The following is a 114,000-nucleotide window of genomic DNA, read 5'->3' on the forward strand; positions in this document are numbered from 1 at the left end:
AAACCGCCCTCCTGCACCCCCAGTCCGCCCGGCACAAAAAACGCCGCGCTGCTGACGGCCTGAATCAACGACTCGATCACCACGGCCTCGACAACGCTCACGTGCACGCCGAGGAAGTACAGCGCGAGCCAGATCTCCAGCGCAGTCAACACACACTGCAGCGGCTGCCAGAAGAACAGATAGCGCAATACCGCGCCACGCCGGCGCCAGATCAGCTTGATCGACTGATCGATCTGCGCCGATTGACCCACGAGCGCCGCAAGCTTGCCGCTGGTTGCATGGTTGAGCACGCGCGTGAGACGCTCGAACGGGCTCGCGTGCTGCACCAGCGCGAACAGTACGAGAAGCGGTGTGAGCGCCACGATACCCCACGCCAGGTCGGCTGCGAGGCGCAGTGTGCCGGAGGCCGCGTGAGCGAACAGAAAGCCGATGCCGACCAGCGTGAACATCAACTGGCTGATCAGCGTGAGCTGCATATCGACGACCAGGCTCGCCGCCGCCGTCGAGCCGCGTAAGCCGCGCCGCCGCATCAAGCGAAACGACACCACTTCACCGCCGATGCGCGCCACCGGCAGCATGCAGTTGACCGACTCGCGGACCCACACCAGATGCAGCATGCCGCCCATACTGGGCCGGTTCGCACCGCGAATCAGGCTTTGCCAGTCGCGCGCGTTGGCCAGCATCGGCAGCACGTGAGCGAGCCCAGCCAGCACCAGCCCTGCGCCCGCTGCGCGCATCAGCCCGAGCACTGCGCCGGGGTTGTCGTGCATCACCAGCCAGAGCGACGCAATCAGCCCCGCGAGCGCGGCGAGGCGGCCCAGATGCTTCATCATGCCGCGACCGTCCGCTGCACGCTGGGCGTCACGCGCATGTTGGCCGTTGCAAACGCACTGCGCGGTTGTTGCAAGCCCCGCTGGCGCGACACCGCGCAGCCTTCAAAGAAAATCTGCATCACGTATTACTCGTCCTGAACCGGCGACAGCAAGCCGTTGCCGTCTACCTTGAAGCTGAAGCCTCGCCAGATCACCCGTGTCGAAAAGAAGCTCGCCACGAAGATCGAAAACGACACAATATCCCAGAACGGCAGCAGCCACAGGTCCCGATGCGGTTGCTGCAACGCGTGATCCGACAGCACTTTGAGGCCTAGCCGCACAATCAGTGCCACGGCGGCAAGCAGCCAGGCCCATGCTGCACCGCCGGAGAACACCACGGTCAGCAGCGCAAACGCGAGCGGATGAATCAATGCCGAGCCTAGATGACCGACCGGATCGATGGTCCGGATGGTGCGGCTCCAGCGTAACTCGTGTGCGATCAGCTTGGTCGCGCTCGTCTCGACGCAGGCATGCGACACCGTGAACGGTGGAATGACCACCTTCTCGCCGATCATGCGCACCGCCTCGCCAATCGCATGATCCTCGGCGAGGTGATGCACGAATTGGGTGAAGCCGCCGATCTTCTCGAGCGTTTCGCGCCGCATCGCAATGGTCTGCCCGAAGCACGGACGCGCCATCCCGAGCGCCAGTCCCGTCACGACGCCTGGCAGGAACTGGTAGTTGGTCGCTTTCGCGGAGAGCCGTGGCCAGAAGCCGGGATCAGGCTGGCCACGATAGACGCAGGTTACAAGCCCCACACCAGGCTTCTGCAATTCGCCGATCACGTTGCGCAGATAGTTCGGCCCCACGCTCACGTCGCTATCCGCAAACACGAGCAGGTCGTGGCGTGCCTCGGGCAGCATGTTGAGGATGTTGCTCATCTTGCGGTTCGGGCCATAGAGACGCGCGTCGGCCACGACCGTAATGTGCGCCTCGGGGTGCAGCAGACGCAACTGCTCGACCGTGCGCAGCGCAGGATCGTCCGAGTCATGCACGCCGAACAGGAATTGCACCGCGCCTGGATAGTCCTGCTGACAAAAGCTCGACAGGTTGCTCAGCAAGGTCCACTCGTCGCCGTGGAGCGGCTTGACGATTGTCACCGGTGGATAACTGGTAGGCTCGGCGCTCGTCCGCGCAAAGAAGCGCCTCACCAGCACGCCGGCCAGCAGCGTGTACGCAATGCCGAACACTGCGCCCACGCCGCACATCAACGTCAACGCAAAGCACAGCAGATGCGCCGCGTGCAGCGATCCTTCGAGGTCGGTCAGCCCGATCGCAAGCAACACGGCAATCGGGCCGCCAAGCCAGGCGAGGCGCTTCATGCCGGACCTGCCCGGTCGCCATGGTGGGAGCGGCGCATACCTGTCACGCTTCGTGAGCGCGCAGGAAGCGGAAGAACTCCACGCCCTCACGCAGACGGCGCTTCATCATGTCCCAGCTCATCAGCATCTCGCGCACGATTTCCCAGATCTTCGACGGCCGGAAATAGAAGCGCTTGTAGAAGCTTTCGACATGGTGATAGATCTCCTCGCGCGACAGGTGCGGATAGCCGATCGCCGCGAGCTGCACGCCTTCCTTGCTCACCAGGTTGATCACCTTGTTTTCCTGCAGCCAGCCGTTTTCCACCGCCTGGTTGTACAGCGTCGTACCCGGATACGGCGCCGCCAGCGACACCTGGATCGTGTGCGGGTTGATTTCCTTCGCGTACTCGATCGTCTTCTCGATCGTGTCCTTCGTCTCGCCCGGCAGGCCCAGGATAAACGTGCCGTGAATCTTGATGTCCAGCTTGCGGCAGTCGTCGCTGAAACGTCGTGCGATATCCGTGCGCAGGCCCTTCTTGATGTTCAGCAGAATCTGGTCGTCGCCCGACTCGTAGCCCACCAGCAGGAGGCGCAGGCCGTTCTCCTTCATGATCTTCAGCGTCGAATACGGCACGTTGGCCTTCGCGTTGCAGGACCACGTCACGCCCAGCTTGCCCAGACCGCGGGCAATCTCCTCCACGCGCGGCTTGAAGTCGGTGAAGGTGTCGTCGTCGAACATGATCTCCTTGACCTCAGGCATGTTGTCGCGGATCCACTTCACTTCTTCCAGCACGTTTTCCACCGAGCGCGTGCGGTAACGGTGCCCGCCCACCGTCTGCGGCCACAGGCAGAACGTGCACTTCGAGCGGCAGCCGCGGCCCGTGTAGATGGACACGTACGGATGCTTCAGGTAGCCGATGAAGTAGTTCTCGATCTTCAGGTCGCGCCTATAGACCGGCGCTACGAACGGCAGCTCGTCCATGTTCTCGAGGATCGGGCGCGCTTCGTTGTGCTCGATCGAACCGTCCGCGGCGCGGTAGCTCAGGCCCAGGATCTGCGCGAGCGGCTTGCCCTCTGCCACTTCCTGGCAGGTGAAGTCGAACTCTTCACGGCAGACGAAATCGATTGCCTCGCTTGCGGTCAGCGAGTTGTGCGGATCGACGGCCACCTTCGCGCCCACCATGCCGATCAGCACCGACGGCTTGCGCTGCTTGAGGTCCTGCGCAAACATCGCATCGGTGGGGAACGACGGCGTGCTGGTGTGGATGATGACGAGCTCGTACTGCTGCGCGATATCGAGCGAGGCCTCCACCGACAGCCCGTCAGCGGGCGCATCCAGCACGCGGCTGTCGGGCACCAGCGCCGCAGGCTGCGCGAGCCACGTGGGATACCAGAACGAGCGGATTTCGCGCTTCGCCTGATAGCGCGAACCCGCGCCGCCATCGAAACCGTCATACGACGGGGCCTGCAAAAACAGCGTTTTCATGAATGCTCCGGCCAGCTCCATTGAGCTTGGTAGCGAGGGGAATAACCGTGGTGACTCGGGGAAAATGTAATGCCGCGACAAAGGCGCCGTTTGATAGGAATCTCCGCGGGCTCGAAAGGCCGCTTAAAAACGTTAACCCGCCGCAATAGTCGAATCAACCTGGAAAGTCTCCCCGAGCGCCGTTTTGCACGGCAATTTTGCAACTGAAGGCAAATCGCATGTAAGTCGTAATGCAGCAGAAAAGCACCACATCAATGCGAAGGCCCAGCGCTACAAATCAGTATGCGCAACGCTGTCACTGCCCCAAAGAGGCGAACGACGGTCGATCATTGTCGAGCCTTCGCATGGAGGTTTTGTGAATCTCCGACAGACGGCGGGAAATTGCCTTGGGGATGCGTCGCGTACTGCAATGCAATCGAGGCGCACGCGAGCAGGAAAACGGGGACCGGCTGGGGGGTGGATGGCGGTAAGGCAGCCGTGAGAGGGGTGCTGGAAGCGCGCCACGCGCGCCCCCAGGAACCAGGCTTAGTAATTCGGTGCCCAGTGACCGTGCTCCCATTCCCAATGGTTGCCTTCCCAGCGGTAGTGGCCCTTCACCCAGTGATAGCCAGGGGCGGGTGCCGCCGGCACCACTTCGACAAGCGGCGCGGGCTGCGGCGGCCGCGCCGGTTCGACGACGCATGCGCTCAGCAAGGAAGCGCACACGCAAGAAAGCAAAGCAGCGGTGAAGGTCGATCGTTTTTTCATGTAACTTCTCCTGTTATTAGTACTACAACTACCCGTGGCATAGGCTGCGCGCTAGCTACGGATCAAACCTGTCAACGGTTGCGTGGCCCCTGCTTGCGCGAAGAGCGCGGTGGCGGTCCGGTGCGGATCGAGCCCGAGGCTCTCGCTGGCGGCACCCGCAATCAGACCGTCCAGACCTGTGGTGGGCCTGAGATCGCGTGCCTGGTAAAGATCGCCGGATTTCAGGCCCGGCCAGTCCGCGAGTACGCGTCCGCCGTTCACCGCGCCGCCGACCAGCATCGCCACGGAGCCCGTTCCATGGTCCGTGCCGCCCGTTCCATTGGCAGCCGCGGTACGGCCAAACTCCGTGGCGACCAAAACGGTCGTCTTGTCCCACAGCGGCCCGAGGCCGTCGCGCAAGGACGCGAGCATCGTGTCGAGCGCTTTCAACTGATTCCCGAGGCGCGGGTTCTGCGCGCTATGCGTATCCCATCCACCGGTTTCGATCATTGCCAGGCGCGGACCGTCGTCACGCGCGAGGAAGCTCGCCGCGAGCTTGCCGAGGCTCGCCGGGTCCTGGCGCGCGCCGGCATCGCTAGCGAGGCCGCGCGCCGCCATCGCCGATTCCCACAGCGGCCTCAACTGCGCGTCCTCGTTGTAAAGGTCCGAGACCCGTGTGAGCAGATCGTCCGGCGCCTGCGGCAAGCCCGAGGGCGCGTAAGACGTCACGTTGGCCTTGCCGCGCAGCGCCATCGGCACGGTTGGCGCAAGCGCGATGGCGTTTTCGTGGCTGGAGGGCAATAGCGCGGCCAGCCGGTTCAGCCAGCCGTCCTTGACCTGATAGGGCGACGTGCCGCCCGTCTCCAGTACATTCTGGCCGTCGAAATGCGAACGGTCGCGATACGGCGAGGCCACGGCATGAACGAACAACGCCTGGCCGGACCCGTACATCCTGGCGGTTTCGACAAGCGAGGGATGCAGCGCGAAGGTGCCGTTGAGCTTGGTCGCCGCCGACGGGTCGATGGCGAGCGCACCGCGCAAACTTGCATAGGATGGCTCAGCATATGGCACCACGATGTTCAGGCCATCGGCGGCGCCGCGCTGGATCACGAAGACAAAGCGGCGATCCGTCTCGACGCTCGCGAAAGCCATATGCGGCGACACGAGAATGGCGCCGGCACCGGCGGCAGCGAAGTTGAGAAACTTGCGACGGGACATCATGGCGTTTATCTCCGTTGAAAGTCGGGCGACACAAGCAGCAGCGCGATCGCCGTGGATGCACTCTCTGCGCGCGAAACCGCGGTCTCGGTCGGCGCACTGATCGAACCGACCAGCAGCGTCTGTCCCAGGGTACGCGGATCGAGCTGGTCGCCGGCACGCGCCGCAAAGCGCTGCGCCACCTCCACGCGGCGCACGAGAGCGTCAGGAGCCGCCCAGCTCGCCGCGATATCGTCGTAGCCGGCGGGAGAGCCCGGCCGCCAGACGGGCTGACCCAGTTGCGTCAACAAGGGCGCAGTCTGCAGATTGCCGACGTCCTGCCAGCCGAGGCCGCGCATCGATGAAATGGTCCATTCCCACGGTGTTTTGAATTTCGCCGCCACGGGTGACCATGCCTCCGGCGAATCGATCAGGGCGCGGTAGACCGTAGGCAGGTCGCCGCCGCTGCGCTCGAACGCGTTGGCGAGCCGCTCGGTGACCGCAGGTGGTGGGTTGTCCGAAACAAAGTGGCGCGCGAGTTCCGTGGCAATATGCTGCGCGGTGGCCGGCGACGCCCCAAGGTCGTACAGGATCGCCAGCGCCTGATCTTCGCCCTGCTGATCGTAGCGCCGCCCCATGATGGTCCGCGAGCCCGGCTCATGGACCTGGGCGCGGAACACAAAGGCGCCGGGCGCTGCGCCGTTAGGTTGCGGCCCCTTGATACCCGCCACGCTCCACCCAGTCAGCGCACGGGCAAACTCCGTCACGTCGGCCTGCGTATAACCACTGCGTACGCCCAGCGTATGCAGCTCCATGATTTCACGCGCGAGGTTCTCATTGAGCCCGCGTTTATTGTCCGGATTGCGCTGCTCCGCACGCATCGCCGCCATGCTGTCCGGGCCCACGGAACGCGTCTGGTCGAGAAAGATCTGCATCGCCGCGTGCTGCTCCACCGCGACCAGCATGTCGTCGAAACGGCCCAGCACATGCGGCCGGATCGCTTCCATTTCGAATGCGCCGGCGAGCGCCGCGACTTGCGGCTTCTCCGTGGAGACCGCGAAGTGATTGGCCCAGAAATGAACCAGCCGGTCGATAAACGGTGTGGTGCTCGCGAGCGCACTGTTGACGCGCACATTCACCGCCGTGCGATAGACATCGCGGATTTCGCCGCGCATCGCCTTGTTGGCGGCCTGCCTTGCAGCCTGGCTGGGAGCCTGATCCGCTGCCTGATTGGGGTTCGTGCTGGTGTCGGCTTTGGCGTTCAGACTTTGCTGGCGTTGCTCGCCCAGCTCGGTTGCCAGTGCAACAGCGCCCGGCTGGCCCACCCATGCAGCAGGCAGCGGCTGATACTGATCGAACTGCGCAAGCAGCCATCGCTTCGGGTCGGCGGGCGGCGTGTCGTCCGGGCGGGCGCCGAGACCGAAACGGTTCAGCGCAATCGCCGCGGCATTGTCGGGGGCTGACGTGATCATGCGCGTTCCTTCGAGCGTTGCGTACCTTCTTTAAACGCTGGAGGCCGGCATTTCCGTCGCGGCTTGCAGAAGTTTTATTTGTGTCGGCGGGCCTGCTTCATTCGCTCGCGGGCGCCTCGCTGGCCGGTTGCGCCGGTTGGGCCGGTTGAGCCGCTTGCGAACTCGCCGCCGGCTTCTTGCCCTTGCCTCCCGCCGGAGGCGGCGACTCGCGCCACTGGCCGGCCTGCTTCAGGCCCTCGGCAAACTTGACGCGCTCCTCCGGCGTGAGCGTCGTCGCGAAGTCCGCAACACTGCTCTCGACCTCGGTGCGCAGCGCGATATCCGCGTCACGCGTGTGCTGCAGCGCGATGTCGAGCGCGCTGCGATCGAACTGCGGCGCGGCCAGCAAGGCCAGCACCTCATGACGCCCTTCGCGGCCCTCACGTGCGTAGTCCTTACCTTCCCGGCGTGCTTCCTTGAGCGCTGCAAGGAACTGCTTCTGACGTTCAGACGAAAGTCCATCCGTGGCGAAGCGAAGCGCCGTGCGCGGCTGCGGCGCCTTGGCGACACTATCGTGCGTGGCGAACCATTGATAAGCGCCCCCCGCAATACCGCCCAACAAAAACACGTTCAGGACGAACGAACCCGCCAACAGGATTTTCCATGAACGGTCGGTCATTCGCCGCTCCAGTCAGCGCTTGAACCGCCGAAGCTCGAAGTGAGGTAAGACGACGCTTCATGCACTTGCGGCGGCGTGCCGGTCAGGACAAAAAACGATACCGCGAAGGCGCCCGCCAGCCCCCCCGCCAGACCGATGCCGGCAAACGCCGCGCCTTGCCACCAGAGCCGCGTGCGCGGTTTCGGACGATGCCGCACGGGCGCCGTGGCGACAATGCGGTCGACAAACGAACGCTCCGGCGGAGCGATGGTATGGCTTGTGAGCCAGGCATCGAGGCTAGCCGATTCAGCCAGCACGGCGTCCGCCTCGATCCGGTGCAGATCGGCCCAGTCCTCTGCCGCCACGCGCTCCTTCTCCGGCCAGCGGCGCGGATCGGCGCCATAGGCGTCGACGATGGTACGAAATCTCTCAGGTGTCATGGCATATCCTTGCTAAAACCGCTGCCGGCCAGTTGTGCGCGCAGACTGCGGCGGGCGCGCGCCAGCAAACTTTCGAGGGCGTCCACGGTGATGCCCATCAGGGCGGCAGCTTCGATATTCGACAGCTCCTGGTAGTAGTTGAGCACCAGGGCTTCGCGCTGCCGCACCGGCAATGCAGCAAGCGCCGTGCGCACCCGTTCGTCGCGCACGCGGGCTTCCAGTTGCATGTCGGGCGAGCCTTGCGGATCGGCTGCCTCCTCGGGCAGTTCCGCGACGGGGTCTTCGCGCCGCCCGCGCAAGCGGTCGTAACAGAGATTCAGCGCCACGCGGTGAATCCATGTATCGAATCGGGCTTCACCTTCTTTCCAGTGCGGCGCCTGTTTCCAGATACGCACGAAGGCCTCCTGTGCCACGTCTTCCGCTTCCATACGGTCTCCCAACATGCGCGTCGCGAGCGCGAGCAGACGGGGCAGCTTGCGCGACACGAGTGTGCGCACCGCTGCCGGATCCTGCTCGCCGACCCGTGCGACGAGTTCCGCGTCGGGATCGCGCTCGCTCAAGGGGCGCAATCCCGTGACATCCGCTGCACGTGCGGCTGCCGCCGCTGCACCCGGACAGATCGTGTCGCGACACGAGCATTTTTCACTTGCCGTTGCTCCAGGAGGTGCGCGTTGCGCTTGTTCTTGATTGAATCCTCAATATACGACTACGGCAGGATGGTAATACGCCGGTCGCGCCGGCACCACGACGCAACCGGCCAGCGTTGCCGCGGCGAGCGCCAGAATCAAAAGCGTTTTCATAACGACCTGCTGGTTTGGGTAGGAACGGCCGGCGCACCCGCGACCGCGAGAGTGATCGCAAGTGCGCCCGGCACAGGGGCGCGGGCCGATGGCCGCCTGACTAACGGCTTACGCCCAGTGACCCTCTACCCAATGCCAGTTCGGACCGTGCGCCACCCAATGGCCCGGCACCCAGTGATAGCCGACCCGCACCGGCTGCCAGTGACCCGGTATCCACACGTATTGACCGTGGTCCCAGCGCCAATGACCATGATCCCAGACGAAGCCCTCGCGTGGCGCCGGTACGACCTCGACGCGCGGCGCCGGCGGTGCCGACGGCGCGATGATGACTTCCTGGGCAATCGCGGCAGATGCTGCCAGCGTGAGCGTGGCCGCGGCCAGCAATCGTGTGAAGGTGTTGTATTTCATGTAAAGCTCCCGTAGTTTCGAGTACGTTTGAGTAAATTTGAGAATTCTTGTGACGCGCCAAATGGCTCCGTTTCGTCTTAAACGCGGTTGCCGCGAAAATCCGTCGCTCATTTTTTGCTGTACTGCTCGCTAGCCGTCTGCCACCCATTTGCCGCCTGTCTGCCACCCTTTAGCCGACCTCAATCCACTGTGCCCAAAGCCCTCCCTCCCGAACTCCCCGAAGACGACGATGCCCACTCTCTGGCGCGGCGCTACCCACGCGGAACGTACATCGAACCGCACTCGCACACCTGGGCGCAGGTGCTGTATGCGGTAGCCGGCGTGATGTGGGTCGAAGTCGGCCGCGAGGCGCTGGTCGTGCCGCCGCAGCGCGCGGTATGGCTGCCGGCGGGCGTCGTGCACTCGATCCACATGATGAGCGAGGTCGAGATGCGCAACATCTATCTGCACCAGCGCAACGTCGAGCACCTCAGCAAGCAGAGCGATGTCTTTGAAATCAATGGCTTGCTGCGCGAACTCATCACCACGATCGCCGAGTACGAGCACACCGGCGCGCGTAACAGCGCGTACCTCGAAACGGCTTATAAGCTCGCTATGCTGGAGCTGGTGCAGGCGCCACGTTCCTCACTGCGCATTCCGCTGCCGGATGCCTCGGACCGGCGGCTCGACGCGCTGTGCCGGGCCGTGATCGGCAATCCGTCGATCTCGGTCAGTTTCGAGCAGCATGCCGCCTCGGTCGGCGCAAGCGTGCGCACGCTCGCGCGCCTGTTCACCCGCGAGCTCGGCATCGGCTTCTCCGAGTGGCGTCGCCAGGTGCAGCTTGCGGTGGCGGTGTCGGGGCTCGCCGAGGGCCGCTCGGTGAGCAGCATCGCGCGCTCCCTCGGTTATCTGCCCAGCAGCTTCAGCGACATGTTCCGGCGCGAACTCGGCGCGCCGCCGACCGAATTCGAAGCGCAGGAGACGCTCAGTGCGGCGCGTGAAGAAAACGGCACCCAGGAGGAAAGCTAGCGGGCCCGGGTTGGTTCAGACCCTTTGACGCTGTGCCACACGGCGCCGGATAAGGCCGAACCCAAGCCAGGCCTGGGCGTCCGCCGCTGTCCGATATTCGAAAGTTCTTGTCTCAACAAGGCCGGCTCGGACACCTAGAATGGCTTCAACGCTGCACCGTGCAGCACCCAACCGATCAGGAGCATTGCGATGAAAGCCATTCAGTTCAAGTCCTTTGGCAGCCCCGATGTACTCGAATACGTCGAATTGCCCACCCCCTCCGCCGACGCCGAAAACGCCGTCGTGCAGGTCAAGAGCGCCTCAGTCAATCCGAGCGACGTGAAGAACGTCTCCGGCCACTTCGATCACACCGTCTTGCCGCGCACACCGGGGCGCGACTTCAGCGGCGTTGTCGTGGACGGCCCGGCTGAGTGGATCGGCGCCGAAGTCTGGGGCACCGGCGGCGATATCGGCTTCACGCGTGAAGGCACTCACGCCGAATTCATCAAGATTCCGCTCGCGGCGTTGTCGCGCAAGCCGAAGACGCTCAGCCACGAGCAAGCGGCAGCGATTGGCGTGAACTTCGTGGTGGCATGGCTCGGCACGGTCGACTATGCGCAACTGAAGACCGGCGAAACGATTGCGGTAATCGGCGCGGGCGGCGGTGTCGGCGGTGCGGTGGTGCAGATTGCCAAGGCACGCGGCTGCCGCGTGATCGGCGTCGACCGTCACCCGCCGCTGGCCGATTCTCCGGCTGGCCGCCTGATCGACGAATTCGTGCCGTTCGACGAGCACACCGCGGAGCGCGTCAAGGCGCTGACCGGCGGCGGCGTCGACGTGGTGTACGACTCGGTGGGCGGTGTCGCTTTCGAAACCGCGCTCGCGCTGGTCAAGCGCCGCGGACGCGTGCTGGAAATCAGCGCGACGGGCAAGCGCCGCGTCGATTTTGACATGATCGATTTCTACCACAACGAAACGCAATTGCTCGGCGTCGATAGCGCCAAGCTGGGGGTGGCCGAGTCCGCGCCGCTGATGACAGCACTCGTGGAAGGCTTCGAGAGCGGCGCATTGCAGCCGCCCGCGATCGCCGAGCGGTTCGAGCTGGCACGCGCCCGCGAAGCCTATCAATCGGTTGCGGCAGGCACGCGTGGCCGGGTTGTCCTCACCATGTAAGCTGCGCTGGCGCGGCGGTGTGAAGACCCGCCGCGCCACCCATAAAAGGAACCAGCAATCATGAAAGCGTATTTCGTCTCCTTGGTAGTGGGCGTGGTGGTCGGCCTGATCTACAGCGTCGTCAACGTGAAGTCGCCCGCGCCGCCGACCATCGCACTGGTGGGACTGCTCGGCATGCTCGGCGGAGAACATCTGATTCCCCTGCTGCGCACGCTGCTCGGGTTTAGCGTGAACTAGATGTGTAGACCGGCGCCCGCCACTGCGGCCAGCGGCAACGGCGGGCGCTATCCGGGACCGAGCGCAAAACAAGCTAAGATTGAGCCCCGCGCAGGAAGCAGCACGAAGCGGCACGGCTCGCGGCCCCCGCTGAAGCGCGCCGCGCTTCGTGCCGGTTACGGCGGCGGCGCTTTAGCTTCTCGCGCGACAAAAAACTCAATAGGTTTGTCCCGGAGTATTGGATGTCTGATGAATTCGAAGTGCATGGCCCGCACGATCATGCTGTTGAGCACGTTGGCGCAGGACATAGCGCGCATGCGGATGCCGATCCGTTCGCCAGCCGCATGGCGGTGATGACCGCGATCCTTGCCACGATCGGCGCGATCTACGCCTATCAGAGCGGCACCAGCGAAAACCTCGCGCTCTATTACAAAAACGAAGCGGCGATCAAGAAGACCGAGGCCGCCAATCAATGGTCGTACTATCAGGCCAAAGGCGAGAAAGAGAACCTCGCCGAACTGGGCGCCGCGCTGTCGGCTCCGGGCAGCGACGCGCATGCGAAGTTCGCGGCCGATGTCGACAAGTACAAGCAGCAGAAAGACCCGATTCGCGCCAAGGCCGAAGCCATCGAAAAAGAAGTGGCTGACAATGACGCGCAAAGCGAGAAGCTGCTGCACGGCCATCACCGCTGGGCTCAGGCCACCACGCTGATCCAGATTTCGATCGCACTGACGGCCATTACCTTGCTCACCCGCAAGAAGTGGCTGCGCAACCTGTCGCTCGGTACTGCCGCAGCGGGCATCCTGTTCGGCATAGCGGCGTTCCTGTCGGTTTAAGCGGTTGCGGTTGCGGTTGCGGTTGCGGTGCGGCGGATCGCCGCGCCGGGAGTCCGGCAACGGCCACGCTAACGCGCAAGCGGAAATCAACCTGCGCGGGCCCGCTCCAGCAGCAACTCACGCTCGCGGGCGTTGCGCGTCATCGCGGCGGCACGCTCGAATTCCGCGCGTGCTTCCTCCCTGCGCCCGAGCTTCGCCAGCAAATCCCCACGCACGCTAGGCAACCAGTGATAGTTCGCGAGCGCTGCGCCGGCCGCCAGCGCATCGACAATCTCGAGCGCCGCCGCCGGGCCGAACGCCATGCCGACCGCGACCGCCCGGTTCAGCTCCACCACCGGCGACGGGCTCACCTGAGCCAGCGCATCGTAGAGCGCGACGATCTGCGCCCAGTCGGTTTCCGCGGCGCTGTGAGCGCGCGCATGACACGCCGCCAGTGCCGCCTGCAGCGCATACGGACCGCTCGCTCCGCCGAGCGCCTCGGCCCGTTCGAGCGCGGCCAGCCCGCGGCGGATCAGCAACGGATCCCAGCGGCTGCGATCCTGATCGAGCAGCAGGACGGGACGCCCCTCGCCGTCGACCCGCGCGTGCGTGCGCGACGCCTGAATTTCCATCAGCGCGACGAGCCCGTGCACTTCGCTTTCGTCCGCGGCGAGCCCTGCGAGCACGCGGCCGAGTCTTAACGCCTCATCGCACAGCGCGGGACGCATCCAGTCGTCGCCGGCGGTAGCCGAATAGCCTTCGTTGAAGATCAGGTAAATCACCTCGAGCACCGACCCAAGCCGCGCCGCGCGTGCGTCGGCACGCGGTACTTCGAACGGCACCTTGGCGGCCGTCAGCGTGCGCTTGGCGCGCACGATCCGCTGCGCGACGGTCGGCTCCGGCACGAAAAACGCGCGTGCGATCTCATCGGTCGTCAAGCCTCCTAACAAACGCAGCGTGAGCGCAACCCGCGCATCCGTGGACAGCACCGGGTGACACGCGGTAAAGACGAGCCGCAGCAGATCGTCGCCAATGTCATCCTCCCGTGCGGCGTCGAGCGCATCGACAAAGTCGGGCACGAGGTGGGCCTCCTGCGCATCCAGGTCGCGTCCCAGCTCCTCGCGCTTGCGCGCATGCAGCACTTCCTGGCGCAAGCGGTCGAGCGCGCGGTTCTTGGCGGTCGCCATTAACCAGGCTCCCGGATTGTCGGGCACACCGTCCTTGGGCCAATGTTCGAGCGCCGCGACCAGCGCGTCCTGCGCCAGTTCTTCCGCAACGCCCACATCGCGGACCATGCGTGCGACACAGGCAATCACTTTCGCGGACTCGATGCGCCACACGGCCTCGATCGCGCGATGCGTAGCTGCCGGATTCACGGCCACTTCAGTTCGCCTGCGGCGCGTGCCGGTCGGCTTGAACCGACCGCGACACGCGCTCGCCGCCTGCAACGCTGACACTGAAGGGGCCGTGCATCATAGATAGTTTCCTCGTTATCCGCTTCAGCGCCGCGCCACGTCCAGCGCGCGAAAACGCTCCACGGACGGCCCCGGTTCGAAGTCTTCCAGTTCGAGCAGTTGCCGCACTTCGATCTCGCCGTCGGCATGTTCGCCGAACGGAGCCGGAAAGCGCCGCGCCCACTCCATGGCTTCTTCGCGCGAGCGCACCTGAATCAGCGTATAGCCTGCCAGCAGCTCTTTGGTCTCGGCGAACGGACCGTCGATCACCGTGCGCCGTCCCTGCGAATAGCGCACGCGCCAACCCTTCGAACTCGGCTGCAAACCGGTGGCGTCGAGCAATACGCCGGCCTTCGCCAGCTCTTCGTGATAGGCGCTCATCACGGCCATCAGAGGCTCTTCCGGCATGGCGCCGGACTCGCTCTGCGCAGTCGCCTTAACCATAATCATGAATCGCATCGCAGTGCTCCTTGAGGTAGTGGAGATCGGCTCCGTAGCCGGCTCTTCACTGACACGACGCGCGATCCATTGCAAAATCGACAAGCGATTCGTTGACTCGGGAAAACCCTGGGCAAGGGGCCTCACTCAGTCGCTCAAACACTCAGTCGCTCAAGCTGGTCGATCCGCGCAGCGGGAAACCGCGTCCAAAGTTCGGATCATGCGCACGTCACAGATAGCAGGGGGCCGCCTCGCGGACCTCGACCGTGCACCATTGCGCGGCCGGGCAAGCTTCGGCAATCGCGACGGCTTCCGCACGCGTCTCGCAGCTCAGCAAGAAAAAGCCGCCGATCATTTCCTTGGCCTCGGCGAACGGGCCGTCGATCAGGCGCCGCTGACCCTCGCGGACCTGCACCCTGACCGCCTTGCTGGTATTGGCAAGCGATTCGCAGGCGAGCAGCAGTCCGCGTTTGCGCAAATCTTCGGCATAGTTGGCCATCCGGTCGTAGAGCGCGCGCCCTTCCTCTTCGGTGCGGTCACTACGCTGATGAACCGGTTCAACGATGAGCAGCATATAAGACATGGAGGACTCCGGTGGATCGGACAATGTGAGTCATGCAGGCAGGGCTGGGAGACGTGCGTCCTCAAACAGGGATGACGGGCGCGCGCGAGCGAACGCCATGCACGATGCGAGAGGCAGTCTAGCAAGCACAAAGGGATGCGTGCAAACGACTCAAGTGCGGCAATGCGGTCCGCAGGGCGACGGCATAAAACGTCAAAGATGGTGGAGGAATGGTTGTAAGCGCTGCGGAATGCGTGTTTACTGCAGGTTTTCGAGCCGAACTGACGTTTGAATCGGGTTCCGTCCTGGCCGCGTTCTCGTTTCCGCCAGGCCACGTTACACCTCGCGCTCGGCCCGTAGTCCTCTGCGTCGAGGAGCACGTTCAAAAGGAGCCGTCCATGGGGATAGCGGTGGCGACATGCAAGGTGCATATGACAACGGGCAAGGAAAGGCTCTCATGAGCGACACGTCCGAATCGCCAGCGGATCTCGTTGCCAATCTCGAGGAAAGTGTCCTGCTGCCGCAACTGGGGTGTCCTGACGGCGACATCGGCGTCGCCGTCGGAGAGATGTTGGAACGGGTGAACGGCGGCGTCATCGACGCGTCGTACAACCTGCTCGGCGTGGACGCCGATGAGCGCATCCTTGAGATTGGTCTGGGCAACGGTGGCCACATGGCGTCGGTTTTGAAGCGCGCGCCACAGATGCGTTTCGTCGGCATCGATATTTCGTCCACCATGACCACCGTGGCGCGGGCTCGCCATGAATCGTTGATAGGGCGCAGCCAGTTCGCGCTGGTCACGGCCGATGCGCTCCGGATGCCATTCGTCCAGGGCAGCTTCGACAAAGCCATCGCCATCAACACAATCTACTTCTGGCCCGACCTGTTGATGGGGCTACGCGAGATATACCGGGTATTGCGCGCGAGTGGCGTATTGGTCATCGCGGCGATTACGCCGGAGTCTTCGATCGAAATGCCGTTTGCCGCCTATGGGTTCGCCGTGTACGACGCGGCTACGCTTGAGGGCGCTTGCCTGGCGGCGGGTTTTCAGTCGGTGGGGATCACGCGTTATGTGGAGTCGCGTGCGGGCGTCGCCCAAGAGGGCGTGCCGCGGGAATTCGTATTGCTGCGTGCGGCGATCGCGTAAAGCCCGCATCTGCGGTCTAGCTCCGACAGCCGGAGTGACTGGGATTACGCAGTTTGCAATCATTGATTAAAATTCCATCAACGATTAATGGAGGCTCTATGGCGAGCATGACCATTCGAAATATCGACGACCAGTTAAAGGCGCGTCTACGCATTCAGGCCGCCACGCACGGGCGTTCCATGGAAGACGAGGCTCGCGATATCCTGCGAGCGGCTTTATCGGCTGAACCGATTCGAGGAGACTCCTTGGTTAGCTCGATCCGAGCCCGAATCGAGCCGCTAGGAGGGTTGACCTGGAGTTGCCGCTCCGAGAGGTCATTCGCGATCCAGTGGACCTTGGCGAATGATCGTCCTGGATACCAATGTTCTGTCGGAAGTGCTACGTCCGGCACCCGTGGCCTCCGTTCTAGCGTGGTTGGCAAAGCAACAGCGCGCGGCGCTATTTACCACAAGCATCACGCGCGGTGAAATTCTCTACGGCGTTCAATCGTTACCTGCCGGTAGCCAAAAGGAGATGCTTCGAAACGCGGTCATGGGTATCTTCAACAGTGATTTCGCCGGACAGTTGCTGAGCTTCGACAGCGACGCCGCCGACCTCTACGCCAACATCGCGACGTCGCGCAAACGAGTTGGCCGCCCGATCAGTCAATCAGACGCCATGATTGCTGCGATAACGCTTTCGCGGGGAGCGAGTTTGGCCACCCGCAACGTCAAGGACTTCGTCGATTGCGGGATTGAGATCATCGATCCTTGGAGTGTCTAGACAGGAGGCACCAGCACATCACATGCGCGGCACGCCAATTGCTCCACCCTCTGTATCGGCACAAACAGAGTGAGGTTCAAAATGAGCACTCGATTCAGGTGGACAAGCGTCGCCACGCTTGTAGTTCTGGCATCGCTCGCAACCGGCTGCACGCTGGGCGGGGCTGCCGCAGGCGGTGTGATCGGCAATGAAGCGACCAACCACAGCGTGGCTGGCACTGTAGGCGGCGCCGTAGTTGGCGGCGCGGTAGGCTACGAGCTGGGTAAATAAGAAAATCTATGGTCGATTGTGCAATCACGTTGCGTCCGGCCACGAGTTCCGACGAGCCCTTCCTGCTCAGCTTGCGCCGGGCCACCATGACTGCGCCCCACGCCACCTCCCGCACGCAGGCCGGCAAACTGTCTTATGCTGAGGGTCTTTGCATACGCATTCATCACATGACCCCTCCAGACATCTCAGCTATCCAGGACTGGCACGCCCACGTGTACTTCGACGCGGAACACCGCGACGCAGCCTGGGCTTTGCGCGAGCAGATCGAAGCCCGTTTCGAGGGCAAGCTGCAAATGGGCCGCTTTCATGAGCGCCCGGTCGGCCCGCATCCTCTGTGGTCGTATCAACTCGCGTTCGAGCCGTCTCACTTCAGCGAAATCGTGACATGGCTCACGCTCAATCACGGCGCGCTAGACGTTTTTCTGCACCCCAACACGGGTGACGGACTACGCGATCATCGCGACTCGGCGGTATGGATCGGTCATTCGTACACCCTCAAACTCGAGGTGTTCGACCGCTGACCTGGCGCATGCGCCAGGTCACGGCGCACTCGCGCTACATGTTGCTATAAGACTTGCACCACCCGGTCGCCGCAACCTGCTGCGTGCCGAACAACAGACATCCACCCCAGGCGTCCGATGCCTTGCCCTGGAACAGTGAGCAGTTGGCGCATGACTGCCCCGCTACGTAGGTAGGAAACTTCGCTTTATCGACGTTTGCAGCCACCTCTTTGTAGCCAAGCTCTTGCGCCTTGGGATCCGCTTCGCGAAGCCACGCCGCATCCGCAAGCGCCAAGCGTGTGAGGGCAAGCGAGGCGCCTGCGCCAATGCTCAAAAGGACAAAACTACGACGTGAGTTGTTCATGGTGGGGAGAAGATATGAAAGCACACTATTCGAGGAACTTCGCAAACCGCTCGACAGGTTCGCGCTCGGTGCGCAGCTGGTTGACGCGCGCAGCCTGATCGGCCCAGCCGAGCGACATGCCGCACACCAGTTGCTCTTCATCGGGCAGATCAAGGTGGCTGGCAATCACCCGGTGAAACGGCGTGAAAGCGGCCTGCGGGCAGGTGTCGAGCCCGCGTCCACGCGCTGCAATCATGATGGCTTCGAGAAACATGCCGTAGTCGAGCCAGCTACCCTGCTCCATGATCCGGTCGATGGTAAAAAACAGTCCCACGGGCGCACCGAAAAACGCATAGTTACGCGCGTGCTGCGCATGCATTTTCGCCTTGTCGCCTTTCTCGATGCCCAACAGGCCGTAGAGATCCCAACCGATTTTCCTGCGCCGGTCGATATACGGCGACACCCATTCGCGCGGATAGTAACGGTAGTCTTCCTGATACAGGCTGTCGCGCTGCGGATCGTCATACGCGGCGAGCAAGGCCTGCGAAAGCTGCCCGAGCGTCTGCCCCGTCACGACATACACTTTCCACGGCTGAATATTTGTGCCCGATGGCGCCCGGCTCGCGGCTTCGAGGATCGCTTCTATTTCGGCTCGTGCCACCGGAGTCGGTAAAAACGCGCGGATCGAGCGCCGCGACTTCAATACCGCATCGATCCCGTTGACGGATTCCCTCATTCCGATGCCCTCTGCTGGGTGAGCCGCGCGGGCCCCGCCCCTTTGGCGGGTGGCCGCCTCGCGGTCCGGCGCAACGCCGGCTGGCGCCAGTCCTGGGGCGATTCTAGCCGGAGCCGCGCGCGCTTGCTGGCGAGGTCTTCAAGAATTGCCGCGCGAGGCCGTTATTCCTTACATGCCCAAAAACCAGGCGACTGACCGGCTGCGCTTCGCGGCGACGTTCCCGCCGCGCCCACCCGGTATGGCGCCCTTGACCGACTGCCTTCGCTCGCCTCAATGCCTTTGCTCAAGATGGGATTTCTCGACGCGCTGTTCGGACGCAAACCTTCGCCGGACGCATTCGCCGCCCTGTTTATCGAGGCGGTCAAACGGCGCGGCTTTGGCGCCACGCTGCGCTACAACGCCGACGAATACCGGCTCGAATACGGCGACAACGCCGTCTTCAATCTGCATCACGCGTACCGCGCCTATTGCGGCAGCGACAAGGCGCTGCGCGAGGAATCCCTGCAAGGGTTTGTCGTCACGCTGTGTTCGAGCCAGCAGGCGGCGCCCGAACATTTGTCAGACGCGCGCGCACGGCTACGCCCGCTGATCCGCGGCCGCAGCATGCTCGAAGACGTGCGCCTGCATCAGTTGCGCACGACGGGCCGGGACGCCACGTTCTCGCCGGCATGGCGCGCGTTCGGCGAGGACTGCGCGGTCCTGCTGGCGCTCGACTATCCCGAGTTCACCTCGACGCTAATGAGCGGGCCGGCGCAGTCATGGCACATCACCCTCGACGACGCACTCGCAATCGCGCGCGACAACCTGCGCGACATCACCCCCGACGCATTCGTCGAAGTGGCGCGCGGTGTCTATCGCGGCGACTGGCGCGACGGCTACGACGCGAGCCGGGTGCTGCTGCCGGACCTGCTGCACCGTGCGCCGGTGCACGGCTGTCCGGTCTTCATGATTCCCACCCGCGATGTCTTGCTTGTCACCAGCGACAAGGATGACGCCGGGCTTGCCGCGATGGTCGACGCAAGCCGCGAAGCTGCCCAGACCGGCCGCCCGGTGTCGCCGTTCATGTACTGCTACGACGACGACGGTCTGCGCCGCTTCACGCCGCCGCAGCGCGAAGTGGCGCGGCGTCTCGCGCAACTCGGCCTGCGTTATCGCAAGGACGACTACGACACGCAAAAAGCCGCGCTCGATCGTCTGCACACGCAGGAAGGACGCGATGTGTTCGTTGCCAACTATCTGCTGTACGGCAGCAAGGACGAAACCGGCGAGATGTTCTCGGCGGCGACGTGGACCGCGGGCGTGGAAACCCTGTTGCCCGAGGCCGAACGGATCGTGCTGGTGCAGCCCGAATCCGGCGAGACGCGCATCGTGCCGTGGCAGCGGATCGCGCCGCTGGTGGGCGGCCTGCTCGAAGAAGAACCGATGTATCCGGTGCGCTATCGCACCTGCGGTTTTCCCGACGCGGGGCAATTCGCGTCGTTTGCGCGCAGCGAAGCGTAGCAGCGCCGGGGGACGCTTCACGGTCGCTGAAGTGAACCGGTGCGCGGCTCACCGTGCTCACGCGCCCCGCCCCCGCCGCGGCTTGCCTTACCTCAGGAAAGGCAGTTTGCTCTTTCCGGCCCTTACAAACCATCAAACTCCACGGTCCTCTCTCCGATAACCCGTTCGATCAGGCTCGTGCCATCAAAGTGAATTCACCTTTCGATCGCGCACGCGCCGTTGCTATCCAACGTGTTTATCTGGAGGAAATGGACCATGCCATCCGATTCGTTCGGTCTGACCATGGCGTCGCTGCCGACGCCCACCACAACGTCGGTGTCGTCGCCGGACTCCACACCTGCCAAAAAGTCCACCGCAAGCGCCGACACCGCCACGACGTCGGGCACCAACAGCAGCAGCGACCCGTTGATGGCCGCGCTTCAGCAAACGCTTTCGCAGCTCGGCTACAGCATGCCCGCCGGCTCGCTGACTACGACGAGCAGCACTGGCGCGTCGGATGGCAGCACGGACAGCATCGGCGCGACCGGCACGGCCAATTCCGATGCGACCAGCACCGGCGCGCAGTTCCTCGCCGCGCTTTATCAGGCGCTGGCGTTGCAGCAATCGATCGCGGCAAGCGACGGCGGCGCTTCGTCCGGCAATGGCTCGGCTAGCGCGATTGCCAGCTTCAACGACTCGGCGTCCTCAGGAAGCGGCATCAGCGCCTATCGCGACCTTGGCTCACGGATTGCCGATCTGTCGAACGCATCGCGCGATTCGGTGAGCGACACGGACGACGCAGACGACACGGCGGGCGAATGGGACATCGAGATCGACGATGTATCCGAAACCTCGGAGCCGGACGAAGCGGATGACGAAGATCCCATGGATACCGCGATGTCGAATCTGAGCGACGCCTTGCAGGCGCACGTCGCCGCGCTCGATCAAGATCCGGGTGCGACGGTCACGCTTTCCGATGTCCTCGACGGCCTCTCGGGTAGCGCCGGCACCTTGAACTGGCAGCCGGTCGGCGGGCTGCTCGACGTGTCGGCCTGAGACCAACGGCGGTCACGGTTCGCCCGGGGCGGCGAGCGCCTAGAGCACTCCTGACTTCCAGATCATCTGCGCCGCGGCCCCGAAGCCGAGCACGAAGCCGACCGGCTTCGCGATTCCCGGCGACAACGTAAGCCGCGGCGACGCAAACAGCAACAACGCTGCGACGATCAGCAAAATACCGGCAGCGGCTTGCGCGCGATGCGGCGCGAGCGAGATCAGCATCGTCACCCCGACGATATTGCCGAACACCGTACCGGCCAGCGGCGCCGCGATCCGCCGCACCGTGGCAAGCATCTGACCGCCTTCGAACGCCTGCGGAATGTTGCCGAGGATGATCGGCATCGAGAGCAGCAACACGGCCTGCTTGATCGGCAGGAAGTGGCTGAGAATCGGCATTGCGACCAGCGGCACGCCGATGCTGACCACGCCCTTGACCATGCCGCCCAACAGCAGCGCGAGCACGATGCCGAGCAGCGCCCAGGCATCGAGGGTCTGCAAGGCGGAGCCTAAAACGCCGTCGGAAAGATTGATGTGAACCATGGTGGAGTCTGTCCGCTATGACTGCGGAGTGGCGACTTCGGGCATCGCGCAGTGGAATTCGTGTCTTGGCCGGCGCGTCCCGTAATCCGCGGCGGCCCAAACTGACAGGCGCCCGTGCCCGCCGGAGCCGCATGATACCCCGGCGCGCACCGCGCCGCGCACGGTTCGCCCTGGCGGGTGCCGGCATGCTTTGGCGCACTGGCGGGCCGGCTTCGGCACCGCTGCGGCCTTACTTCTCCTTACCAACACTAAAGTTAGGTTTCTGCAAGGTCGAAAAGACCGGTAAGGCGAGATCGCACCGATAACAAGGGCTGTCCGCCACGCCGGCACATAGGCCGGCGTGGCGGACGGGCCCTGCCAGGGAAGCCGCTTGTGCCCAGCCGCGCAACCCTGAACAAGAGGATGAGGAAAGATTGCCATGCAAATCAGCAACGCTGGGTCGTCACCTGCGCTGACGTCATCGGGGACTAGCGCGACTGTCGGGACTATCGGGACCACCACACCGGAACTGGACACGGCGTCCGCAAACAGCACCGATACCGATTCAACCACGACGGATACGTCGGCAACCTCAACCACCACGACCCCGAGCCAGGACGCAGCCGTGAGCATTTCGCCCGAGGGCGCGGCGCTAGCAGCACAGGACCCCGGCACGGCAGATACTTCGGATGACTCCGGCAATACGGCCAACGTTTCGCCACTCAAGTCGTTCACTTATGGCACGTTGGGACTCGAGCGCCCCGACCAGCCGCAAGACAATCAGAATGCGTTCTACACCGCCGGCCGCTGGCTGGCGGCGGGACTCACCATCGGGGGCATCATCTCGCTGCTGGTGTGACGAAGGCCCCGCCTCGCGCAGAGCTGGGAAAGTTCGAGTCCTAAGTATTTATGACGTTGGCACAACGCATAAAACGACGTTACAGTATTGCGCTTAAGCCGATCGAGTGTGATACACCGCGCATCAATGACACGGTCGCATGATCAAACCGTGAGCGCGCGACCCGGCTGGTCCCTTGTAACGTCGTCATCTGAACGGAGGCTTTCTTGGACGACTCCCTCACGCAGTCTGCGGATCAAAGCAAAAACGACACACCTGCAGCGCGGCGCAAACAACGGTTGCGCTGGGTCTTCGTGGGGCCGAATGGAATGCGGGCAGGCTGGGGCATCGTGGTGTTCATCGCGATGGTCGTGGCAATTGCCTTCGGCATTTCGAAGCTATTGAATTTTTTCTTTGGACATATTCCCCATAGCGCGACGCTGCTGACGACGCGGGGCATCTACATTGGCGAGAGCGTCCAGCTCGCGGCTCTGATAGGCGCATTAGCCGTGGTGTCGGCCATCGAACGGCGTCCGATACTGTCCTTCGGCCTGCAAGGTTCAGCCGGATGGGCACGCTTTGCAGGCGGTCTGATATGCGGTTTCGGTTCAATCAGCCTGGTAGTGCTGATTTTCCTGCAGATGCACCTGCTGACGCTCGATTCACCCACCACGCATGGCGCAACACTGTGGACACACGGAATCGTCTGGGGCGGCGCCTTTCTGCTGGTCGCACTCGCCGAGGAGTCCGCACTGCGTGGCTACCTGCAATACACGCTGACCCGCGGCATAGGTTTCTGGTGGGGCGCGCTGCTGCTCTCGATCCTGTTCGGCGGCCTGCACGGTTCCAATCCGGGCGAAACGCCTGTGGGGCTCATTTCCGCGGGCGGCTTCGGCATCGTGCTATGCCTGAGCCTCTGGTACACCGGTTCGCTGCTCTGGGCGATCGGCTTTCATGCAGCGTGGGATTGGGGGCAATCGTACTTCTACGGCACCTCCGATAGCGGCACGCTGCTCGATACGCGCCTCTATACCGCCCACCCGATCGGCAACATCCTGCTGAGCGGCGGCAAGACCGGACCGGAGGGCAGTGTGCTGGTGCTCGTGCTGCTGGTGGTAATGGGGCTGGCGATGTGGTTGTGGTGGGGACGCCGGACTACCTCGCCATTCAGCGGCGGCGGCTGGCGACCGGCACGCAGCAACGGCAACCGTGAGCGCCGCCTTTTCTCCAAAGCCGCCTGATGATGATCGAAGAAGTTCAGGCCTGCGATGAATCGGGCCTCGAAGCGATGATGCTGCACACCATCCGGACCAGCGTGAGGATGGACGAGGCGGAGATGGCTGGCGTCGTTGCCAATGTTCTCGCCAACATGCGCTGGGCATTCGACCATGCGCAGCAGTGTGTACACCTGAAATGCGTCGATGAAGGACGCATTCTCGGTGTCGTGCTGGTGAAGAATTTCTGGAACCTGTGCAGCCTGTTTGTGGAGCCGCACCACCACCGGCGCGGCGTGGGTCGCAGCTTGATCGAAGCGGCGGTCAAACGGTGCGCGCCACGCAACGAACGGCAGTATCTGCAGGTTAACGCGGCGCCGAACGCCATTGAGTTTTATCGCTCGATGGGCTTTGCGAAGCTGGAAGATGCGAGGGTATTCGGCACGAGTACGCCGATGGCGCTGCCGCTAGGCGCCCAGTAGGGCGTGACGCGGCAGCGTCGATGCGGCAGTTATTGAACCGCGCGGTCCTGTTGGGCCGCACTGTCTTGCTGAGCCTCCTGCTGAGCTGTAGCGTCCTTCTGCTCAGCGGTGCCGTCTTGCTGAACTGCGTGCTCCTGATGGGCCGGGCTCGCTTGAGCAGCATTGTCTTGCTGCGCGACAACTGATTGCTTCGCCGCACCGTCTTGCCCGGCCTCCGCCGCTTGCGGTGCAACGCCTTGCTGCGCAGCCGCCCCGCCCGGTTGGGCCGCGCCGCCTTGCGCAGCATTCTTCGTCTTTTGCCGCTTGGCCTGCAATCCGCGAGCGCGCGCTGCTTCCGCCGGCAGCACCTGACCGGCATCCTGACCGTTCAAGTCCACACGCATCGCGTTGTCGACGATGCACGCCCAGTAACGGCTACCCCAGCACCACACCTTGATAGCTTCGCGCAGTGCCGCTTCGTCCAGGCCGAGTTCTGCGGAGTGTTCGAGCAGATCCTTGAAAATGCCGACCTTCAACGGCAGTTTCGGCGCTGGATTCTTGGGGAACGCTTTCGGAAAACGTTTCTGCAGCTTGCCAATAGACAGCACCACCGGGTCGACCGGTTTAGATTTCTGCGCGGGCGCGGGGCGCGCAGGCGCAGCGCGGCCTGGCTTGGCCTGCTGCTTGGCTGGCTTAGCGGGTTCGGCCGGCTTGGCGGGCCTCGCCGGTCTGGCTTGCTTCGCTTGCCTGGCTACGCGTTTCTCTTCAGCCTGTTTCGCCAGTTGCTCTTTCAGCGCGGCGAGTTGTTCAAAGCCCATGATGCAGTCTACGACGAGGAAAATGCGTGGATTGTAGCAGTTCGAACGGAAAGCGATATTTGCACGTACAGCGCATCGCCACGCGCCGCGCGCCTCTCCGTCTCAGGGCCCGTGGGCGCCACAATCGGCGCAGCTTCACGGTGCCGCGCGAGCCTGCGCGATTGGCGCAACCGCCTCCCCAACACTATGCGTCGGCCTCCGCCTGAGCCGCAAGCAGATAGACGCGTACGAGATGCCTGATTTCCGCGTGAAGCAAGCGGCGTGCCGCCGGTTTTTCATCGGCGACGACAGCCACGCCCTTGAGCACATGCAGAAGAACGACGGCCATGGTTTCCGACTTCGCCTTGGCCATCCCCGGAATCACCGTGCGTAAAACGCCCGCCAATCCGTTGCGCATCGCCTGACGAAACTTGACGCGCCGCTCGTCGCTGCCGCCGCGCGCGTCGAGCAGCGTACCCGCAAAACTACGCTGCGATTGCTGCGACACCATGAAATCCACCAGCGCATCGGCCAGCACCTCGAGCGTCATGGCGGGTGCCCGCGCCGCGAGTGCTGCGAAGCGATCTGTCACGTGTTGCGCATAGTTGAGCAGCAACGCATCGGCAAGAACTTCCTTGGAGGGAAAAAACCGGTACAGCGATCCGATTGCCGTCCCGGAGCGCGCCGCAATCTCGGTCATCGTGGCCGCGTCGTAACCCTTTTCGGTGAACACGGCGACGCCGGCTTCCATGATCGCCGCTACGCGCAGATGTCCGCGCTGCCGCTTCGGTTCGTGTGCGCCCGTGGCGAGTGTGGTTGGCATGTCAGTTCGTCCCATCTACCGGTGTTTCGTCAGAATCGCGCCTCGCATGTTAGCGCCGCGGCTCGCGAACACCCAAGCTTTCTATTCGCACACACGGGCACAAACGCCGATCCAGTCGATCAGCCGTGAGAGCGAGGTTTGACTTATGCGAGGATAGCCTCTAGTATTTTATGCGAGGACATCCTCGCATATCTACGAATATCAGCGCTCGCCGGGCATCTTTGACTGTCTGCCTTGCCGTCTCTGTTAGCGGCATGAAAGCAGTCTTGCAGTGGCAGGCGGATTTCCACTCTTTCTCCAGGTCATTCATGCACTACGTCGCCACTTTTTTCGCCGGTGCTTTTCTTTGCAATTGCGTCCCCCATCTCGTCGCGGGCATCCAGGGCATGCCGTTTCCCACTCCGTTTGCCAAACCCCACGGCGTCGGCGACTCATCGGCGCTGGTGAACTTTCTGTGGGGATTTTTCAATCTGCTGATCGCCCTTTACCTGTTCTCACTCCGCCCGTTCGCATTGGCATTCACGCCCGAGCTGATTGCACCGCTCGCCGGTGCGCTGGTAATCGGCGTGCCGATGTCGGTGCATTTCGGCAAGGTCTGGGGAGACAAGCACGCCCAATGACAAGCAGCGCTTGTCAGTTGACGAATGCCACATTCGTCGATATTGTTCGGTCCATGGCCGATTCAGAATTCATCCACCCGGGCGTTACCGTCCGTCAGAACTGCCTTGAGCGGTTCAATTTGACCGTCACCGAGGGTGCGCTGGTTCTGGGCGTCAGTCGCCAGGCGTTGACCAATCTGTTGAGCGGCAAGGCAGGCATCTCCCCGGAGATGGCGCTGCGGCTCGACAAGGCGTTCGGCGGCGGCGCTGAAACCTGGTTGCAAAGGCAAGTGCTTCACGATCTCGCGAAGGCGCGCCTGCGGCTCGACGAACTCAACGTCGTGCCAATGGTCTCCGCTCAACAACCGGCGTTGTTCTAGACTCCGGCCCATCGAAGATCGGCAAGATCCGCGTTACCCGTAATACCCGTCGGCAAACTGCACTGAACCCTTGAGCAATCCAGGGTTCGTGCTGCTTCGCCCTGATTTTTTAGTATTCCTCATTTAATTATTCGAAACGCTTCGAAGGCCTTGTTGCGCCCTGCTGCTTTAGCGTGGGCTGAGGGCCTTTGTGCATCATATTGAGAGTGAATATGCCGAACAATCGTCGCTTCCATCTATTTCTGACCGGTAGTTTCTTTACAAGCTTTGGCGGCTGGATCAACTTTCTCGCGATTCTCAACATCGCGACCTTTCGCTTTAACGCCAATCCGTTCGATCTGGTCATCCTCAGTGCCGCCTTGCTGATACCGCCCATTTTGCTCACACGCAGCATCAGCAGGGTCTGCGAGCGCCATGCAAGCACAAAGGTTCTGGTTGTCGCGTTGGCGCTCACGCTGTGCACTACCGCGGCACTGCTTTGGGTCAGCAGTTTCGTCGCCTTTCTGCTGGTGGTCGCACTCAAGTCGGCCGCGCTCGGTTTCACCGATCCCGCCGAGACCGTCTACGTCACCACCAGCGTTGCAGAGGCACAGCAAAGCCGCGCATTCCGGCTGCTGAACCTGGCCCAGAGCGTGGCGAAGATCTGTGCGCCTGCCGCCGGTGGCATCGTGGGTGCATTCGCCGGCGACAATCGCACGATGCTGGTGTCGATCGTGTTCATTTGCGGAGCCATCGTCATGATGCTGGCCTCGGCGTCGCACAGCAAAGCGTTGCCGGCGGCGTCCCCGGAAAAGGCGGCTGAGCGTGTGCGCTTTCGTGGTCCCATCATGCCGCTCCTGCTGTGCGTCGGCATTTACTTCGCGCTGTCCGCGGCCGTCAACAACCAGTTTCCGCTGATGTTGCGCAATCAGGGTTTCGACAAGTCCGTGCTCGGCATCCTCGTCTCCTGCTCTGCCTTGGGTGGTGTGCTCGGCAGCCTGTTGCCGACGGGACGCAAGGCGAAGCAGGCGGGACTGGGGGCGCTGCTCACGCCTGCGCTCGCCTGCTGCGCCTTGTTCATCGCGGTAGGCGGAATCTTCCGCTTGCCCTTGCGTCCGGCCGAACTGATGCTGGCCGCTGCGTTCTTTGCGACCGGCTTGGTGGGCGCCCGTTTCAAGGTCGAGTGCCGGCTCTTTATCGCCCGCCGGCTTGCGAACCAGGTGCCGGGGGCCAGCGCGGCGCTGCAGTCTGCCGGCATGTGCATGCAGTTCGTCGCACCTGGCATCGGTGCGGTGCTGACAAGTCTGCTCTCTACAGGCGATGTGTTCATCGTGCTTGGTAGTTTTTCAGCAGCGTGTCTCGTCGCGGTGGCGATGTACTTTGCCAAGCGGCCGCATACAGTTGAACCGCGCGCTGCAGTTGTGCCCGATTGAGGCATTGGCAGCACGGCCGCGCTGCTTGCTCGCTTGCCCTCCCGCCGACGCCACTCAGCGATAAGCGCTATGCTCTTCGCTTCACGCATCTGGCAGTCTTGTCCCTCTCGCGGAGTTCACCATGCAATACCGTAAATTCGGCCGCACTGGCCTTAGCGTTTCACGTCTGTGCCTCGGCACCATGACGTTCGGCTTGCAAACCGAAGAATCCGTTTCACACCGCATTCTCGATAAAGCGGCAGAGGCCGGTGTCAACTTCATCGACACGGCGGACGTCTACCCGCTCGGCGGCGGCGAAGATCTTGCGGGGCGCACCGAAGAAATCGTTGGCCGCTGGCTGAAAGGCAAACGTGAGCGCTTTATCGTCGCCACCAAGGCGGTGGGGAAGGTCGGACCGTCGCCGTGGGACCAGGGCGCCTCGCGCAAGCATCTGCTCGATGCAATCGACGCCTCGCTGCGCCGTCTCGGCACCGATTACGTCGATCTGTACCAGTTGCACTCCGACGACCAGGAGACCCCGCTCGATGAAACCCTTGAGGCGCTCGACCTGATCGTGCGCTCAGGCAAAGCACGCTATGTGGGCGTTTCGAATTTTCTGGCCTACCGTTTGGCGCGCGCCCTCGGACGCGCGGACGTGCTCCGCGTGGCCCGCTTCGTCTCCTTACAGCCGCGCTATAACCTGCTGTTCCGGCAAATCGAGCGCGAGTTGCTGCCGCTAGCCGGCGAGGAACAGCTCGCGGTCATACCGTACAACCCGCTGGCGGGCGGCCTGCTGACCGGCAAGCACCGGCACGACGCGCCGCCTGCGGCCGGCCGCTTTACGGCAACGGTCGGCAAAGCCGGGGAGATGTATCAGCAGCGCTACTGGCATCAGCGCGAATTCGAAACCATCGACAAGCTGCGCGCAATCGCGCAGCAGTCCGGCGCCTCGCTGACGAAAACCTCGGTTGCGTGGGTGCTGGCGAATCCGCTCGTCACCTCGGCGATCCTCGGCGCAAGCAATCCCGATCAGTTGACGGATACGCTCAGTGCTATCGACCTGACGCTCGACGCCGAGTTAAAGGCGCAGCTCGACGATGTGACGCACGAGTACCGCTGGGGCGACGCCGCGCGCTAACGCCTATGTGCTGTTTGCGTGCGCAACGAATGTTGCGCACGCGCCTCACTTGAACGCGCCCGTCCGCTGGGTCGCTTCCGGCAGTTGCCGGGTATCGCGCCACGAACGCGGATGCCAGAGTTTTGCGCCACCTTCAATACCCGCGTCGTTCGATACGACCGCCACGTTCTCCGGCAGCTTGAAATTCAGGCGCGCGGCGTTGCCGCCGCCGATCCATAGCTTGTCGTAGTTCACCAGCGAGGCAAGAATGCCGATCACTTTCTCGACGCGGCGATTCCAGCGCTTGTTGCCCGCCTGCACGCGCGCGGCGTCGCCAATGTATTCGTCGTAAGCGCGATTCTTGCTGACCGGGTGATGCGCCAGCTCCAGATGCGGCATCAACTCGCCGTCGCGAAACAGCGCCGTGCCCGCGCCCGTGCCGAGCGTCAGCACGAATTCGATGCCGTGACCTTGGATCGCCGCGAAGCCCTGCACCTCGGCGTCGTTGATCATGCGCACCGGCAAACCGCCCAGCCGCGTGGCCAGAGACTCGGCAATCGGGATATCGTGCCACCCCACGTCGCCGAAGTGCGGCGCGGTCAGCACGCGGTTGTTACGGACCACGCCAGGGAAGCCGATCGAGATGCGCGTCGGCGGATGCTCGGCAATCAGCGGCTGAACCAGCTTTGCAAGCGTATCGACCAGTTGCTCGGGTGTGCACGGATGCGGCGTTGCCACGCGCAGGCGCTCGGTGAGCATCTTGCCGTGGGCATCGATGATGGCCGCCTTTAGCCCCGTGCCACCTACATCGATGGCGAGAATCTGCTCCGCACCGCGCTTCACCGCGCCCTTGGTGGCCGATTTAGCGGCGGCACGTCTGGCCGGAGTTTTGGCGGTGCCGGCAGCAGTACCGGCAGCACTGCTCTTGACGCTAGCTTTGACATTGGTCTTACGTGTCGCCACGGTGGTCCCCTGGTGGTGTGTTGTTGGGCGTTACTTCTTTGCGTTTGCGTTCACGTCCTTGCTCAATGGACGCCATGTATGGCCTCCGCGCGCCAGCAGGGCATCGGTTTCGGCCGGACCCGCGCTGCCCGCCGGGTAGCCGTGCACGGGCAGCGGACTGCCCTTCGGATGCAGCACGTCGTCCACCGCGGCCCAGCTCGTCTCGATGCTATCGGCACGTTGAAACAGCGTCTCGTCGCCTAGCATGCAGTCGTACAACAACGTTTCGTAGCCGACGTTAGGCTGTTCCTCGAAAAAATCGCCATAGTTGAACGACGACTGCACGGCGCCGATCTGCATCACCGGTCCCGGTGTTTTCACGTTGAAATCGAAACTCGTGCCATGCGTCGGATCGATACGCAAGGTCAGCACGTTGGGCGTCAGCGCATCCACAGGGGTGTCGCGAAACAGACGGAACGGCACCGCCTTCAGTTGCACGGATATCTCCGTGCGACGCACCGTGAGCCGCTTGCCGGTGCGCAGATAGAACGGCACGCCGGCCCAACGCCAGTTTTCGATGAACACCCGTGCGGCCGCATAGGTTTCGGTCTGACTGCCGGCTGCCACGTCCGGTTCCTCGCGATAGCCTTGCCCTGCGGGCCCTCTCTCGTACTGTCCGAATACGACGTCGTCGGTTTTCAACGGCTGGATTGCGTCGAAGATATCGGCCTTCTTGTCGCGCACCGCTTCGGCGTCGAAGGAATTGGGCGGCTCCATGGCCACCATGCCGAGCAACTGAAACAGGTGGTTCGGCAGCATGTCGCGAAACGCGCCGGTCTGCTCGTAGAACTTGCCGCGCCCTTCCACGCCTATGGTTTCCGACGCGGTGATCTGCACGCACTCGATATACTCGCGCCGCCAGACCGGTTCGAACAACGCGTTGGCGAAGCGCACGGCGAGTATGCTCTGCACCGTGTCTTTGCCGAGAAAGTGGTCGATGCGATAGACCTGCTCTTCTTTCGCATAACTCAGGATATGCTCATTGAGATCGCGTGCAGACGCCAGATCAGTGCCAAACGGTTTTTCGATCACAATGCGGCGAAAACCCGCGCCGCCGTCGCCCTCCTTGAGCAAGCCCGCTTTGCCGAGGTGCTCCACAATCGGCTTGAAGAAGCGCGAACTGACTGCGAGATAAAACACCACGTTGCCGCCAGGCGTGTTGTCGAGCTTCTGCTTGAGGCTGCTGAAGGTATCGTCGCTTTCGAACTCGCCGGCCATATATTCGAGCCGCTGCGCGAGTGATCCCCAAGCCTTGTCATCGAGCTTCGAGGTATGGAACGTGCTGGCCTTGTCGGCAGCAAACTGCTGCAGCGCCTTGAACAGGTCGTCGCGCCATGCACGGGTCTCCATCTGGCCGTGATTCACGCCGATGACCTTGGTCTTTTCATCGAGCAGGCCGTCCACCGTCAGGTTATACAGTGCAGGCATCAACAGGCGTTTGGTGAGATCGCCGCCCGCGCCGAAGATCACCAGCGTGCAAGGCGGCGCGGGGTGCTTGCCGGCCGGGACAACGGGAGTGGAGGCCTGCGCGCCGCTGGCCGCGGTGGCAGAGGAGGCGCTTGAATCAGGTGCGTTCGCAGGAGTCGACATGGGGTTCACTTGATCGAAGGAAGCCAATGAAACGGGCGTGGCAATACATAAAAGACCAGGCCCGCCGCCGCACAGTTCAAAAACAATCGCGTATCGTCTGCTTGCAGGGGTCTGTACCCCCTCGGTCCCCTACTCCTTCAAGGCATCACACCTGCCTACTTGGTGGCAAGCGCCGCTTCGACATCGCCGGTCACCGGGACGTTGCCCGCTTCGCCCATCACGCGCGGCTGCAGCAACAGCGCGACGAGCCCGCTCCAGCCGGTCTGGTGCGAGGCGCCGACGCCGCGCCCATTGTCGCCGTGAAAGTATTCGTGAAACAGCACGAGATCGCGTGAACGCGGGTCCGCCTGCAGCAGCGGATACGCGCCCATCACCGGGCGCTCGCCGTTGCTGTCCTTGAGAAACAGCGTGGTGGCGCGCCGCGCGAGCTGGTCGGCAATTTCGCTTAGCGAGAACTTCTGGCTCGAACCGGTCGGAAACTCAACACGGAAATCGTCGCCGTAATAGCGGTGAAACTCATATAACGACTCGATCAGCAGGTAATTGACCGGCATCCAGATCGGCCCACGCCAGTTCGAATTGCCGCCGAACACACGCGAGTCCGACTCGGCCGGCAGATACTTGACGCAAAAGCTGTCACCGTTATGCCTGTACACGAACGGCTCGTCACGGTGCACTCGCGAGAGCGCCCGCACGCCGTGATCGGAAAGAAACTCTGACTCGTCGAGGGCACGGCGCAACAACGCCTTCATGCGATGCCCGCGCAGCAGCGACAGCAGCAGGTTGTTGCCCTTACCCGGCTCGTTCCAGCGCGAGACCAGCTTGGCAAGATCCGGACGGTGCTCGAGAAACCATATGAGCCGGTCGCGCAAGCCCGGCAGGTTGCCGTGCAGGCGCTCTTCGAGGACGTGCACCGCAAACATCGGAATCAGGCCGACAATCGAGCGCAGCCGCATCGGCTCGTTCGTGCCATCGGGCAGTCTTAGCTTGTCGTAGAAGAATTCGTCTGCGCTATCCCATAGGCCGGTGTCGCAGCCGTCGTCGCAACTGACGGCCTCCGCGATGTACAGGAAGTGCTCGAAGAACTTCACGCCAATATCGACGAACACGTGATTGGCAAACGCCAGTTCCAGCGCAATCCGCATCAGATCGAGCGCGTAGGCCGCCATCCATGCGGTGCCGTCGGCCTGGTCGATGTGGCCGCCGGTCGGCAGCGGCGAGGAGCGGTCGAAAATGCCGACGTTGTCGAGCCCAAGAAAGCCGCCCTGGAAAATGTTGTGGCCGTCGGCGTCCTTGCGGTTCACCCACCACGAAAAATTCAGCAGCAGCTTGTGAAACACCAGTTCGAGGAAATCGCGGTCGCCTTTGCCGGTCAGCGCCCGGTCGATTTCATAGACACGCCACGCGGCCCACGCATGCACCGGCGGATTGGCGTCGCCAAGCGCCCACTCGTAAGCCGGTATCTGACCGTTGGGATGCTGATAGCGATCCTTGACCAGCAGCAGCAACTGACGCTTGGCAAACTCCGGATCGATCAGTGCGAACGCGGCTGCATGAAACGCCAGATCCCAGGACGCGTACCAAGGGTATTCCCACTTGTCGGGCATCGAGACGATATCTGCGTTGCACAGATGCCGCCAATCGGTATTGCGGCCGCGCTTGCGGCTCGCCGGAGGCGTGGGCTGCGCAGGATCGCCGTCGAGCCAGCGCTGCACGTCGAACTGGTAGTACTGCTTCGACCACAGCATGCCGGCCAGCGCCTGCCGTTGGACAAGCCGCGCATCCGGGTCGTGCATGTCGTGCTGCAACGCCGCATAGAACGCATCGGCTTCAGCGAGGCGGCGGGCAAACAGGGCGTCGACGTCGAGCGGCACGTCATCCGGCGCGGATTCCGGGCGCCAGCGCAGATAGACCACAGCGCGGCCATGCGGCGCCAGCTCGAGCGGCGCATGCGCCGCGGCCTTGCTGCCGGCGTCGGCTCGCACGGCCTGGGTATCGCCGGCGACGAGGTAGTCGTTGATGCCGTCCTTGAACGGTCCCGCGCCGTCCATACCGAACAGACGCTTGACGTTGGTATCGTTCTCGCAGAAGAGCCAGGTCAGCGCGGGCGTGTCTTTCGACCATGCGGTGACCACGATCGGATCATGCCCATGCTGACGCCCGATCAGATGCGTTTCACCGTGTGCCGTCTGTCTGGAAAGCGATGGCCGCTCTTGCGTGCCTTTCCACGACCACGTATTGCGCGCCCAGATCTGCGGCAGCACGTCGAGCGAGGCGGACTGGTCGGCGCGGTTCTCGACCGTGACGCGCATCACGATGTCGTCGGGTGTGTGCTTGGCGTATTCGATCTGTACGTCGAAATAGCGGCAGTCGTCGAACACGCCGGTATCGAGAACTTCGTACTCGGGCATGTCGGGGCCGCGCCGGGCGTTTTCCTGCACCAGGTCGCTATACGGAAACGCGCTGTGCGGGTACTTGTACAGCATCCGCATATAAGAATGGGTGGGCGTGCCGTCGAGGTAGAAATACAGCTCCTTGACGTCCTCGCCGTGATTGCCCTGCGCATTGGTGAGACCGAACAGACGTTCCTTGAGGATGGTGTCGTGGCGGTTCCAGAGCGCGAGCGAGACGCACCAGTTCAGCTTGTCGTCGCCAAAGCCGGCAATGCCGTCTTCGCCCCAGCGATAGGCACGGCTGCGCGCGTGGTCATGCGGGAAATAGTCCCACGCGGTACCGCCCGGGCTGTAATCCTCACGTACCGTGCCCCATTGACGCTCGCTCAGATACGGGCCCCAGCGCTGCCAGTGAGCACATTCCCTGGAGTGCAGGCGGGCGCCTTCGATGGTGGCGAGCAGATTGGCGGCACGCAGCGGCGGCATGGAGCGTTCCCTTGCTTTTCGAGCTTAGCGGTGGGACTCACATCGTAGCGCGTTTTAGGCGCAGTGGACTTACCCGCTGGCCAGCATCCGTTTCACTCTTAACAATTCCCCTAGCGACCACGCCTGAAACGGCGTACCGCCGGGTTGATGCGGTGCATCACCGTCGGCGACTTCGCAAACGTGATCGAGGCCGTTGTGATCCAGGTGTTCGAGCAGCGGCGCAAGAAAGCGCGTGCGTGCCTGGGCCCGCGCGCCCGCATCCGGTTGATGCACACGCAGCCATGCTTCGACAAACGGCCCCATCAGCCACGGCCACACCGTGCCCTGATGATAGGCGCCGTCCCGTTGCGACGGACCGCCCGCGTAACGACCCCGATATGCAGGATCGGACGGAGCCAGCGTGCGCAAGCCGAGCGGCGTCAACAGATGCGCTTCCACCTGCTCGACCACCGCGCGCGCGGTCGCACCTTCAACCAAGGGGAACGGCAAACCGCCCACCGCGAAAATCTGGTTGGGCCGGATCGAGCGGTCGACGTTGCCTGGCACATGGTCGACATCGACGTTATCGAACAGCGCGCCGCTCACCGGGTTCGTGAAGCGCTGCACAAAGGCCTGCGAAGCGCGCGCTGCCGGCTCCTGCCACTGCGGATTCCAGACGGACGCAATACGCAGCGCGTTGATCCACAACGCCTGCACTTCAACCGGCTTGCCGATGCGCGGCGTCACCACCCAGTCGCCAACTTTCGCATCCATCCACGTCAGTTGCACGCCCGGCACGCCGGCGCTTAGCAGCCCGTCGTCAGCGGCGCGTATCGCGAAGCGGGTGCCCTGGCTATACCCCCTGAGAATCGCCTCAACCGCCTGTTGCAAGCGCTTGCGCGTGGCGTCGCAGGCCTGCTCCGCGGCGAGATAGTCGTGCACCGCAACAACGAACCAGAGCGATGCGTCGACAGCGTTGTACTCCGGTGCGCTGCCATAGTCGGGAAAGCGGTTCGGCAGCATCCCTTCGGAGAGCGTATTAGCCCATTCGAGCAGAATCGCCTCAGCGGCTTCGTGACGGCCGGAGGCTAACAGCAGGCCACGCATCGCGATGAAGGTATCGCGGCCCCAGTCGGTGAACCAGGGGAAGCCAGCAACGACCGTGCGACCCTCGTCGCGTGCGACCAGATAGGCATCGGCAGAGCGGTGCAAGCGCGAGGGGAACCCGCTGCGCCGCGCGTATTCGGCGTCGGCCAGCGTCTTGAAGCGTTCGGCCACCGGCGTGGCGACTGGCGGGGGGCCGGCCTGCAGGATCATCAACGCCTCGTGATCGCCAAGCGGGAAGCTAAACACGCCGGGCGTTGCCAGGTCTTCGCTGAAATCGAGGCCACGTTCGCGCTCACGCACGTAGCAGAAGTTTCGATACCAATCGGGCGCATGAGCATACGTGCCGTTGGTGGATGCGTGGATGACCGGCAGGTCGCCGTATGGCTGCCAGCTCACGCGGCCATGAGCATCGTCCACATCCGCGTTGAAATTGAATGCCGCGTTTTCATGGTGCAGTGCATGGTAGTCGCGGCCCGATAGCAGCGGTCGAACATTCAGCGTATAGCGGTGGGGCTGTGCGCCGCTTGTCTCACCGCTTGTCTCACCGCTTGTCTCACCGCTTGTCTCACCACTTACCGGGTCACTTGCCGGATCACTTCGCCCATCGCCCGCGTCCCCGTGTTCGAGGCGCCAGCGCAGAAGCGTCTCGCAACTCGCCTTCACCACGAAGACCTCCGCAATCAGCACCGTCTCGCCATCGATCTGGAAGCGCCACGTCGGCCACGGCTGCGTATCGAAGCTGAGCAGACTAGTGGACACGTCCGGATAAACCACGTCCGGCACATAACGCTGCATGCTGATTGGATAACGCTTGCCATCCGCCTCGAGCCACGCTTCGATGCCGTTGACCAGCACGACCCGGCCGCCAGGCGCGTGCATGGCGCTCAGTAACAACGCGTGGTAGCGCCGCGTGCGCTCGGTGCCGACCGTTCCCGATGCAAATCCGCCAAAGCCGTCGGCCTCGAGCCACTCGTTCATAAACCGAAAGGAGTCGAAAGACTGTTCGATGCGTGTCATTTTTACATTTCGCTCATTCAGCAGTCCGATCTTACCGATTTAACAATTGAATACGGTAAATCTGCCAGTTTTTCCCGTCTTATCTTTTCGAATAACTTTCCAAAAGCCCACAAATAGCTCTCGTTTTAGCGGCTCGCAAACGTTACACACTCTTTCATAATATTTTCTTCAAGTCACTGGAGACTGCATCCCGCTACCCGAACGAGGATGCAGACATGAGACGACACCCGATTGCGGCCACCGCTGTACTCGTTGCATTCACAACCATTTTGCTGTCCGCCTGCGGTCCGGACGACGGCACCTCGGCAAGCGTCGATCAAAACAGCGCTGCACCCAGCGCGACCCCAGTCTCGGGCCACGAGACAAGCCCAACGGTAACACCGCAGTCCGCATTCGGCGCGTCGGCCACGCTGGCCAACGCGCCCGACGCCGCGGCCGCCTCGGACAGCGCGGTGCAAAGCGTGCAGGCAAGCCTTGCGGCAGACAGCCGGCAAGTCGCCCCCGTACTGCGCTATGCGCCGGGCGACAGCGGTCAGGACAACAACAGTAATTGAGCACCGGATTCCCCCGGGCGCGTCAGACGCGCTCTCTTCCACCCCCGCAGAAGGTGATAACCAATGACCTCAAATAGCCGTCGCCGTTTCCTGCAGACCGTCGCATCGTCCGCTGGTGCAGCCGCCGCTTTGGCCGCATTCCCTGAATCGATCCGCAATGCGCTCGCCGTACCGGCAAACTCGCGCACCGGCACGATTCAGGATGTCGAGCACATCGTGGTGTTCATGCAGGAGAACCGTTCCTTCGATCACTACCTCGGCCACCTGCGCGGCGTACGGGGTTATAACGACCGCTTCCCGATTCCGTTGCCGGGCGGCCAGCAGCCGGTGTGGTATCAACCGTCCAAGGAAAATGCAGCGCAGCCGGTGCTGCCGTTCCATCTGAATACGCAGACCACCAGCGCGCAGTGCGTGGGCGATCTGGACCACTCGTGGTACCCGACGCACTACGCGATCAACAACGGTGCGTACAACCAGTGGCCGCAGTACAAGACCGACATGACGATGGGCTACTACCTGCGTAGCGACATTCCGTTCCACTACGCACTGGCCGACGCCTTCACGGTCTGCGACGCCTACTTCTGCTCGCTGCCTGGCCCGACCCACCCGAACCGTTCGTACCTGATGACGGGCATGGTGGACCCGAGCGGCACGATGGGTGGCCCGCTGCTCGACAACAACGACTATGTGGACGGCGACGGCCCGCCGAAGTACGCGCTGCTCTCGTGGACCACCTATCCGGAACGCCTGCAGGCCGCCGGCATCTCATGGCAGGTCTACCAGCAGGGCCTCACGGGCGCCGATCCGCTGAACGGCAACTACGGCACCAACATCCTGCAGAACTTCGTCAACTACATCAACGCCCAGCCGGGCTCCGCGCTGTACGAGCGCGCGCAAACGGTGCGCACGATTGCCGATCTGAAGAACGACGTGCTCGCAGGCAACCTGCCGCAGGTGTCATGGCTGCTGCCGCCGGCTGCTTACTCGGAGCATCCGAGCTACACGCCGGCTTACGGCGCGGAATACCTGTCGACGATTATCGATGCGCTGACGTCGAATCCGGAAGTGTGGAGCAAGACGGTCCTGTTCGTCATGTACGACGAGAACGACGGCTTCTTCGACCACCTCGTGCCGCCGCAACCGGCAACGACAGCGGCTCAAGGCCAGTCGACCGTCAGCGTGGAAGGCGAGATTCACAACGTGGTGAACCCTTTGCGCGGCGGCAGCTACACGGCCGACGGCCTGCCCTACGGTCTCGGCCCGCGCGTGCCGATGACGATCGTCTCGCCGTGGACCAAGGGTGGTTTTGTGTGTTCGCAGGTGTTCGATCACACCTCGGTGATCCGCTTCATCGAAAAGCGTTTCGGCGTGTTCGAGCCGAACATCACGGCATGGCGCCGTGCGGTGTGCGGCGACCTGACCCGGGCGTTCGACTTCCGCACGCCGGACGCAACCATGCCGCCGCTGCCGGATACCAGCAACTACATCACGACCGCCAACAACCAATGCGCAAACAATCCGAAGCCGGTCGTGCCGACGACGCCGGGGCCGTTCGACGCGCAGGAGCCGGGCATCCGTTTTGCCCGTGCGCTACCGTATGAACTGCATGTGAACGGTCATGTGAGCGTCACGCAGAACACCTTCACGATCGAGCTGGCCAACACCGGCGAGCACGGCGCGCACTTCTACGTGTACTCGACGAACCGCACGGACGGTCCGTGGCGCTATACCGTCGAAGCGGGCAAATCGCTGAAGGAGACCTTCGACCTGAGCACGACGAGCGGCGTCTATACCTTCGACGTGTATGGCCCGAACGGCTTCGTGCGCAAGTTCGCCGGCAACGCGGCGCAGACGCAAAGCGGCAAGCCCTCGCTGCCGGAAGTGCGCACGCACTACGACGTGGCGAACGGCAACGTGTTCCTGGCGTTCACCAACAAGGGACAAGGCTTTGCGCGCCTGACGGTAATCGATAACGCGTATGGCGCGCGTCCGCGCACGATCGTCGTGCCGGGTGGCGCCGAGATCGAAGAGGCATGGGTGCTGGCGTCGAGCCATCACTGGTACGACCTGACTGTCAGCAGCAATGAAGACAGCAGCTATGCCCGCCGCCTCGCCGGTCACGTCGAAACCGGCCGTCCGAGCATCACCGATCCGGCGGCTGTAGGGCCGACCCTGACCGCGATCTAAGGTCTCTGGGGTGCCGCTGGGTATTGGGTTAGCAAACGGGTTAGCAAACGCCGCATGACGTATGCGGCAAAACCGATACCCAGCGGGCCGGCGATTGAATTACGCCCCTAGCAGCACACCGGTGCGCACCGGCCTGGTTCCCGTGACCCGGCCCAAGGGCGCGCCTGCGGTCACAAAGCGGATCGCGCGGCGCATATAGAAAATGCCGTCGGTCTTGCTGCTGATCGTGGTGGTTTCGTCCGTCAGCGGATCGACGATATCGAATAGCGGATCGCCCGCGCGGATCGTGTCGCCGATGTTCGCCCGGTGCACAAGTATCCCGCTCACCGGCGCATAGAACTGCTCACTGCCGGCAAGCGGTGTGGCCGGCGTCAGCAGTTCGGGCAACGGCTTCGGTTCGCCGCGAATGGCTTTGCGCCACGTCAGATAGTCGACAATCGCGTCCGCATCCTGTTGCGCCACCGCATACGACACATCGCGTTGCCCGCGGCACTCCACGGTCACGGCCAGCGTGCCGTTGCCGACCGGCTTGTCGGCCGGCAGGTTCTGCTGCAATTGCCACCACAGCAGGCTATGCGTTTCGTCGAACGCGCCGCCGCCCGAGTCCGTCGCCAGCAGCGAGGCGCGCGAGCCCAGATAGCGCGCGAGCGGCTCGAAGTCGGGCCAGCCCGCTTCACTCGTGTAGACATGCATCACCGCTTCCAGCGAGCAATGCAGGTCGATCACCACGTCCGCGTCGTAGGTGAGCTTCTGCAGCGCCAGTTGCAGCGATTCGAACTCGGTCAGCGGCTTTTGCTGCTCCAGTTCTTCACGCACCAGTTGACGCACGATCTGACGGTTGGTCAAGCGGTCCGAGCCAAGCGCCTCTTTGGCGCGCTCCACCACCCGCGAGAATTGCAGGAAATGGCGGTTGAAGTTCTTGCCGCTGCTCAGATCGAAGCGTCCAATGAACTGCCCAAGCAAGTACTGGCCAAGCCCAACCGGGTTCGCCACCGGCACCACCACGATCTCGGCGGCCAGCGCGCCTTGCGCCTCGAGTTCGCGCAGACGCCGGTTCAGCAGCACGCTCGTCAGCATTGCGGGCGTTTCGTCGGCGTGCAGCGTCGACTGCACGTAGATTTTCTGTCCGCTATCCGTCGGGCCGAAATGAAAGCTCACCAGTTCACGTTGCGTGCCGATGGCGGGTGACAGAAGCGGGATCGATTGTTTTTTCATGAGCGAATGTGGGTGGGGTGACTATCCGGATACGCGCCGGCAGGTGCTTGCCGGCGATGGTCATTGCGATCGGTCAATTGCCGCCGTACGGATCGAAATCGAAATACTTGTGGGCAATCTGCGCGTAGGTGCCGTCCTTCAGCATCGACGCGATCGCGCTATTGATGGACGCCTGCAAGGCGGTCTCGTCCTTGCGCAGACCGATGCCTACGCCACGGTCGCCCATCGAGAGCGGCGCGCCGACAAACGCGAAGCCTTTGCCGGCCGGCGTGCGCAAGAAGCCCTGATCGGCTTCCACCGTGCCGAGCAACGCACCGTCCAGGCGGCCGTTGACGAGATCCGTGAAGACTTCGTCCTGACTCTTGTACGCGACGATATTGACGCCGTTAGGCGCCCAGTGTGCCTGCGCGTAGGTTTCGAACTGGGTGCCCGACTGCACGCCGATCTGCTTGCCCTTCAGCGACGCAACCGAGTCGCTCAGCCCGGAACCTTGCTTGGCCACAAGGTGCGACTTGAACTGGAACAGCTTCGACGAAAACAGAATCTGTTGTTCGCGCTTTTCGGTGATCGCCATCGAGGACATGATTGCGTCGATCTTGCGCGCCTGCAGCGCCGGAATCATCCCCGAGAACTCCAGCTCGACCCATTGGCAATGCGCGTGGATACGACGGCAGATTTCGTTGCCGAGGTCGACGTCGAAGCCCTTTACGCTGCCGTCCGGCGCTTTGGCGTCCATGGGCGGATAGCTCGGATCAATGCCGAGCCGCAGCGTGTCGTTACCACTAGCAAACGCGCTGCCGCTGAAAGTCAGCGCAGCGATCAGGAGCATCAACGGAGTTTTCATGGTGAGCCGGTCGGGTAGAGAGGTGGCTTGAAGGTGGCTTGGGAAAACAGGAACTGCGCTGGAACTGCGCGAACTGCAGTGTGGAACAGGTCATGCTAAGCCGCGCCGGTGCGCCAAAGAAGTCCCTATCGGTCTATCATGTTCACTTTTACCGATCACCAACTTCACCGAGCACCATGGCCCTGACGATCTCCCAGTTGCGCGTGTTCATCGCCGTGGCGGAACACGGCAGCATTCGCGCGGCGGCGCGGGCATTGGGAACGGCGCAGAGCGGCATCACCCAGCAGTTGCAGAACCTCGAGCTGATCCTCGGCGCGACGCTGTTCACCCGCACCAACCGCGGCATTGCCTTGACGGCGCTGGGTCAAAGGCTGCTGCAACGGGCCGCTGCGATCCTCGGCGAATGCGAGCGGGCCGAGCAGGAGGTGCAGCAGTTGCGCGGCGATTATGTCGGCCAGGTCACGTTCGGCATGACCACGGAGCCGCTGATCGACGCGCTCGCTCCCGTGCTCACCGAATTCCGCGCGCGCTTTCCACGGGTCGCCGTGCATCTGCGCACGGGCACCTCGCGCATGATGATTGCGTGGATTCGCGAAGGCACGCTGGATTTCGCCGTGGCGCTGGTTTCGAAGCATACGGATACAGCGGATCTCTCCGTTACCCGGCTTTATCCTTCCGATCCTGTGATCGTCTGCCGGCGCGGTCATCCACAGGCGGGCGCGACTTCGCTCGCCGAGCTGACCGGCTGCACGTGGATCGCCACGCGCTCGCCCAATCTGACCGACGATCCACAGGCCAGCCGTCTTAGCAATCTGTTTGAAAGCCACGGCCTGCCGCCGCCCAATATCATCGCCACGGTGGAGGGCCTGTACGAGAGCCTGCACCTTGTCGGGGAAACCGATTGCCTGTCGCTCGAATCGTCGGTTGTGGTGAAGCAGGGCCCTTTCGCGGATACGCTGACTTCGATTGCGGTGCGCGAGCGCGCCGTCGAGCAGGACGTCTGCCTGCTGCAACGCGCCGCCGTTCCGGTCACGCCCGCCGCGCAGGAACTGGCGACGATGATTGCGTCGTACACCCGCACCGTCCGCGCCCGCGCCGGATAGCCGGGCGGCGGGGCGCCGGGCCGCTCCGGGTTCATTCCGGCGTCAGTCCGGCCGCACGGAAAAAGAGCGCCTCCACCTTCCGCGCAAGGCGCGAGCGGTTCACCCGCTTCTCCTTCATATACGCGTAGTCCACCGCGCTGTGCAGGCCGCTGAACAAAAACGCCGCCACGAAACGCGGATCGTCGATCGACCATGCCTGCGCCGTGGCGCCCGCTTGCAGCAGCGCGGCCAGATCGTCGATGACCCGGTTGTCGACGAGACCTTTGCGGGTCGGCGGGCGCGACTCGAAAAACACCGCGTCGTGCAAGCGAATCGAATCGAGGTAGCCGGCCACACACGCGCTGGCCCAACTCGCCAGCTTCGTCCTCCACTCGCCTTGCGGCTGGCGCTCCACGGCAGTCTGCACGTTCGACAGCAGCGCTCCGGCAAACCGGTCACGCAACGCGGCGAGCAAGTCTTCCTTGGACGAAAAGTGGAGATAGAACGTCCCCTTCGCGACGTCAGCGCCGATGGTGATCTGTTCTATCGTCGTGGTGGCGACGCCCTGTTCGAGAAACAGACGCTGGGCGGCATTCATCAGTTCATCGCGCCGTTCTTCGGGCGCCTTGGTCCTGGGCCGGAGCCGGGTGGCAGTACGCATCAAATGGATTAGCCTCTACGACGGGTCGTGGATAAGTCACTGCGCGAAGGATAACGCAAGGCCCTTCATCAGTGACCGGGTGCGCGACGCGCCGCTTATGCCTGCGTGCCGTCCAGCCGATCCGCCTTGCGCAGCGCCGGAAACAGCCGCGCCCAGATGCCGGTGACCAGCAGCGACCCCAGCCCGCCGAAGATCGCGGCCCCTACCGGCCCGAGCACGCGCGCCACGACGCCGGTTTCGAATTCGCCCAGTTCCGCCGAACCGCCGATAAAGAGTCCCGCCACCGCCGACACGCGGCCGCGCATCGCATCCGGTGTGACGATCTGCACCAGCGTCTGCCGCACATAGACGGAGATCATGTCCGCAGCGCCCAATGCGATCAGCGCGATCACCGACACGAGCATCGAGCGCGACACGGCGAACACCAGCGTCGCCACGCCAAAGGCGGCTACCCCGCCGAACATCCAGCGACCCGCACGGCGATGCAGTGGCCAGCGCGTCAACGCAAAGGCCATCGCGACCGCACCGATGGCCGGCCCCGAGCGCAGCACACCGAAGCCATGCGCTCCCACCTTCAGCACGTCGCTTGCGAACACCGGCAGCAAGGCGGTCGCACCACCCAGCAGGACGGCGAACAGGTCCAGAGAAATGGCGCCCAGCACGATCTTGTTCGACCAGACATAGACGAGCCCTTCCCGAATATGCGCGAGGCGTGAACCGGCTTGCGGCGTGGGACGGGTATTGGCGCGGATCGACAGCAAGGCGGCCGCAGCGCCCGTATAAAGGACTGCCGCGCTTCCGTAGGCGAGCGCCGGCGAAACCGCACAGAGCACGCCGCCAAGCCAGGGGCCGACGACCGAACAGCCCTGATCGCTCAACGAGCTCCATGAGATGGCGCGCGGCAATACCGCACGCGGCACCAGCATTGGCCCAAGCGCCCCCTGTGCGGGCGAGAGAAAGGCACGCGAAGCGCCAAACACGGCGGCGACCCCAAACACCGGCAGCAACCCTGCCTGTGGATGCAGCGAGAGGATCAGCAGCGCCAGCGCGCAGCCAATCTCAGCCACCGTGCAGATTTGCAGGATCGCGCGCCGGTCGCAACGGTCGGCCACGGTGCCGGCAAGCAACGTCAGCATGAACAACGGCACGAACTGCGACAGCCCGACCATGCCCACAAGGAACGCACTTTGCTCAACGCTCTTCGACGCCCGTGCAATCGTGTACACCTGCCAGCCGAGCGTAATGCTCTCCACCTGCACGGCGAGCGCAAGGCACATGCGCGTGGCCCAGAACAGCAGGAAGGCGCGGTATCCGAAGACCGAATCCGCCCGGGTGTGGGACGACGCGGCTGCACCGGGCGGCGGATCGAGTTGGGTATTCATTCGTCACGACACCTCGCGGCGCCTCCTGCAATTTCAGGCTGCCATGGTACGCGACTGACTGCCGGTCAGTCAATCGCCGGACGAGACCACCCGCTTCCCTTGCCCGATGGCCACGCTGAACAACGCTCTGTGAGCGGTCGTTCTGACTTACCCGCCAAACCTTCGCCGTCCCCGGACAACGCTCCGACCGGCGCCTTTAGCGGGTTACGATCACCGTGGAGAACATCACAAACTGTCGGCAGCCCGCTCGCGTGACAATGCGATGACGCCTGACCGGCCCAGGAGACAAGTGACATGCTTGTGACATGAGCATCCTGCCAACCCAACACCGATCGGTTAGCCCTTCCATGCGAGTCCTATTCGTCGTCGGCAATCTGGGTGATTATCACGTTCCGCGTTACCAGGCGCTTCTGCGGCTCGCCAACAGCCGCGGTCATGAGGTGTTTCTCGTCGAAGTGTTCGGCAAGTCCGGCGTGTACGGCTTTCCGCAGGACCGGCGCGCCGCGTTCTTCAATACACAACCTGCGAACTGCGTCACGCTTATCAAGGATGCGGGCGAAGGCGACGGGCATACCTTGCGGGTGGCCGTCGAACTGTTCTCGGTACTCCGCACGTTCGCACCGGACGTGGTCGTCACGCTCGGCTACAACACCAATTACTCCATCGCGCTGTGCATCCTGAAGGCGCTGACGCGCCGCTTTTCCTTGATCTATATGTCGGACTCGAAAGCGGACGACGGCAAACGCTACGCCCTTAAGGAGCGTGCCAAGCGCCTGCTGGTATCGAAGTTCGACGCCGCGCTGGTGGCAGGAGAGAAGCACCGCGCCTACGCGCAGTCGCTGGGCGTGCCGATGGAACGCTCGCGCGTTGGCTTCGACGTCATCGACGTCGATTACTTTTCCCGCATGGCCCGCGAAGCCGAAGCGAACACCGCCGGCATCCGTGTGCGCTTTACGCTGCCGCCGCGCTATGTGCTCTGCGTGAGCCGCTTCGTGTCACGCAAGAATATCGACCTGCTGATTACGGCCTTCTTTCACTCGGGGCTGCATGCGGCGGGCGTTTCACTCGTGCTGGTCGGGCAGGGTCCGTGCAAGGAACAATTGCTGGAGCAGATTGACCGGCTCGGTCTGAGCCGTCACGTGGTCATTCTGAGTTCGGTGCCGAACCCCGATATGCCGGGTCTCTATGCACTGGCGGATTTTGTCGTACTCGCCAGCAAATTCGACCAGTGGGGCTTGTGCATCAACGAGGCCTTTGCGGCCGGCACACCCGCCATCGTCACACGCACCTGCGGGGTGGCGCACGAGCTGGTGCACGACGGCGTCAACGGCTTCATCGTGGAGCCCGACGACGAGTCCGCGCTCGCCATGAAGATCATGCAGCTAGGCACCAACGGCACACTGCGCGAACGCTTCTCCGTGAATGCGCTGACGTCAGTCAGGCGTTGGACTCCCGCATTGTTCGCGTCGAACACCATCGAACTCGCCGAATCGATGATCGGCTCGGCCACCCGCACGCAAGAAGCGGCATGAGCCGCGCAGCCGCAACCATAGCGGCGGCGTTCGGGCCGCCTACCTTGCGCGACCGGATTCTCAGAGGTTAGGTGCAAACACCGCCGTCGAGCCCGGCACGATACGGCGTTTGAGGGTGCGCGCGACCGAATACAGGGTTCCCAGGCGCTCCACCCCTAAGCGCTGTTTCAATGCCCCGCCAAAGCCATCGAGGAAGTTGTAGGTGGCCGCACTGGGGAAGCCATCGAAATCGAACGTCAGCTTGCGCTCGAGCGCACGCTGGATTCCCATCCAGATCAGCAGGCTGATCGATCCGCCATGCGCTCCGAGCGAGCGCGACGAAAGCAGGTAGTACATCGCATGCTGGTCCCAGACGAGACCGATCGCCGCCACCAGCCGCCCGTCCGGGCCATAGGCGCCCAGCAGATGCCCCGCTTTGCGGGCCACAAACTCATTCACGAGTTGCCGCATCACCGCTGAGCCATAGGCATTCGTGCGCGAACGCTCAAGCAGATTCGCTTCGTAGAACTGCAGAAACTCGCTCGGTGTCGCGATAGGGGCGACGGTTAGCTGGCGCTCGGCACTGCGGATCACATTGCGGGTCTTGCTGTGCAAACGCGTCCAGGCTTCGTCCACGGTGCAATCCGGCGCGATCTGCAACGTGTAGCGCGCCGACACCGTGAATCCACGCAGGGCAAATGCGAGCGCGTCTTCGACCCGCGGATCGAAGAGCTGAAAGAAGCTGTCGAAGTGCGGCAGTTGTTCGATCAGTTCGGAGGTGACGCTCAGCCGATGATGCTGTTCATGGGAAGCGTCGAGGCCGGCAGGTTTGATCACTGGGCCGAGGGTGCGGGTAAGCGGAGGGAGATGGGATATCCGCCACATCCCCATGCGGGTCGAGTAGTAAGGCAGCTTTCCGACCACCTCTTTGCCACGTACGACCTGGGCAACGCTCCAGTCGCCGCCGGTTGCGATATCGAGCCACCAGGGTTCGTGAAAGATGGAGTAGGCAACATCGTCGACCGTCCTTGCCGGTACGGCGCCCGACTGCAAAACAGGCGCGCCGCGCGTCATGCGTTCAACAGGCAACGTAGGGTCTCGTACGGTTGTCATCGGCGACTCATGTAGTTGCGGGCGGCGGCGCCCGCGGGCAATCCACCGCTACCTTGTCCTTCCCCTAGACCGCCGGGCGTATCCACCCGGTCATGCTCACGCGCGTCGATCCGACTCGATAACGGCGAGTCTATGCGCACTCGGGTAGTACTTTCACGCCAAAATCCAGTAGAAGCCGGGGGCATGTAGCTAGGAGACCTCTTTCCTGATAACAATTCAGCCGGATAGCGCACGTTGCGCGCAAAGCTTGGTCGCCCCTCTCCGCTTGCATCCAATGAAATGCCATTCAGTGCGTGAAGATGGACAAGGTTAATGCCGGTATCCCGGCCTGCACAAACGTCAGCCGCTTCGAATCGCTCAGGCAACCGGCCGTGAGGCTCGATGTCCTAACGATCGAAACACCGGTCGCTTTTACTTCACTGAATCGGGCATGGAACACTCTTACCTCCCTTGCCGATGAGTGTCCGCTGTGCCTGACCTACGCGTACTGCGAGCAGGCCGCCGCACAAGTGTTCGCCAACGGCGGCGTGGTGAACGTTGCAATCGTATTGCGTGACGACGAACTGCTCGCCCTGTGGCCGGTTGCGATCTTCCGCGAAAAATTCGCGCGCATCGCCCGGGCACTGACATGCGGCAGCGGCGAGGAGTATGGCGGTCCACTGCTGAAAGGGCGGCCGCGGCGCGATCTCTACCGGGACGCCGCGGCGGCGGTCATGCGCGTGCATGCCGACGTTCTCGAGGTCGGCATGCTTGAACACGGCAGCCTCCTCTACGAGACACTCGGCGCGTTGCCGCAATCCTGGGTCTGGCCACGGTTGCCGGCGCGCTGGCGTCGATTACCGGGCTACTCGATTCGGCTGCGAGCGTTTGCAAGCTGCGACGACTTTATGGCGACCCGGCCGAAGTCGCTGCGCTCGAATCTGCGCTATTGCCGCAAGCGGCTCGAAACCCAGGGAGAAGTGGAATTTGGCTGGGCGCAGACCGCGAGCGACGCAGCGGCCCTGCTGACATGGCTATTCGCCAACAAGCGGTGCTGGGCGATCAGTCACGGCCTCAATACGCCCTATCTGATGGACGATCAGGTGCGCGACTTCTTTATTGGACTGGCGCAGCGGATCGACCTGTCGCAGAACCCGCTTGTCGCCTTCGTCAAGGTGGCAGGCATGCCGGTCGCAGCTTCGGTGAATCTGGCCGGCTCGAACTCGGTTGAGTACTTCATCACCACTTATGACGCGGCATTTGGCGCTTACTCGGTGGGCGCCTTACTCGTTGAGTTTCTGATCAGATGGTCCCACGCCAATGGCCGGGACTTCGACTTTCGCCCGTTGCATGCCGACTACAAGGCACGCTGGGCCAACTGCGAAACGTGGCATGAGCGATCCGTCATCATGCTGAGCGCACGGGGTCGCATCGTGGAATTACCGTTGCTGTTCGCACAGACTGGACGCGTAAAACGGAAACTGCGCGAGTGGATAGGGCAGTTGAATTCCCGCTCTCAAGGCCCGGCGTCTTAAGGGCGCAGCAGGTCAAGGGCGCAGCAGGTCGAAGCCACCCAGCACGACCACTCCGCTTAGCGCGATCAGCGCGACTGAGTGCTGACCGAAATACAGAATGGCAGCGGCCGACCACGTAGCGAGAGAAAAAGCGGCGATACGTTTCATGATGTGTTTGCCGGTCCTGCCGGCGTCAAGATTGGGCCAACACTGCATGTGGCCCCCAAATAATTAGCTATGCAACTATACACGAACAAAAAACACGTTATGGCAGCGCCTCGCGAACCCCACGGATCTTTGACACCGCATCGGTAAACTCCACGCCGCCGAGCACTTTCTTCAATCTCGCTGTCACCGCTGCGCTTGCACCGTTCAACTCGGCCTTGATTTCAAGCGCCTTGGCAGTGGGGAAAATGGACACTTCCCGGCCGTCTTCTTCAGTGCGGCGCCGTTCGATATAACCCTTCGCTTCGAGGCCATCCAGCGCCCGGGTTGCAGTGGGCCGCGCGATAAACAGCTCTTCGGACAACTCACGCTGCAGCATCCCCGGACGATCGATTACCGCCCGCAGCATGAAACCCTGTGGCGGCGTCATCTCGAAGGGCTCGAACGCTTCTGCCCACTCGCGTTCAAGACGGCGAGCCAGCGCGGAAGTGTTGAAGTAAAGGCAGTGATCGAACATGAGGCAAGAATACGCGAAACTAGTTAGCTATGCAACTAGTTTGAGATGCCTCGTACGGCCCGGGGGATCGCCCGCGGCGGGTGCGTAACGCTGCTCACTGCGCCGGATCGCGGAACAGCTCGGCACATAAGCCACGGCCCGCATCGCTGAGGCGCGCGGTTCCCGTGCCCTCCTCCGTAAAGCTCGTCTCGGCGATGCCGCCGTCCACCAGCGCCGTCAGTTGCCGCCTAAGCGCACTCATCGGCACACCGGCCTGCTTCGAGAGCTTCGCGAGCGACCAGTCACGCCCGGGCGTTTCCTGCTCCGCGCGCCAGAGTTGCGTCAGCACTGCCACCAGCATCGGATCGATTTCATCGTTCATCTGTTTGTCCTCAGGCCATCTCTGCGACGAGGCCGCCTAACGTCCGGAGCGCCGCTTCGGTTTGCGCGGTCCAGGGGTAGCTGTAATTCAGCCGGATAAAGTGGCGAAAATCGTTGCGCATCGAAAACATGTATCCCGGGCCCACTGTAATGCCGCGGGCCAGCGCCGCCTGATAGAGCTGCATGGAATCGACGCGCCCCGGCATTTCCACCCACAGCACGTAGCCGCCTTGCGGGGAGGAAATGCGTGTGCCGGACGGAAAAAAGCGCTGCACCATCGCGCTCATCAGCCGTGCCTGCTGGTGGTAAAACTTGCGCACGTGGCGCAAATGACGGTCGTAGCCGTCCTGGCGCAGATAGTCGGCCACAGCCACTTGCGGCACTGAAGGCGTGGTCAGCGTATTCAGGAACTTGAGCTTTTCAAGCTGCGCGCGATAGCGCCCCGGCATCGCCCAGCCGATCCGGTACGAGGCGGTCAGGCTCTTCGAAAACGAGGCGCAGTGCAGCACCAGCCCTTGCGTATCGAAGTTCTTCAGCGTCGTTGGCCGCGCCTCGCCGAAATACAGTTCCTGGTAGACGTCGTTTTCGATCACCGGGATATCGTGCGCCGTCAGCAGTTCGACAAGCTGCCGCTTCCTCTCGTCGGGCATCTGAAAACCGAGTGGATTCTGGAAGTTTGGCATCACCATGCACGCCGCGATTTTCTGCGTGTCGAGAATCTCCGCCAGCACGCCGATATCGATCCCGTCGGTCGGATGCGTCGTCACGGCAATCGCACGCATGCCGAGACGCTCGATGGCGTGCAGCATCGCGTAGTAGGTCGGCGCCTCGACCACCACCGTGTCGCCCGGCTTCGCCACGGCCTGCAAGCTCAGATTGATCGCTTCGGTCGCGCCGAGCGTGATGATGATTTCGTCCGGGTCGACCGGCACGCCGTTTTCGGCGTATCGCCGCGCGATCTGGCGGATCAGCTCCGGATTGCCCGGCGGCAGGTCGTCGATCAGGTTCCAGCTTGAATGACGCCGCGCAATCGCGTTGGCGTACTGGTTGATGCGGCGCCAGGGGAACAGCGAAGGATCGGGGTACGGCGAGCCGAGCGGTAAGGCGTCGCGCGCGCGGATGCTGCGCAGGGTGGACAGCACCAGGCGGCTCACGTCCACTTCCGCGGCCGGCGCGGGGCTCGACGCCGGCGGCTCATGCCCGGTCTGCGGCGCCGCCATCAACTCGCGCACAAAATAGCCGGATTGCGGCCGCGTTTCGATCAGGCCGCGCCCCTCCAGCAGCGCATAGGCATGCAGCACCGTCTTGATGCTGACGCCGTGCTGCTGGCTAGCCTGGCGAACCGAGGGAATCCGCTCGCCCGCAGCGAACACACCGCGGCGCACAGCCGCGCCGATTTCATCGGCGAGTTTTTCGTAGAGCTTCAAGGGGCAGCGACAGCAAAAAAACGGGACAATGACCGCAGTCTATGCTAAATCTCAAAAAACTGTATCCCTCGTCTTTCCTGTTTTCTGTGTTCCGCGGACTTTTCGGAACACAGTATTCTTGGCTTCATCGGCAAATCCGTCTATTCCCGGCAACAAGGTCATGAAGAAACCCGAAGCGCGCATCCAACCGTACACCCACCCCGCCGCAGGCTGGGGCGCCCTCAAGTACGTCGCGATCAACCTCGTCAAGGAAAAGGTCGCAGCCGGCAACTACCGGACGCTGCTGGCGCAGAACCAGCCCGATGGCTTCGACTGCCCCGGCTGCGCGTGGCCGGACCGCGAACACGCCTCCACCTTCGAATTCTGCGAAAACGGCGTCAAGGCGGTGGCCGCCGAAGCCACCAGCAAGCGCGTGACGCCCGAGTTCTTCGAGCAACACACCGTTGCAGACTTGATGACGCAGTCCGACTTCGAGCTGGAGCAACACGGCCGCCTGACCGACCCGATGGTCTACGACGCCCGGCTCGACCGCTACGTGCCGATCGAATGGGACGCGGCGTTCGAACTCATCGCACGCCATCTGAAGGCCCTCGACGACCCCGACCGCGCCGCCTTCTACACCTCCGGGCGGGCCAGCAACGAAGCGGCGTTCCTGTTCCAGCTGTTCGTACGCATGTACGGCACCAACAACTTCCCGGACTGCTCGAACATGTGCCACGAAGCGACCAGCCGGGGCTTGCCCGGTACGGTGGGCATCGGCAAGGGTACGGTCACGATGGACGACTTGGAACACGCCGATACGCTGCTGATCTTCGGCCAGAATCCGGCTACCAACCATCCGCGGATGCTCGGGGAACTGCGCGAGTGCGCCAAACGCGGCGCGACCATCGTGTCGATCAATCCGCTCAAGGAACGCGGCCTCGAGCGCTTCGCGAGCCCGCAGCACCCGGTCGAAATGCTGACCATGAGCAGCACCAGGATCAGTTCCGTGTTCATTCGTCCGAAGGTGGGCGGCGACTTCGCGCTGATCAAGGGCGTCGCCAAGCGCGTCATCGAACTGGACGACGCGGCACTGGCGAGCGGCGGCGAACGTGTGCTCGACGTAGACTTCATCGCCGAACACACGGTGGGTTTCGAGGCCTTCGCCGACGATCTGCGCGCGGAAAGCTGGGAAGCAATCGTAGAAGAATCAGGCGTGCCGATGGACGATGTGCTCAAGCTCGCCGACATCTACGTCAAGGGTAAAGCGGTCATCTCCACATGGGGAATGGGCCTCACGCAGCACAAGAATTCGGTGCCGACAATCCAGCTCCTGTCGAACCTGATGATGATGCGCGGCATGATCGGCAAGCGCGGCGCGGGTCTGTGCCCGGTGCGCGGCCACTCGAACGTGCAGGGCGACCGCACCGTGGGTATCGAAGAGCGCCCGACCCAGGCATTCCTCGACCGTCTCGGCAAGGTGTACGACTTCGAACCGCCGCGCGAACACGGCCTCGACGTCGTGAACACGATTCAGGCCATGCTCGACGGCAAGGTGAAGGTGTTTATCGGCCTGGGCGGTAATTTCTCGATTGCGACGCCCGACACGCCACGTACGTGGGAAGCCATGCGTTCGTGCGATCTGACCGTGCACATCACGACCAAGCTGAACCGTAGCCATCTTGTGCATGGCGGCGACGCGCTGATCCTGCCGACGCTCGGCCGCACCGAGATTGACACGCAGAACGGCGTGGCGCAAGGCGTGAGCGTCGAAGATTCGTTCAGCATGGTGCACATCTCGTACGGCATGAACAAGCCAGCTTCGGCGAATCTGCTGTCGGAAATCGCGATCGTGGCGCGCATGGCGGAGGCCACGCTGGGTAACGCCAAGGTCGATTGGCAGGCTCATACGAACGACTACGCGCTGATCCGCGACGGCATCGAAAAGGTGTTCGACGGCTTCGAGAACTACAACGAACGCCTGAAGCACCCGGGCGGTTTCCACCTGGGCGTCGCCTCGCGCGACCGGGTCTGGAAGACGCCGAGCAAGAAAGCGCAGTTCCTCGTCCATGCCATTTCCGTCGACACCCCGATTCACCGCGCGCGCAATCGCCATGGCGAGCGCCTGATGACGCTGATGACCACCCGCTCGCACGACCAGTACAACACAACGATCTATGGTCTCGACGATCGCTATCGCGGCGTCTTTGGCCAGCGGCGCGTGGTGTTCGCCAACAAGGACGACCTGGCGATGCTCGGCTTCGCGGCCGGCCAGCGCGTGGATCTCACGAGCGTATGGGACGACGGCGTCGAGCGGCGCGCGAATGACTTTTTGCTGGTCGAGTACGACATTCCGCGCGGTTGCCTTGGCGCGTACTACCCCGAAACCAATCCGCTGGTGCCGCTTTCGTCAGTCGCGGATGGCGCGGGGACGCCCACCTCGAAGTCGATTCCGGTACTGCTCACAGCTTCCGTGGCAGCGGTCGCCGCCTGACACGCAGGCGCTTCTTCCTTCAGACGTTGGCCCAATGAGAAAGGCCGTTCCGACATGAGTCGGAACGGCCTTTCTCGCATGGGTGCATCTGCAAAGCCACATCTAGCGGTAGCGACCGGCTGGCGTCCCCATCAACGGCTTACTGGCCGCCGAAGTACACCGACTTCGGACCGGTCGATGCGACCGGCGCGGTAGCGCGCACGCCGACTGCCGTGGCGTTGACGGCGCCGCCGTAAGCGGTTTCCGAACTGTTTTGCTGGCTCACGCGAGCTTCAGCGGCCTGAATGTTAGCGGGGTAGTACGGGTCGGAAATGCTCGGGTGATAGCCTGCCTGTTCGAGCTGAACCAGATCGGCGCGGACTTGCGCACGGGTGACAGGGGTGTTCGACTGCTGGGCAAACGAGGCAACCGGAGCAACGAGAGCGGCGGCAACAACAACGGCTTGAATGAGCGACTTCATGGTAACGACCTCCAGACTTTATTTTCGGCTGCTGCGAACACCTTGTTCGTAGCCAGTGATTGCATTCTAGTTATGCAATCCACCCGGAGTAATCGCCACTTTCGCGAAACATTATTACCGCAATTGAAATAGTCATGCCGCGTGACTTGGGGTTGTCTGAGGCGGCCGGCCGTCCCGCGTGGGCGGGACAACCGGCGCAGGACGAACTGCCAGACGCTAGACCAGCAGTTTCACCAGCAGGGAGCCGATCAGGCCGGCCGTGCCGACAATCACAAGTGTCTGGATGATGGTGAGTGGTTTGCGCGAAGAGGACGAAGACGAGTTTGTGGAGGAAGTCACGTGTATTTCTGATTTCGATTCGAGGAAAGACCGGCATCACGCGGCGCATGGCATATGGGCCACGCGCTTTGCGAAGGCGTGATTGTACGCGCCAAGTCCCGCGGACTCAGTTCTTGACCGGGAAATACCAGAGGTTGCGGTCGGTGTAGCCGAACTGCGCGATGATCGAGCCAAGCGTGCCGTCCGCGCGCATTTCGTCGAGCGCGCGCGATACCGCGCTGTTCAGATCTACATCGCTCTTGCGCAGCGCGTAGCGCGCGTAGCCATATTCCTGCGGCAGCGGCTTGTAGTCCGTCACCATCTCGAGCGCCGCTGTGGGATGCTGCTTGAGGAACTGCGAGATCTTGATGTCGTCTTCCATCGCCACGTCGATGCGTCCGGCGATCAGGTCGGCAAATTCCGCCTCATTGCTCGTATAAAGCTTGAGTTCCTTGAGATCCTTACGCTCACCGAGCAACTGGTGATTGATGCTGCCGCGCAGCGTCCCTACGGTATGGCCAGCAAAGTCCGCCCAGTTATGAATCTTCGCGGGGTTGCCGCGCGGCACGGCAATGCCCGAACCATACCAATAGGCAGGGCTGGTAAACGCCACAACCTGCAAACGTTTTTCGGTCTCATGCAGGTTGTCCACGATCACGTCGGCGCGGCCCGACAGCAGCGTGGGGATCATCGCGTCGAACGGCACGATATTCCAGCTCACCTTGGTGATGCCGAGACGCCTGGCGACTTCACGAAATATCCGCACGTCTGCGCCGTCGAAGTCGTTGGTCTTGTTGTCCTGAAAGGTCGAGGGGGGGTCGGCCGCAATCACGAACGTCACGCCATTATCGACCGCACGGCGAAATGACCCGTCGCCGCCGTCGAAGCGCACGCCGCTGATCGCAGCGGCGTCTGCGGCCAAGGCGCTGGAGCAGGCCAACAGACCTGCAAGCAGTGAAGCGAACATCAGCGGTACCATTCTCATGAACATCTCCCGAACCGTTGGTTTTCAGTGTTATTAAAGGCCGACAGTGCCGCCGAGTTGCCTGTTTCGTTCCCACAACGAGCGCAGGAAATCCTGGGTTCGCGCCTGCTGAGGCGCTGCGAAAAACGCCGCAGGCCGCCCCTCTTCGACAATCCGCCCGTCCGCCATGAATACGATGCGGTCGGACACTTCACGTGCGAAACCCATTTCGTGCGTCACCACCACCATCGTCATGCCTTCGTCGGCCAGCGTGCGCATCACGCGCAAGACTTCGCCGACCAGCTCCGGATCGAGGGCCGAAGTGACTTCATCGAACAGTATGACTTCCGGCTGCATGGCCAGCGCCCGCGCAATCGCGACGCGTTGCTGCTGCCCGCCGCTCAATTCGTGCGGGTAAGCATTCGCCTTCGCGAGCAGACCGACCTTGTCGAGCAACGCCTGGGCAATTCCAATTGCATCGGACGACGAAATACCGCGTACATGAATGGGCGCAACCGTAATGTTGTCGATCACGCTTAGATGCGAGAACAGGTTGAAGGATTGAAACACCATGCCGATCTTCGCGCGCATTGCCTCAACCGTCCAGTCATTATCGACACGTTGCCTGCAGTTTTTGAGGTTTTGGTAAACGGGTACTTCATCGAAATAGATCGTGCCGCTATCGATCGTCTCCAGATGGTTCATGCAACGGAGCATGGTCGACTTGCCCGAACCGGACGGCCCGACCACGCACAACACTTCGCCCTTCGCGACGCTCAGCGAGACGTCCTGCAATACATGCAGATCGCCGAAGCGCTTGTTGACACGCTCGAGACGAATCATGGCGCAGCCGTCGTAGCCCGCGGCGAGCCACCCACCGGCCTGGCCGCGCTGCCCACGCTCATACGCCGCTCGAGCCAGCGCACCAGCAAGGCGCTGGGATACGAAAACGCCAGATAGATCGCGCCAATGATCGTAAAGACCGTGGCGTACTGGAAGTTGGTCGAGGAGATGATTTGTCCCGTGAAGATCAGTTCTTTGACCGTAACGATAGACACTAGCGAGGTGTCCTTGAATAGAGAAATGCCGTAGTTGCCAAGCGGCGGAATCACCACGCGGATCGCCTGCGGCAGCACGATCAGACGCAGCATCTTGCGACGCGACATGCCGAGTGCTTTGGCCGCTTCGATCTGGCCTTGCGGGACTGCGGCGATGCCGGCACGGTAGACCTCGGCCAGATATGCCGAGTAGTTGATCGACAGTCCGATTACGCCTGCCATGAACGGATCGAAACGAACCCCGAACGACGGCAGCACAAAATAGATGTAGAACAGTTGCAGCAGCGCCGGCGTGCCGCGGATCACTTCGATGTAGACCGACGCCAGTGTGCGCAGGATTCGCGAGCGGCCCAGTTTGGCAAGCGCGATGACGAGCCCAAGCGGCAAGCTGATCAACATGATGCAAACGGTCAGCGCCAGGCTGGTGGTGGCGCCTTTGAGCAGCGTGGGCAGATAGTCGCCCGCACCGCGCAGATCGAACAGGTCAAAAAATGGCGTCAGCATGAGGCTCCTTCGTGCCTGTGCCTGACGCGCGCAGTCGTCCCTCACCCCGAGGGGTGCTGTCGCGCCAAGGCAATTCGCTCGGTGTATGGCCGGATTATTTACAGCGCGAGGACTTCCGGATCTACCTCTGCACCGAGCATCCGGCTCACGCGGTCCGCATACCTGCGAATGGTGCGCCCCAACTCATGCAGGTCTTCGTCGCTCCAGCCGCTTTTCAGCGTAGTCACGCTGATCGCCGCGACGCCTTCGCCTTCACGATTGATGATGGCCGCGCCGATGCAGACCACGCCGATATTGTCCTCTTCGTTATCGAACGCATAGCCGCGTTCGGCAACCTGCAACAGGTCGACCATCAATTCGGCGGGTGTGACGAGCGTGTGTTCGGTGCGGCGCGGCATGCCGGTTTGCGCCAGCAGCTTGACGACCCGCGCCGGCGGCAACAGCGCCAGCAGCGACTTGCCGAGCGCCGAGCAATGCGGCAACTCGCGTTGTCCCAGCGCCGAAGCGATCCGTAAGATGCCAGGAGCGTCGACCCGGCTGATGGCTACGGCGTAGCCGTGATCGAGAATCGCCAGCCGCGAGGTCAAACCGGTGTGCTCGGTGAGTTCGCGCAGCACCGGTAGCGCGAGTTGCGACACGGCGATGTCTTCGGCAGCACGATCGCCCAGATAGACGAGCGACAACCCCAGGCGGTAACGCCGTGAGCCTCCTAGTCGCACATCGGTCACGAAATTGCGTAACAGTAACGTCTGCAACAGCGCGAACGCCGTGCTCTTCGACACGCCAATCTGTTCCGCCACCCCAGCGACGGTCATGCCGTCGTTGGCGGCCTTCCCCAAGGCCTCCAGGACATCGAGCGCGCGATTGACACTGCGTAGCGCGTATCGATCCTCGGTAGTTTGAGCTGCATCTGTCATTTTGTATTCTGTTTCCATCAGATTGATGAAGCTACCCCTGTAGCATCCCACAACTCATATTGACAGTCACTAAAGCGGAAATTAACATAAATCAAATACCGAACTAGGTTCGGCACAGCCGAACGATTAATTACCCAGCATCTGGCGTTCCAGATTTGCGGCGCGCCTCACCACTAATAACAGCAACAGGAGGCCGAATTCGAGCGGACGACGCGTTCCGGGGTTTTTTGCGCGGCGTCACCCGCCCGGCGGCAAGCGACAATGGGAATAATCTCCGAGAGTGGTTTGTGCATTGACGAGCAGTCGAAAATGTCGGGTGCGCATTCCGCAAAACTCGTACACAGCGAAATCATGCATATCCGGCAGGTGATCGAACGCCTGTCTGCGGCGGACCTGAGCCGCTCCGGGCTGCCGCGCGAGTACTGGCGCAAACGCCTGTACTCCGTCATGCAGAACCACCAATTGTCGCCAGCCCAGTTTGGCGAAGTTGACCGGATTCTGGCGGCACTAAACGAGTAGCGGAAATGCTCGTATTCCTCAGCCTAAAACCCGGAACCATTTTCTTCCCTTCCGTTTCATTTCTTTTGAAAGCAAGTAAATAATACCGCATTCTACATATGAAGCCGGCGTTTAATGCGCTCCGCATCAAGAATGCAACACCACTGCCGACACTTTTAGGTCCGTCCGCTGACACCCCGATGACACGGCGTGTCCGGCCATCCCGCCGCGATTTGGTTTGCGCAATATAAAAACGTAAAATCCGCTGCATTCCAACGCTACTCGGAGACAACAGTGATGGCGCGTGCAACCGGTTCCATTGCAGCTACAACGTATCGCGGCGAGACGATCGAAAACACGCATCTGGCCCATGTCGCCGTGGTCGACGCACAAGGGCACCTGCTGTACCAGTTCGGCGATCCGGCACGCCTGACGCTAGCGCGCTCGGCGGCCAAGCCGGCGCAAGCGCTAGCTGTACTCGAAACGGGGGCGTTCGAGCGCTTCGGCTTCGAGGAAGCCGATCTCGCCCTGATGTGCGGCTCGCACAATAGCGAGGAGAGGCACATCGAACGCGCGCGGCAGATGCTCGCAAAAGCGCAGGCGAGTGAAGCCGACCTGCGCTGCGGCAGCCACCCGCCTTTGTCGGACGACGTCTACCGGGCGTGGATCAAGCGCGATTTCACACCCGGCGCGGTGTGCAGCAATTGCTCCGGCAAGCATGCCGGCATGCTCGCCGGCGCCCGGGCAATCGGCGCGGCGTTGCAGGACTACCACCTGGCCGAACATCCGTTGCAGGTGCGCGTGAAGCATACGGTGGCGGAGGTCTGCGATCTGCCGGATGACGCGGTGCAATGGGCTATCGACGGTTGCAATCTGCCTACCCCGGCCTTCCCACTCGAGCGCCTCGCGAGACTCTATGCGAAGCTCGCAGACGCAGCGGCGCAAGCTGCTGAACCGACCGGATCTGCAGAATCCGTCTCCACGCGCACCGCTGCACTGGCGCGCATCTATCGCGCCATGACCACCTATCCGGAGATGGTTGCGGGCGAAGGACGCTTCTGTACTGCACTGATGCGCGGCTTCGACGGCGCCCTGATCGCCAAGGTGGGAGCCGAAGCGAGCTACGCGATCGGCGTGCGGCCCAGCCAGCAGACGGCCCGGCTTGGCGCCGCAGGCGGGCTGGGGATTGCCGTCAAGGTCGAGGATGGCAACAAGACCGCGCTTTACGCCGTGGTGGCAGATCTGCTGACGCAGCTCGAAATCGGCACGGCTGCGCAGCGGGCCCAGTTCGAATCGTTCCGTGCTCCGCCGATGCGCAACACCATGGGCGTGGAAATCGGGCGCATGATGTTGTCGGTCGGGCTGGAAGCCGTCGGCAAAGCGGCCTGAGCCTTGGCTCAATTTCCCGCCAGGCACTCCGAAGAAAGTCCACGCGTGCGGACAGCGCGGTTCCCGCCTTAGGTACGCGCGCCGCCTGCCGCCACGCCGCATCACCCTGCCCCGATTAAGCTTCAGAATGGCCGACAGAGCCGATATTTAGCGCCACTTGCGGGCGGGCCCCGGTGTTACGCTCAAGTGATATCTATTGCCGGTCGAGCGCAAACCGCAAGGTGGGAATGGGCTTTACGTCGCAGCATGCCTTCGGGCAGTAAAGCCAGACTCGGATTGCAGCAAGACCGGGGGAGGCGCCGCGATGAAAAAAATGACCATTCCCATGGGCCTGACGCTGCTCGCGGTAAGCGGTGCCGCGTCAGCGTGGCAGCCCGTGGTGTACCCGATTCGCAGCCAGAGCCCGTGGCAGCAAAGCGTCGACTCCGCCACTTGCTACAGCGTGGCAAGCCAGCAGAGCAAGGTCAACATCACCCAGCAGGCGCAGGCGCCCATGCCACCCAAGTTCGCCTCGGGCACCGCCCTGATTGGCGGACCGCAGGTCTCCCAGCCACCGCTGCCCGCCAGCGGCGCGGCATCTGCCAGCATGACGATGACGAGCGCCGCCCCGGCAGGCGCAATGCCCGCAAGCGGCACAGCAGCGGGAGCCGCCGCCCCCGTGGCGCAGGCAAGCGAACCGATGCCGAAAACCGACAAGAACGGCATACCCGAGTTGGGCGGCGCCAGCGAGCCGCAAAGCGCCGCCGAGGTGAAGCCGCCGCCCATGCCCCCACCCGAGCCGCCGATGACGCGCTACTGGCGCGCCTACGGCGTCTGCATGCAAGGCCGCGGCTACGCGGTGCAGTGACGGTTAAGCGCTCGGCCCGCGCACAGGATTCACTCGCCGCTGGTCCATTCCACGTTCGCCCCAACCGAGCGCAGGTTTTCCACGAAGTGCGGGTGGGCGCGGCGAATCGGCAGTGCATTCATGATTTCCGAGCGTCCTTCGATGCTCGCCGCCACCATCAGCAGCGCGATCGCCACGCGAATGATGTAGGGGCTTTCGACGCGTGCCGGACTCAACGGCAGGCCGCCGAACGTGATCAGCCGGTGCGGATCGGACAGGAACACGTGCGCGCCGAACTTGGAAAGCTCGACCGACCAGCCCATGGCGCCGTCATACACCTTGTTCCAGAACATCGCGCTACCTTCCGCCTTCACGCCGAGGGCAATAAAGATAGGCAGCAGATCCACCGGCAGATACGGCCATGGCGCCGCTTCCACCTTGGTGAGGATATTCTGCGTAAACGGCCGGCGCACTCGCAGCGGGCCGTCACGCAAGGCGCGCGACCAGCCGTCGCGATGCACCACCTCAACACCGAACTTGGCAAAGGTCCGATCGATCAGCGGAAACTGCTCAGGTGCGGTATTGCGCACCACGATATCGCCGCCGGTGATCGCGCCCAACGCCAGAAAAGTGGCGATTTCGTGGAAATCCTCGCTAAAGCGAAACTCGCCGCCGCCGAGCTTTTGACCGCCGGAGACACTCAGGCGCGACGTGCCGATACCCTCGATTGCTACGCCCAGCATGGCGAGGAAGCGGCAAAACTCCTGCACGTGCGGCTCGGATGCGGCATTGACGAGCGTCGAGGTGCCGTTGGCCGACGCCGCGCACAACACGAAGTTCTCCGTGGTGGTGACCGACGCATAGTCCAGCCAGTGATGATTCGCGCTCATCTGCGTCTCTGCGCGCACGATCAGCGAATCGGCCGTGCGTGCCACGCGCGCGCCGAAGCGCTCGAACACCTCCACATGCGGATCGATCTCGCGCACGCCGAGCGTGCAGCCCTTCACATCGTTCTCCAGACGCGCCACGCCGAAACGCGCCAGCAGCGGTGGAACCAGCATGATCGACGAGCGCATTTCCTCCGGCAGCTTGTGCGTCACGGGATCGAAGGTGGTGGCGTGATGGTGCAGATCGAGAATGCCGGTGTGGAAATCCATCGACACTTCGCTGCCCAGCGTGCGGAAGATTTCGAGAATCTTCTTGACGTCAGTGATCTCAGGAACGCCGATCAGGCGCAATGGCTCGCTGGTCAGCAGCGTGGCACAGAGAATCGGCAGGACAGCGTTTTTGTTGGCAGATGGTTCGATCTCCCCGCGGAGCGGGAGACCGCCATGTACGATCAGGTTCGACATGTTCGGGAGAGGCGGGTAGAGAGGGGGGACATAAGGCCGATATGATGCCACTGCGCGGGGAGCGTGGACGATCGGCAAAAGCTGATTTTTGCACTGGACCGTGAACGCTGCGCGGGTTGCCGCGTGGCCATGCGTCTCTGGCCCCATTGACCGGGGGTAAGCCCCGCTTGCCGGATAATCCGGTTCTTGCCGCAGCGAAACCAGCATCCGGTCCATCCCGATCAAGTTGCGCACTGCGTGGTCCGGCAAGCGAGCAATGCTCCGCTCTCCGAATCAATTTGCAATGGTCAAATACCATGAGATCGAGTTGGGTTCACGCCCAGCATGCCTTCAATGCGCAGTGGACGTCAGATTTTACATTCGATATTTTTCTACAAAAACTCACAAAAGTCGACAAACAATTTTTTAACGCGTGATAATTTCACGAACATAAATATATGCAGCTTGGGGAAGGTGGGCAAATGGTTCGACGGCACACGTCTGCTGTTTGCCTGAAAGAACTGTAAACCTGAAGATCGAGCGCCCTTGTGAGTAGAGGCGCCATGATCTGCGTGGAAGGAGCAGGTATACGATGGACCACCCAGTCTGCACCCGTGACGGGCCGATCACTCCAGCCAGGCCTTGGCGATCGAGCTAAAACACTGTCGCCCCTCTTTGTCGCCCATACGCACAACGCTTCGCCCATTGCCGGCGCGAAGCGTTGAGTCTATGCCGCACAGCCTCTCTACGGTACGCAGGTTGCATGGCGTGAAGCCACGCCTCTACCGGCAGAAAATCATTCCGTTGACGGATTCAAAAATGAGCATCGCCATACTGACCGCCCTAGCAGCCGAGGCGGACTTTCTGAAACTTCATCTGGAAGCGGGCAATTACGAGTGTCATCTGTTCCAGTCCGAGCATGACCTGTACACGATGGCGCTTCAGCGCCCATTCGACCTCGTGATGCTTGGCCACGTGACCGAAGACACGAACCCGGTCGAGACGCTAACACGGCTTCGCCTCAAACTGCCGGCCGGATTGCCGGTGCTGGTCTGCTCGGAGCCGGAAGTCGCGCCCGAATTGCTTTACCTCTCGACCTCCGGGATCGCCGATATCCTGCGCCTGCCGACCACATCGGAGAGCTTGATTGCCCGGGTCGACACCATACTGAGCCGCACGTCGAAGGGCGCGCGAAGTTGCCCCGAGGAAAGCTTCGGCGAATACCGTTTCGATCACTCCGGCCAAGGTGTTTTTATTGCCGGAAATTTTATTAGCCTGACAAGAAAGCAATACGATTTTTCTTTGCTGCTATTCAGGAATATGTCGCGACCGGTTTCCATTTCCCATATAAGGGAAGTCGTGTGGAATCAGAAAGCCGAACTCATATCGCGGACCATTGATAGTCATGCATCCATGATCCGCTCGAAGCTCAATCTTCGGCCGCACAATGGTTATATTCTGAGCAGCGTCTATCGTTACGGCTATATCCTGGAGCAGGTCAGCGAGCCGCACATGACCGATCCGCCCGGCGAACTGGAATAACGCCGGGTGCGGCGCGCTCAGCCCTGCAGACGTGCTTCGATTTGCCCAATCAACCGCCCGGTCCAGCGACGCAGCGCGGCGTTGGACGCCACCAGCGCGGTCGAATACCCCAGCACTTCGTACACCTTGCCGCGGTGGATCTTCGAGACCTTGGCCGGATCGAGCCACGCCTCGTTATGCACCAGAAGCACCAAGGTTTCGAGACCGATCAGCACCGGCCACAAGCAGGCAAGCCGCAAGCGCACCGAGAAGCGGGGAATCGCCAGCGTGTATTCGAGCGCCGCGCGGAAGTGATCCAGGCTCAGCCGCACCAGTTCGAACAGCAGCGGTTGCGCACGCAACGAATTAGCCGGCGCCAGCAGGTCCTGCGGAGTCAGACCGAAGCGATCCAGCAGCGCGACGGGGAGATAGCAGCGGCCGATGCGCAAATCCTTGCCGCAGTCGCGCAGCACGTTGGTCATCTGCAGCGCCTTGCCGAAACGGACTCCGCGAGCGAGCATGGTTTCAGGGGCATCCTTGAGCGTCCCCGGCATGTGCGCGTAGGTCATCCGTGTCCAGAACTCGCCCACGCAGCCCGCCACCAGATAGGTGTAGCGGTCGAGCTCGGCCAATTCCCGAAGCGCCACGATCTGCCCGGAACGCTCGTCAGGAAACGTGCGGAGATCGAACTCCATGCCCTCGGTCAGCGTCGAGACAATCCCGCGGACCGCCTCACGGTCCGACTCGCCCAGGTGCGCGAGAATCGCGAGCGCCGGCCCGAGCGATTCGAGCAGCAGCTTTTCGTCCGACTGCGTCTGCTGACCCGCAACCTCGACGGCCATCCGCTGCAGGAACGCGCCTTCATCGGGGGCACCGTTGATCTGAGCGCGCAACGACAGCAGCAGCTCGAGACGTTGCTCCGGGGGAATCAGCGAGGTGTCCGCGATCGTATCCGCGGCACGCGCGAGCAGATACGCGAGGCCAATAGGGTCGCGCATGCCGGCGGGCAAGATACGCAGCGTGAGATAGAACGAACGTGAGACGCCTTTCAGCAGCGGACCCAGGAGGTAGGTCCGAGTAGGATTGAGCATGGATCGATCAGGTCGGTTTGGAACAATTTTGGCGCTGCCGAATTGTATCCTGCCAACCCGAATCGCCCTGCTTCTCCACGACATGCGCCGCAAAGGCCCAGCGGGCCCTCGCGGCGCCAGCCGCAGTCGCTCCAGGCTACGGCGTGCCTTACTTGGTAGCGGACTTCTCCACGTGGCCGCCGAAATCGTGCCGCATCGCCGACATCACGCGATTCGCGTAGTCGTCCTCGCCGCGCGAACTGAAACGCTCGAACAGCGCCGCACTGAGGACCGGCGCAGGAACGCCCTCGTCGATGGCCGCCTCGACCGTCCAGCGCCCCTCGCCCGAATCCGATACGCGTCCCGTGTACTCTTTGAGGCCGGCATCGCCGACCAACGATGCCGCAATCAGATCGAGCAGCCATGAGCCGATCACGCTGCCGCGGCGCCACACCTCCGCGATCTCCGGCAAATCGAGGTCGTATTGATAGAACTCGGGACTGCGCATCGGCGATGTTTCCGCATCGATCTCCCGGGTCTCTTTGCCTGCATTGGCTTTGTGCAGGATGTTCATGCCCTCGGCGTAGGCGGCCATGATGCCGTACTCGATGCCGTTGTGAACCATCTTGACAAAGTGTCCGGCGCCTTGCGGGCCGCAATGCAGGTAGCCGTGATCGGCAGTGCCCGCCGCGTCCTTGCTGCGCCCCGGCGTCGGCACGGCCGCGCCCGGTCCCGGCGCCAGCGTCGAAAAAATCGGCCCGAGCCGCTCGACCACCGCGGCCTCGCCGCCAATCATCAGGCAATAGCCGCGTTCGCGGCCGGCCACGCCGCCGCTCGTTCCGACATCCACGTAGTGCAGTTGCCTCGCGGCCAGCTCCTTGCCGCGACGGATGTCGTCGCGATAGAACGAATTACCGCCGTCGATCACGATATCGCCCGGTTCGAGCAAGGGTGTCAGTTGCGCCAGCGTGGAATCGACCACGGCCGCCGGCACCATCAACCAGACAGCCCGCGGCTTGGCCAGTTGCTTGACCAGATCTTCCAGCGAAGAAGCGCCTGCCACACCGCTCTGTTTGAGTTTCTCGACCGCGGCCGGCTGGGCGTCGTAGACCACGCAGGTCTGACCGCCAGCGGTCAGACGCCGCACCATGTCGGCGCCCATGCGCCCCAATCCAATCATGCCTAGCTGCATCTTTCACTCCTTACGTGAGATACCGCGAGCGTTGCCGTCGCGGTCGTTCAAGCAGTTGTGAAACAGAATCGCCGCAGCGTGCCGTGCGCGAGAAAGCTCACATGGACGAGCGGAAATCCTGCAAGGTCGTACCGTAGTACGTTAGTCGCGCCTGGCCGCGTTTGCCGGGAAACTTTGCCGGGGCCATTTGCAGCAGGAGTGCGGAGCGCCGCAGCGAGCCGGGACGCGCATGCGCCGAGCGGACGCATGCGCCAGATAACGGGTCAGCGCAAGGGTGAGACCGAACTGAGGAGGGAGTCGTTCAATGTGGTGGCGAGGGGGTGGCAGGCCCGCAAGGCCCGCCAGCGCCCACGAGCCAGTTCAGACTAGCCGCGTTGCGGCCACATGGTGCGGCCGAAGAAGGTCAAGGTGCGATCCCATGCCAGTTGCGACCAGACCGGATCGAACTGGGTGCCTTCAATACGGCCGGGGCCGACTGCCGTTTCGTTGGCGAACGCGTGGTGCGCGAGGTAATGATGCGATTCATAGTCGACTTTCGCGTCGCGCAGTTTGGCTTCGACGGCCTCGACAGCGGCCGGCGGAAAGAAGACGTCTTGCTTGGCCCAGTGAGCGAGCACTGGAACCTTGATGTTGTTTGCCTGGATGTACTCGAGCGGCGGGCAGCCGTACCACACCACGCCAGCAGACAGCTCGGGAATCTGTCCGAGCGCCAGCAGCGTCAGTGCGCCGCCCATGCAGTAGCCCGTTACGGCGACACGTTCGGTCTGTTGCTTCAGATGCTGCACCGCGCCGCGAATATCCTGGGCGGCGGCGTCGCCGAAGTCGAGACCGCTCATCAGATGGTGCGCTTCTTCCTGCTCGACCGTCATTTTGCCGCGATAGAGATCGGGCACGAGCGCCAGATAGCCGGACTGGGCGAGCCGGTCGGCGACGCCGCGAATCTGGTCGTTCAAGCCCCACCACTCCTGAATCACGACAATCGCGGGTGCGCCCACGGGGTTCTGCGGCGTGGCGAGATAACCTTCAACGTCCTTTCCATCGGGGCGCTTGAAGGTAATCATGGATCCTTGTGGCTGTTTCATGAGACGGTCCTTGTTTGGGCGGAACGCATAGCATAGCGGTTGTTGCCGGCAAGTGCTGACGAGGCAACTTGCAGGTCATGCGGGCCGCCGAGGCGCCGAGGCCACTAGGCAAGCGGCAACCAGATCTCCGTGCGTAGCTGGCTCGGCGGGGTCGCTTCCGCCCTGCTCAGATTGAGTTCGAGAGGCGGTTCATCGCGAAGCCGCTCGGCGGATGCCGGAAGCCAGTCGCGATAGATCGACTTCCAGGTGAGATGCAACGTGGTGTAGGGACCAACGTGGGTAAAGACGGCGTAGCGGCCGCCGGCGATCAGCTGCCACGCCAGCGAACCCGAAGGCGATATACCCGCAGGCTGCTCGACGTCTCCGCTGCACGTAGCGAGCGAATAGCCAAATACCAGACCAGCCACAAAACGGCAGTGCGGATCGTCGGGGCCTTGGGGATCGTCGGGCACTAACGACAGATAGCTCTTAACGTGTTCGCGAAGGCCGGCTCGCTCGGCCTCTTGCAGCACTTCGCCGTACGCTTGCTGCGCGGCGCGCATCATTGTGTTGTCTACCATGCCGCGCGCCGTGGCAGTCAGCGCGACAATGCCCGCAGGCAAATGGGTCAGACGGGTGATTTGCATGTCGATCGCTCCGTAAGAAGTATTTCGTAAACCCGCTTCCTTGCCGTGGCCCAGCAGGTTTTCGAAAGCAGGCGCGCCACCTTGGCGCACTGCGGTGGGCGTTGTTCCAAAGTCCCGTCGCATGGCTTTCGCCAGCGCCTGGGCAGATTCATAGCCGACCGCCGCGGCGATCTCGGCGACGGGTTCGTCTCCGCTAACCAGCAGTGCGAATGCACGACGCAGGCGCAACCAGGTGATGTAGCTCGCCACGCTGCAATCCACGTAGGCACGAAATACGCGGTGGAAGTGGTGCCGAGACATGGCCGCACGATCCGCCAGAATCTCGGCGGTTAGCGGTTCGGCCAGATGAGTCTCTGCGTAGGCAAGCGCGCGGGAGATCAGCTCGCTGTGCCGGTCGGAGGTGGGGCGTGGATTGATTGATGACATGCCGGCAATTCTAGGGCGCGGCAACCCTCGCTCGCGTGTCCGGAAGTGCTCGATTTGGGCGGATCGAGGCACAGGCGGTTCTTGAATGCCTCGCGGTCACGCGTTGCCGTTTGCGGGCTGTGGGCTGCGGGTGTTCGCAGGCAGCCGGCGTGGCCTACTGACTTCGGTCCATCGCGACGCGCACCGGCGCATTCGCCTCGAACTTGGCGCGATGCGTCGAGAAGAACGTGCGCACATTGCGAATGTTGGAGGAAGCCTTGAACAGCCGCCGCGCGAGTTCGTCGTATTCGGGCATGTCCTTTACATCGGCGACGATCACAAAGTCCGGACCCGGCGAGACCCGATAGCACTGCGTCACCGCAGGTTCAGCGCAAATGTAGGCTTCGAAGGCCGCGAAATCCTCAGTCGTCTGCCGGTCGAGACTGACCTCGATGATCGCAATGAGCGTAGAGCCGATTTTGGCCTGATCGATGATTGCAATCTGCCGCTGGATTACGCCCACCTCCTTGAGACGACGCACCCGGCGCAGACACGTGGGTGGCGAAGCATGCACCCGCGCCGCCAGTTCAAGGTTCGACACCGACGCGTCCGCTTGCAGGACGCCGAGAATCCTCACATCAAGGTCGTCCAGATAAATGCCGCTCACTGTCTCTCTCGTTCGTTCGATGTGAAATTAAATTTCATCATATCTTACTTGAGAGTTCAAATTTCATAAACTTCTATATTTCGAAATTTAATTTCTCAAGCTCACCCCTAAGATCGCACCACTGATTCCTGCCACGAACCCTGACGGAGAGACCTCATGTGTGGAATTGTCGGTGCGGTCGCACAGCGCAACATCCTGCCGAACCTAGTCGACGGGTTAAAGCGCCTCGAATATCGCGGCTACGATTCATGCGGCGTGGCGCTTTATCACGACCGCCAGTTGCTGCGCTCGCGCAGCGTCGAACGGGTAGCGAACCTGCAGGACGAGATTGCCCGGCGCGGCCTGTCCGGCTACACCGGCATCGCGCATACCCGTTGGGCGACGCACGGCAAACCCGTCACTGACAACGCACACCCGCACTTCTCGCCGAACGCGGAGACGCCACGTATTGCGCTGTCTCACAACGGCATCATCGAAAATCATGAGGAACTGCGGGCGACGCTCGAAGCGCGTGGTTACGTCTTTGCCAGCCAGACCGATAGCGAAGTTATCGCCCACCTGATCGATCATCTGTACAACGGCGATCTCTTCGAGGCCGTGCGCGAGGCCGTCGTCCAGTTGCGCGGCAGCTATGCGATTGCTGTGCTTTGCCGCGACGAACCGCATCGCCTGGTGGGCGCGTGCGACGGCATGCCGCTCGTGGTTGGCGTAGGTGACGCGGAGAACTTCCTCGCCTCGGATGCCATTGCGCTCGCCACAGTCAGCGATCAAATTGCCTACCTGGAGAACGGCGATGTGGTCGATCTTCAACTGCATCGCTACTGGGTTGTCGATGCCGACGGCCAACGTGCCGAACGCCGCGTGCACACTGTGGCCGCGCACAGCGGAGCCGCCGACCTGGGCCTCTACCGCTATTACATGCAGAAGGAAATCTTCGAGCAGCCACGGGCCGTCGCCGACACGCTTCAGGACGTCACGTCGATCATGCCCGAGCTGTTTGGCGACAATGCATGGCGTGTCCTCAATGCTGTGGACTCAGTGCTGCTGCTCGCGTGCGGCGGCAGCTATCACGCAGCGCTCACCGCCAAATACTGGATTGAGAGTCTCGCAGGATTGCCTGTGAACGTGGAGATTGCAAGCGAGTACCGGTATCGCGATAGCGTGCCCAATCCGAATACGCTGGTGGTCGCGGTTTCGCAGAGCGGGGAGACGGCAGACGTGCTCGGCGCCGTGCAGGTGGCGCAGAAGCTCGGCATGCATCACACGCTCGCTATCTGCAATGTGCCGACCAGCATGCTAGCCCGTGAATGTGCGCTAACGTTCTTTACGCGTGCCGGTGTTGAGATCGGCGTGGCGTCGACGAAGGCTTTCACCACGCAACTCGTCGCGCTGTTTCTCCTTGCGCTCACGCTGGCTCAATGCCGGCGACGTCTTTCCGAACAGGAAGAACAGCAACATCTGCGTGCGTTGCGACACCTTCCGGACGCCATGACGAAAGTGCTCGCCATGGAGCCGCAGATTATGGTTTGGGCCGAACAGTTGACCCGGCGGCAAGACATCCTGTTTCTTGGGCGCGGCATGCATTACCCGGTTGCAATGGAAGGCGCCCTGAAAATGAAGGAGATCTCGTATATTCATGCGGAAGCTTATGCAGCCGGGGAATTGAAGCACGGGCCGCTTGCGCTTGTCAGCGATGAGATGCCTGTTGTTGCGGTGGCGCCCAACGACCGTCTGCTCGAGAAGCTCAAGTCGAATATGCATGAGGTGAGTGCGCGCGGTGGGAAACTCTATGTGTTCGCGGATATCGACTGCGGTATTGCGGTTAGCCCGGATATTGAAGTGATCCGCCTCACGGAGTACTACGGCTTGCTGTCGCCGATCTTGCACACCATTCCAATGCAGTTGCTTGCGTTTCACGCGGCGCTTGCGCGCGGGACGGATATTGATAAGCCGCGGAATCTGGCGAAGTCGGTGACGGTGGAGTAGGGGGTGCGGTGGGAACACTTAAAGCATGTTCGGGTTGACCTTGGAAATCTGCGAAGCATTCTTGATAAGCCGATGCGCCTGAGTGACGATGAAATCTGAAATCTTCCTGACCAACTCACGCTCATCGCCTACGTACACGTCAGAGGCGGCCAACTCCGGCGCCTGTTTCAGGGCAGCGCGAGACATGTTTGTGATTTCGCGCGCGAGTTGTGCCGGCGACGTGTTCGTGCGGCGTGCAAAATCGGCCAGCTCGAAAGGTGTAACTTCTTCGAGTCTAAATGCGTCGCCATAGGCCATTGCCATGTCGGTCTTAAGGCTGCCTCCGTAAACATTGACGGAAACCAGGTCATAGTGCGGGGCAGGCATGAGGCCCGCGGGCGTTACGTGGAAAGACACGTTTTTGCCGTGTGCATCGCTGTTTCCCAGAAGCAACTGAAGTATCGCCCACCGGAGCAGCAACAACCGGGCGGTTGCCGGAGTCACCATTTTGTCCATCAACGCGAAGAGCCGCTCGAAACTGACGCCTTCGCGGATATGCTTCGAGTCGTTCGCGCCCATATTGCGCTCGTATTTGTACGTAGAGGGCATGTCAAGCGCCTGGCAGCCGTCAATGAAATGTATGCGCTCAACCATGTCCGCAAGGCTCGTCTCCCTGTTCCAGAGGACACGGCGATCGAAGCGTTCGATGAGCAGAATCGGTTCCGGGATTCGTCGCAGGGCAACCGGGGCGACCCGCATGCCTATGTGCGCAGCCAGGCTCATGCAGAAATGCTCGTTCGCCACCATTAGCGGAGTTCGTGGGTCGCGGCTATCCGGTTTGAGAAGATGGGTCGAGCTAAGTGAGCCACCGGCAAGCGATATATCGTCGTCTTCCACGAGCACCTGCAGCTTGTCCTGGTAGCCCGCCAGAGATAAGCGGACCTTGCCGTCCCACACAGGAAACGGCATGGTGTCACGATCGCGGATTCGCGCGCTTAGCTCATCGTCGCTGATAAGCCGGCGGATGGGTTCACTCTGTTGCTCGCGTAAGATGCGCGCCGCCTCTTCCGGGCCAGCATCCATCGCCAGAAAGCTGAGCGCGCCAACCGGTTCCTGACCGAGATAGCGAATCAGGGCAAACGTGTTGGCTTTCGACACCCCATGCACCTGGGAGGCAATGTCGAGCGCGCGCCCCTCGGGGAGCAGGTTTTCGAGGAACCGGTGGACGGAGCCTGGGGTATCCGGAGAACGGTGAAGTGGAATCGCTGGCGCGAGATAGTACGCTTCCCTTTTGGCCTGCCAGGCTGGAGCGTATCTGAAGCCGTAGCGGTCTTCCAGCGACTGGAATTCGAGTTCGCCGACTGTGTCATTACGGGCGGACACGTGAAGAGTGTGGACTGATGCCATTTTGTATCCTCACGACCCTACGTCATCGTCGCCTGCACCCGGGCTGCGAGCACCCATGGCACCCTTTGGCGCCTTACCAGCGTGCCCTTCAATCTTGAGTGGCCGTGGTGATTGATACCAGATTGCCTCTTCCTTGCTCGTCACGAGCATGGCGAGGCCAAGACCCGATAGCACACGCAGAAGCCGGTCGGCACCGACTGGTTTGCCGTTCTCCAGCCGGGACATGACATTGGCCGCGACGCCGCATGCGTGCGCCGCATCATCAATGCGAAGCTCCAACTCCAGCCGACGGTGGCGCACCAACTCTCCAAGCTCGTCGAGGTCTGCTACCTGCGGCGCGGGTCTTGGACCGGCCGGGTCAAGAGAGCGTGCCATAGTTTCCCCATATGGAAAGAAAGCTGAGAAATCTGCATTTAGCTGATTTGTTTCCCTATAGAGAAACATTACTGCGAATCGTGCCTTCCTGTCAATTATTTCTCTAAAGGGAAACTAAGAGGGCAACGCTGAGCGTATCGCCGTTCAGATGCCACTGTCCCACCGCTTCGAAACCGATCTTGAGCAGTCGGTTCATGCCCGTGAATCCGCCGACCCAAGATGGGCGGCATAGGAGGGATCGCAACTGCCTGTGCTACTTCAATACAGAAGGAGAAGCGCAGTGACTCGGCTCATTGATAAATCTGCGCGACCAGATCAATCAAACTCCATCCCACCGCTAAGTCGCAGTTCATCGAGTCTTCGAATCTGCTCGGGCAAGATGCGCCCTAGCGATAGCGGTGGCAATTCATTGACGGGGAAAAAGTCAACGGCGTCCGTTTCCCCTCCAGAAACGTCACCTCGCTCAATGATTGTCCCCAGGAACACCAGTTTCCAGATGTGGAAGACAGAGGGCGGATGCTCATGTTTCGCCATGTCCCATATTGCAAGCAACCGTTCAATGGCCACGGTATACCCACTTTCCTCGCGAACTTCACGCGTGGCATTCTCGACCGGCGAAGCGCCGACATCGGCCCACCCACCGGGAAGGGACCAGTGACCATCGGCAGCTTCACGCACGAGCAAAACCTGGCCGGCGTCATCGAAAACCGCGCAGCGAACGTCAAGCTTAGGATTTGCATAACCTTCTTCGCGGACGAAAAGCTGTGCGATCTCGGCTGTATCTATATCGGCAAGGTCGGCCAGTTGAGCAAACGCAATACTCTGCAATTCCTCATAGCGCTCCCTGTCGAATACTCCGTCCGTGTAATGCAGACCTGTTTGTGCGATTGCCAACAGGCGACGCGCCTGTGCCAACCGTCGTTTCGTCAATTCAGCAGATGCACGCATGGGATCGTTCCGCGTCGGGGCGAATGATGAAATGCAAAGGCCTACTCTAATCCAAACTCCCAGTGTCCAGCTACGGCGCTATATGAGCCTCCACAGGTAAGCCAGCGACTCAACACAACGACGCAATTTTGCAACCGTTCAGACTGGACTCGCGCGTCCGGAACCGGTAGCCTAAGGCTGCGGGATGGCGTAAGTTTTAGCTATGCTGGTCCTTACCGACAACGTGGAGCCGACATGCAAGTGAGCACAGAAACGCTTGTTGACATGCTGCGGGAAGTAGAAGCTGATGACCCCATCGACTACGCCGATCTTCCGTTTGGAGAGCAGGAGCTTAGACGCCTGGTGATGAGTTCGCTCGTCGAGCGTCACCACCTGGTCGAAACAGACATGTCGGTCTCCGATATCCACGCGTTATATCTGTTGAGCACCGCCAAACTTGTTCTCGAAAACACGGTCCTGCACGCCAGGCTGCTTTTGCTTCAGGGGCAACAGGTAGATGTGCAGTCGCTGTTAGCTCCGTTTACCCTCAAAGGCAAATCGTAAGTTGCACCGCGCCGGTGTAGTGGAACCGAGCAGATCTCCGGGGTTCACTCAGACAACATTTTTACGTCACGAAAGTCGCGCGCCGCGGGCCACGGTGCGCGCGGCAAGGATGCCACCCAGCGCACCACCGAGATGGCTTTGCCATGAAACGCCCGGGTAAATTGGCATCAGGCCGTAGAACATGGTCAGCCCGTAGCTGCCTGCTACGAACAGGGCAACCAGCATCGCAACGATCTGCCGCGTGTAATAGGCCCGCGCGACCAGGTAGCCGGCGTAGCCGAACACCAGTCCGCTCGCGCCGATATGCACCGTGTAGGGCGCACCGAGCAGCCAGGCACACAAGCCAGCACCCAGCATTGCACCGATGGTTGCCTGCCAGAAGTTCGCGATGCGCGGCCACATGCACAGCCAGCCGAGGATAAGCAGACCACCCGTGTTGGCTACCAGGTGCATGAGATTTGCGTGCAGCCAGGGAGCAAAGAGAATGCCCTGCAGGCCGCCAAGCGTGCGCGGCACCACCCCGTGCCGGTTCAAATGCAGGAAAGGGAGCGCCGCGGACAGAAGAAAGACCACCCACATGGAGCCGACAAAAGCCGCGAGCAGTAGAATGCGCGCCCTGAGTTGTGCAAAGAGCGAGTCAGCGGTGGAAGCGGCGCTTGCGAGCCGTATGGAGTCTTGCGTCATGGCGAGTCAATCCGAACCGGTGGGTGGCCCCTTGCGCACTCAAACTGAGCACCTTGAGTCTCGTCGAAGTGGCCGGTTTCGCGCAAAACCGGGGGCTCACCTGACATGGGCGCATATTCTGTGGCCGATATATCGCTTGGTCGCGCACGTCTTTCCGACAATATCAAACGCGTCCCCGGCGCCTAAACCCAGGCGGGACGCTCGCGCGTCCTGCAATTAGAACGCCGCCACCCATTGATTGCAAGCACAACGCAAACGACTCAATCCGCCCCGCCCTCGCGCCATTCTCGCACGTACTCGGGTGTTTCAATCCCCGCCGCCGCTTCGTCGACGATCGGCGCAAGCGGCGACAACGACATTGGCAGCACACCGGCCCACACCGCCAGCCCCATATCTTCCTCGTCGTCCTTCGGACCGCCCGTGCGGGTCTTGCAAGCCGCTTCGGCAAGCGCAATACGCAACACCGTCGTTGCAGCCAGTTCTTTGGCGTTGCCTGCCCGCACTTCCTGCGAGCGTCCCGGCGCGATGCCTTCAAGGAAGACTTCCAGCGCACCGGCCTTATGATCGTCTGGCACCGTTTCGAAACTGCCGTAAATCACGGCCGAGCGATAGTTCATCGAGTGGTTGAACGCCGAGCGCGCCAGCACCAGCCCATCGAGATGGGTGACCGTGACGCAAACCTGCGCACCGCTCGCAGCCAGCTTCAGCATGCGGCTGCCGTTTGAACCGTGGATATACAGGTAGTCGCCTTCGCGCCAACAGGCGGTGGGAATGCAGTGCACGCCGTGTTCGTCGGTAAACGCGACGTGGCACACATACGCCTCGTCCAGTAGCGCATGCAGGGTGACGCGGTCATACTGGCCGCGATGCGCGACACGGCGCACGTGGGTGCGCAGCGATGGAGGAACGTTTGCTTCGGCAGGGGTCATGTTGAGCGCCTTTTTGTTCTTTTAGGAAAGGCGTCTACGATAAAGAAAACCACGGCCCCATGTGTAGACCCACGACGTACCGACTTTGTAGAGCCAGCGCGAGCCTTCGCGTCACTTCACCCGCGCTAACGTAATCGCACGCTCCGGACACGCGGTCACGCATAGCCCGCAAGACCGGCACGCATCGGCATTTGGCGTATAAGCAACCTTCAATCCATGCACGCGCAGCTTGAATTTATTCAATATGCCTAAACTGTTGTAGTCTTCGGCGTCGATCTTGCGGATCTCGAACACGTTCTCGGGGCACACGACTGCGCAATCGCCCTTGCCTTCGCAACGCTTGAAATTGACCACCGGCGCAATCACGCCTGGCGCCTGCTTACAGGCAGCGGTTGTAGAGGCCGTTTTCATGACTGGTCCTCCTGCGGCTTGTCGCGAAGCGGCCCGGCACCCTTCAGGAAGTTCTCGCGTTCCTCCGGCGTCATGCGCTCCCAGCGGCGCCAGTGCCGGTGTCCGCCGCCGTGCCAGCCGCCGCGGCCGCGAAATCCGCCAAACAGGATCCGGCTGAGCACCAGCAAGCCAATCGCATGCAGATAATCGATCGAGCGGGCGCCGACGAAGGCCGCCGGAATTACCCAGTTCCATAGCGCCATCACGATCCATCCCAACAGCGCAATCGCTACCAGGACCAGTATCGCTTTGGCGAAGCATCTCACTTTGAATTTCATCGAAGCTCCTTTAAATATCCAGTTCGTCATACACGGTCTGCAGGCTGGAGCGCAGATGCAGAACGGCATAACGCTTGCGCGCGAGCAGCGTATTCACGCTCACACCACTCTCGGCGGCGAGTTCCTTGAAGCTGCGTCCTTCCAGTTCATGCGCGATGAAAACCTCGCGCTGGTTGGCCGGCAATTCGTCGAGGGCGGCCTGCAACGCATCAAGCAGCACCGATCTCGCATAGACCGCCTCCGGACCCGCATCGTGTGCCGGCAAGGCGAGGTCCAGCCGGTACTCGCCGTCTTCCTCGTCGTCGGTTTCTCCTGCGATCTCGGCAAGCGGCAACTCCCGCTTCTTGCGAAACACGTCGATGATGCGATTGCGCGCCACCCGAAACAGCCAGGCACTGACCTGTTCGATCGGTGCGGGGAGCCGGTAGGCCTGCACGAACTCGTAAAAGACATCCTGAAGGATGTCCTCCGCTTCACCGGGATCGCGCACACGGCGCCGGATGAAATGCCCGAGCTTGCTACGCTCACGCAAGATGGTTGCGGTGAGGTCGCTGTCTCGTTCGAGCATCGGGTCCGGGGTCGGCGGCGGTTCCATACCTCTGTAGACGGTTCGGGAGCGGGGATATTGTGTCCGCCAGGAAAAATCGAGCGGGGTGCCCTTTTAGCGTGCCGGCGGGGTGTGGGGAATGTCGCGTGCGGCCAGCCACGCCTCGCGATCCTCTTTGATCAGCGCAAACAGACGCACGTCGTGAAACGCGTCCTTCCAGTAGCCCCATTGCCGCATAACGCCCTCTTCGACAAACCCGAGGCGCTTTAGCAGGCCAGCCGACGCATCGTTGTCGAGGTCCGTCGTCGCCTGGATGCGATTCATCCCTAGGTGCTCGAAAGCATAGCCGAGCGCGGCGTCGAGCGCTTCGCGCATCAAGCCCTGACGCCAGCAACGGCGCTCCAGTTCGAAACCGAGGCTCGCCGACCTGAAAGCGAAATTGAGTCTGAGGCCACAGGTACCAATTACGCGGCTATCAGCCTTGGCAACGATCGCCCAACGAAGCCCCGTTCTTTCCGCCGTATCCTGCAGCAGTCTGGCCACCACCTGCTCGGCCTGTTCGAAACGCGTCAAAGGCGCCAGGTCGTAGAAGCGCATCACTTCAGGATCCGACCAGATTTCGAAGATTCGCTGCGTGTCGGACACGTCGAGCGGGCGCAGTTGCAAGCGAGCCGTCGCGGGTAGAGCAAGCTGGAGAAGCGGTTCGTTCATCGGGTCGGGACTGGGTGGGGTTGAGAGGACGCTCGACCGAAAGACCGCGAGCGCCCTTCGTCAAAGATAACAAAAAAGGCGCCCGAGGCGCCTTGGTTGTCGCGAACTCGTAACCTGTGTTCGCGTTTGCGTTGTCCTGCCCAACCGCGCAGGTAGTCTTCAGTGCGACCAGTCGGGAAACGGATCGCAGAACTTGCGCCAGGCCACTTCCGGTTGTGCAAGCTCGTCGTCGTTCAGCAAGCAGGCGTTAAACGAAGCACGTAGCGTGACCTCGTCCATTCCCGTTCCGATCAGCACCAATTCCTGCTTGCGATCGCCGAAGCGCTCGTCCCAGTGGCTGCGAATCATGGCCTGCGCCGCGGGCTCTTGCGGCCATGCGTGCCTGGGCACGGCGGCCCACCAGGTTCCGGCGCGTCCGTGACGCGAGATGGCGCCCGCTTGCGACCATTCACCCACCGCGTGATTGCGCGACGCCAGCCAGAAGTACCCCTTCGAGCGCACGACGCCCGGCCATTCGCGCTGAATCCAGTCGAAGAACCGTTGCGGGTGGAAGGGGCGCCGCGCGCGGTACACGAAGCTGGTGATGCCGTATTGTTCACTTTCGGGGATGTGCTCGCCGCGCATTTCCTTGAGCCATCCGGGGGCCTGCGCCGCGGCTTCGAAGTCGAACAGGCCGGTATCGAGGATCTGCCCGGTCGGCACCTGGCCAAAACGGCTTTCGACGATTTTCGCACGGGCGTTCAGCACCCGCAGTACGCCCTTGAGCAACTCCAGTTCGTTCGCGGTCACGAGATCCGTTTTGTTCAGCACGATCACGTCGCAGAACTCGATTTGCTCGGTCAACAGATCGACCACGGTGCGCCGGTCGTCCTCGCCCATCGTTTCGCCGCGATCCGCGAGAAAGTCGTGCGAACCGTAATCGCGCACGAAGTTATAGGCATCGACCACCGTCACCATCGTGTCCAGGCGAGCGACATCCGAGAGACTTTGACCCTGTTCGTCGCGGAACGTGAAGGTTTCCGCCACCGGCAAAGGCTCGGAAATGCCCGTGGATTCGATCAGCAGATAGTCGAAGCGCTTTTCCCGCGCGAGCCGCTGAATCTCGATCAGCAGGTCTTCGCGAAGCGTGCAGCAAATACAGCCGTTACTCATTTCGACAAGCTTTTCGTCGATGTGCGAGAGCTGGCTGCCGCCGTCGCGGATCAACTGGGCGTCGATGTTGACTTCCGACATGTCGTTCACGATCACGGCTACCCGCTTGCCTTCGCGGTTGTTCAGGACGTGGTTCAGCAGCGTGGTCTTGCCCGCGCCGAGAAAGCCGGAGAGAACGGTGACAGGGAGCTTGTGCATGGTGAGGGAGGCTCCAGATGGGTGAGTTACGTGGGCTGGGGGTTAGCTATGCTCGGTCAATTTACGAAATGATATAACATAACACTAAAGATGCGCTATTGTGCTCGGCAAAGCTGGAGTAACGCCACCGCCGCGTATTGGCAAAACCAACCTTTCTTGTCGGCCAAGGCAGCCGAGCAATGGTCAGAAACGTCGATACCTCCCTACTACGGCGTAGTCAGCCGCAGCGGGGATAGGCGTTTAAACACGTTGAAACATCGCTGATGAATGTATATACTTGTTTATACATTCGTAGGGTGGAAATCATGGCAAAAACAGCGACGCTCACAATCCAGCAGTGGGGCAACAGCCTGGCCGTTCGGATTCCGGCCGCTATCGCGCGTTCGGCTCATTTCGAGGTCGGTCAGGAAGTTGAGGTCACAACCGATGAGATAGGCGTGACGGTGAAACCGGTCGGCCCGCGTAAGCTCACGCTCGCGGAGAAGCTGGAGAAGTTCGATCCGGCGAAACATGCGGGTGAGGCAATGGCAACGGGCCAAGTTGGCGCGGAGGCGTTCTGATGCCGGGAGCTATGTGGGTGCCGGATCGGCGCGACATTATATGGATTGACTGCAACCCGCAGGCCGGACGCGAGATGAAGGACTTCCACCCGATGCTGGTCCTGTCACCCAAGCAGTTCAATGAGCGAACCAGCATCGTAATTGGGCTCGCGATGACGACAGCCGCGTTCAACGACACTAACCCTTTTGCCATCAAGTTTCAGGGGCCGAAGAACGTGACAAGTTACGTGCTCGCGCATCAGCCAAAATCGTTTGACTGGCGGGTTCGAGGCGCGAAGGCTCACCCTTGGAAGCGTGCGCCCGACGATGTATTTGCGGCTGCGTGTGAACAACTGAACCAGATCATCACGATCTGCGATTAGATTCTGGCGCCCTCGGCGCTTCTTCAATGCCGCATCACCGCGCGGGCGGCTGCGGATTATTCGCCGGGTTGGTATCGAACTTGACGACGCTCTCAATTCCCCCGCTCCCCACCAACGCCATGAGCTCCGCGTGCAGCGGATCGGCGTGCGCTTTGCTATAGACCTCCTCGCCATCGACGCGCAGCGTGAACGAGCGCAGATAGCGCGCCTTCTTCTCGGGCTTTCCGATCGTTTCTTTGGTCCACTGATACAACGGATAGCTGTCCGGGCCGAGGCGTTCGGCCTCGCTCACGTAATCGGCAAACGCGTCGAACTGGCACTTCAGCAATGCGTTGTGCTTGCCCAGAAGATCATGCAGCGGCTGATACGACGTACCCGCGGGATCGCCGCGCAATTGCGCTGCAAGCTCCGCCGAAACTGCGATCCTGATCTGGTATTGCCAGGCATCCGTCATTTCAGATCTCGCCCTTGGCAAAATTCAACTCAACCCCGTTGCCCGCCGGGTCCGAAAAGAACAACTGCTCTTGCCCGGTCACCGGCACGTGGTCGTGTGTGTAGCGAACCTCGAACTTGCGCAAGCGTTCTTCAAACGCAGCAAGATTGCTGCACGACAGGGCCACATGATCGAAGGTATTGACCACATGTGCGGGACGCGTTTCGTCAGACCTCGCTTCGCTCAGATGCAGTACGGCCTGTTCACCGATATAGAGCCAGTAGCCAAAGCTTTGAAACGGTGGCCGATAGCCCGCTTGCATGCCGACCACGTCGACATAGAAATCGCGCAAGGTATCGAGCATGGCGCGGTTGGCGCGAAGGTTGTAATGACTGAAGCCGAGTAGGGACATGAACTCTCCTGATGGACTGCAATGCACTCGACAGAAGCCTACCCGTGACGGAGACAATGCGCCAGATGAAGAGTCAAGCGAAGCTAGCCGGGTCAGCGGCCAGGCACGGAATGGAGAGGGGTATTGTGACAACCACAGACTACGCGAGGCGCGAAGAATGCAGCGATTGACTGGTGACGCATTGCGGCCGAAAACTACCGTGGGAAACGAGCACCAGACCAGCCGTTTGCAACCGCTTGTGCGGCTGGCCTGGCTACAACTCGAACTTACGCCTGCGGTGCAGCGTTGTCCGTATCCGACGCTTGCTCGCCGCTTTCGTCTTCCTTCTTCTCGACTAGCGATTCCAGCGCGCCAGCACCCTTGAAGCCGGCGACTGCGGCGATGCCCTTCGTCAGCAGCCCAGCATCCGGATCGACTTTCTCGGTCGCTTCCACTGCTGCAACTGCGCCTGCGATCTCACCAACCGTATCCAGAATTCCCATAACAATCACCGTATATGTTGAACGTCGAAATGAAGTACTTCGTGACCATCAAGGAGCGATGCCGTAGCAAGCTCCAGCGGCGGGTTGAGCCGGCGATAAGCGTTCGCGCGCCAGGCTCGCCGTTAAGCCGCTACCGGATAGCATGCCGCGAACGAATTTGACACACGCTGATGGCAAATCGCCGCTCGCCATCCTCGACGACAATAGCATCGCAGAAACCGCGAAGCTGTAAAACATTGTCAAATTTTGACGTTTTAGCCGGGTAGTTCTAGAAACTCCAGAGCTTGCTAAATCACTATGGGTTCGGCACGCGGCTCGTCAGCCAAGACTCATTGTTTGGCCGCATTGGTATTACATTTACCATTCGATTCTCGCGGATTCAATCGAGCTCAGTCGAGTTCGGTCGCGAACAGCGCATTCAGCAAATTCGACGCGGGCCGCTCGGCGAGACGCGTCAGCGACTCGATCATTTCCACCTGACAATCCTGCAGCGGAATCATCCTGATGCGGCGCGACGGGTTGAACTCTGCGTAGGCGATCACCCCAACGCCCATACCTTGCGCGATCGCTTCCTCGAGCGCTTCCCGGCCGTCCACATACATAACCGGTTCGACCTGCAGCGACTCGCGCACCAGTTCGTTTTCGAGCAACTGCTGGGTGACCGACTGCGCTTCCCGAAAGATCATTGGCTGCTTGACGAGTTCTGCGTAAGTCAGCTTGCGCTTCTTCGCAATCGGACTCGTGACCGGCACCATGGCAACCAGCGGATCACGCCGCAACACGCGCGATTCGAGCCGGCTGTGGACCTGCGGCGCGGCGGTAATGGCAGCGTCTACGGTGCTGGACAGAACGCGCTGCATACACTCGGCTGCGTTCGCAACCGACAGCGTCACGACAATGCCGGGATGCCGCTTGCGGAACGCACCGATCAGTTTGACCGCGAGATCAGGCGCATCCGCAGCGAGCGAAAGCGTGCCGGATGCGAGTCCACTCGCCGAATCGAGCAGTTGCCGGGCATCGCGCTCGCAACTGAGCATCTGGCGCGTCACGCTGAAAAGGCGCCGGCCCAGTTCGGTCGGCTCGACGCCACGCGGGCCGCGCTCGAAGAGCTTGACCCCAAAATCCTGTTCGAGCCGTCGCACGTGGTCCGAAATGGCAGGCTGCGTCAGCGACAACGCCTGCGCCGCCTTGGAGAACCCCCCATGTTCGGCGACCGCGTGAAACGCCCGCAATTGCGCGTATTGCATGTGCGCCTCGCCCTGTTGATAAGTTTCACTGATACCAACATCGATTATATCGATTTTACCGATGCTCGCGGATTCTGTACTGTGGCAACCACTGAGACCTTCATTGGACATCCAGCATGGATACCGCAGTCAGCCACACCGTTACTTCGTGCGCCGCTCCCGCCAAGGGCGAGCCGTATCTGCTGACGCCGGGGCCGCTCACCACGGCGCTCTCGACCAAGGAAGCAATGCTGCGCGACTGGGGATCGTGGGACGGCGATTTCCGTGCAATGACCGCACAGCTTCGCCGCAGCCTGCTTGAGATCGCGGGCGACACCGTGGGCGACTACGATTGCGTGCCGCTGCAAGGCAGCGGCAGCTACTGCGTCGAAGCCATGCTGGGCAGCCTGATCCCGCGCGATGGACATGCGCTGGTGCTGGCAAACGGCGCCTACGGCAAGCGGATTGCCACCACCCTCGGCTATCTGGGCCGCCGTCACACCGTGCTCGACAAGGGCGACTATCTGCCGCCGCGTGGCAGCGAAGTCGAACGCATGCTCGACGCCGATCCGAGCATCACGCACGTGGTCGCCGTGCATTGCGAAACCAGTTCGGGGATTCTCAACCCGATCGAAGAAATCGCCGCCGCAACCGCCAAAAAGGGCCGCAAGCTGCTGATCGATTCCATGAGCGCATTCGGCGCGGTGCCGCTGGATGTGCGGCATTTGCAATGCGAAGCGTTTGTGTCGTCAGCCAACAAGTGCATCGAAGGCGTTCCCGGCTTCGGCTTTGTGATTGCGCGCAAGAGCGCCTTGCAGGAAGCGAAGGGGCGCAGCCATTCGCTGAGCCTCGACGTGTACGAGCAGTGGGATGTGATGAACCGCACGGGGCAATGGCGCTTCACGCCGCCTACGCACACGGTGGCGGCTTTTATCGAAGCGCTCCGGCTCCATGCGCTCGAAGGCGGCCAGCCTGGCCGGCTCGCGCGCTACGCCCATAACCGCGACGTGCTGGTCGCCGGCATGCACGAGCTTGGCTTCGAGCCGCTGCTGGACGCGCACTGGCGCTCGCCGATCATCGTGACGTTCTTTGCGCCCGCGCATCCGGCGTTTCGTTTCGAGCAGTTTTATGACCTGATGAAACAGCAGGGTTTCATCATCTATCCCGGCAAGCTGACGGTAGTGGACAGTTTCCGCGTGGGATGCATCGGCCAGGTGGATGCGGACGTCATGCGGCGGGTGGTAGCGGCTTGCGCCCAGGCCCTGCGCACCATGGGCGTAGAGCATGCCGCGCCGCCGAGCGCAGCGCTCGAAGAACGCAAGTTGCTCGCGCACGAAGTTTGAAATGGGTGTCCGCGCTTGAGGCGCGACACATGAATAGCACAGCACACGCGGCTCACCATGCACTCTGTAGCCGCCCGGACTCTTCTCAGGATGCGACGTAAATGAAACACGTAAAAGCAGTGATTTTCGATTGGGCCGGCACGGTAGTCGACTACGGTTCGCTCGCGCCGATGGGTGCGTTTGTGGAGACGTTCGAACAGTTCGGCGTGTCGATCACCATCGACGAAGCACGCGGGCCGATGGGCATGGCGAAGCGTCCGCATATCGCGGCGCTGATGGCGCTGCCGCGGGTGGCGCAAGCGTGGGCCGACAAGTACGGCCGCACGCCGAGCGAGCAGGATATCGATGCGGTGTACGACGTCTTTGTGCCGAAGAACATCAAGGTTGCCGCCGGCTATAGCCAGGTGATCCCGGGCGTCGCCGAAGTGGCGACGACACTGCGCTCCGAGGATATCCGCATCGGCACGACGACCGGTTACACGCGCGAGATCATGGCCGAAATCACGCCGGGCGCTGCGGCGCAGGGCTTTGCACCGGACAGCCTCGTTTGCACCGGCGATACGCCGGAGGGACGCCCTTCCCCGTACATGATCTACAAGACGCTGCCGCAACTGGGCGTGTGGCTCGCGAAGAATGCGATTAAGGTCGACGATACGGAAGTCGGCATTGAGGAAGGGATTAACGGCGGGACGTGGGCGGTTGGCGTGGCCGTGAGTGGCAACGCGTTCGGTATGGCTGAGGCAGATGTGAAGGCGTTGCCCGCGCAGGAATTCGCACAACGACGTGCGGCGGCGGCTCGGCGGTTGAGCGCCGCAGGGGCACACTATGTGATCGATAGCGTCGCGGATCTGATGCCGGTGGTGTATGACATCGAGGGGCGTCTGGCGCGTGGGGAGCGGCCTTAACTGAAAGGCGTGGTGAATTGAGTGGTGCGGGAGGACCGAAAACGCCGGTCCCACCGCTCAGAGCCTTCTCAATGCGAATGCCGCGGCACCGCCGCCCCCCGGCATCCAACCAGAAAATCTAGATCGCAGCCCTCATCCGCCTGCAGCACGTGATCCACGTAGAGGCGCTGATACCCGCCGCCCGAGGGCGCCACAGGCGGCGTGCGAGCCTCCAGACGCCGCGCCAGTTCTTCATCGCTGATATCGACACGCAGCGTTCCCGCATCGCAATCAAGCTCGATCCAGTCTCCATCCTGCACCGCCGCGAGCGGGCCACCCGCCGCCGCCTCCGGCGTCACGTGCAAAACCACCGTGCCGTAAGCAGTACCACTCATGCGCGCATCCGAAATACGCACCATGTCCGTCACACCCTGGCGCAGCAGCTTCGGCGGCAATCCCATGTTGCCTACTTCAGCCATGCCCGGATAACCCTTCGGTCCGCAATTCTTCATGACGAGAACAGAGTTCGCATCGACATCTAGCGCCTCGTCGACGATGCGTTCCTTGTAGTGCTCCAGGTTTTCGAAGACCACCGCCCGGCCGCGATGCTTGAGCAGTGCCGGCGTAGCGGCGGACGGCTTCAGAACCGCTCCGCGCGGCGCGAGGTTACCGCGCAATACGCGTATGCCGCCATCGGCAACAAGTGGCTTGTCTAGCGGCCGAATCACTTCGTCATCCGTAATAGGCGCGTCCTTCACGTTCTGCCACAGCGTTTTGCCATTGACGGTGATCGCATCAGGATAAGGCAGCAGATCCGCTTCACCGAGCCGGCGCAACACGGCCGGCAAGCCGCCTGCGTAATAGAACTCTTCCATCAGGAATCGCCCCGACGGCATCAGATCCACAATGGTTGGCGTATTGCGGCCCGTGTGCACCCAGTCGTCGAGATCGAGCTTCACGCCAATGCGCCCCGCGATCGCCTTCAGATGGATCACAGCATTCGTCGAGCCGCCGATTGCAGCATTCACCCGGATCGCATTGAGGAACGCTTCGCGCGTCAGGATCTTCGAGAGCGTCAATCCTTCGTGCGCCATCTCGACAATGCGGCTGCCCGACATGTGGGCGAGCACATAACGGCGTGCGTCGACGGCGGGTATCGCCGCGTTATGCGGCAGCGATGCGCCGAGCGACTCCGCCATGCAAGCCATGGTCGACGCCGTACCCATGGTGTTGCAGGTGCCCGCGGAACGCGACATGCCGGCTTCTGCCGAGAGGAACCGGTGCAGATCGATCTCCCCTGCCTTCAGCGACTCATGCAGTTGCCACACAGCCGTGCCCGAACCAATGTTCTTGCCGTCGAGCTTGCCGTTAAGCATCGGCCCACCGGTCACGACGATCGCAGGCACATCGCAACTCGCAGCCCCCATCAGGAGCGCGGGTGTGGTCTTATCACAGCCCGTGAGCAAGACAACTGCATCGATAGGATTGCCGCGAATCGCTTCTTCGACATCCATCGCCGCCAGGTTGCGCGTGAGCATTGCGGTCGGGCGCAGGTTCGATTCGCCATTCGAGAACACTGGAAACTCAACCGGAAAGCCGCCCGCCTCATAAACACCACGCTTGACGTGCTCGGCGATCTTGCGAAAGTGCGCATTGCACGGCGTGAGCTCCGACCACGTATTGCAGATACCGATTACCGGCCTGCCGTCGAACTCATGATCGGGAATGCCCTGGTTCTTCATCCAGCTTCGATACATGAAGCCGTTCTTATCTTGTGTGCCGAACCATTGGGCTGAACGCAGCTTCGATTTCTTGTCGGACATGCTGACTTCCTGAACGCAAACTCTTGAACAAAGGCGCCGACGCAAGCTGATCCATCTATGCGTTGACGATCCGCCGCGGGTCAAGGCGAGCACACGCCGGCCTGCGCCGGGCGCCGTGTCGCTTCGTGATCGCGGTCCACCTCAGAAAAGTGTACCGGCTGACCCGATATCCTTCTAATGTTAATTTTCTACCGCTGTATATCGCGATTGTTATGCTGCGGCGCGGCGCTTATTAAGTTCAACCGCCGCCGGTTCCAGCATCCAGCAATACGTGCCTCAGTGGACGCGCTTGCTGCGGCGATATTGGTCGAACAGTACCGCGAGCAGCAAAATGCCGCCGCGAATCAGGTATTGGTAAAAGGTCGGCACATTCAGCAGACTCATGGCATCCTGCACGGAACCCATAATCAGCACGCCCACCAGCACGCCTGAAATCGTCGCGACACCGCCTGTCAGCGACACGCCACCGAGCACGCACGCGGAAATCACGCCAAGCTCCAGACCTACCGAGGTCTTGGGGTCACCAAGACTCATCCGCGAGGCGAGCATGACGCCGGCGAAGCCGGTCACCAGTCCCTGCAGCACAAACACGGTGATCTTGATCCGCGTGACCGGCAAGCCGGCAAGCAGGGCCGCTTCGCTGTTGCCGCCCACCGCTAGCACGTTCTTGCCAAACACGGTTTTCTTCAGCAGAAAGCCGAACAGAATGAAGCCGACGATATTGCTCCAGATCGGATACGAAATGCCGAGAAACGAGCCGCCGCCCAAATCGAAAAAACGCTCCTCCGAGATCATCACCGCGTCGCCGTTCGACGTGATGAAGGCCAGGCCGCGCACCACCTCCATCATCGCAAGCGTGACGATCAGCGAGTTGATCTTGTAACGCGCCACCAGTACGCCGTTCACCAGCCCGACTGCGCCGCCCGCCAATATGCCGGCGAGCACGCCGAACAGCACGCTATGCGTCGCGGTGATCAAGGTGGACGCGACCACCCCCGCAAACGCAACGATCGAGGCGACCGACAGGTCCACTTCGCCGAGTGCCAGCACGAACATCATCGTCACCGAGATCGAGCCGATCAGCGTCACCGAAAGCAGCAAACCCTGGATATTGCGGGCGCTGATAAAGTCCGGCACCGTGAACGACAGCACGGCAAACAGGATGATGAACACCATCACAATGCCGGACTTGTTGATCAGATCCCAGGTTTGCGCGGCACGCGACCGGGCGCTAACGCTTTGCTTCGGATTAGGCTGATTGGTGACGGGGGTGTTAGTGGTTTGCATGGTGGCTCTTTACATTCGATTAGCTTGGCAGGGCAAGCTTGATCAGTTGATCGGGCGAGGCTTCTGCCTTCGGCAGGTTGCCGACAATCCGCCCTTCGCGCATAACGATGATGCGGTCTGCGACGCCGATCACCTCTGCCAGGTCGCTCGATACGACAATGACGGTGCGTCCCGCTTCCGCGAGTCCGTATAACAGGCTGTAGATTTCGCTGCGCGCGCCGACGTCGATGCCGCGGGTCGGCTCATCCATCAGGAACACATCGATCTCCTCGGCCAGCCAGCGCGAGAGGATCACCTTCTGCTGGTTGCCGCCGGAGAGCGTACCGATTGGCGTGTTGCCGTCACGGGTCTTGATGGCGAGCTTCGCGATGAAACTTGTTGTAGTGGCGGTCTCCTTGCGCGCATCGAGGATATGCAGCGCGTTGTGATGGCGGCGGCAACTGATATTCAGGTTGTCCGACACCGAGGCGATGGCGACAATGCCCTCCTGCTTGCGATCCTCGGGGCACAGGGCGACGCCTGCGCGCACCGCATCGCGCGGCGAGCGGAATTTGCGCGTCTCGCCTTTCAGCACGATCTCGCCTGCAACCGGCTTCACCGCGCCGTAAATCAGCTTCATCAGTTCGGAGCGCCCCGCGCCCACCAGACCGAAGAAGCCGACAATCTCGCCCTTGCGGGCGTTGAACGAAGCGGGTTCCGCCAGGCCCGGCCCGAGCAGCCCTTTCACGTCGAGCTGCACACCGCCGATCTCGCGGGTCCGGTAGCCGTACACATCGCGAATCGAGCGCCCTACCATGCAGCTAATCAAGCGGTCGCGCTCAAGTCCGTCGACTTCCTCGAACGTCTCGATGCGCCGGCCGTCGCGAAACACCGTCACGCGATCGCACAGCGCATAGACTTCATCCATCCGGTGCGTAACGTAGATGATCGCGCGGCCCTCGGCACGCAAGGTACGGATGATCTTGAACAGTTGCTCGGTTTCGCGCGAGGAGAGCGAGCTCGTTGGCTCGTCGAAGGCGATCACGCGCGCGTCGCGCATCAACGCCTTGCCGATCTCGATCATCTGCCGCTGGCCGATCGAAAGATGCTTCACTTGCAGGTTCGGATCGATCTTCTCGCCGAGCCGCTCGAGCTCGCTGATCGCGCGGTTCACCAGTCCTTTTTCGTTGAGCACACCGAATCGGTTCGGCATCGCCCCGAGCATCAGGTTTTCCGCCACCGTCAGCTCCGGCACCAGATGCAGTTCCTGGTAGATAATCGCGACGCCCGCGTCGATGGCGGCCCTGGTGGTCGTGAATTGCTGCGTGACGCCACCCAGCGTCAGGCTGCCGCCCGCCGGCTGGTTGACGCCCGAGAGGACCTTCAGGAGGGTCGATTTGCCTGCGCCGTTTTCGCCCATCAGCCCGTGGACTTCGCCGGTACGCACGCCGAGCGACACGCCGTCCAGGGCGAGCACCCCCGGAAAACGCACGGTGATGTCGTCGAGCAGAAGATAAGGATCGGCCAGAGCCGTCGCGGTATCCATCATGGGTGAAGCCTCAAGGCAGAAACAGGAAACCGGGCGTGGCCGGTGCAAAGCGACGCCCGGGTAAGAACCGTCAGATACCCAGTTCCTTGCGCACGTCCTGCCAGTTCGCGCGGGTCATCAGCTTGCCGGTGGTCTGGGTGTCGGCGGGCGGCACCTTGCCTGTCTTGATCCAGTCGACGAGGTTCTCTGCGCTGTCCTTGCCGTGGTTGGTCGAGCTCACCGCGATGGTGCCGTAGAAACCGGTCGGCTCCTTCTTCTGGAACTCGGCGAACGCTTCGCCCGCACCGTTAATGCCGACACCAATCACATCTGCCGACGGAATGTGCAACTGCTCGGTCGCCCGCACGCCGCCGAGCACGGTCTCCTCGTTGAGCGCGAAGATCACCCACTTCTTGATGTTCGGATGCTGCGACAGTACGGGTGACGAGGCGTTGAAGCCGCCTTCGTCGTCGGTAGTCTTCTGCGGCGCATCAAAGATGTTCTCTTTCTTGAAGCCGTTTGCCAGCAGCGTCTGCGTCGCGCCGTCGGTGCGCAGCTTGGCGGTGGGCAGCTCGTAGTTCGTGATACGCAGCGCCCCCACTTCGTCCGGGTTCCAGCCGCGGCGCTTCATCTCGTCGGAGATCGCCTGACCAACCTGATTGCCGATCTTGAACGCCGACATGCCAAGGTGCGGCACACCGGCAAGCGGCTTGCCCGACGAATCGACGAGCTGGTCGTCCACCGTCACGAACTTCATGCTGTAGCGCTTGGCGCGCGCCTGAATGGCGGGCCCGAGCCGCACATCCGGGGCACAGATCACGAAGCCCTGGGCGCCTTGAGCGCCCAGGTTGTCGATGGCCTCAAGCACCTTTTCGCCGTCCGGCGTGCCGATGTTGACGACCGAGAAACCGTCTTTCTGACCGAGCGCCGTCGCCGCCTTCTGCTCATTGATGAACCATGCCTGTTCCGGCATTTTCACCAGAAAGCCGATCTTGACCGGCTCATCGGCGTGCGCGGACAGGTGTGTCACAAACGGAACCGCCATCGCGGCGGCGGCGATAGCGGACAAAGTCAGGCGGCGAAGCTTACGGCTCATGGTTGTCTCCTAAGGTGATGGCTTCTTTCAAATACAGGCTCGCTGGCCTGTTGAGTCCTGCTGCGACGCTTTCGGGCGCACCGGTTCCAGGTTCCGGCCCGCCACATAGCGGGACGGCGGCGCAATGGGCCGCGTTGGGAGTGGTCGAAGCTTAAAGCACCGCTTCGATAACTTTCCAATCCTATTTTTCGCCGTAGCAATATCAGATTTGGTATGACATGATTGGATATACCAAGAATGGAGAGACGACGCGATGGCGCAGGCTTATTCGAACTGGTTCGTGCGGGCGCGCCTGAAGACGCGCCAGTTGCTGCTGCTCGCGGCAATGGAAGAAGAAGGCAACGTGCGCCGCGCCGCCGATTTGCTGGGCATGACCCAGCCCGCCGCTTCGCGCTTGCTGAAAGAGATGGAGGATGTACTGGAGGTGCGGCTCTTCGACCGCACGCCGCACGGCATGCGCGCGACGCTCTACGGCGAAGTGATGATCCGCCATGCCCGCATGGTGCTGTCGAACCTGAGCCAGGCGCACGATGAAATCTCGGCGCTGCGCTCGGGACTGGTCGGACAGGTGCAGATCGGCTCGATCGCCACCGCCGCGGCAACGATGGTTCCGGTAGCCATTTCGCGGGTCAAGGAACGCCATCCGCATTTGCAGATCTGGCTGCAGGTGGAAACATCAGACGTCATGCTGCCGCTCGTCGCGCAGGGCAAGCTCGACATCATGATTGGCCGCGTGCTCGAGCGCCAGGGCCAGTTCACCGACGCGGTGCGTTACGAGCAACTGGCCGACGAGCCGCTGTGCATCGTCGCCCGCCCGGGTCACCCCATGGAAAGCGCCAGCGGACTGACGCTGCGCGACATCGTGGATGCGAGCTGGGTACTGCATCCGCCCGGCAGCGTGCTGAGGCACCGGTTCGATCTGATGTTTTCGCAGATCGGCCTCAATCCGCCGCAGAACGTCACCAACACCAACAATTTCCTGGCTATCTCCAGCCTGCTTCTGCAGAGCGACATGCTGGCCGTCGTGCCGGAAGAAGTCGCACGCCAGTACGAGGTGTTTGGGGTACTGAGGCGGCTCGCGATCGAGCTGCCGTACCGGATGGATGCATTCGGCATCATCACGCGGCAAACCCAGTTGCTCTCGCCGGCGGCCACCATCATGCTCGAAACGCTGCGGGATGTCGCCGCCGAAATCTATGGCGCATCTGCCGAAGCGGATACCAGCGCCGATTAAGCGCAAACTGAGCAGCGGCCATTCCAGCCCCGTCGATTCACACGGGGCGGGTATTCACTTATCACGCTTCCACTTATATCAGCTCCGGTATCGCCTTGACCAAATTCCTGATTGGACCGTCATCGGGTCAGGCGCTAATCTCCATTGCAGCGAGCGCCGCATATCCCAAGTAAAAGCAGTATCCATGGCGGCGCGGCTCAATACACACACTCATTACAAACGAGACGGAGACAGCTATGAGCCCCTCAAGACGTACCGCCTTGGGCGCAATCCTCAGTTCCGCGCTAATACTGGCCATCGGCGCAACTGCCCACGCCGAGGACAAACAGATCACGCTCGGCTTTGCGCAGGTCGGCGCTGAAAGCGCATGGCGCACCGCCAATACCATTTCAGTGAAAAGCGCAGCAAAAGACGCCGGCATCAACCTGAAGTTTTCCGATGCACAGCAGAAACAGGAAAATCAGATCCGTGCTATTCGCTCGTATATCGCGCAAAAGGTCGACGTCATTGCCTTTTCGCCCGTGGTTGAATCCGGCTGGGAACCGGTGCTGAATGAGGCGAAGGCCGCCAAGATTCCGGTGATTCTCACCGACCGCAATATCGATGTGCAGGACAAGTCGCTTTACGTGACCATGATCGGTTCGGACTTCCTCGAGGAAGGACGGCGCGCCGGGCGGTGGCTCGAAGACCATTACAAGAACGATCCGGGTCCGATCAACATTGCCGAATTGCAGGGTACCGTCGGTTCCGCGCCGGCTAACGACCGTCACGCGGGTCTGATCGAAGTCATCAAGAGCGATCCAAAGTTCAAGATCATCGCCTCGCAAAGCGGCGATTTCACGCTGGCGGGCGGCAAGCAGGTCATGGAGGCGTTCGTCAAGACCTACGGCAAGCAGATCAACGTGGTGTACGCCCATAACGACGACATGGCGCTCGGTGCGATCCAGGCCATGGAGGAAGCCGGCATCCAGCCTGGCAAGGACGTGAGCGTGGTGTCCTTCGACGCCACCAAGGGCGGCTTCGAGGCCATGGTGGCCGGCAAGATCAACGTGGACGTGGAATGCAGCCCGCTGCTCGGCCCGCAGTTGATGGCGGCCGTCAAGGATGTGGTGGCGGGCAAGCAGTTGCCCAAGCGCATTGTGACGAACGAGACCGTGTTTCCGATGAGCGTCGCCGCGCAGGTTCTGCCTCAGCGCAAGTACTGATTGCGGGCGGGACCGCCGCGCAACGCGGCGGTCCTTCATTTCCATTCTTTGGGCCGCGCGCATGACTGCCTCCCCAATACTCGAAACGATTGGTCTCAGCAAAACCTTTCCGGGGGTGAAAGCGCTTCAGAAGGTGGACTTCCGGCTCTTTCCCGGCGAAATCCACACCCTGATGGGACAGAACGGCGCGGGCAAATCCACGCTCATCAACGTGCTGACCGGCGTTCATACGCATGACGCCGGCGAGATTCGTCTGGGCGGCACGCCCGTCGATTTCTCGACACCACTCGAAGCAGAAGCCGCCGGCATTCGCACGCTGTATCAGGAAGTGAATCTCTGCAGCAACCTCTCGGTTGCGGAGAACGTGTTCGCCGGCCGGCAGCCGAAGCGCCGCGGCGCCATCGACTGGAACGCAATCCGCACGCGCGCCGAAGCCGCTTTGGCCGAGCTCAACGTCTCGCTCGACGTCACCCGTTCGCTGGACACTTATCCGATCGCGGTGCAACAGATGGTGGCGATTGCGCGGGCGTTGTCAGTGGATGCCCGCGTGCTGATCCTCGATGAACCCACCTCGAGCCTCGACGACAGCGAAGTCGCGCGCCTGTTCGACGTGCTGCGCAAGCTCAAGCAATCCGGCATGGCGATTCTGTTCGTCACGCACTTTCTTGAGCAGACCTATGCGATTTCCGACCGGATCACCGTGATGCGCAACGGCGAGCGCGAGGGCGAGTATCTTGCCCGCAAGCTGCCGGTAGAGCTGCTGGTCTCGAAGATGGTGGGCCATGACCGCATGACCGAGCGCATGAAACATAGCGCGACCGATGCCCCCGCGGAGAAGGCGGCCGCTGCGCCGTTCGTCTCGATGCGCGAAGTCGGCCGGCGCGGACTCATGAACCCTGTTGATATCGACGTACAGCCGGGACAAATTCTTGGCCTCGCCGGACTGCTCGGCTCGGGCCGAACGGAAACGGCGCGGCTGCTGTTCGGCGCCGAACGCGCCGACTCCGGCACCATGACAATCGGCAGCAAGCCGGTCAAGCTGCGCTCGCCGCGCGATGCCGTGCGACGTGGCGTCGGCTATTGCCCCGAGGACCGCAAGAAGGAAGGCATCGTCGCCGACCTCTCGATCCGCGAAAACATCATTCTGGCCTTGCAGGCCCGGCGCGGCTGGTGGCGCCCAATCGGGCGCGCGAAGCAACGCCAGATCGCCGACGATTATATCGTGCGCCTCGGCGTCAAGGCGCGCGACGCCGAGCAACCCATCGGCCTGCTCTCCGGCGGCAACCAGCAGAAGGCGCTGCTTGCGCGGTGGCTGGTGACGGAACCCAAGATGCTGATCCTCGACGAACCGACGCGCGGCATCGACGTCGCAGCCAAGTTCGAGATCATGGACCGGGTGCTCGCGCTGTGTGCGAGGGGTCTGGGCATCCTGTTCATTTCGTCGGAGGTAAGCGAGGTGATTCGCGTGAGCCACCGCATCGCCGTGCTGCGCGACCGTCGCAAAGTCGCAGAGGTCGCCGGTCACACGACGAACGAGGATCAGGTTTATCGCCTGATTGCCGGAGGAGACAATCCATGAGGCGCATCAGAGACCTGTTGCAGCATCCGCTTGTCTGGCCAGCCCTTACGCTCGTGCTGCTGTGCGCGCTGGACCTCGTGCGCAACCCGCATTTCCTTGCCATCACGACGCTCGACGGGCATCTGTTCGGCGCGCCCATCGACATCCTCAATCGTGCCGCGCCGCTCGTTCTCGTATCGCTCGGCATGACGCTCGTGATTGCGACGCGCGGCATCGATATCTCGGTGGGCGCAGTGGTCGCGATTGCCGGCGCCACGGCCGCGAGCCTCCTTGTCGACAACCCCGCGCAAGTCGGTAGCGCCCTGCTCGCCGCGCTTGGCGTCGGTCTGCTGGCAGGTGTGTGGAACGGCCTGCTGGTGGCCTTCGTCGGCATGCAGCCGATCATTGCCACGCTGATCCTGATGGTGGCGGGACGTGGTGTCGCCCAGTTGCTGACCGGCGGCCAGATCATCCCGATCGATGCGCCTGGGTATCTGGCCGTCGGAGGCGGCTATCTTGCGGGCGTGCCGTGCTCGGTGTGGCTCGCGCTGGTGGCGATCTTGGCAACCGCGCTGCTGATGAACCGCACGGCGCTTGGGTTGTTTATCCGCGCCATTGGCATCAATCCAGTGGCGACCCGGCTGGTCGGCTTGCGTTCCGCGGCCATCGTGTTTAGCGTCTACGCCTTCTCGGGCGTTACGGCGGCGCTCGCGGGCATACTCATCAGCTCGAACGTGCGCAGCGCGGACGGCAACAACGCCGGCTTGCTGCTCGAACTCGACGCCATTCTTGCGGTGACGCTCGGCGGAACTTCCCTGCTCGGCGGACGCTTTAGCCTGGCCGGCACCGTGCTCGGCGCACTCATCATCCAGACGCTCACGTACACCACTTACACGATCGGCGTGCCGCCCGAGGCGACGCTCGTCGTCAAGGCAACCGTGGTGCTCGCCGTGAGCGTGATCCAGTCAGCAACCGCACGCGCGGTGCTGGCGCGGTTCGCACGGCGTATGTTGCGCGGCCCGCTCGTCAAGCCCCTCACTGAGGTTAGCCGATGAAACAGCATTTCCAACGTCTGGTCGACCCGCGTACGCTGCCGATTGTCGTCACCATCGTGCTGTTCGTGGTGCTGTTCGGCTTCGGCTCGGTGATGTACACCGGCTTTTTCTCGCTGCAGGTGCTGCTCGGCCTGATCGTCGATAACGCGTTTCTTCTGATCGTGGCCATCGGCATGACGTTTGTGATCGTGTCGGGCGGTATCGATCTTTCGGTCGGCTCGGTGGTTGCGCTCACAACCATCCTCGCCGCCGTGTTTACCGAACATTTCCATTGGCCGGTCTGGGTGACCGTGCCGCTGATCCTGCTGCTCGGTGCGCTATACGGCGCGGCGATGGGCGCGCTGATTCATTTCTTCCGCCTGCAAGCGTTCATCGTCACGCTGGCCGGCATGTTCCTCGCGCGTGGCGTGTGCTTTCTGATCACGACACAGTCGATCACGATCAACGATCCGGTCTTTCACGCGATCTCGGGGTTTCACTTGCAGATCGGCGGCGCTTCTTTGACGTCAGGCGCGTTGATCGCCATTGTCACGCTCGCCGTGGCCATGTTCGTCGCGCACTACACGCGCTTCGGGCGCAACGTGTATGCAATCGGCGGCAATGAGCGCTCGGCGTTGCTGATGGGTTTGCCGGTGGCACGCACCAAGGTCGGCGTCTATGCGCTTAGTGGATTCTGCTCTGCGCTCGGTGGACTGGTGTTTACGCTCTACGTGCTGTCGGGATACGGTTTGCAGGGACAAGGCATGGAACTCGACGCCATTGCCGCGACCGTGATCGGCGGCACCTTACTCACTGGTGGTGTCGGCTATGTGATCGGTTCGGCCTTCGGCGTGGGAATTCTGGGGACCATCCAGACGCTCATCACCTTCGATGGCACGCTCAGTTCATGGTGGACGCGCATCGTGATCGGCGCGCTGCTGTGTGCGTTCTGTCTGTTGCAGCGGCTCATTGAACGGCATGCTTCGCGGCGCAAGTCGGGTGGGTCCGGCGCGCAGGCAATTCCCGTCTCCAAGGGCAGGGGTGCCGAAACGGCGCCGGCTACCCGCGTAGAGCAAGGGCCAATGCCGATCAATTACCGGGGCCGGCAGGTGCTTTAGCGCGATGCACGCAGTCGCAGGTTGCCAGCGATCTACAGGTCCCGGTTCTGGCAACCGCGACAACAAAGGGGAATTACTTGCCCCAGCGGAGCACAAGCGGATCGAGCCGGCGCGCGGTCTTCAGCAAGCCCGCGCGCATGCCAGGATGCATCGGCGCGAACGGATGGCGCGTGGCGTCGGAGCGGATCACCCCGCCCTCTTTCATCAATGTCTTGCACGCGGCCGGACCACACTGCCGGTTTTCGTAGTTGATCAGCGGCAACCACTCTTGATAAAGCTCGGCGGCCTTCCCGGTGTCGCCGGCAAAGTACGCATCAATGATCTTGCGAATGCCGTCGGGATAACCGCCGCCTGTCATCGAACCGGTCGCGCCCGCATCGAGATCGGGCAGCAGCGTGATGGCTTCTTCGCCGTCCCATGGGCCAACAATCTTGTCGCCGCCCAATTCGATCAGCTCGCGCAATTTCGAAGCGGCCTGGGCCGTCTCGATCTTGAAGTACGAAACGTTGGCGACTTCCTTCGCCAGCTTCGCGAGAAATGCGGGCGATAGCGGCGTGCCGGCGACCGGCGCGTCCTGAATCATGATCGGAATGTCGATGGAATCCGAAACCCGGCTATAGAACTCCTGAATACCGCGCTCGCCGACGCGGATCGTCGCACCGTGATACGGCGGCATGATCATCACCATCGCGGCGCCGGCGTCCTGCGCGGCACGGCTGCGCTCGGCGCAGATATGCGTGCTGAAATGCGTGGTGGTGACGATGACCGGCACGCGCCCAGCGACATGCTCCAGCACCGTCTTCTGCAAGACGCTGCGCTCCTCGTCGGTCAGCGCAAACTGCTCGGAGAAATTCGCAAGAATGCAGATGCCGTTCGAGCCGGCATCGATCATGAAGTCGATGGCGCGCTTCTGCCCCTCGAAGTCGATGCGGCCGGCGTCGTCGAAAATGGTTGGCGCGACCGGGAACACGCCACGATAAATCTGCTGGGCCATGAAGCTCGTCTCCTCGATTCAAATTGAATAATCCTCTGACTATACGACCGTCCACGCCGGACTGTATAGTGAAACCTTTCCATCAACCGATCGCTTTTGCGACTCACCCGGGAAGGTCCTGCCACCGTGGCCGCCACGAAGAACACGCTCGATGTGCTCATGTCGCGTCTGCGCATGAAGCAGTTGCAGTTGCTGCTTGCGCTCGACGATCACAAGTCGCTGCACAAGGCGTCCAGCGCGATGGCAATGACGCAGTCGGCCGCCAGCAAGGCGCTCGCCGAACTTGAAGACATGCTGGAAGCGCCGCTGTTCGAACGCTCGAAGAAAGGGTTGATCGCAAACCAGTTCGGCCACTGCGTAATCCGTTACGCACGCGTTCTTGCCACCGATCTGGCGTCGCTCTGCCAGGAAGTGGCGGAGATACGCTCAGGAACGGGCGGGCGGCTCGCGATTGGCGCAATCATGGGCGCCGTGCCCGATGTGGTCGCACCGATAGTCAGTGAGCTGCATGACAGCCATCCGGGACTGTCGATCGAGATAGTCGAAGACACCAGCGCACGCATGCTCACGCTGCTCGACGACGGCCAGCTCGATCTGGTGATCGGCCGCGCCAGCGTGTCGGTCCAGCCGGCGAAGTATCACTACCACGCGCTCGAAGACGAGCCGCTGTCCGTCGTGGCTGCGTACGATCATCCGTCAGGCGCGGCTGCCGTGACGCTCGCGGACCTCGCGGGTCATAAATGGGTAACTTACCCGAGCCTCATGCCGATGAACGCGCTGCTCGCGCGGGAAATGGACCTGGCCGGCCTGCCGATGCCGGCTAACCAGATTTCGACGGCATCGACATTCGTCACGGTCGCGCTACTGCAGCAGAGCGCCGATCTCGTTTCGATCCTGCCGACCAGCGTCGCGCAGTTGTTCGAAACACATAAGATGCTGCGCATACTGCCCATTAAGCTCGAATCGAAGTCACAGACTTTCGGGATCGTGACGCGCAATGGGGGCGTGTTATCGCCTGCGGCCAGGCAATTCGTGCAGTTGCTGCGGGATGCGCGAAAGCGGTGCGAGGCGTGACGGGCGTCACGCCTCGCGCCGCTATCTGCCAGGTACAACTTAGAACTTGTGGCGGATACCGACCATGCCCATCGCCTGCTTGTTGTTGGAGGCGTCGTTACCGAAGTCGCCCATCGATGCAACCGCCGCCACTACGTCGCCCGACGTTGCGCTAATCGTGTTGCCCGATGCCTTCTGATAGCCGGCCAGCGCGTAGATGTCCGTGCGCTTCGACAGCGCGTAGTCGGCGCCCAGGCTGATCTGGTTATAGGCGACCGTTACGTTGTTGCCGCTGCCCTTCGTGTAGTCGTAGCCCACACCGACAATCGTCGCCGGGTTGACCTGATAGTTCACGTAGACCTGACCGGTGTTGAATTTCGTGTTGTTCTGGTTGCCGAAAGCCGTCGCGTAGTCGTTGTACTGCACGTTGCTATACGACACGCCGAACGTGAAATTGCGGAACACGTAGTCGCCCGCCGCGCGGATGATCTGCATCGAGTTCGCGGACACAAACGCGCCGGTGATCGCTTCCGAATCGACTGCGAAGCTGCTCGCATCCGGGTTCAGACCGTCGAACGACGCAGCGGTGCCATGGTCGCTATTGGCGTGGAAATAGCCTGCGCCGAAGCCAAACGGACCGTGGTTATACACGAGCGCTGCCGCGTAAGTCTGGCCGCTTGCCGTGCTGCCGGGCACACCGCCGAACGCATACATGGCCGATGCCTGCAGGCCCGCGTAGTTCGGCGTCGTGTACTTGATCGAGTTGTTGGTGCGATAACTATTGTCGTAGTTATCCATGTCGCCCGGCGTGGCGAAGGTCGGGCCGAATGTGTCGTCGTTCGTCAGCGGCTGGAGCAGGTCGATCAGCGGATCGTACTGACGGCCCAGGGTGACGGTACCGACGCTGTCGCCGGTCAAGCCGACCATCGCAGTGCGGCCGAACATGCGCTGGCCCTGGCCGAGGCGGCCGTTGTCGATGTTAAAGCCGCTTTCCAGCTTGAAGATGGCTGCCAGACCGCCGCCCAGATCTTCCGTACCCTTCAAACCCCAGAGGTTCGGCGACAGATTGCCTGCGGACATCTGGAACGTGCCGCCCGAATGGTTCGTGCCTTGCTGGTTGCTGAAGTACGCAACGCTGGTGTCCACCGCGCCATACAGCGTGACGCTGCTTTGTGCATGCGCGACCGAGGTCATGGCTGCGAGAGACGCTACGGCAAGAATTGTCTTTTTCATGAAATTTATCCGATTGATGATACGGGTCTCGATTGACTATCGTGCGAGGTCAGTCGCAAACCGATTGGCTTAGTGAATCTAGAGCCTGTTTTTCAGAGCGGGACATGTCGCGGAGATAAACTTTATTTATTACACCCGGACTAATCGGCTACTGCGGCGCAAATATATCTTATGGTTTGATGGTGAAAAGTCGACCGCAATTGAAATTCAATTTTTCAATATGTTGAAGTAATGAATTCCCATATACAGCAAGGCTGTGAGGCGATTTGACACACCCGGGAAAATTGTTTTTTTAGCGCGTGTTGGGTGATTGCCACATGCAGATCCGTCTGACGAATAGCTGTTAGCCGAGGAATGTTCTCCGGATACTTCGATACTACCGGCTTCCAGATCGCATTAAAGCAAGGCGTTGCATCTGGTTAATGGCGCCGCATTGGAAAAACAAAGCCGTGTGTTGCAAACCCGACGAACTGAACCGGCGCTTCTACGTGCCGCGCCGCCAAATCCGCGCTCCGTCCGGTTGGCGATAAAAAATGGCGACGCTAGAATCGATCGCCTTGGTACACGCCAAGCCGACCGGTTCACACGCCGTCTAGGAGCTACTGTGGAAGTCAAGTGGATCGAGGATTTCATCGCGCTCGCACAGCATCAGAGCTTCTCGCGCGCGGCGGAACTGCGCAACGTCACGCAGTCCGGGCTAAGCCGGCGCATTCAGGCGCTCGAACAGTGGATTGGCGCCGAATTGATCAACCGCAGTACCTATCCACCGACGCTCACGCCAGCGGGCCGGCTCTTCCTGGAAGCGGCTGAGGACATTGTCGGCAAACTGTTCGACACGCGCGCCATCATTCGCAGCGAGCAGCGCATGCCGGGGACAGGACTGCAGATTGCCGCCGGTCATGCACTCTCGGTTGGATTTGTTCCGGACTGGCTGCGGTCGCTACAAAGCCGCTTTAGCGGGCTGCGGGTACGCATTGTGCCGACCAACGTCCACGACTCGATTCTGATGCTGGTAAACGGCAACTGCGAACTGATGCTCGCGTACGAACACCCAGACCTGCCCCTGCACCTGGACACCACACGCTATCCTCACCTCACCGTCGGCCGAGACGTATTCCTGCCGGTCTGCGCTCCGAGCCAGCGCTCTACGCCCTCATTCAGGCTTCCCGGAACACCCGGCCGGCCGCTGCCGCTAATTGGTTATAGCGCAACCACCTACTTTGCCCGCTGCCTTCACCTGCTGCTGCATCGCGCGAGCAAGAATCCCGCTTTGGCTCCGCACTTTGAATCCGATATGGCCGACGTGCTCAAGAAGCTCGCGCTCAATGGCGAAGGCATCGCATGGTTGCCAAGAAGCCTGATCGAGACGGAACTGGATAACGGCACGCTGGTGGCGGCCGGCGATCGGACCTGGCAACTCGATCTGCAACTACGGCTGTATCGCGATCGAAATAACGACATGCCGCTGCTCAAGGATCTCTGGGAATATCTGGAGTCCCACACCGCGGCCTGACACACGGCAAGTACCTTTTCTTCTGGGCCTATGCGGCCGCCGCATAGTGCAATGTCAAGGCCGCATCACGTTCATTTCTGTCGTCTCTAGTATCCGTTCAAGTCTTCTCCGTACCGCGATTCACGCCGGCGGAGAGGCGATGCGCACGCACGTCCTCCCCTGGAGGAACGCATGCCCGGAAAGACGATCGCACTGGTCGACGCAGAAAAGGACAAACATGAAAAATCGCCTCACGCTCTATATTGCCGTCGGCATGGTACTCGGCGTCGCAGCCGGTTATGCATGCCACGCGAGCGCCCCCGACGCATCTTCAGCGAAAGCCATAGCCGGCTATTTTTCGATCATCACCGATATTTTTCTGCGGCTCATCAAGATGATCATCGCGCCGCTGGTGTTCGCCACGCTCGTTTCGGGCCTGGCGGGTATGGATAGCGGTCAGGACGTCGGACGTATCGGACTGCGCACGGTAGGTTGGTTTATCTGCGCGTCCCTTGTATCGCTCGCCCTGGGTCTTGTGCTCGCCAACGTCCTGCAGCCGGGCGCGGGATTGCATATGGTGGCGAACGGTAGCGATGTAAACACCGGGCTCAATACGGCTGGGCTGAACTTCAAGGACATCGTCACGCACGCGTTTCCGACCAGCCTGCTCGACGCGATGACACGCAACGACATCTTGCAAATTCTTGTGTTCTCCCTGTTCTTCGGGCTAGGGCTTGGGGCGCTGAAGCACGATGCTCGCGTCAAGGTGGTCGTACAAGCGATCGACGGTATGGTGCCCGTCATGCTGCGGCTCACCGACTACGTGATGCGCGCCGCGCCGTTCGGTGTGTTCGGTGCGATCGCATCGGCGGTGACACTGCGCGGTTTGGATGTACTGCTGACTTACGGCAAGCTGATTGGTTCGTTTTACCTAGGCCTTGTGTTGCTGTGGGCGGCGTTGATCGGTGTCGGCTATCTGTTTCTGGGTAGGCAGGTGGGTGGTCTGCTTAAAGCGGTGCGCGAACCGGCCATGCTCGCATTTTCGACCGCTAGCAGTGAAGCGGCCTATCCGCGCCTGACCGAGAAGCTCGAGAAATTCGGCGTCGACAAGAAGGTCGTTGGCTTTACGCTTCCGCTCGGCTATGTGTTCAATCTCGACGGCTCGATGATGTATCAGTCGTTTGCGGCCATATTCATCGCTCAGGCCTTCGGTATCGACATGCCACTGTCGCAACAGATTTTCATGTTGCTGGTGCTGATGCTGAGCAGCAAGGGCATGGCCAGCGTACCGCGAGGTTCGGTCGTGGTGGTGGCCGCCGTGGCACCGTTGTTTCATTTGCCAGCCGAGGGAGTGGTGATGGTGCTCGCCATCGACCAGATTCTCGATATGGGTCGAACGATGACGAATGTGATCGGCAACAGCGTGGCGACTGCGGTGATCGCGAAATGGGAAGCACGTCGTAACGGCGTCAGCGCTGCTGCGACTGCGCAGTTCGAGCAACTTCAGAGTGAAGCGCAATGACAGCAAGGACGTTAGCGGGCAAGCGCGTGTTTGGTGTGATTGGGGGGCTCGGACCGCTCGCCGGTGCGGATGTGTTGTTCAAGCTGATTCAGGCGAGCCCGGCCCGTAGCAATTCGGAGCACTTCGATGTCGTGTTCGAGCAGCATCCGTTTCGCAACGCCAACGCGTCATGCGTCGCCACGACGGAGCGCAAGCTTTATATCTTCGACATGATTCGCGATTTTGAAAGGCGAGGCGTAACGACGGTTCTGCTGCCATGCTTTTTGAGCCATACCTTCATCGGGGAATTGCAGGAGAACGTGTCGGTGCAGATCGTCGATATGGTTGAGGCACTGCATGAGCATGTGGTTCGTTGCTTTCCTTCGATACGGCGCGTCGGTGTGCTGAGCTCGGACTACGTTCGCGATGAGCGTTTGTTTGAACGATATTTCGGCGCGCCGGAGTTCGAAATCTTGTATCCGCATCGTGGCGCTTCGGGTGACATTGATCTTGTCACCACGGCCGTCTACGGGGAAGGCGGTATCAAAAGCGGTGGGCTCAACGGAAGACCCGTGGAACGGTTGCGCGAGGCTTGCGCGGATTTAATCGCTCAAGGTGCGGAGCTGATCCTTCCGGGCATGACGGAAGTCGGTCTTGTGGCGGATCAGATCGGGCCGCTTTGCGTGCCAGTCGTCGATTCGAATCTTGTGTACGCTCAATACGCGGCAGCGGAACAATACGGTAGCCGCGACCGGAAGTTCAAGGTTGGCGTTGTGGGTGGTGTCGGCCCCGCCGCGACGGTGGATTTCATGCAGAAGCTCGTGCGCAGCACGCCTGCGACGCGTGACCAGGACCACATCAAATTGCTGGTCGAACAGAATCCACAAATTCCCGACCGCACCGAGAATTTGCTAGGCGATGGTCCCGATCCAACGGTGTCGCTGTATGCGACGTGCAAGAAGCTGGAAGCGGGCGACGTCGACATTATCGCGATTCCCTGCAATACCGCGCATGCATTCGTGGAGCGGATTCAACCGTATCTGCATGTGCCAATCGTCAATATGTTGACTGTGAGCGTTGAATACCTGCGGGCTGCGTTTCCGGATCTGCGCGAAGTTGGACTGCTGGCCACGACAGGTACGATCAAGAGCGAGGTCTATCGGAAAGCGCTGGAAGCGCGTGGTTTAAGACAGGTCGTGCCGAGTGACGCGTTGCAGGCACGTGTGATGAGCGCGATTTATGGGGAACGTGGTGTGAAGGCTGGATTCGTCACCGGTGACTGTGTCGACGATGTTAATGCGGCTGTGGATGAATTGAGCGAACGTGGCGTTGAGGTGATTCTTCTTGGGTGTACGGAGTTGCCGTTGCTGCTGCCGGAGGGCGAGGTGCGCTCGGGCAGCGGTGGTGTGGTGAGGCTTGTCGATCCGACTGATATTCTGGCAAGGCGTTGTGTGGCGTATGCGATTGGGGAGGCCGGGTTGGAGGCCGGATTACGCAATATGAAAGGAATTTGTTAGGAATACATCCAAATGACCGACTGATCCCTTATCGGCGGCGATGGTTCGCTCTACAATCAACCGCTTTCGGACTACACACGCAGCACAAGAGCGATGACCAAAAATATCCTGCTCAATTGGCAAATGAGCAACCTGTCGGGATGGGGCATCCTGGGTCTCAATCTGTTCTCGCAATGGATCAAGGAGCCGGACCTCAGGCCGATCATGGGTGTGCAGATCGATCCAAGAGATATCCCCATGGTCGATCCGCTGAGGTTGACCTACCTCAGCCCGTCATTGACAGAATCGAACCGCTATTTGGGTACGCTGAGCGCAGACAGAAACGGCGTGGTCAAGCTTAAGGGCGCCGTCATCGACGGCCTGGGGAACGACCTGAACGGTGGCCGATTCGTTGGACAAACGAACGTGGGACGCTGCATCCTCGAGGACACTGCGCTACCCGACGCAAGAGAAAGGTTATCGCGGTACGGGCATCTTCTTTGCGCGTCAAGCTGGAATGCCTCGTTGCTATCCGAGCGCACCGGCAGACCCGTAAAGGTACTGCCGGAAGGTGTCGATACGTCGATTTTCTGCCCAGGGCCGAAATCAAATGTGCTCGACCCCGCGAAGTTCTACGTTTTCTCAGGCGGCAAGATCGAGTACCGCAAAGGCCAGGATCTCACGTTGCTTGCCTTTCGGGAGTTTGCGCGCAGGCATGACGATGTTGTGCTTGTTACGGCTTGGCACTCGCTTTGGCCGAAAGAGGCAGTGGGCTTTCGCGGCCGACTTGAACGGCCTGTCGAACTTAATTCGCAAGGTGTACTCGATATCAAGCGATGGGTGTTCGAGAACGGCATCGATCCAGCCCGCGTGATTGATCTGCGGCTTGTTCCTAATGCGCTGATGCCGGCGGTTCTGCGGGATGTGGATCTGTGTGTCCAACCCTCGCGCGCGGAAGCTTGTACGAATCTGGTTGCTACCGAGGCGATGGCTTGTGGTGTGCCTGTCATCTGTGCTCTCAATACGGGTATGCACGATATTCTTACTGCTGAGAACAGCGTCATCCTTGAGAAGCAGACGGCGATTTCAGGTTACAGCGGGATGCAGACCGAGGGGTGGGGGGAAAGTGATGTTGATGAACTACTGGCTGCGATGGAATGGGCCTATGAAGACCGGGCTGCGGCGCGGCAGCTTGGGCTGCAGGCTAGTGCGTGGATTTCTCAGAACGGACGGACGTGGGCGAACCATGCGAGGCTGCTGCTGGAATGGGTGAGGGGGATTGCGGAGTAAGGGGTGTTTAGGCGTAAACGATGGGGATCCTGGCTACACCGGAGTTTCTCGCACGCTGCGGGACTGCGCGACGTTACCCAGTTCAGGCTAATACAAATATTGGCCTACCGATGACTCCACTTAGGAATGTGGCCGATACGTAGCAAATCTAGTTCCATTGTCAATGCCGATGATTTCGTTTCCAAAGCATTCGAGCAGCTCGATCAAGCTTCCCACACCACCATATGGATATGCAAACGGATAAAACGAGAGGGAGATAGCTGCCCCTTAGTTGACGACGTCCTCGATTTCAAACTCTGCGTTTGTCAGAGCGTCCACAAATGAGCCGAAGTTCCAAGAATGCTGATTCATCTGTGGTGAATGACGTTTAGGAAGCGATGCGGAGAATCAGAATTCGTTCCACTGCTTCGTCTCCTCCGAATTGAGTTCCAGGAAGTATGAAATCTGCTCAAGTGTAAAACATGACCGAGCTGCAGATTCGCAGAGAGCTCCGCCCCGCTTCATTTCTGCGATACGTTCGACACAAACACTAGGGTTTTGCAGAGGCGCCTTGTCTTGCGGCTTGAATTAGACGTAACAGTCTTGCATGCAGACTCCAGTTCAATTGATCGATATAGGCAGCTACTTGTGTTTGCAATCATATAGCGGGAGCAGCAAGTGCAATGGTAGCAAGTCAGCGCAGTCGTCAACTATGGCGGCGTTATTGAACTGATCAGAACATGAGCCGCCATAGAAACTATTGGGACAGTTCGCAGGTGGAACAGTTGTCCCGGAGCCTGAAGACGAAAATCCTGCCCTCAATGTGACCTAGACGACTTTTCCAGTCTCCGCAAACCTTCGTTTCAATTCTGGCAACGCAGCAATGATAATATCAAGCTCGTTGATTCTTTTGGGTCTGAGTGTCTTGTAGTCATCGCTGCGGTAATGTTCAACAAAGTCAAAATCACCAAGTAGAATTCGTGCAACGCACACCATTACGCCCAATCCACCCTCCATTTCCTCATTCTCACCAACAGCAGGAACGTACTTCGGCGGCAAATTGCGTAATAAATTTTCTTCACTACTTAAGTCGTAGTATTTTTCAATCAAGGTAATGCCGTCCGCCAACATACCTTTAATTGCCGGCTTTGCCTCATCAAACCCTATCCATGTCTTCGGCCAGGGTTCCTGCTTGTCTATCCCAGTAACGACAAAGGGCCGTCTACGAAGCCAGACATGCCCTTGAAACCGCAAATTCTCTGGATATTCATGAAGCAAATTCCGCACTGTTTGAAATCGCATAAATGACGTTCTCGAAGGCTTAACGCCAAATATCTCTTGATACAACTTAATAGTCCTTTTATGCGCAACTTCAACTGCTGGCTGCATGGAACAGCCCGGATTATCACTACCACCTTGAAAGGTGAAGCACGGACTCACCATTAAGTCTGTATGCTTTAAGGTTCTGTTCTTGAATTTTTCGCTGACAAAACTCCAGTTCGCAAATTCAGCTGCCACCTCATTGCAAAGTGCGTTCATTTCTGCTTTTAAGCTGCTCATATCAATCTACAATTTTCTAAGAATCACTACAGGAGTCGGGGGCAGATTACTGGGCGACGGAACGCCAAATGCATTCTCTGCATTACCGCCCACACCAACCGCATTACCCGTTTGCGCTGCCGGGTAAACCGTTGACTGGTTGGACGTCACCGGTCCATTTCCAGTCTTGACCTCCACAATAACCTGTCCATTGGCATTAACGGGAATCGAAGTTACCGAACTACCTGTTGAGGCGTCGGTTGCTACGTACCCTGGAGGCACCGGCAAACTGGTTGTACCGCTCGGAGCCGTCACCACCATATCGGTGCGTGATGTCGTCGTTACTCCGTTTGCTGTGGTGTTCATAGTCACTTCGGTCTGGACAGCTGCGTCATTGGCCTGAAACACATCGACCACGTTTGATATGGCTGCCGCGTGTGCCGCATTGTTCGCCGCCACAATACTACCCGGAGTCGCTCCGGCAAGTGTCGAAGGCGCTGGCGATACGGCTGCTCCGTTTGCATTCAACGTGTAATACCCGTTACTGCCACTTTGGAATATCTGATTACCATTGGTATCTTTCACCCCCGTTGGCGTGTACGTTGCTCCTTGCGGGCCCGTTACCGTCCCGTCAGCGTTTTGCGTATAACCCTTCGGAACGCTGAAACTCGCATCGTTTGCCGCCGCACCATTGCCATTACTTGCAGTCGAGGTACTATCGCCGGCCCCTCCCGCGCTACCGCTGCCAGAGGTTGTTGGCGTGCTCGTCCCTGTCGACGTTTCGGAACTGCTTTGGCTAGCCGCGTAGGTATCAATAGCGTTACCAATTGTCGTTCCGATTTTATTACCAAGCTTCCCTCCTGCCGCAGCCTCATCCCAAGTCGCCGGGGCGTTCAAACCTTCGGTCGCCACGTCCGCACCAAGTGACGCAATAATAGCAACACCGGCGCCGACAATAGCGCCTAGGAGACCACCAACTTTCCCGCAGCCGTTCGCATCGTGACTTCCACACGTATTATTTAGCGTTTCATTTTCTGCAGCCATCGCGGCCGCATTGGAGTTTTGTCCCAACGCGTCAGCGACCGCCCCACCGAGCAACATTGACCCCGACGTGATTAGCGCCAATTGACCGGAGTTTGGATTGCCTTGTCCGCCGGTGACTCCATAGGCGATTGTCTCTGCGGCTACCGCACTGGTCGCACCACCGATGGCACCGCCTCCACAACCGGTTCCCAAAGCGGCGCTGGCCACGCATCCCAGCGCCGCGTGCGACGCAACGTAAGCCAAATCACCGGGCGCCCCCGTCCCGAAGAAACCGTTGTCATTTGCTTGCCCGATTGTATAGGCACCCACAGCCGCTAAATCTTGCACCCCAGCCGTCTTGAGGTTATCCAGGAAGCTCCCTCCCTCAATAGCGGTTTGCACGCCCGCGCTGATCGTGGCTGTAGCCCCCATCGCGGCGACCTCTTCTGGCAAATTGCTTGCAGCCGTCTCTCCGGCCGTAGAGGCCGTTCCGGTCAATGCATTCCCGACGTTGCTGATACCAGCCAGTTGGCCAAGCGTGCTGGTGTCTTGCGGCAGACTGTTCAGCCCCTGATCTAAGTTGCCCAGCCCAAACGACCCCGTCGTACTGTTGTAAGTAATGCCATTGGTCAAGCCCGCAGTCAGCGCGCCAACGGCACCAGCCTCAAGCAGTGCACCCAAGTCTAGGCCGTTGCCGGATGCAAGCTCGCTCGCGGCACTACCGGCCATACCTGAAACCGCGCCGGCAACAATCGACTCCCCCAACGTCATGGTCGCCAGCGTTGCACCCATCGCTGCGGCCGCTGCTCCAGCCGTCACGATTGATGCAGCAATGGCAATCGCTGCTACCAAAAACGTTGGCAGTCCACCTCCTTGCTGGACAAAGCTAGTGTTGAGATTGTCGCTTACCGTCGTCTGCGTGAAATCCCCCCCCAACTGCTGCTGCAACGTAGCCAAGATCTGCTGCGTCCCCGCCTGATTCACCGTGCCGTCACTATTGAGCTGCTGCAGGGCTCCGCCAACCTGATCCAATGTCTGCACATTCAGGTCCATGTTCGCGGCGCTCATAAACCCACCCGGCTGCACTTCCGTACCGGTCGTATTGGTATATCCGCCTTTCACGGAGTTCCAAATACTGCCGACGTTGACCTGGTTGGCCTGATTGGTCAGCGTGTCTGTATTAACCGTCAGCGTGTTTGAAGCACTGATGTTCCCAGTATTGAGAATGCTCCCCTGACCGTTCCCATTGAAGTTCAGCGTTACGTTTTGGCCAAGAATGTTCCCCCCCGCCGACAACGCACTCGCGTTCTGCGGCAGGTAGACCTGCGGCATCAACGCGGTAATCGTAGGACATGTCGCTGTGCCAGTTGCCGTGCAGGTCGGATCAGGCACCGTCTGCTCGACGTACCAGAGCATTGGCTGCGTTAGCGCATTAATCTGGGTCTGCGTCAGCGCGGTGCCCAACTGAAGGTTGTTCTGCTCTGCGTAGGTAAGCGCATTTCCATACAAAATTTGCTTTTCTTGATCGGTAATCGAAGCGCCAGTCGTGGTGTTGTACGACAGCCCCGAAACGAAACTCGCCTGTCCCGTCTGCTGCAACGCGGCCTGCTGCAGCAACAGATCCTCTTCTTGCGGGTTGTAGTAAAACAGTGTCGAGCTCGGTTGCAAATTGGTCGGCAGTGCATTCAGCAGATTCTGCGGCCCCATGATGGATGCCTGTGCGTCGCTCAACGCCCCGTCAACGTATGACGCCTGACCAGCCACCGGCGTCGGTAACGTACCCATGCCAACCGCTCTCGGCGTCGACAGGTTCAGCCCCGGCATGGTGAGAGGACTGAGCGAAATCACTTGCGACGGCGCATTCACGCTCGGCGTATACGTGTTCGCGGTCGTAATCCCGTTGATCAGCTTCTGCCCCGTCAACGCGACCGATGTTCCTATCACGTTGCCGACGTTCTGGATAACGCCACCTGAGGTAATTGACAGATTCGGTGCTTCAATCGTCGCAGCAATATTGCCGACCGGCGTGGGCGGATCGATCGTCCCGCCAACACTCGTGTAAGCGCTGCCGTAGAGCGCCGTGCACTCAGCAACCGAGCCACATGCCCACGTGTTGTGTCGGATGTCGCTACTGAACATGCCGGTTTCCTGCACCCATTCCGAGTGCCAGTAGGCGTTCAACGTCTGGGCCTCGTTAACCACCGGCCCACTGACGGCAATGGTCGCGCTGGTGCCCGCCGAAATCAGGCTGCCGATGTTGGTGAGACTGCCCGCGTTGATCTGCAGGTTGTTGCCCGCGCTAATGACCGATGAGTTGCCTGACTGCTGATCAACATAAGCCTCACAGTAGCTTTCCTTGTAGCCGCCGGCCGTCATACAACCAGCGTATTGCTGTTGCGAGCCGTAGTTCTGGTGAACCGGCACAGGTGGCGGCAGATTGTTGGTAATCGCACCAGACACGTCGAGCGTGATGTTGTTACCGGCGACGATATTGCCGGATGTATTGTTCAGGCTCTGCGCGGGTGTTGTCGAACTCGCGGTTGTGCCAACGCCGCCGATGACGATGTTGTGGCCAGCAAGCAGGTTGCCATAGGTGTTGTTGATCTGACCGGCGGCGATCACCAGATCGTTGCCGGCATAGATCGTCGCATCGCTTTGCGAGTAGCTGAACGTGGTCGTATTCGGGTTGTTGCCGCGCGGAGAACCACCGTTATCGCAGGCCGAGTTCGGTACGCCCGATGCGCATCCGACCTGAGACGAATAGTTCTGCTGGTTTCCGCCCTGATTGGTTAACGTCCCCGCAGCGACGATGACGTTATTTCCGGCATACATCAGCCCGGCATTCGTGAGATTCCCGCCGGAGGAAACCGTAAGGTTGCTGCCGGCGGCAATCATGCCTGTCGAACCGGTGAAGCTCAGGGTCGAGGTGGCGGTTGGAGCGGTCGAAGCCGTATTGATATTGAAGGTGTTTGGATAGGGATAGGCACTTGACCCATTCGCGTTTGCGGGACAATCTCCAGCCGCCGTGCAGTTGGCATCGTTACCTGATGGGCTGGGCGCCTCAATTTCCCCGAGATTTTGGATCTCAGTCAGGAATGCTGTGTAGTCGGCCTGATTAACCCGAACCACCGTCTGTGCGGTAGTGGTCGGTGCGACCGCACCATTGCTTAGCGCCCCGAGGTTGAGGGAGATATTGCCGCTTGCGGCAATTTGACCACCCTGATTTGACAGGGAACCAGCAGTCAACTGAATCGAGTTGCCGGCCGAAATGACACCGGCAACGCCAGGCGTGCTCGTCGTCTGAGTCTGGTAGACCGTTGGCAACGCGATCGTCGTCGTGCCCCCCGTGCTCGCGTAGTACCAGGAGCCGTCCGCTTCCTGCACAAACCCGATACTGCTCCCGTTCGCACCACTCGCCCCTACCAGCGTCTGCAAGGTCGCATTTGAGGTTGTTGGGGAATCGTGTTCGCTGCCTTGATCCCCGGGCCATGTGACGAATATAACTGTCTGCGTACCTATCGCCCCCGACAGGAGCAAGGACGGATCAGAGATCGCCGTCGTCACGGTCTGCTGTCCCGTCGACGCCGTCTGATCATTCACCACCGCACCAGCATTGATGCTGATGTTATTGCCGGCAAAAATCGACCCACCTGTGTTCTGCAGCGTACCACCCAGGTTGAAGCTGACATTCCCCTGTGACTGCGTCGTCGCCCCCTGGTTATCGTACGAACCACCCGAAACGGTCAGCGCATTCACCGCCTCAACCGTGCCACGATTCGTGGTATTGCCATTGATCGTAAGAGCATCCCCGGCATGCAACACCGCGCCGGCAACGTTATTCACCGTCCCATTGACGGTCACATCCTGGCCAGTAACCTGCCCGTAGTTCGTAAACGTCCCACCCGTAGTCAACGTCAACGGCGCAGTACCGTTCATCGTCCCGGTGTTCGTGATCCCGTTCAGACCATCAACGGTCACCCCAAGACCACCGTAATTCCACGTCCCCCCCACATTGATCGACCCCGCCGTGATGGACAACTGCCCACCCTGGCTAATCGTCCCCTGCGACGGATCAAGCGCCATGTTCACAGCACTCAGCCCAAGATTGTCCTGCGCCAGCACCTGACCGCCGGCGTTATTGAACGCTCCATTACCGCCATTGATGGTCAGCGACAGATTCCCCGTCGTCGGTCCGTTGTTGACGTTCGGATTACCCGCGAATATCAACCCGTTCTGGTTATTCAGCGACCCGGCATTGATCGTCAGTGAGTTCAACCCCATCAACGATCCATCGACGTTGGTCAGCCCACCCCCAACGGAAATATTTGTAGTACTACCGTTAACGATCCCCGCGTTATTAAAATTCGTCGCATTGATCGTGGTCGTAGCCGTCGACGCAAGCGAACCACTCGACGCATTGGTCAGATTCGGCGCCGAGACAAACAGATTCCCACCAGACAACACATTGCTGGCGTTATAAAAACCGTTCTGCGAAGTCAGCGTCGCCGCGCCCACCACATCAACACTACCGCCCACCAGCGACAACTGGTTCGACGCCTGCGCGATCAGATTGCCACCAACAATCGCGGTCCCGACCGTCACGTTCGTCCCAGTCAACTGCATGTTCTGCGTCGACACGAGCGAGGCTTGGCTCGCATCCAGCGTGCCCTGTGCGGACACCGTCACATTCTTGGATCCACCTTGAGACCCGCTCAACGTGACATTGCCGCCCGACAACGTAAACTGGCCCGCCACCGTGCTCGTGCCCGACAACGTCAACGTCTGCCCGGCCGTCATGGTCGTATCGCCGTTCGAAGACACCCCGGCAACATTCACATTACCGTTGGTCCCCGTGACGTTCACGGTCCCCATCGACGACACCGCGCCCGTCACCGTCGCATTGTTTGCCGCCTGAATCTGCACGTTGCCGCCCGACTGCAGCGCGCCGTTGAACGCCACGCTGCCGCCCGTCGAAGTTGCCGTGACGTTACCCACCGCCGTGGTCGCGCCCAACGACATATCGCCGACTGAGGTCGCGGTCAGTTGCCCCGCGCCCTGAATGCCACCAAGCGTCACGCCTGCGCCCGCTGTAATGGCGATATCCTTGCCGAATGTCAGCGCACCGCCACCTATAACCGATCCACCCGCATTGATCGTTGCCGTACCGAGGCCATACAGCGCCCCGGTCAGCGTCGTCGTACCGGTCGACTTCAGCGTCGTGTCGCCATTGATCAATCCACCCGCGAGCGCCAGCGTGCCACCTGCGGTCGCGTTCAGATTGCCCACGCTCGTGACCGTACCGGCCACACCCAGGTTGCCTGCCGTGGCTGTGAGCGCTGTATCCGAGTTGGCGCTCAGATTACCGCCCACCGTCAGGTTCCGGCCCGCCGTCACCGTCACCGCATCGCCACTCGTGAGGTTGCCGCTGACGCTTGCGTCACGGGCAGCGGTCACAGTGGTCGCCGCACCCGAAGTCAGCACGCCCTGCACGCTCACATCGCCCGTACCGTCTTGTCCCTTCGCCTGCAGCCCAACCGTGCCGCCTGCCTGCGCGGAGCCCATCGACAGACTGTCGCCCGCCGTCGCCGCAAGATTGCCATTGGTTGCGACGCTGCCGCTCACATTGATGCTGCCGCCCGCGTTGAGGGTCGCCTGCTGCCCGAAGGCAACGGAGCCGGCAGTCAACGTGCTGCCGGAGGTCAGCGTCCCCGTGTTCTGAGCGGCAATCCCACCCGTGAGCGTCATGTCGCCGCCCGAGGTCAGCGTGGCATTGCCCGCCGCCGCGGTTTGCCCCGAGACGGTCAAGGTTTGTCCAGCGCTTGCATTCAGATTGCCCTGCGTCGTCAC

General features: G+C 61.5%; 107 protein-coding genes and 2 pseudogenes (1 of these 109 only partly in view). 44 read left to right on the forward strand and 65 right to left on the reverse strand.

The features are described from left to right. From FFS45_RS20590 to FFS45_RS20635, 10 genes are all read right to left on the reverse strand, one after another. Positions 1-833 (reverse strand): lysylphosphatidylglycerol synthase domain-containing protein (locus FFS45_RS20590; protein WP_137956478.1); only part of this gene is annotated, 833 nt, incomplete at its 3' end. A gap of 125 nt (positions 834-958) precedes the next feature. Then, positions 959-2,194, reverse strand: coding sequence for a bacteriohopanetetrol glucosamine biosynthesis glycosyltransferase HpnI (hpnI, locus tag FFS45_RS20595; protein WP_171029698.1), 1,236 nt, complete (start codon positions 2,192-2,194; stop codon positions 959-961). A 43-nt stretch (positions 2,195-2,237) separates the two neighbouring features. Then, positions 2,238-3,680, reverse strand: coding sequence for a hopanoid biosynthesis associated radical SAM protein HpnJ (hpnJ, locus tag FFS45_RS20600; protein WP_349292325.1), 1,443 nt, complete (start codon positions 3,678-3,680; stop codon positions 2,238-2,240). A 504-nt stretch (positions 3,681-4,184) separates the two neighbouring features. Further along, positions 4,185-4,406 (reverse strand): YXWGXW repeat-containing protein, encoded by a 222-nt coding sequence (locus FFS45_RS20605; RefSeq protein WP_137956480.1) that lies wholly within the window; start codon positions 4,404-4,406, stop codon positions 4,185-4,187. Between the two features lie 51 nt (positions 4,407-4,457). After that, a complete protein-coding gene (locus FFS45_RS20610) occupies positions 4,458-5,606 on the reverse strand; it encodes a DUF1501 domain-containing protein (protein ID WP_137956481.1) in 1,149 nt (382 codons plus the stop codon). Between the two features lie 5 nt (positions 5,607-5,611). Continuing rightward, the gene (locus tag FFS45_RS20615; RefSeq protein WP_137956482.1) at positions 5,612-7,054 is read right to left on the reverse strand and encodes a DUF1800 domain-containing protein; all 1,443 of its coding nucleotides are present in this window, start codon (positions 7,052-7,054) and stop codon (positions 5,612-5,614) included. Positions 7,055-7,151: 97 nt separating this feature from the next. Continuing rightward, positions 7,152-7,712, reverse strand: a complete 561-nt coding sequence (locus FFS45_RS20620; protein ID WP_137956483.1) for a periplasmic heavy metal sensor — start codon at positions 7,710-7,712, stop codon at positions 7,152-7,154. Then, on the reverse strand, positions 7,709-8,131 hold the full coding sequence (locus tag FFS45_RS20625; protein ID WP_137956484.1) for a hypothetical protein: 423 nt from the start codon (positions 8,129-8,131) through the stop codon (positions 7,709-7,711). The genes FFS45_RS20620 and FFS45_RS20625 overlap by 4 nt, the downstream gene beginning before the upstream one ends. After that, complete coding sequence (locus FFS45_RS20630) at positions 8,128-8,751, reverse strand: RNA polymerase sigma factor (RefSeq protein ID WP_137956485.1); 624 nt, start codon at positions 8,749-8,751, stop codon at positions 8,128-8,130. Before FFS45_RS20630 ends, FFS45_RS20625 begins: the two co-directional genes overlap by 4 nt. A 288-nt stretch (positions 8,752-9,039) precedes the next feature. Next, positions 9,040-9,339 carry a YXWGXW repeat-containing protein gene (locus FFS45_RS20635; RefSeq protein WP_137956486.1) on the reverse strand — a complete coding sequence of 100 codons (300 nt, stop codon included), beginning with the start codon at positions 9,337-9,339 and terminating at the stop codon, positions 9,040-9,042. Positions 9,340-9,528: 189 nt separating this feature from the next. On the opposite strand from FFS45_RS20635, the gene FFS45_RS20640 reads away from it, so the two are divergent. The 4 genes from FFS45_RS20640 to FFS45_RS20655 all read left to right on the forward strand — a co-directional run bounded on the left by FFS45_RS20640 (position 9,529) and on the right by FFS45_RS20655 (position 12,551). Beyond that, positions 9,529-10,347 (forward strand): helix-turn-helix transcriptional regulator, encoded by an 819-nt coding sequence (locus tag FFS45_RS20640; RefSeq protein ID WP_137956487.1) that lies wholly within the window; start codon positions 9,529-9,531, stop codon positions 10,345-10,347. 189 nt (positions 10,348-10,536) lie between these two features. Beyond that, entirely contained in the window at positions 10,537-11,499 is a 963-nt protein-coding gene (locus FFS45_RS20645) for a zinc-binding alcohol dehydrogenase family protein (RefSeq protein WP_137956488.1), read from the forward strand. Positions 11,500-11,559: 60 nt separating this feature from the next. Continuing rightward, positions 11,560-11,736, forward strand: a complete 177-nt coding sequence (locus tag FFS45_RS20650) for a DUF1427 family protein (protein ID WP_137956489.1) — start codon at positions 11,560-11,562, stop codon at positions 11,734-11,736. Between the two features lie 221 nt (positions 11,737-11,957). Next, positions 11,958-12,551: a DUF4337 domain-containing protein gene (locus tag FFS45_RS20655; protein ID WP_137956490.1), complete on the forward strand. Its 594-nt coding sequence runs from the start codon at positions 11,958-11,960 to the stop codon at positions 12,549-12,551. An 86-nt stretch (positions 12,552-12,637) separates the two neighbouring features. Here the strand turns inward: FFS45_RS20655 and FFS45_RS20660 are convergent, their stop codons facing one another. The 3 genes from FFS45_RS20660 to FFS45_RS20670 form a co-directional block, all read right to left on the reverse strand. Beyond that, positions 12,638-13,906 (reverse strand): RNA polymerase sigma factor, encoded by a 1,269-nt coding sequence (locus tag FFS45_RS20660; protein WP_137956491.1) that lies wholly within the window; start codon positions 13,904-13,906, stop codon positions 12,638-12,640. Between the two features lie 123 nt (positions 13,907-14,029). After that, positions 14,030-14,443 (reverse strand): YciI family protein, encoded by a 414-nt coding sequence (locus FFS45_RS20665; RefSeq protein WP_137956492.1) that lies wholly within the window; start codon positions 14,441-14,443, stop codon positions 14,030-14,032. Positions 14,444-14,651: 208 nt separating this feature from the next. Then, positions 14,652-15,005, reverse strand: coding sequence for a YciI family protein (locus FFS45_RS20670; protein WP_137956493.1), 354 nt, complete (start codon positions 15,003-15,005; stop codon positions 14,652-14,654). A gap of 436 nt (positions 15,006-15,441) precedes the next feature. On the opposite strand from FFS45_RS20670, the gene FFS45_RS20675 reads away from it, so the two are divergent. From FFS45_RS20675 to FFS45_RS20695, 5 genes and pseudogenes are all read left to right on the forward strand, one after another. Then, the gene (locus FFS45_RS20675; protein WP_137956494.1) at positions 15,442-16,131 is read left to right on the forward strand and encodes a class I SAM-dependent methyltransferase; all 690 of its coding nucleotides are present in this window, start codon (positions 15,442-15,444) and stop codon (positions 16,129-16,131) included. A gap of 98 nt (positions 16,132-16,229) precedes the next feature. After that, positions 16,230-16,477 (forward strand): annotated as a pseudogene (locus tag FFS45_RS42415) (plasmid stabilization protein). After that, positions 16,474-16,893, forward strand: a complete 420-nt coding sequence (locus FFS45_RS20685; RefSeq protein ID WP_137956495.1) for a type II toxin-antitoxin system VapC family toxin — start codon at positions 16,474-16,476, stop codon at positions 16,891-16,893. Before FFS45_RS42415 ends, FFS45_RS20685 begins: the two are co-directional and overlap by 4 nt. 81 nt (positions 16,894-16,974) lie before the next feature. Next, positions 16,975-17,163, forward strand: coding sequence for a glycine zipper 2TM domain-containing protein (locus FFS45_RS20690; RefSeq protein ID WP_137956496.1), 189 nt, complete (start codon positions 16,975-16,977; stop codon positions 17,161-17,163). 167 nt (positions 17,164-17,330) lie between these two features. Then, the gene (locus FFS45_RS20695) at positions 17,331-17,684 is read left to right on the forward strand and encodes a DOPA 4,5-dioxygenase family protein (protein ID WP_137956497.1); all 354 of its coding nucleotides are present in this window, start codon (positions 17,331-17,333) and stop codon (positions 17,682-17,684) included. Between the two features lie 34 nt (positions 17,685-17,718). Here the strand turns inward: FFS45_RS20695 and FFS45_RS20700 are convergent, their stop codons facing one another. After that, on the reverse strand, positions 17,719-18,027 hold the full coding sequence (locus tag FFS45_RS20700) for a high-potential iron-sulfur protein (protein ID WP_137956498.1): 309 nt from the start codon (positions 18,025-18,027) through the stop codon (positions 17,719-17,721). Between the two features lie 25 nt (positions 18,028-18,052). Beyond that, a complete protein-coding gene (locus FFS45_RS20705) occupies positions 18,053-18,742 on the reverse strand; it encodes a nitroreductase (RefSeq protein WP_137956499.1) in 690 nt (229 codons plus the stop codon). A gap of 273 nt (positions 18,743-19,015) precedes the next feature. On the opposite strand from FFS45_RS20705, the gene FFS45_RS20710 reads away from it, so the two are divergent. Together FFS45_RS20710 and FFS45_RS20715 are read left to right on the forward strand one after the other, a co-directional pair. Continuing rightward, positions 19,016-20,242: a hypothetical protein gene (locus FFS45_RS20710; protein WP_249362867.1), complete on the forward strand. Its 1,227-nt coding sequence runs from the start codon at positions 19,016-19,018 to the stop codon at positions 20,240-20,242. 255 nt (positions 20,243-20,497) lie between these two features. Further along, positions 20,498-21,277: a hypothetical protein gene (locus tag FFS45_RS20715; protein WP_137956500.1), complete on the forward strand. Its 780-nt coding sequence runs from the start codon at positions 20,498-20,500 to the stop codon at positions 21,275-21,277. 72 nt (positions 21,278-21,349) lie between these two features. On the opposite strand, the pseudogene FFS45_RS20720 reads toward FFS45_RS20715, so the two are convergent. Next, positions 21,350-21,817: pseudogene (locus FFS45_RS20720) on the reverse strand (TSUP family transporter); the annotation flags it as partial. Positions 21,818-22,235: 418 nt separating this feature from the next. Here FFS45_RS20720 and FFS45_RS20725 point away from each other — a divergent pair. The 3 genes from FFS45_RS20725 (at position 22,236) to FFS45_RS20735 (ending at position 24,330) form a co-directional block, all read left to right on the forward strand. Then, positions 22,236-22,655, forward strand: coding sequence for a hypothetical protein (locus FFS45_RS20725; RefSeq protein WP_249362873.1), 420 nt, complete (start codon positions 22,236-22,238; stop codon positions 22,653-22,655). A 206-nt stretch (positions 22,656-22,861) separates the two neighbouring features. Next, positions 22,862-23,875 carry a type II CAAX endopeptidase family protein gene (locus FFS45_RS20730; RefSeq protein WP_137956501.1) on the forward strand — a complete coding sequence of 338 codons (1,014 nt, stop codon included), beginning with the start codon at positions 22,862-22,864 and terminating at the stop codon, positions 23,873-23,875. After that, positions 23,875-24,330, forward strand: a complete 456-nt coding sequence (locus FFS45_RS20735) for a GNAT family N-acetyltransferase (protein ID WP_137956502.1) — start codon at positions 23,875-23,877, stop codon at positions 24,328-24,330. Before FFS45_RS20730 ends, FFS45_RS20735 begins: the two co-directional genes overlap by 1 nt. Before the next feature lie 29 nt (positions 24,331-24,359). On the opposite strand, the gene FFS45_RS20740 is transcribed toward FFS45_RS20735, so the two are convergent. Next, positions 24,360-25,127, reverse strand: a complete 768-nt coding sequence (locus FFS45_RS20740) for a ProQ/FinO family protein (RefSeq protein WP_137956503.1) — start codon at positions 25,125-25,127, stop codon at positions 24,360-24,362. Positions 25,128-25,311: 184 nt separating this feature from the next. After that, positions 25,312-25,929, reverse strand: a complete 618-nt coding sequence (locus FFS45_RS20745) for a TetR/AcrR family transcriptional regulator (RefSeq protein ID WP_137956504.1) — start codon at positions 25,927-25,929, stop codon at positions 25,312-25,314. Positions 25,930-26,237: 308 nt separating this feature from the next. Here FFS45_RS20745 and FFS45_RS20750 point away from each other — a divergent pair, with 308 nt between their 5' ends. The 4 genes from FFS45_RS20750 to FFS45_RS20765 all read left to right on the forward strand — a co-directional run bounded on the left by FFS45_RS20750 (position 26,238) and on the right by FFS45_RS20765 (position 29,437). After that, positions 26,238-26,549, forward strand: a complete 312-nt coding sequence (locus FFS45_RS20750; protein ID WP_137956505.1) for a hypothetical protein — start codon at positions 26,238-26,240, stop codon at positions 26,547-26,549. Positions 26,550-26,602: 53 nt separating this feature from the next. Further along, positions 26,603-26,908 (forward strand): HigA family addiction module antitoxin, encoded by a 306-nt coding sequence (locus FFS45_RS20755; protein ID WP_074296913.1) that lies wholly within the window; start codon positions 26,603-26,605, stop codon positions 26,906-26,908. A gap of 212 nt (positions 26,909-27,120) precedes the next feature. After that, entirely contained in the window at positions 27,121-28,320 is a 1,200-nt protein-coding gene (locus tag FFS45_RS20760; RefSeq protein WP_137956506.1) for an MFS transporter, read from the forward strand. 121 nt (positions 28,321-28,441) lie between these two features. Beyond that, positions 28,442-29,437, forward strand: a complete 996-nt coding sequence (locus FFS45_RS20765) for an aldo/keto reductase (RefSeq protein WP_137956507.1) — start codon at positions 28,442-28,444, stop codon at positions 29,435-29,437. 45 nt (positions 29,438-29,482) lie between these two features. On the opposite strand, the gene FFS45_RS20770 is transcribed toward FFS45_RS20765, so the two are convergent. The 4 genes from FFS45_RS20770 to FFS45_RS20785 all read right to left on the reverse strand — a co-directional run bounded on the left by FFS45_RS20770 (position 29,483) and on the right by FFS45_RS20785 (position 36,990). Then, positions 29,483-30,259 carry an ROK family protein gene (locus FFS45_RS20770; protein ID WP_137956576.1) on the reverse strand — a complete coding sequence of 259 codons (777 nt, stop codon included), beginning with the start codon at positions 30,257-30,259 and terminating at the stop codon, positions 29,483-29,485. A 150-nt stretch (positions 30,260-30,409) separates the two neighbouring features. Next, a complete protein-coding gene (zwf, locus tag FFS45_RS20775; protein ID WP_137956508.1) occupies positions 30,410-32,008 on the reverse strand; it encodes a glucose-6-phosphate dehydrogenase in 1,599 nt (532 codons plus the stop codon). A gap of 155 nt (positions 32,009-32,163) precedes the next feature. After that, complete coding sequence (locus FFS45_RS20780) at positions 32,164-34,887, reverse strand: glucosidase (protein WP_137956509.1); 2,724 nt, start codon at positions 34,885-34,887, stop codon at positions 32,164-32,166. Positions 34,888-34,956: 69 nt separating this feature from the next. Beyond that, the gene (locus FFS45_RS20785) at positions 34,957-36,990 is read right to left on the reverse strand and encodes an amylo-alpha-1,6-glucosidase (RefSeq protein WP_137956510.1); all 2,034 of its coding nucleotides are present in this window, start codon (positions 36,988-36,990) and stop codon (positions 34,957-34,959) included. Positions 36,991-37,205: 215 nt separating this feature from the next. Here FFS45_RS20785 and FFS45_RS20790 point away from each other — a divergent pair, with 215 nt between their 5' ends. Next, positions 37,206-37,544, forward strand: coding sequence for a hypothetical protein (locus FFS45_RS20790; RefSeq protein WP_137956511.1), 339 nt, complete (start codon positions 37,206-37,208; stop codon positions 37,542-37,544). A gap of 63 nt (positions 37,545-37,607) precedes the next feature. Beyond that, on the forward strand, positions 37,608-39,731 hold the full coding sequence (locus tag FFS45_RS20795; protein WP_137956512.1) for a phosphocholine-specific phospholipase C: 2,124 nt from the start codon (positions 37,608-37,610) through the stop codon (positions 39,729-39,731). A gap of 99 nt (positions 39,732-39,830) precedes the next feature. Here FFS45_RS20795 and FFS45_RS20800 read toward each other — a convergent pair whose 3' ends face one another. Both FFS45_RS20800 and FFS45_RS20805 read right to left on the reverse strand, forming a co-directional pair. Then, complete coding sequence (locus FFS45_RS20800; protein ID WP_137956513.1) at positions 39,831-40,946, reverse strand: succinylglutamate desuccinylase/aspartoacylase family protein; 1,116 nt, start codon at positions 40,944-40,946, stop codon at positions 39,831-39,833. A 73-nt stretch (positions 40,947-41,019) separates the two neighbouring features. Then, positions 41,020-41,790, reverse strand: a complete 771-nt coding sequence (locus FFS45_RS20805; RefSeq protein WP_137956514.1) for a transporter substrate-binding domain-containing protein — start codon at positions 41,788-41,790, stop codon at positions 41,020-41,022. A 176-nt stretch (positions 41,791-41,966) separates the two neighbouring features. Here FFS45_RS20805 and FFS45_RS20810 point away from each other — a divergent pair, with 176 nt between their 5' ends. Continuing rightward, positions 41,967-42,893 (forward strand): LysR substrate-binding domain-containing protein, encoded by a 927-nt coding sequence (locus FFS45_RS20810; RefSeq protein WP_137956515.1) that lies wholly within the window; start codon positions 41,967-41,969, stop codon positions 42,891-42,893. Positions 42,894-42,924: 31 nt separating this feature from the next. Here the strand turns inward: FFS45_RS20810 and FFS45_RS20815 are convergent, their stop codons facing one another. Both FFS45_RS20815 and FFS45_RS20820 read right to left on the reverse strand, forming a co-directional pair. Then, positions 42,925-43,533, reverse strand: coding sequence for a TetR/AcrR family transcriptional regulator (locus FFS45_RS20815; RefSeq protein ID WP_137956516.1), 609 nt, complete (start codon positions 43,531-43,533; stop codon positions 42,925-42,927). Between the two features lie 95 nt (positions 43,534-43,628). Beyond that, on the reverse strand, positions 43,629-44,915 hold the full coding sequence (locus FFS45_RS20820) for an MFS transporter (protein ID WP_137956517.1): 1,287 nt from the start codon (positions 44,913-44,915) through the stop codon (positions 43,629-43,631). Positions 44,916-45,262: 347 nt separating this feature from the next. On the opposite strand from FFS45_RS20820, the gene FFS45_RS20825 reads away from it, so the two are divergent. Further along, positions 45,263-46,447 carry a glycosyltransferase family 4 protein gene (locus FFS45_RS20825; protein WP_137956518.1) on the forward strand — a complete coding sequence of 395 codons (1,185 nt, stop codon included), beginning with the start codon at positions 45,263-45,265 and terminating at the stop codon, positions 46,445-46,447. Between the two features lie 60 nt (positions 46,448-46,507). On the opposite strand, the gene FFS45_RS20830 is transcribed toward FFS45_RS20825, so the two are convergent. Then, complete coding sequence (locus FFS45_RS20830; protein ID WP_249362868.1) at positions 46,508-47,539, reverse strand: GNAT family N-acetyltransferase; 1,032 nt, start codon at positions 47,537-47,539, stop codon at positions 46,508-46,510. A 299-nt stretch (positions 47,540-47,838) separates the two neighbouring features. On the opposite strand from FFS45_RS20830, the gene FFS45_RS20835 reads away from it, so the two are divergent. Next, on the forward strand, positions 47,839-49,053 hold the full coding sequence (locus FFS45_RS20835) for a GNAT family N-acetyltransferase (RefSeq protein ID WP_249362869.1): 1,215 nt from the start codon (positions 47,839-47,841) through the stop codon (positions 49,051-49,053). Between the two features lie 12 nt (positions 49,054-49,065). Here the strand turns inward: FFS45_RS20835 and FFS45_RS42760 are convergent, their stop codons facing one another. The 4 genes from FFS45_RS42760 to FFS45_RS20850 form a co-directional block, all read right to left on the reverse strand. Next, on the reverse strand, positions 49,066-49,200 hold the full coding sequence (locus FFS45_RS42760) for a hypothetical protein (RefSeq protein WP_283204765.1): 135 nt from the start codon (positions 49,198-49,200) through the stop codon (positions 49,066-49,068). Between the two features lie 97 nt (positions 49,201-49,297). Next, the gene (locus tag FFS45_RS20840; RefSeq protein ID WP_137956519.1) at positions 49,298-49,714 is read right to left on the reverse strand and encodes a MarR family transcriptional regulator; all 417 of its coding nucleotides are present in this window, start codon (positions 49,712-49,714) and stop codon (positions 49,298-49,300) included. A gap of 94 nt (positions 49,715-49,808) precedes the next feature. Further along, on the reverse strand, positions 49,809-50,075 hold the full coding sequence (locus FFS45_RS20845) for a helix-turn-helix domain-containing protein (RefSeq protein WP_137956520.1): 267 nt from the start codon (positions 50,073-50,075) through the stop codon (positions 49,809-49,811). A 10-nt stretch (positions 50,076-50,085) separates the two neighbouring features. Further along, positions 50,086-51,501 (reverse strand): PLP-dependent aminotransferase family protein, encoded by a 1,416-nt coding sequence (locus tag FFS45_RS20850; RefSeq protein ID WP_137956521.1) that lies wholly within the window; start codon positions 51,499-51,501, stop codon positions 50,086-50,088. A 160-nt stretch (positions 51,502-51,661) separates the two neighbouring features. Here FFS45_RS20850 and FFS45_RS20855 point away from each other — a divergent pair, with 160 nt between their 5' ends. Further along, positions 51,662-53,974 carry an FdhF/YdeP family oxidoreductase gene (locus FFS45_RS20855; protein ID WP_137956522.1) on the forward strand — a complete coding sequence of 771 codons (2,313 nt, stop codon included), beginning with the start codon at positions 51,662-51,664 and terminating at the stop codon, positions 53,972-53,974. 139 nt (positions 53,975-54,113) lie between these two features. Here FFS45_RS20855 and FFS45_RS20860 read toward each other — a convergent pair whose 3' ends face one another. From FFS45_RS20860 to FFS45_RS20880, 6 genes are all read right to left on the reverse strand, one after another. Next, on the reverse strand, positions 54,114-54,434 hold the full coding sequence (locus FFS45_RS20860) for a DUF4148 domain-containing protein (RefSeq protein WP_137956523.1): 321 nt from the start codon (positions 54,432-54,434) through the stop codon (positions 54,114-54,116). A 216-nt stretch (positions 54,435-54,650) separates the two neighbouring features. After that, entirely contained in the window at positions 54,651-54,773 is a 123-nt protein-coding gene (locus FFS45_RS42765; protein ID WP_283204766.1) for a hypothetical protein, read from the reverse strand. A gap of 106 nt (positions 54,774-54,879) precedes the next feature. Beyond that, positions 54,880-55,737 carry a transporter substrate-binding domain-containing protein gene (locus FFS45_RS20865; RefSeq protein ID WP_171029699.1) on the reverse strand — a complete coding sequence of 286 codons (858 nt, stop codon included), beginning with the start codon at positions 55,735-55,737 and terminating at the stop codon, positions 54,880-54,882. Positions 55,738-55,770: 33 nt separating this feature from the next. After that, positions 55,771-56,559, reverse strand: coding sequence for an amino acid ABC transporter ATP-binding protein (locus FFS45_RS20870; protein ID WP_137956525.1), 789 nt, complete (start codon positions 56,557-56,559; stop codon positions 55,771-55,773). After that, positions 56,556-57,278 carry an amino acid ABC transporter permease gene (locus tag FFS45_RS20875; protein WP_137956526.1) on the reverse strand — a complete coding sequence of 241 codons (723 nt, stop codon included), beginning with the start codon at positions 57,276-57,278 and terminating at the stop codon, positions 56,556-56,558. Before FFS45_RS20875 ends, FFS45_RS20870 begins: the two co-directional genes overlap by 4 nt. A 98-nt stretch (positions 57,279-57,376) precedes the next feature. Next, the gene (locus FFS45_RS20880) at positions 57,377-58,195 is read right to left on the reverse strand and encodes an IclR family transcriptional regulator (protein ID WP_171029700.1); all 819 of its coding nucleotides are present in this window, start codon (positions 58,193-58,195) and stop codon (positions 57,377-57,379) included. A gap of 261 nt (positions 58,196-58,456) precedes the next feature. Here FFS45_RS20880 and FFS45_RS20885 point away from each other — a divergent pair, with 261 nt between their 5' ends. The 3 genes from FFS45_RS20885 to FFS45_RS20895 all read left to right on the forward strand — a co-directional run bounded on the left by FFS45_RS20885 (position 58,457) and on the right by FFS45_RS20895 (position 60,929). Then, a complete protein-coding gene (locus tag FFS45_RS20885) occupies positions 58,457-58,714 on the forward strand; it encodes a hypothetical protein (RefSeq protein ID WP_137956528.1) in 258 nt (85 codons plus the stop codon). Between the two features lie 276 nt (positions 58,715-58,990). Beyond that, positions 58,991-60,082, forward strand: a complete 1,092-nt coding sequence (locus FFS45_RS20890) for an asparaginase (protein WP_137956529.1) — start codon at positions 58,991-58,993, stop codon at positions 60,080-60,082. Positions 60,083-60,386: 304 nt separating this feature from the next. Next, entirely contained in the window at positions 60,387-60,929 is a 543-nt protein-coding gene (locus FFS45_RS20895; RefSeq protein WP_249362870.1) for a hypothetical protein, read from the forward strand. A gap of 29 nt (positions 60,930-60,958) precedes the next feature. On the opposite strand, the gene FFS45_RS20900 is transcribed toward FFS45_RS20895, so the two are convergent. Beyond that, on the reverse strand, positions 60,959-62,260 hold the full coding sequence (locus tag FFS45_RS20900; RefSeq protein WP_137956530.1) for a UDP-N-acetylglucosamine 1-carboxyvinyltransferase: 1,302 nt from the start codon (positions 62,258-62,260) through the stop codon (positions 60,959-60,961). A 798-nt stretch (positions 62,261-63,058) separates the two neighbouring features. Between FFS45_RS20900 and FFS45_RS20905 the strand changes: the two genes are divergently transcribed. Beyond that, positions 63,059-63,781 carry a response regulator transcription factor gene (locus tag FFS45_RS20905; RefSeq protein WP_171029701.1) on the forward strand — a complete coding sequence of 241 codons (723 nt, stop codon included), beginning with the start codon at positions 63,059-63,061 and terminating at the stop codon, positions 63,779-63,781. Positions 63,782-63,798: 17 nt separating this feature from the next. On the opposite strand, the gene FFS45_RS20910 is transcribed toward FFS45_RS20905, so the two are convergent. From FFS45_RS20910 to FFS45_RS20930, 5 genes are all read right to left on the reverse strand, one after another. Further along, positions 63,799-64,851 (reverse strand): phytoene/squalene synthase family protein, encoded by a 1,053-nt coding sequence (locus FFS45_RS20910; RefSeq protein WP_137956532.1) that lies wholly within the window; start codon positions 64,849-64,851, stop codon positions 63,799-63,801. Between the two features lie 148 nt (positions 64,852-64,999). Then, positions 65,000-66,022 (reverse strand): phosphogluconate dehydrogenase (NAD(+)-dependent, decarboxylating), encoded by a 1,023-nt coding sequence (gene gnd, locus FFS45_RS20915; RefSeq protein ID WP_137956533.1) that lies wholly within the window; start codon positions 66,020-66,022, stop codon positions 65,000-65,002. A gap of 365 nt (positions 66,023-66,387) precedes the next feature. Next, positions 66,388-67,104, reverse strand: coding sequence for a dienelactone hydrolase family protein (locus tag FFS45_RS20920; RefSeq protein ID WP_137956534.1), 717 nt, complete (start codon positions 67,102-67,104; stop codon positions 66,388-66,390). A 104-nt stretch (positions 67,105-67,208) separates the two neighbouring features. After that, positions 67,209-68,156 carry an AraC family transcriptional regulator gene (locus FFS45_RS20925; RefSeq protein WP_137956535.1) on the reverse strand — a complete coding sequence of 316 codons (948 nt, stop codon included), beginning with the start codon at positions 68,154-68,156 and terminating at the stop codon, positions 67,209-67,211. A gap of 154 nt (positions 68,157-68,310) precedes the next feature. Further along, entirely contained in the window at positions 68,311-68,802 is a 492-nt protein-coding gene (locus FFS45_RS20930; RefSeq protein WP_137956536.1) for an Lrp/AsnC family transcriptional regulator, read from the reverse strand. Between the two features lie 156 nt (positions 68,803-68,958). Between FFS45_RS20930 and glmS the strand changes: the two genes are divergently transcribed. Further along, entirely contained in the window at positions 68,959-70,788 is a 1,830-nt protein-coding gene (gene glmS / locus FFS45_RS20935; RefSeq protein WP_137956537.1) for a glutamine--fructose-6-phosphate transaminase (isomerizing), read from the forward strand. Positions 70,789-70,806: 18 nt separating this feature from the next. On the opposite strand, the gene FFS45_RS20940 is transcribed toward glmS, so the two are convergent. The 3 genes from FFS45_RS20940 to FFS45_RS20950 form a co-directional block, all read right to left on the reverse strand. Further along, positions 70,807-72,174, reverse strand: a complete 1,368-nt coding sequence (locus FFS45_RS20940) for a HipA domain-containing protein (RefSeq protein ID WP_137956538.1) — start codon at positions 72,172-72,174, stop codon at positions 70,807-70,809. Positions 72,175-72,183: 9 nt separating this feature from the next. Beyond that, the gene (locus tag FFS45_RS20945; protein ID WP_137956539.1) at positions 72,184-72,549 is read right to left on the reverse strand and encodes a helix-turn-helix domain-containing protein; all 366 of its coding nucleotides are present in this window, start codon (positions 72,547-72,549) and stop codon (positions 72,184-72,186) included. A 315-nt stretch (positions 72,550-72,864) separates the two neighbouring features. Continuing rightward, entirely contained in the window at positions 72,865-73,497 is a 633-nt protein-coding gene (locus FFS45_RS20950; RefSeq protein ID WP_137956540.1) for an NUDIX hydrolase, read from the reverse strand. A 234-nt stretch (positions 73,498-73,731) separates the two neighbouring features. Between FFS45_RS20950 and FFS45_RS20955 the strand changes: the two genes are divergently transcribed. Further along, complete coding sequence (locus FFS45_RS20955; RefSeq protein ID WP_137956541.1) at positions 73,732-74,040, forward strand: hypothetical protein; 309 nt, start codon at positions 73,732-73,734, stop codon at positions 74,038-74,040. A 66-nt stretch (positions 74,041-74,106) separates the two neighbouring features. Here the strand turns inward: FFS45_RS20955 and FFS45_RS20960 are convergent, their stop codons facing one another. From FFS45_RS20960 to zigA, 7 genes are all read right to left on the reverse strand, one after another. After that, complete coding sequence (locus FFS45_RS20960; protein WP_137956542.1) at positions 74,107-74,724, reverse strand: rhomboid family intramembrane serine protease; 618 nt, start codon at positions 74,722-74,724, stop codon at positions 74,107-74,109. Between the two features lie 260 nt (positions 74,725-74,984). Next, complete coding sequence (locus FFS45_RS20965) at positions 74,985-75,653, reverse strand: pyridoxamine 5'-phosphate oxidase family protein (protein ID WP_137956543.1); 669 nt, start codon at positions 75,651-75,653, stop codon at positions 74,985-74,987. A 111-nt stretch (positions 75,654-75,764) separates the two neighbouring features. Continuing rightward, a complete protein-coding gene (locus FFS45_RS20970; RefSeq protein ID WP_137956544.1) occupies positions 75,765-76,064 on the reverse strand; it encodes a 4Fe-4S dicluster domain-containing protein in 300 nt (99 codons plus the stop codon). Then, positions 76,061-76,381 (reverse strand): hypothetical protein, encoded by a 321-nt coding sequence (locus FFS45_RS20975; protein WP_137956545.1) that lies wholly within the window; start codon positions 76,379-76,381, stop codon positions 76,061-76,063. The genes FFS45_RS20970 and FFS45_RS20975 overlap by 4 nt, the downstream gene beginning before the upstream one ends. Before the next feature lie 10 nt (positions 76,382-76,391). Next, a complete protein-coding gene (locus tag FFS45_RS20980) occupies positions 76,392-76,976 on the reverse strand; it encodes a sigma-70 family RNA polymerase sigma factor (protein ID WP_137956546.1) in 585 nt (194 codons plus the stop codon). 66 nt (positions 76,977-77,042) lie between these two features. Then, a complete protein-coding gene (locus FFS45_RS20985; protein WP_137956547.1) occupies positions 77,043-77,639 on the reverse strand; it encodes a GNAT family N-acetyltransferase in 597 nt (198 codons plus the stop codon). A gap of 159 nt (positions 77,640-77,798) precedes the next feature. Continuing rightward, positions 77,799-78,989: a zinc metallochaperone GTPase ZigA gene (zigA, locus tag FFS45_RS20990; protein ID WP_137956548.1), complete on the reverse strand. Its 1,191-nt coding sequence runs from the start codon at positions 78,987-78,989 to the stop codon at positions 77,799-77,801. 305 nt (positions 78,990-79,294) lie between these two features. On the opposite strand from zigA, the gene FFS45_RS20995 reads away from it, so the two are divergent. Then, a complete protein-coding gene (locus FFS45_RS20995) occupies positions 79,295-79,549 on the forward strand; it encodes an AbrB/MazE/SpoVT family DNA-binding domain-containing protein (protein ID WP_137956549.1) in 255 nt (84 codons plus the stop codon). Continuing rightward, entirely contained in the window at positions 79,549-79,911 is a 363-nt protein-coding gene (locus tag FFS45_RS21000) for a type II toxin-antitoxin system PemK/MazF family toxin (RefSeq protein WP_137956550.1), read from the forward strand. The genes FFS45_RS20995 and FFS45_RS21000 overlap by 1 nt, the downstream gene beginning before the upstream one ends. Before the next feature lie 34 nt (positions 79,912-79,945). Here FFS45_RS21000 and FFS45_RS21005 read toward each other — a convergent pair whose 3' ends face one another. The 4 genes from FFS45_RS21005 to FFS45_RS21020 form a co-directional block, all read right to left on the reverse strand. Further along, positions 79,946-80,365, reverse strand: coding sequence for a hypothetical protein (locus FFS45_RS21005; RefSeq protein ID WP_137956551.1), 420 nt, complete (start codon positions 80,363-80,365; stop codon positions 79,946-79,948). Position 80,366: 1 nt separating this feature from the next. Next, positions 80,367-80,756: a VOC family protein gene (locus FFS45_RS21010; protein WP_137956552.1), complete on the reverse strand. Its 390-nt coding sequence runs from the start codon at positions 80,754-80,756 to the stop codon at positions 80,367-80,369. Between the two features lie 266 nt (positions 80,757-81,022). Continuing rightward, positions 81,023-81,238, reverse strand: a complete 216-nt coding sequence (locus FFS45_RS21015) for a hypothetical protein (RefSeq protein ID WP_137956553.1) — start codon at positions 81,236-81,238, stop codon at positions 81,023-81,025. A gap of 389 nt (positions 81,239-81,627) precedes the next feature. Continuing rightward, entirely contained in the window at positions 81,628-82,485 is an 858-nt protein-coding gene (locus FFS45_RS21020) for a LysR substrate-binding domain-containing protein (protein ID WP_137956554.1), read from the reverse strand. 116 nt (positions 82,486-82,601) lie between these two features. Here FFS45_RS21020 and FFS45_RS21025 point away from each other — a divergent pair, with 116 nt between their 5' ends. Continuing rightward, positions 82,602-83,807 (forward strand): 2-aminoethylphosphonate--pyruvate transaminase, encoded by a 1,206-nt coding sequence (locus tag FFS45_RS21025; protein WP_137956555.1) that lies wholly within the window; start codon positions 82,602-82,604, stop codon positions 83,805-83,807. Positions 83,808-83,908: 101 nt separating this feature from the next. Then, a complete protein-coding gene (gene phnX / locus FFS45_RS21030; RefSeq protein WP_137956556.1) occupies positions 83,909-84,712 on the forward strand; it encodes a phosphonoacetaldehyde hydrolase in 804 nt (267 codons plus the stop codon). A 68-nt stretch (positions 84,713-84,780) separates the two neighbouring features. Here the strand turns inward: phnX and FFS45_RS21035 are convergent, their stop codons facing one another. From FFS45_RS21035 to FFS45_RS21050, 4 genes are all read right to left on the reverse strand, one after another. Further along, complete coding sequence (locus FFS45_RS21035; protein WP_137956557.1) at positions 84,781-86,514, reverse strand: IlvD/Edd family dehydratase; 1,734 nt, start codon at positions 86,512-86,514, stop codon at positions 84,781-84,783. A 276-nt stretch (positions 86,515-86,790) separates the two neighbouring features. Beyond that, positions 86,791-87,801 carry an L-arabinose ABC transporter permease AraH gene (gene araH, locus FFS45_RS21040; protein ID WP_137956558.1) on the reverse strand — a complete coding sequence of 337 codons (1,011 nt, stop codon included), beginning with the start codon at positions 87,799-87,801 and terminating at the stop codon, positions 86,791-86,793. A 19-nt stretch (positions 87,802-87,820) separates the two neighbouring features. Then, positions 87,821-89,329, reverse strand: a complete 1,509-nt coding sequence (gene araG / locus FFS45_RS21045; protein WP_137956559.1) for an L-arabinose ABC transporter ATP-binding protein AraG — start codon at positions 89,327-89,329, stop codon at positions 87,821-87,823. A gap of 70 nt (positions 89,330-89,399) precedes the next feature. Then, on the reverse strand, positions 89,400-90,404 hold the full coding sequence (locus FFS45_RS21050) for an arabinose ABC transporter substrate-binding protein (protein WP_137956560.1): 1,005 nt from the start codon (positions 90,402-90,404) through the stop codon (positions 89,400-89,402). Between the two features lie 253 nt (positions 90,405-90,657). On the opposite strand from FFS45_RS21050, the gene FFS45_RS21055 reads away from it, so the two are divergent. The 5 genes from FFS45_RS21055 (at position 90,658) to yjfF (ending at position 96,553) form a co-directional block, all read left to right on the forward strand. Then, entirely contained in the window at positions 90,658-91,638 is a 981-nt protein-coding gene (locus FFS45_RS21055; RefSeq protein WP_137956561.1) for a LysR family transcriptional regulator, read from the forward strand. 236 nt (positions 91,639-91,874) lie between these two features. After that, a complete protein-coding gene (locus tag FFS45_RS21060; protein WP_137956562.1) occupies positions 91,875-92,843 on the forward strand; it encodes an ABC transporter substrate-binding protein in 969 nt (322 codons plus the stop codon). 61 nt (positions 92,844-92,904) lie between these two features. Further along, positions 92,905-94,422: a sugar ABC transporter ATP-binding protein gene (locus FFS45_RS21065; RefSeq protein WP_137956563.1), complete on the forward strand. Its 1,518-nt coding sequence runs from the start codon at positions 92,905-92,907 to the stop codon at positions 94,420-94,422. After that, positions 94,419-95,456, forward strand: a complete 1,038-nt coding sequence (locus FFS45_RS21070; RefSeq protein ID WP_137956564.1) for an ABC transporter permease — start codon at positions 94,419-94,421, stop codon at positions 95,454-95,456. Before FFS45_RS21065 ends, FFS45_RS21070 begins: the two co-directional genes overlap by 4 nt. Next, entirely contained in the window at positions 95,453-96,553 is a 1,101-nt protein-coding gene (yjfF, locus tag FFS45_RS21075) for a galactofuranose ABC transporter, permease protein YjfF (protein ID WP_137956565.1), read from the forward strand. The genes FFS45_RS21070 and yjfF overlap by 4 nt, the downstream gene beginning before the upstream one ends. 73 nt (positions 96,554-96,626) lie before the next feature. Here the strand turns inward: yjfF and FFS45_RS21080 are convergent, their stop codons facing one another. After that, positions 96,627-97,547 carry a dihydrodipicolinate synthase family protein gene (locus FFS45_RS21080; RefSeq protein ID WP_137956566.1) on the reverse strand — a complete coding sequence of 307 codons (921 nt, stop codon included), beginning with the start codon at positions 97,545-97,547 and terminating at the stop codon, positions 96,627-96,629. Between the two features lie 159 nt (positions 97,548-97,706). Between FFS45_RS21080 and FFS45_RS21085 the strand changes: the two genes are divergently transcribed. Then, a complete protein-coding gene (locus tag FFS45_RS21085; protein WP_137956580.1) occupies positions 97,707-98,621 on the forward strand; it encodes a LysR family transcriptional regulator in 915 nt (304 codons plus the stop codon). Between the two features lie 39 nt (positions 98,622-98,660). On the opposite strand, the gene FFS45_RS21090 is transcribed toward FFS45_RS21085, so the two are convergent. Beyond that, the gene (locus FFS45_RS21090) at positions 98,661-99,833 is read right to left on the reverse strand and encodes a porin (RefSeq protein WP_137956567.1); all 1,173 of its coding nucleotides are present in this window, start codon (positions 99,831-99,833) and stop codon (positions 98,661-98,663) included. A 604-nt stretch (positions 99,834-100,437) separates the two neighbouring features. Here FFS45_RS21090 and FFS45_RS21095 point away from each other — a divergent pair. From FFS45_RS21095 to FFS45_RS21110, 4 genes are all read left to right on the forward strand, one after another. Continuing rightward, positions 100,438-101,346: a LysR substrate-binding domain-containing protein gene (locus tag FFS45_RS21095; protein ID WP_137956581.1), complete on the forward strand. Its 909-nt coding sequence runs from the start codon at positions 100,438-100,440 to the stop codon at positions 101,344-101,346. 217 nt (positions 101,347-101,563) lie between these two features. Beyond that, a complete protein-coding gene (locus FFS45_RS21100) occupies positions 101,564-102,847 on the forward strand; it encodes a dicarboxylate/amino acid:cation symporter (RefSeq protein WP_137956568.1) in 1,284 nt (427 codons plus the stop codon). After that, positions 102,844-104,343, forward strand: a complete 1,500-nt coding sequence (locus tag FFS45_RS21105) for an amino acid racemase (protein ID WP_137956569.1) — start codon at positions 102,844-102,846, stop codon at positions 104,341-104,343. Before FFS45_RS21100 ends, FFS45_RS21105 begins: the two co-directional genes overlap by 4 nt. A gap of 93 nt (positions 104,344-104,436) precedes the next feature. Next, positions 104,437-105,612, forward strand: coding sequence for a glycosyltransferase family 4 protein (locus FFS45_RS21110; RefSeq protein WP_137956570.1), 1,176 nt, complete (start codon positions 104,437-104,439; stop codon positions 105,610-105,612). Positions 105,613-106,419: 807 nt separating this feature from the next. On the opposite strand, the gene FFS45_RS21115 is transcribed toward FFS45_RS21110, so the two are convergent. Both FFS45_RS21115 and FFS45_RS21120 read right to left on the reverse strand, forming a co-directional pair. After that, entirely contained in the window at positions 106,420-107,151 is a 732-nt protein-coding gene (locus FFS45_RS21115) for a hypothetical protein (protein ID WP_137956571.1), read from the reverse strand. 6 nt (positions 107,152-107,157) lie between these two features. Beyond that, a protein-coding gene (locus FFS45_RS21120) for an adhesin (protein WP_137956572.1) crosses the window boundary here: on the reverse strand, positions 107,158-114,000 show its 3' portion. 5,088 nt of this gene lie beyond the right edge of the window; only the last 6,843 of its 11,931 coding nucleotides appear in the window; its start codon lies beyond the right edge, outside the window — the gene reads right to left on this strand; the stop codon is at positions 107,158-107,160.

It is taken from the genome of Burkholderia sp. 4M9327F10 (assembly GCF_005503145.1).
In the GTDB taxonomy this organism is placed as follows: Bacteria; Pseudomonadota; Gammaproteobacteria; order Burkholderiales; family Burkholderiaceae; genus Paraburkholderia.

Bases quoted from the DNA above. Each gene is read 5' to 3' on its own strand.
- FFS45_RS20905 (WP_171029701.1), top strand. From the start codon at position 63,059: ATGAGCATCGCCATACTGACCGCCCTAGCAGCCGAGGCGGACTTTCTG.
- FFS45_RS42760 (WP_283204765.1), bottom strand. From the start codon at position 49,200: ATGAAACGTATCGCCGCTTTTTCTCTCGCTACGTGGTCGGCCGCTGCC.
- FFS45_RS20650 (WP_137956489.1), top strand. From the start codon at position 11,560: ATGAAAGCGTATTTCGTCTCCTTGGTAGTGGGCGTGGTGGTCGGCCTG.
- FFS45_RS21035 (WP_137956557.1), bottom strand. From the start codon at position 86,514: ATGTCCGACAAGAAATCGAAGCTGCGTTCAGCCCAATGGTTCGGCACA.
- FFS45_RS20825 (WP_137956518.1), top strand. From the start codon at position 45,263: ATGCGAGTCCTATTCGTCGTCGGCAATCTGGGTGATTATCACGTTCCG.
- hpnJ (WP_349292325.1), bottom strand. From the start codon at position 3,680: ATGGAGCTGGCCGGAGCATTCATGAAAACGCTGTTTTTGCAGGCCCCG.
- FFS45_RS20765 (WP_137956507.1), top strand. From the start codon at position 28,442: ATGCAATACCGTAAATTCGGCCGCACTGGCCTTAGCGTTTCACGTCTG.
- FFS45_RS20920 (WP_137956534.1), bottom strand. From the start codon at position 67,104: ATGAAACAGCCACAAGGATCCATGATTACCTTCAAGCGCCCCGATGGA.
- FFS45_RS20860 (WP_137956523.1), bottom strand. From the start codon at position 54,434: ATGAAGTCGCTCATTCAAGCCGTTGTTGTTGCCGCCGCTCTCGTTGCT.
- FFS45_RS20830 (WP_249362868.1), bottom strand. From the start codon at position 47,539: ATGACAACCGTACGAGACCCTACGTTGCCTGTTGAACGCATGACGCGC.
- FFS45_RS21020 (WP_137956554.1), bottom strand. From the start codon at position 82,485: ATGCAATACGCGCAATTGCGGGCGTTTCACGCGGTCGCCGAACATGGG.
- FFS45_RS20890 (WP_137956529.1), top strand. From the start codon at position 58,991: ATGGCGCGTGCAACCGGTTCCATTGCAGCTACAACGTATCGCGGCGAG.
- FFS45_RS20695 (WP_137956497.1), top strand. From the start codon at position 17,331: ATGACCCCTCCAGACATCTCAGCTATCCAGGACTGGCACGCCCACGTG.
- FFS45_RS21090 (WP_137956567.1), bottom strand. From the start codon at position 99,833: ATGAAAAAGACAATTCTTGCCGTAGCGTCTCTCGCAGCCATGACCTCG.
- hpnI (WP_171029698.1), bottom strand. From the start codon at position 2,194: ATGAAGCGCCTCGCCTGGCTTGGCGGCCCGATTGCCGTGTTGCTTGCG.
- FFS45_RS20685 (WP_137956495.1), top strand. From the start codon at position 16,474: ATGATCGTCCTGGATACCAATGTTCTGTCGGAAGTGCTACGTCCGGCA.
- FFS45_RS20885 (WP_137956528.1), top strand. From the start codon at position 58,457: ATGGGAATAATCTCCGAGAGTGGTTTGTGCATTGACGAGCAGTCGAAA.
- FFS45_RS20755 (WP_074296913.1), top strand. From the start codon at position 26,603: ATGGCCGATTCAGAATTCATCCACCCGGGCGTTACCGTCCGTCAGAAC.
- FFS45_RS21080 (WP_137956566.1), bottom strand. From the start codon at position 97,547: ATGGCCCAGCAGATTTATCGTGGCGTGTTCCCGGTCGCGCCAACCATT.
- FFS45_RS20670 (WP_137956493.1), bottom strand. From the start codon at position 15,005: ATGTCTTATATGCTGCTCATCGTTGAACCGGTTCATCAGCGTAGTGAC.
- FFS45_RS20880 (WP_171029700.1), bottom strand. From the start codon at position 58,195: ATGACAGATGCAGCTCAAACTACCGAGGATCGATACGCGCTACGCAGT.
- FFS45_RS20760 (WP_137956506.1), top strand. From the start codon at position 27,121: ATGCCGAACAATCGTCGCTTCCATCTATTTCTGACCGGTAGTTTCTTT.
- FFS45_RS20985 (WP_137956547.1), bottom strand. From the start codon at position 77,639: ATGAACGAACCGCTTCTCCAGCTTGCTCTACCCGCGACGGCTCGCTTG.
- FFS45_RS20735 (WP_137956502.1), top strand. From the start codon at position 23,875: ATGATGATCGAAGAAGTTCAGGCCTGCGATGAATCGGGCCTCGAAGCG.
- FFS45_RS21115 (WP_137956571.1), bottom strand. From the start codon at position 107,151: ATGAGCAGCTTAAAAGCAGAAATGAACGCACTTTGCAATGAGGTGGCA.
- FFS45_RS21010 (WP_137956552.1), bottom strand. From the start codon at position 80,756: ATGTCCCTACTCGGCTTCAGTCATTACAACCTTCGCGCCAACCGCGCC.
- FFS45_RS20975 (WP_137956545.1), bottom strand. From the start codon at position 76,381: ATGAAATTCAAAGTGAGATGCTTCGCCAAAGCGATACTGGTCCTGGTA.
- FFS45_RS20870 (WP_137956525.1), bottom strand. From the start codon at position 56,559: ATGATTCGTCTCGAGCGTGTCAACAAGCGCTTCGGCGATCTGCATGTA.
- FFS45_RS20610 (WP_137956481.1), bottom strand. From the start codon at position 5,606: ATGATGTCCCGTCGCAAGTTTCTCAACTTCGCTGCCGCCGGTGCCGGC.
- FFS45_RS20950 (WP_137956540.1), bottom strand. From the start codon at position 73,497: ATGCGTGCATCTGCTGAATTGACGAAACGACGGTTGGCACAGGCGCGT.
- FFS45_RS20835 (WP_249362869.1), top strand. From the start codon at position 47,839: ATGGACAAGGTTAATGCCGGTATCCCGGCCTGCACAAACGTCAGCCGC.
- FFS45_RS20805 (WP_137956514.1), bottom strand. From the start codon at position 41,790: ATGAAAACTCCGTTGATGCTCCTGATCGCTGCGCTGACTTTCAGCGGC.
- FFS45_RS20700 (WP_137956498.1), bottom strand. From the start codon at position 18,027: ATGAACAACTCACGTCGTAGTTTTGTCCTTTTGAGCATTGGCGCAGGC.
- araG (WP_137956559.1), bottom strand. From the start codon at position 89,329: ATGATGGATACCGCGACGGCTCTGGCCGATCCTTATCTTCTGCTCGAC.
- gnd (WP_137956533.1), bottom strand. From the start codon at position 66,022: ATGCAGCTAGGCATGATTGGATTGGGGCGCATGGGCGCCGACATGGTG.
- araH (WP_137956558.1), bottom strand. From the start codon at position 87,801: ATGCAAACCACTAACACCCCCGTCACCAATCAGCCTAATCCGAAGCAA.
- FFS45_RS20925 (WP_137956535.1), bottom strand. From the start codon at position 68,156: ATGTCATCAATCAATCCACGCCCCACCTCCGACCGGCACAGCGAGCTG.
- FFS45_RS20740 (WP_137956503.1), bottom strand. From the start codon at position 25,127: ATGGGCTTTGAACAACTCGCCGCGCTGAAAGAGCAACTGGCGAAACAG.
- FFS45_RS20965 (WP_137956543.1), bottom strand. From the start codon at position 75,653: ATGACCCCTGCCGAAGCAAACGTTCCTCCATCGCTGCGCACCCACGTG.
- FFS45_RS20940 (WP_137956538.1), bottom strand. From the start codon at position 72,174: ATGGCATCAGTCCACACTCTTCACGTGTCCGCCCGTAATGACACAGTC.
- FFS45_RS20665 (WP_137956492.1), bottom strand. From the start codon at position 14,443: ATGCGATTCATGATTATGGTTAAGGCGACTGCGCAGAGCGAGTCCGGC.
- FFS45_RS21000 (WP_137956550.1), top strand. From the start codon at position 79,549: ATGCCGGGAGCTATGTGGGTGCCGGATCGGCGCGACATTATATGGATT.
- FFS45_RS21085 (WP_137956580.1), top strand. From the start codon at position 97,707: ATGTCGCGTCTGCGCATGAAGCAGTTGCAGTTGCTGCTTGCGCTCGAC.
- FFS45_RS20955 (WP_137956541.1), top strand. From the start codon at position 73,732: ATGCAAGTGAGCACAGAAACGCTTGTTGACATGCTGCGGGAAGTAGAA.
- FFS45_RS20980 (WP_137956546.1), bottom strand. From the start codon at position 76,976: ATGGAACCGCCGCCGACCCCGGACCCGATGCTCGAACGAGACAGCGAC.
- FFS45_RS20900 (WP_137956530.1), bottom strand. From the start codon at position 62,260: ATGTCGAACCTGATCGTACATGGCGGTCTCCCGCTCCGCGGGGAGATC.
- FFS45_RS20785 (WP_137956510.1), bottom strand. From the start codon at position 36,990: ATGACACGCATCGAACAGTCTTTCGACTCCTTTCGGTTTATGAACGAG.
- FFS45_RS21070 (WP_137956564.1), top strand. From the start codon at position 94,419: ATGAGGCGCATCAGAGACCTGTTGCAGCATCCGCTTGTCTGGCCAGCC.
- FFS45_RS20910 (WP_137956532.1), bottom strand. From the start codon at position 64,851: ATGCTCAATCCTACTCGGACCTACCTCCTGGGTCCGCTGCTGAAAGGC.
- FFS45_RS21055 (WP_137956561.1), top strand. From the start codon at position 90,658: ATGGCGCAGGCTTATTCGAACTGGTTCGTGCGGGCGCGCCTGAAGACG.
- FFS45_RS20800 (WP_137956513.1), bottom strand. From the start codon at position 40,946: ATGAAAAAACAATCGATCCCGCTTCTGTCACCCGCCATCGGCACGCAA.
- yjfF (WP_137956565.1), top strand. From the start codon at position 95,453: ATGAAACAGCATTTCCAACGTCTGGTCGACCCGCGTACGCTGCCGATT.
- FFS45_RS20615 (WP_137956482.1), bottom strand. From the start codon at position 7,054: ATGATCACGTCAGCCCCCGACAATGCCGCGGCGATTGCGCTGAACCGT.
- FFS45_RS20810 (WP_137956515.1), top strand. From the start codon at position 41,967: ATGGCCCTGACGATCTCCCAGTTGCGCGTGTTCATCGCCGTGGCGGAA.
- FFS45_RS21015 (WP_137956553.1), bottom strand. From the start codon at position 81,238: ATGGGAATTCTGGATACGGTTGGTGAGATCGCAGGCGCAGTTGCAGCA.
- FFS45_RS20865 (WP_171029699.1), bottom strand. From the start codon at position 55,737: ATGAGAATGGTACCGCTGATGTTCGCTTCACTGCTTGCAGGTCTGTTG.
- FFS45_RS20625 (WP_137956484.1), bottom strand. From the start codon at position 8,131: ATGACACCTGAGAGATTTCGTACCATCGTCGACGCCTATGGCGCCGAT.
- phnX (WP_137956556.1), top strand. From the start codon at position 83,909: ATGAAACACGTAAAAGCAGTGATTTTCGATTGGGCCGGCACGGTAGTC.
- FFS45_RS20945 (WP_137956539.1), bottom strand. From the start codon at position 72,549: ATGGCACGCTCTCTTGACCCGGCCGGTCCAAGACCCGCGCCGCAGGTA.
- FFS45_RS20875 (WP_137956526.1), bottom strand. From the start codon at position 57,278: ATGCTGACGCCATTTTTTGACCTGTTCGATCTGCGCGGTGCGGGCGAC.
- FFS45_RS21100 (WP_137956568.1), top strand. From the start codon at position 101,564: ATGAAAAATCGCCTCACGCTCTATATTGCCGTCGGCATGGTACTCGGC.
- FFS45_RS20655 (WP_137956490.1), top strand. From the start codon at position 11,958: ATGTCTGATGAATTCGAAGTGCATGGCCCGCACGATCATGCTGTTGAG.
- FFS45_RS21025 (WP_137956555.1), top strand. From the start codon at position 82,602: ATGGATACCGCAGTCAGCCACACCGTTACTTCGTGCGCCGCTCCCGCC.
- FFS45_RS21105 (WP_137956569.1), top strand. From the start codon at position 102,844: ATGACAGCAAGGACGTTAGCGGGCAAGCGCGTGTTTGGTGTGATTGGG.
- FFS45_RS20710 (WP_249362867.1), top strand. From the start codon at position 19,016: ATGCCTTTGCTCAAGATGGGATTTCTCGACGCGCTGTTCGGACGCAAA.
- FFS45_RS21060 (WP_137956562.1), top strand. From the start codon at position 91,875: ATGAGCCCCTCAAGACGTACCGCCTTGGGCGCAATCCTCAGTTCCGCG.
- FFS45_RS20820 (WP_137956517.1), bottom strand. From the start codon at position 44,915: ATGAATACCCAACTCGATCCGCCGCCCGGTGCAGCCGCGTCGTCCCAC.
- FFS45_RS20635 (WP_137956486.1), bottom strand. From the start codon at position 9,339: ATGAAATACAACACCTTCACACGATTGCTGGCCGCGGCCACGCTCACG.
- FFS45_RS20780 (WP_137956509.1), bottom strand. From the start codon at position 34,887: ATGCCGCCGCTGCGTGCCGCCAATCTGCTCGCCACCATCGAAGGCGCC.
- FFS45_RS20795 (WP_137956512.1), top strand. From the start codon at position 37,608: ATGACCTCAAATAGCCGTCGCCGTTTCCTGCAGACCGTCGCATCGTCC.
- FFS45_RS20675 (WP_137956494.1), top strand. From the start codon at position 15,442: ATGAGCGACACGTCCGAATCGCCAGCGGATCTCGTTGCCAATCTCGAG.
- FFS45_RS20960 (WP_137956542.1), bottom strand. From the start codon at position 74,724: ATGACGCAAGACTCCATACGGCTCGCAAGCGCCGCTTCCACCGCTGAC.
- FFS45_RS20690 (WP_137956496.1), top strand. From the start codon at position 16,975: ATGAGCACTCGATTCAGGTGGACAAGCGTCGCCACGCTTGTAGTTCTG.
- FFS45_RS20605 (WP_137956480.1), bottom strand. From the start codon at position 4,406: ATGAAAAAACGATCGACCTTCACCGCTGCTTTGCTTTCTTGCGTGTGC.
- FFS45_RS21065 (WP_137956563.1), top strand. From the start codon at position 92,905: ATGACTGCCTCCCCAATACTCGAAACGATTGGTCTCAGCAAAACCTTT.
- FFS45_RS20995 (WP_137956549.1), top strand. From the start codon at position 79,295: ATGGCAAAAACAGCGACGCTCACAATCCAGCAGTGGGGCAACAGCCTG.
- FFS45_RS20745 (WP_137956504.1), bottom strand. From the start codon at position 25,929: ATGCCAACCACACTCGCCACGGGCGCACACGAACCGAAGCGGCAGCGC.
- FFS45_RS20815 (WP_137956516.1), bottom strand. From the start codon at position 43,533: ATGCGTACTGCCACCCGGCTCCGGCCCAGGACCAAGGCGCCCGAAGAA.
- FFS45_RS20620 (WP_137956483.1), bottom strand. From the start codon at position 7,712: ATGACCGACCGTTCATGGAAAATCCTGTTGGCGGGTTCGTTCGTCCTG.
- FFS45_RS20845 (WP_137956520.1), bottom strand. From the start codon at position 50,075: ATGAACGATGAAATCGATCCGATGCTGGTGGCAGTGCTGACGCAACTC.
- FFS45_RS20895 (WP_249362870.1), top strand. From the start codon at position 60,387: ATGAAAAAAATGACCATTCCCATGGGCCTGACGCTGCTCGCGGTAAGC.
- glmS (WP_137956537.1), top strand. From the start codon at position 68,959: ATGTGTGGAATTGTCGGTGCGGTCGCACAGCGCAACATCCTGCCGAAC.
- FFS45_RS20855 (WP_137956522.1), top strand. From the start codon at position 51,662: ATGAAGAAACCCGAAGCGCGCATCCAACCGTACACCCACCCCGCCGCA.
- zwf (WP_137956508.1), bottom strand. From the start codon at position 32,008: ATGTCGACTCCTGCGAACGCACCTGATTCAAGCGCCTCCTCTGCCACC.
- FFS45_RS21005 (WP_137956551.1), bottom strand. From the start codon at position 80,365: ATGACGGATGCCTGGCAATACCAGATCAGGATCGCAGTTTCGGCGGAG.
- FFS45_RS20645 (WP_137956488.1), top strand. From the start codon at position 10,537: ATGAAAGCCATTCAGTTCAAGTCCTTTGGCAGCCCCGATGTACTCGAA.
- FFS45_RS21050 (WP_137956560.1), bottom strand. From the start codon at position 90,404: ATGAGCCGTAAGCTTCGCCGCCTGACTTTGTCCGCTATCGCCGCCGCC.
- zigA (WP_137956548.1), bottom strand. From the start codon at position 78,989: ATGCACAAGCTCCCTGTCACCGTTCTCTCCGGCTTTCTCGGCGCGGGC.
- FFS45_RS20840 (WP_137956519.1), bottom strand. From the start codon at position 49,714: ATGTTCGATCACTGCCTTTACTTCAACACTTCCGCGCTGGCTCGCCGT.
- FFS45_RS20750 (WP_137956505.1), top strand. From the start codon at position 26,238: ATGCACTACGTCGCCACTTTTTTCGCCGGTGCTTTTCTTTGCAATTGC.
- FFS45_RS20705 (WP_137956499.1), bottom strand. From the start codon at position 18,742: ATGAGGGAATCCGTCAACGGGATCGATGCGGTATTGAAGTCGCGGCGC.
- FFS45_RS20715 (WP_137956500.1), top strand. From the start codon at position 20,498: ATGCCATCCGATTCGTTCGGTCTGACCATGGCGTCGCTGCCGACGCCC.
- FFS45_RS20970 (WP_137956544.1), bottom strand. From the start codon at position 76,064: ATGAAAACGGCCTCTACAACCGCTGCCTGTAAGCAGGCGCCAGGCGTG.
- FFS45_RS21110 (WP_137956570.1), top strand. From the start codon at position 104,437: ATGACCAAAAATATCCTGCTCAATTGGCAAATGAGCAACCTGTCGGGA.
- FFS45_RS20790 (WP_137956511.1), top strand. From the start codon at position 37,206: ATGAGACGACACCCGATTGCGGCCACCGCTGTACTCGTTGCATTCACA.
- FFS45_RS20725 (WP_249362873.1), top strand. From the start codon at position 22,236: ATGCAAATCAGCAACGCTGGGTCGTCACCTGCGCTGACGTCATCGGGG.